This window comes from Streptomyces sp. NPDC056734 (assembly GCF_042790455.1).
In the GTDB taxonomy this organism is placed as follows: domain Bacteria; phylum Actinomycetota; class Actinomycetes; order Streptomycetales; family Streptomycetaceae; genus Streptomyces.
Genome location: NZ_JBHTZD010000011.1, coordinates 71232 through 186574, shown reverse-complemented (window position 1 = coordinate 186574; position 115343 = coordinate 71232). Strand labels below are relative to the sequence as shown.

Genomic DNA, 115343 nt, shown 5'->3' with positions numbered 1-115343 from the left:
AGCCCGCCCCCCACCCGCACGGCCCGTCACGGCGCCGGGTGCTCCTCGCCGGTGGCGCGGGCCTCGCGGTCGCGGGCCTCACGGCCACCGCCTCGGCACCCCCGGCCTCGGCCACCGACCTCCCGGCGGACTGCTACCCACTCGCGACGGAGGCCATCGAAGGCCCGTACTACCTGGACTACGACCTGTTCCGGCGCGACCTGACCGAGGACCGCGCCGGCATCCCGCTCGACCTGCGACTCACGTTCCTGGACGTGGTCACCTGCAAGCCACTGCGCGGTGCCGCCGTCGACATCTGGAGCTGCGACGCCACGGGCGTCTACTCCGGCTACACCGAGATCGGCAACGACACTCCCCCGCCGGCCGGCGGCGGCCACGTACCGCCCACCGACGACCTCACCTATCTGCGGGGCTCACAGATCACCGACCGCCGGGGCGAGGTCGACTTCCGCACCCTCTTCCCCGGCTGGTACATCGGCCGCACGGTCCACATACACGTCAAGGTGTACGTGGGCGGCGAGCTGACCCCGGACGGCTACGAGAGCGGCGAGGTCTGTCACACCGGCCAGCTGTACTTCGCCGAGGAAGCGGTCCTCGCCAGCGCCGAGGTCGCCCCGTACAACACCAGCACGGTCACCCGCACCACGCTCGACGTCGACCGCTGGTACGGCGGGGGCGGCGCCGTGGACGGCCTCCTCAACCTCTCGTACGCGCAGGGGGCGATCGAGCGCGGCGTCCGCGGCAGCCTGACCCTCGGGGTGGACCCGAGCGCGATCCCGACGACCCCGGCGGCGTCGGCCTCGTAGCTGATCCGGGTCACCCGCGGCGAACTGTCGGCGGTGCCTCCGGTGAATCCGCCGAGGCACCGCCGCCTACCGAGGCGCCGCCTTGGGAACCACCCGTCGGCTCCCTCGTGCCCAGGCTGTCTCAAGCGGGCACCAGGCTCGCGGCCAGCCGCTGCTCGGTCCAGATGATCTTGCCGTTGGGTGTGTAGCGGGTGCCCCAGCGCTGGGAGAGCTGGGCAACGAGGAACAGTCCGCGGCCCCCCTCGTCTGCGGCGCCGGCCCGGCGAAGTCGCGGCGATGTGCTGCTGCCGTCGCTTACTTCGCAGATCAGGGCGTTGTCGTCGCGCAGCAGGCGCAGGGAGATGGGGGTGCCGCCGTAGCGAATGGCGTTGGTCACGAGTTCGCTGATGATCAGCTCGGTGCTGAACTCGTACTCGGTCAGCTCCCACTCCTCCAACTGTTTGAGGGCTCGCTCGCGCACCGCGGAGACCGCCGCCGGGTCACTGGGAATGTCCCAGCTGGTGCACTGGTCGCCCGGGAGACCCAGGGTGCGGACGACGAGCAGGGCCACATCGTCCTTGGTACGGGTGTCGGGCATCGTCGCCATGACCGTCTGACAGGTCTCCTCCGGGGAACGGTCCGGGGCGTTCTCCAGCGCTTGGCGGAGCGCCTCCATCCCGGTGTCGATGTCACGGTCGCGCGCCTCGATGAGACCGTCGGTGTACAGGACCAGCCGACTCCCCTCCGGCACCGGGATCTCCACCGCCTCGAAGGGGACACCGCCGACACCCAGGGGTGGCCCGGCCGGGACGTCGGGGAAGGTCACCGAGCCGTCGGGGAGGACCAGGGCCGGTGGCGGATGCCCCGCCCGGGCAAGGGTGCACCGGCGCGCCACAGGGTCATACACCGTGTACAGACAGGTCGCGATGTACTCGTCCAAACCCAGACGCTTCACCAGATCATCGAGATTGGTCAGCAGATCCTCCGGCGGAAGATCCAGCGCCGCGTAGTTGTGCACGGCGGTCCGCAGCCGCCCCATCGTGGCGGCGGCATGCACCCCGTGCCCCATGACATCCCCCACCACCAGCGCCACCCGGGCACCGGACAGCGGGATCACGTCGTACCAGTCACCACCGACCCCCACCTGCGCGGGCAGATACCGGTGAGCGGCCACCACCGCACTCTGTTCCGGAAGACCCGACGGCAGCAGACTGTGCTGAAGCGCCAACGCCGTCAAATGCTCCCGCGCATAACGACGCGCATTGTCCACACACACCGCAGAACGCGTACCGATCTCCTCCGCCAGCAACAGATCATCCGCATCGAACGGCACCCGACCCGCCGCCCTCACAAACGTCGCCACACCCAGAGTGATCCCCCGAGCACGCAACGGAACCACAAGCGCCGAACCACCACCGAGACGGGTGGTCCGGGTACCCGTCCCGGAGAACCGGCCGTCGACGGCGTCGAAGTCCGTGACCGTGCCACGAACCGGGCGTCCCGACAGCAGAGCACCACCGGGTAGGGACCCGGGCGCGTAGGTGTGCATATCGCTGGTGCCGAGTCCGAAGCCCGAGCCCGGGTCCGAGGGGGGATGGGGCCCACCGGAGCAGGCGACCCGCTGCACGGTAACGGGTTCCGCGGCCGGCAGTGCGGGCGGTTCGTCACCGGACAGAATGGTCCCGAAGAGATCCACGGCGGCAGCGGAGGCGAACCTCGGCACGGCCACGTCGGCCAGCTCCTGGGCCGTGCGGGTGACATCCAGCGTCGAGCCGACCTGCTCCCCCGCCGCCGTGAGCAGGCTCAGCCGGTCCCGGGCGATCATCAGCCCCTTGATGCGCTCCTCATGCGCCAGGCGGATCCGCAGCACCAGGATGCTCGCGGCCGTGCCCAGCGCGACCAACGCGATGGTGACCATGCGGTGGACCCCTGGCAGCCCCGGAATGACGCCGCTGTAGAGGACCACCAGGGCCAGCAAGGTCAGCCCGCAGATGATCAGCGCCCGTCGGTACGGCAGCAGGGCACTGGCCACCAGAGGGGCCAGGAGGGAGAACCCCCCGAGCCGCACCACACCGCCCTGCGAGGTGGGGATCTGAGCCCCCGAGAGCACCACGATGTAGACGATGAGAACGACGAAGACCCCAGTCCTCCCGCCCGACTGTGACCGAACCACCTCGGCTCACCTCCTGGACCGAGCCATCGCATGCGCCCCAGCTCTGACCATGCGCCACACCAGGGCGCCTTGGGACAACCGTAACGCGGAAAACGACGGGAATAACCCTAGGTAAGGAATACCGACCCCCAATGCCGCGCCCGCTGTGAAGCGCCGACCAGCGCCGCAGACGCCAGGTGCGGGTCCCATCGCATCAACTACCCATAGCTACAAGCTTGTTGGCTGGATGTCGTCATGACAGAACCTGTTTCGGCGAGACATCCAGCGATGGGGTTCTGCGGCATTGGATCCGGCGGAATGTGCGCACCAGGTGGTCTGGGCCGGTAAGGCCGCGTTGGCCCGGCCACTGCACCGCACCGGTGACCAGATGCCCTCGACGGGGTTGAGGCCGGGTGCGTGGGCCGGCAGGAAGCAGCGGGTGATCCAGTCGTGAGGTCGGCCGTCGCCGCGAGGCGTGCGGGGTCCGTTGCGTTCTATTGGGCCCAGGCGCCGTGAGGGGCGGGCTGGATCTGCACGGCCGGATCGGCTTCGCCAACCCGCGGCGCCACGTATGCGGAGCGGTGGGCGAACGCGGCATGATGCACGGCTGGCGGTCTCCCGCTGTCCCGGGGTCGGACCGTCGTCGACCACGGGGCCGGGCGCCCATTGCCTGCCGGACAGGGCGAGTTCGCCGGCCACGGCGACCGGTTCACCCGAGCGGGTGGGGAACACGGGAACACCACCCGCCCGGGCGGAACCTTGCAGCCGAGCCGGAGGCGATCCTCGTTGGTCCAGCAGGTGACGGCCTGCCAGGGCTTGACGACGCCCTTGACCGGATGGGTTGCCGTAGGGGTTGGTCGTGGGGTCTTCGTTGCGCTGGTGGCGTGGGAGAAGTGTGCTGACGGTGTGGGGAGTTGTCACCCCTTTCGCTGGATTGACACCGAAGAGTGCCGTGGTGCGACGCCCACGCCCAGGCCGCCACCGCGCGGAGGCGTCAGGCAGGTCGTCGCACCGTCATCGCTGATTACCCGATGCCTTCGCGGCTCTCACGGGGCGAACATGCCGGGCTCGTAGGAGCCCCCCGGGTTGTGCACGATCACGTTCATCCGGGTGGCCGCGTTGATCAGGGAGACCAGACAGACCAGCGCACCGACCTGATCGTCGTCGTAGTGCGTGCGCACTTCGGCCCAGGTCTCGTCGGACACGCCGTGGTCGCCGAGCCGGGTGCCCTCCTCGGCGAGCGCCAGCGCCGCCCGCTCGGCCCGGGTGAACACGGTGCTGTGCCGCCAGGCGGCGACCAGGTGGAGCCGGAGCGCGGTCTCACCAGCGGCCGCGGCCTCCTTGCTGTGGACGTCGACGCAGAAGCCGCAGCCGTTGAGCTGGCCCACCCGCAGCTCCACCAGTTCCCGCAGGGCCTTCGGCAGTGTCGATGCCTCCAGGGCCAGCGAGGTGTTGTAGAACCGCCTGGCGACCTTCGCGGCGGTCGGGCTGTCGAGCAGGTTGAATCGAGGTTCCATGACGTCGTCCTCACTCGTGGTGTTGCCGGTAACTGCACGGGACGGACACAAGACGCCGACCGCCCGGTCCCTGTGACGACGCGGAGATGTGGTACCCGTCACGGTCCGCGGGCGTCACAAAACTGTGGAGGCCGGTGTCTGGTGCTAAGGCGCAGTCATGAGCGAACGGACGGACGGGAGCGGCGATGAACGACCGAACTACGAGTGACCGGGCGAGGGACACAGCCGAGCCGGCCGCTGGTGGCGACCGCATGGACGCCGTCACCCAGCCGTTCGTCGCCCACCGCAATCTGCTGTTCACCGTCGCCTACGAGATGCTCGGATCAGCAGCCGACGCCGAGGACGTCCTTCAGGAGACCTGGTTGCGATGGGTGGGCGTCGATCTCGGCACCGTGCGGGACCAGCGCGCGTACCTGGTCCGGATCACCACCCGGCAGGCGCTGAGCCATCTGCGCACGCTCGGCCGGCGCAAGGAATCCTACGTCGGCCCCTGGCTGCCCGAGCCGCTGCTGACCACGCCCGACGTCGCCGAGGACGTCGAGCTGGCCGACAGCGTCTCGATGGCGATGCTGCTGGTACTGGAGACGCTCACCCCGACGGAACGGGCGGTGTTCGTGCTGCGCGAGGTGTTCGACGTCGGATACGACGAGATCGCCGAGGCCGTCGACAAGAGTCAGGCCGCGGTCCGTCAGATCGCCCACCGGGCACGGGCCCATGTCGCCGCGCGCCGACCACGCGGGGCCACTTCCGCCGCCGAGAACCGCCGCACCGTCGAGGCGTTCCGGCAGGCGGTCGAAACGGGCGACCTGCAACGCCTGCTCGCCGTCCTCGCCCCGGACGTCGTCCTGCTCACCGACGGCGGCGGAGTCGTCCGGGCCGCACTGGCACCCGTCGTGGGAGCCGACCGGGTGGCGGGCGTGCTGGGCAGGATCGCCGCCGCGATGTCGCTGCGACCGACACAGGTCAATGGTGATCCGGCGCTGATCGTCCGGCTGGGCGGCGAGGTCGACACCGTCCTGGCGATGCGCATCGACGACGGCCTCGTCACCGGGCTCTACGCCGTGCGCAATCCCGCGAAGCTCTCGCGTCTGGAGCGGGAGACCACCCTGCGCCGCTGAACCCCGAAGAACGCCCACCCGCCCGGATCGCGTCCTGCGACACGGGCGCCCCGGCATCCGGACATCAACGCCGGTGCAGCCGAACTGCAGGTGCCGGACCACACCCTGGCCATCAGACCGATGAAGAGCCGCGAACAGGAGCGCACCATGTCGTACCCCGAACCGCACGAGTACCCGGCAGCCCGCTACCACGGCATCCAGGGCGAAGCGAACTCGGTCTTCCGCCCGGCCGACAGCCCACCGGACATCTCCTCACCCGGCGCCACCACCCACTACCTCGCCACCAACCAGTCCACCAGCGGAGAGTTCGGCCTGTACAGGGTGGACCTGGGTGCACGGTCCGCCGGCGCCAAGACCCACTTCCACAGGACGATGTCGGAGTCCTTCTACGTTCTCTCCGGCGAACTGGAACTCTACGACGGCGAGGCATGGGTCACGGGTCGCACGGGCGACTTCCTGTACGTACCGGCCGGCGGCCTGCACGCCTTCAAGAATGTGACCGACGAGCCCATGTCCATGCTCATGCTCTTCTCCCCGGGCGCCCCACGCGAGGAGTACTTCGAGCGCCTCGCGGAGATGGCGCAGCGCGGCGGCGAAGAACTCAAGCAGTTCCGCATCCGACATGACAGCTACTTCCTGGAGGACTTCGAGTCCGACGCGCAGTAGTGCTGGGCTGCTGCCAGGCGAGCCCAGCCTGTCCACGACCCGAGTCCTGACATCCCACCAGCACGGGCCCGACGCAGACCGGCGTCCTCGGTGACCGCGGTCTGGCGACGGCGCGCGGTGCATGCCTCAGGTGGGCGGCGCTGGTGACCGGTTGCGGGACCACCTCATGGGACCGGGTCGGGGTGGACGTCGATCACGCGAATGCGGGCGGCGCACTCCTGCCGGGCCGTGGGCGCCAAGTCGCGGTACAGATCGTGATACAGCGTGTGAGCCGCCTTGGCCGGCCAGTCCGGCGGGAGGTGCGAGACCGGGAGCCGGGGGTCGGCGCGCGCGATCTGGGACCACTCGCTCTGGAGCAGCAGTATGCGGGTGAGGGCGCTCGCTCCGGCCCGGCCGGTCGGGTCGGGGTGCTCCCAGCGGGCGACGAACGCCCGGTACCGGGTGGCGATCGCCTCCAGATCGAAGGCGTCGTGGATGAGCTGCACGCTGTCGGTCGGCGGGACGGGTCGGGCGGTGAAGGCACGGACGGCCGGGCCGAGGTGCAGGTCGGAGAGCAGTGCCTCGGTATCGACCTGCCCCGGCGCGATCCACATGCCATTGTGCAGCAGGCCGAAGCCCCGCCAGGTCAGTCTCGACCGCAGCTGATGGCGTACGGCTCGCTGTTCTTCCGGCAGTGAGAACCCCAGGACGGTCCATTCCCCGTCCCATGGCCAGTCGGGCGGCTGGTGAGCGGCCTTCTGGCCATCGGCCAGTACCGCGGATCCGTGGGCGGTGAGCGCGTAGAACACCTCTCGGCGGTGCTTGACGCGGGTCAGCAGTCCGCGGTCGGTCATGCGGGTGAGTGTCGAGCGGACCGCGTGGGTGGAGATCCCCAGGCCGGCCAGGACATCGATGGCCGAACCCGCCGCCAGCGCCAGGGGTCGCTCGTACACGGTGAAGCCGAACAGCATGAGGGCGAGGAACTGGGGCCGGTGGGCCCGCGCCAGCTCGGGCGGATCTTCAGGGGTGTCGTCCACGGGGCGGGGCGGTAGAGGCACGGGTCGATAGTAAGGCCGGAAGCTAAAGGTCGCCACATCATTGACGACCGACACGCAAGTGCCTAGCTTTAAGGGAGAGCGTGTACCGCACGAAGGAGGAACGACATGGCGACGACGTCACTTCCGGACCGGCCGAATCCTGTGAACACCGAGGTCACGGAGTCGGAAGGCCGGGCACTCGGCACCTGGCAGACAGTGCTCGCTACGGAGCGTGACGGCATCGCCTGGGTGGTGCTGAACCGTCCGGAGAAGCGCAACGCGATGAGCCCGACCCTCAATGACGAGATGGTTGAGGTGCTGGACGCCGTCGCGGCCGACGAGCGCTCCCAGGTGCTGGTCCTCACCGGCGCCGGTAACTCCTTCACGGCCGGGATGGACCTCAAGGAGTACTTCCGCGAGGTCGACGCGCTGCCACTGATCCAGCAGGAGATGCGCCGTCGGACGGCCCATCTGTGGCAGGGACCCCGGCTGCGCGGATTCCCGAAGCCGACCATCGCCATGGTGAACGGATACTGCTTCGGCGGCGGGTTCACGCCGCTGGTGTCCTGCGATATCGCCGTGGCCGCCGAGGACGCGCTGTTCGGGCTGTCGGAAGTGAACTGGGGCATCATTCCGGGCGGCAATGTGCCCCAGGCGATCGTGCACACGATGAGCCTGCGCGACGCCCTGTACTTCAGCATGACCGGCGAGACCTTCGACGGCCGCAAGGCCGCCGAGATGCGCCTGGTCACCGAGGCGGTCCCGGCCGGCCGGCTGCGCGAGCGGGTGATCGAGATCGCCCAGTTGCTGAAGTCGAAGAACCCGACCGTGCTGCGGGGCACCAAGGAGGCCGTGCGGCACATCAGGTCGATGGGCTGGACAGAGGCGGAGGACTACATCAACACCAAGCTCGCCGCGGCGATCAACACCGATCCCGAGCAGGGGCGGGCACGGGGGCTGGCCCAGTTCCTGGACGAGAAGTCGATCAAGCCCGGTCTCCAGGGGTATGTGCGCCCCACCTCCGGGTCCGAAGGCGCTGGGCAGTGAGTACCGCACGGTCCGGCGCGAACCCGGACGCGAACCCGGACGTGTGGCGCGAGGGAAGAGTGCGTCCCGCCGCCGACGCGGCGGGCGACGGCAGCCGTTCGGCGATCGCCAGGATCGTCACACCGGAGTCGATCGCCGTCATCGGGGTGTCGACCCGGACGCGGTCCGTATCGCACACCTTGGTGGACAACCTGCTGTCCCATGGCTACGAGGGCCGGCTCCACCTGGTCGGACGGCAGGCCGGCGAGGTGGCGGGACGGCCGGTGCTGCCCGGGACGGACGCGCTGCCCGAGCCGGTCGACCTCGCCGTGATGGCCGTACCGGCGGCAGCCGTGCCCGAGAGCATCGCGGGCCTCGCCGGTCGTGCGACGGGCGCGGTGTGCTTCGCGTCGGGGTTCGCCGAGGCGGGGCCGTCGGGACAGGTGGCGCAGCAACAGCTGGCCGAGGTGGTGCGGGCCAGTCGCCTCCGCCTGCTGGGACCCAACTGTCTCGGCTTCTTCAACTACGTCGACGGTGTTCACATCAAGATGACGCCGATGGCCGAGCAGCAGCCGATGCCGCGCGACCGCGGACCGGCGGTGGCGGTGGCCGCGCAGAGCGGCTCGCTGGCCGCCCATGTGGTCGGCTCCCTGATGCGGCGCGGCGTACCGATCGCGTACTCCGTGTCCACGGGCAATGAGGCCGACCTGGACCTCGCGGACTTCGTCGAGTTCTTCCGGCAGGAGCCGCTGATCGGCACGATCGCCGTCTACGCGGAGCAGATCCGGCGACCGGACCGCTTTCTGGCCGCCGTGGCCGCGGCCCGCGCCGCGGGCAAGCCGGTGGTCGTGCTGCACCCCGGCCGCAGCGACGCCGCCCGGGCCGCGGCGCAGTCCCACACCGGAGCGCTGAGCGGCGACCACGCACTGATCAGCACCGTACTGACCGGCGTCGGCGGAGTGGTCGCCCATACGCTTGAGGAACTGATCGACCTGACCGAACTGCTGCGGCATGAGCCGGAGTTGAGCGATGCCGGGCTGGTATCGGTCAACGGCTCAGGTGCGGTCGGTGTCCTCTTGCAGGACTACGCCGACGACGTCGGCCTGCCGCTGGCCGAACTGTCCGCGCCCACGCGCTCCGCACTGGCCGAGCGGTCGCCGGACTACCTCACCCCACGTAATCCGGTGGATCTCGGCACCGGGCTCGCCCTGGACGACACGATCGTCCCGGCGGCGATCCGGGCCGTGCTCGACGATCCGGCCACGGGAAGCCTGCTGCTCACGCTGCCCTATCTCAGCCGGCCCTCCATGCGCTCGGCTCTGGAAGGCTTCATCGCCGAGACGACCCGGGCACGCCGGGTCCCGGCCGTCTTCAGCGTGGCCGAGGAGGACCGGGACCTGTGGCCTGAGGTCGCCGAGTTGGCGCAGCGCGGCGGGGCGGTGACCAGCCGTTCTCCCGAGCGCTCGGTGCGGGCGCTGGCCCGGTTGCGCGAGGTCGCGGTCGCTGCTCGGCGCGGGCGGCGGGAGGTGGGCCCTCGGGCGGAGCCGCTCGGACTGGCTGCCGGCCCGCAGGCCGAATGGCGGGCCAAGGAGCTGTTGCGCGCGATCGGTGTCCCGGTCCCGGACGGCAGCCTGGTCGCCTCGGCCGATGAGGCTGTCGCCGTCGCCCGGAGTCTGGGGTATCCGGTGGCGGTCAAGGCGCAGTCGGCCGCGATGACGCACAAGAGCGATCTCGGCGCGGTGGCGCTGGGCCTCGGTGACGCCGACGCGGTGCGCCGGGCGTACGAGCGGGTGTGCGGCGCGGTGGCCGATCGGCTGCCGACGCTCTCCTTGGACGGTGTCCTCGTCGAGCGGATGGCCGAGCCGGGCGTGGAACTCGTGATCGGCGCGCGCCGCGATCCCGCCTGGGGCCCGGTGCTGCTGGTGGGGCTGGGTGGCGTGTGGATCGAGACCCTGCACGATGTACGGCTCCTGCCGCCTGACTTGAGCGCGCCGGACATCGCCGCCGAGTTGCTGCGTCTGAAGGGTGCCGCGTTGCTGACCGGGGCCCGGGGCACGGCTCCGGTCGATGTCTCGGCGGTTGCCGACATCGCGGTCGCCGTGGGCGAGTTCATGATCACTCACCCCGAGGTGAGCGAGATCGATCTGAACCCGGTGATCGCCGGACCGCGCGGGGCCCGGGTCGCCGACGCGCTGCTGGTGCTGGCGGCGCCCGACGCCCCGGCTCACTCATCCGGTCCGTCACCGGACGGCTCCGGTGCGGGAGCAGCGGCCGATACGGACCGGCGGCCCGCACCGGCACCGGATCCTCCCCTCACGGAGGCGACCACTCGACAACGCCGCTGACCACGGTCACCCGGTCCGGCCGCTTCGGCGACGCCCGGGTGCGGGCACGCCGGAAGGGCTCGCACCGGCTGCCGTGAGCCCCGGTGAGCCCCCCTGTGGGCCACCTCCGAACCTCGGCACGGGCGGCCGGGACCCGCATGGCAACGTAAGGAGAGACATGGCTGAGCAGACGACGGTGGTGCTGGTGCATGGCGCCTGGCACGACCACACCTGCTGGGATCTGCTGCGGGACGAACTCGGCGCACGGGGCATCCCGTCAATCGCCGTGCGGCTGCCCATGGCCAGGCTGGACGTGGACGCCGCTGTCGTCCGCGCCGCCGTCCAGGCACAGGGCGGCGAGGTGATCGTGGTGGGCCACTCATGGGGCGGCAGCCCCGTGACGCTCGGTGTGTCCGGGCTGCCTCAGGTGAAACACCTCATCTACCTCGCGGCCTTCATGACCGAGGCGGGTGTGCCGGTGACACCCCCGGATCAGCGGCGGGCCACCGCGGCCGGATCGGCACAGGTGAACAGAGACGGCCACATCACCATCGACGCGTCACAGGCCAAGGAGGCGTTCTACCAAGATGTCGGCGAGGAGTTGGCGGAGCGCATGATCGCCACGATGCGCCCGGTCGCCGTCGGCGCCTTCAAGCCGATCGCCGCCGACCGGGAGGCCGCGTGGCACACCATCCCGACGACCTACGCGCTGTGCCGGCAGGACCGGGTGATCCACCCCGAGGACCAGCGCGCCATGGCGCACAACGCCGATGAACTGGTCGAGTTCGACACCGGTCACTCACCGTTCCTGTCGCGGCCGGACCTGGTTGCCGATCTGATCGCCGACCGCTATGACCGCGTCCGCCGGGAGGACGCCTCCAGTACGCCATGACGGGGCAGGGCGTGGTGGGGCACATCGCCGTCGAACCCGTAGCGGGTGGCGACTGCTCGGGCGTTCTTGAGCCGGTTGATGGTCCGTTCGACGGTGTTGCGGCTCTTGTAGCGCTCTTCGCCGAAGCCGGGTGGCCGTCCGCCGCGTGAGCCTTTGCGCAGGCGGGCGGCCCGGCTGTCGGTCTTCTCCGGGATCGTGTGCCGGATGCCGCGTCGCCGCGGCTACTGGTGGCAGGGCCCATCGCTGGATGCCTTGTCCGCCGTGAGGCTGTCCGGCTTCCTGCGGGGCCTGCCCCGTCCCGGGGCGGGGAACGCGGATCTTCTCCAGCAGGGCTCGCACCACGTGCAGCCTGCCTGCTGTCCCGGCGGGTCGGTGCGGGCGCCGGCCGCGTGCTGGTGGGCACGGACGACGGTGGAGTCGACCGAGATGTCCCGGTCGATCCCCCGGTGCGGGATCCCGTCGATCACCTGCCGGTGATCCCTCCACCTGCCATAGCGCCTGTTGCTGACCGGCAGGAACGGCCGCAGTGGTCGGGGCCGGACAGCTCGTGACGAAGCGGTCCACTCCCGAATGTCACCACCATCTCCTCCGGCCCGATGAACCCCTTCGGAGCCCGCGGAAAGGAGCGCGACAGTGAGCCGAGGAATCGCCGAGAGCCTGTTGGGGTGTGAACTCAGAGAGGGTCGGCTGTCTCAGGAAGTGCCGCTCGGGATCACGCAGTTCTCCGGCTGTTCTTTCCCGGTGGGCCAGCCCAGATCGTCGAACTCCAGGGTCCCGCCCTTGCCTTCGCTCGGTTTCAGATTGACCACCGCGACCGGCTTGTTGTAGGGGTTCCCGACGCTGGTCAGGCAGATCAGACCGCTCGTGCCCTTCACCCGCTGCGTTGACTGGAGCATCGGCCACTGCCGGCGGACGTCCGCGAGGCTGGGTACCTGCTCGTCGGTGCCCTGTACCGCGCGCAGGGCCGTGCCGATGGTGACGAGACCGTCGTAGACGAGCATGGTGCGGGAGTCCTCCAGGTTCGGGGTGGAGCCTAGGTCCGTACCCGCCTTGCTCGTGGCTGTGATCAGGCGATTGAGGGCCTTCAGGGCCTCCTTGGGCTCCTCGAGGTACTGTTCCTTCTCGGTGCCCCAGGCGTCCGGATGCGCGGGGGCGGCGTACTGGACCGTCACCTTCGCTTCGTCCTTCTCCTTGCGCAGCTGCGCCCAGTCCTCCTCGGACATGGTCTGCAACAGTGAGGCGGCGTCGGAGCCACTGACCAGGGTGAAGTGCCGATCCGCGCAGGTCTGCTTGGCGAGCGTGAGTGCGAAGATCTGCAGGTGCAGCGCGCGGCCCGCGAAGTAGACGGTGTTGGCCTTTGAACCGCAGATGTTGTTGGTGATCTGCTGGAACTGGCTGCCGGTCGAGCCGGCCTCGTCGATCCCCGGGGATTCGAAGGGCATATCGGCGGGACCGGCCGGACCCGTCTCCTCGATCCCCCGGAACGCGCTCGCCAGCGACTCGTTGTAGGCGTCCGGTCGGGTGTCGTAGACCAGCACCGTCTTCTCGTTCTTCCAGCCCTTCTCGGCGTTGAAGTCGGCGAGGGCCTGGGCCGCTTCGCCGTTGGTGGGGATGATCCGGGCCAGGCCGGGGAACCGTGGCTTCTCCCCTTCGACGTTCGCGATCTGGTCTCCGGTGATCCGGGAGGCGAGCACCGGTACACCGTTTGCTGTCAGACGTGCCACGGCCGCCTCGGTCGCGTCGAGGGAGAGGTTGAAGCCCGTGACGGCCCGCAGCTTGTCCTGGTCGGATTCGGCCATGTCGAGCAGCGTGCTCACGATTTTGTCCTGATGGCCGTAGTTCTGCCCGGGGTTGGCCAGCACCAGACGGATCTTGGGCTCATTACCCTTGTCCGAGTTGGCCTGTCGCTGTCCCAGATACGCGCCCTGGAGGTCGCTGCGCATCTGCCGTCGCAACCCCTCCGTGTCCGATTGGAGGGGCAGCATCATCGCCACGGTGACGTGGGGCTCGTCCGCGATCGACTTGTTCTCCTCCGAGATGGCCTTGGCCACGGCGCTGATCTCGGGCGTGCCGAAGTCGTAGCCGGCGCCGTCGACGCCGATGCACTCGTCACCGATCTTCTCGACGCCTTCGTGACAGGTGTCCGGCTCCTGAAGCGCGGGAACGCCGTACAAGCCTGCGGCCACGAGCGCTGTCACACCCGCCAGCGCGTAGAGGATCTTTCCCCATCTGGGCAGTCTGTTCCACCTGGGTATCCAGCCGGGCATTCCCGCTACCTCCTTCGGCCGAGCTGATGGGTGCAGTCGCAGCGGAGCAACGGCTGCTCGTTCGCGGCCAGGTGGCTCCACTCGGTGGCTGTGGGGCCCAGCTCTCCGGCGCCGTCGAAGTCCATGGTCGACAGTTGTCTCAGCAACTGCTCCAGCGTGCGGGCCATTTCGCCGCCGGTGGGCCGGGTGCGCTCCTCGCACAGCCAGACAGCGTGAAGCAGTTGGTCGACGGTGCGGCGCAGCGGCGGTCCGTCGACCCGTACCAGGCCCTGGGCGCGCTCGCGACGCTCGTCCGCCCTGCCCGGATAGGGCGCCTGGGCGATCTCCAGCAGTTCCTCGCACCACTGACGGGGACGGCCGGGGAGGGTGGTGGCGAGGTGGCGGACCACATCGTCGACGCCGCCGGAGACAAGGTGGTGGTTCATCTGGTGGGCGGTCACCGAGTGGAACGCGCCGCCGCTCCGCCCGCTCGCGGCGTAGTGGTCGCGCAGCAGGTGGTGGTCGGCGTACCAGGCGGCGCCGTCGCGTTCCAGCCCGTACAGCCGGTGGACCAGCAGCTGGCGCAGGCCGAAGTCGCCGACGAAGTGCCGCTCGCAGCTGGGCCAGCCGGTGTCGTCGAGCAGCCGCGCGACTTCATGGGCCGTCAGGCGCAGGACACGGCCCCCCTGGTGATGGTGCAGCAGGACGTCCGCGCACTGAGCGTCGTGGGCCACTGACAGATGGGTGAGGAGATCGAGCCACTGGCCATGGTGCTCGTCCGGTAGCCGCACGGGCAGCTGGTCGAGGATCAGCTCCTGAAGCAGTACGTCCGTCACTGGCTGGTCGGATGCGCTGTCCGAGAGACGCAGCTTGGCGTCCAGGATGGCCCGGTCGTTGGCGTCCGTCTCCATCCGGTAGCCGGCGGCAGCGGTGGCCAGCTGGATCACCGAGTGCGGCCGTCCGCCACTCAGCTGGGTCACGGCGGCGGTGATACGGCGGCTGTGCGTACCGCCATCCCGCTCCACGCCCAGCTGTTTCTGCTCCGTCACCCGGCGGACCTGGTCGCCGGTGAGGAAGGGCATCCGCAGCATGAGCACCCCGTCGGACAGTGGGCTCCTCTCCTCCTCCGGGTCCGTCCGGCGGGACCAGGTGGCCGGCACCCCGTCGGCGGGCCGGAACGCCGCCGGCTCCCTCGGTGGCAGACCTCCGTGCAGGAAGTCGCCGCCGTCCGCCCGGCGGGCCGTGCCCACGATCACCACACGGTCGCGCTGCCCGTCCCGGCGGTCGGTGAGCACGGCGCGCAGCAGCCGCTCGCCCACCCGGTCCTCGGCGTGGTGCAGCAGCAGTCCCGGGCGACCGACCCGGCCCAGCCAGCCCCCCAACCCGCCGTATGCCGCCTCCAGGTCCTCGCGCAGCGCCCGGAACAGGAAGCGCTCCGCGTCCTCCCGCGGGTCGCCGCCGGCCCGGAAGTCGGCGGCAAGCCTGCGCAACCCGTGCTTGGGCTGGCCGGCGGCGCCGGGATACTCACCGTAGATCCGGGCCAGCTCCGCCTCGCCCCGGGGCGTCAGGCGCTCGAAGAGTGCGTCGAGCAGCGCCGTGAGCGCGGCGGCGCCGTACGGGCCCAGTGTCTGTCCGGCCAGGACCTCCAGCATTTTCCGTACGACCGCGACGAGGAAGGGGCCGCGCCAGAAGTCGCGCGCCCCGAGACCACGCAGGCGCGGCTGGATCAGCTCCTGGTACCGCTCGATCTCTGTCTTGATCGCTTCGCCCGTGCCGTCCGCGACGCCGGTCGCGATCACCGCAAGGCCGGCGAAGAACCGCGGGAAAGTGAAGGCGCCGCCCGTTCCCCGCCAGGTGTGCAGCAACTGGGCGGCCGCGAACAGGGCCTCGGTCACCGGCGAGCGGGCACCGGGCTCCGACCCGGCATCGTCCGCGTACTCCCGTGAAGCACAGTCCAGAGAGATCACGGGCACGTGGGGGACGAAACTCTCGTGCACCTCCCGAAGTAGCCGCCGCTTGCCCATCCCCGGGCCTCCGGTGAGCAGCACCACGGGCAGGTCAGGGCCGTACAGCAACTTGCGATCGGCACCGGACGGCGACCGCCCTAACAGACGGGCGAAGAAACCGTCCGCGTCGAGCAGTCTCTCGAAGCCCAGGTTCTCATACACGCATCTCCCCCGTGGATGCCCTCCCGCCCGGGAGCGGGTGATCGATGTGTTGAATGAAGTTTAGTGGAGCACGAGGCCCTCAGTCAGGACAACTTCCTTTATATAAAAGGAAGTTGGTGGTGTGGTCCGTGGGGCTCAAGTCGCTGCTTCATGGCTTGGTGAGTGCTGATCTTCTTCCTGACGACCTGTGGGAACGGGACGGTTGCGTGTTCCCGACGGGGCGGTACTCGTCGGCGTCATGTACGTACTGCGGACCGGTGTCGCCTGGCGTGATGTCCCCGCACAGAGTGTGTGCTGCTCCGGAGTGACGGTCTGTACCCTTGACCTGGTACACCACCTTCGAGTCGACCTGGATGGTGTGCTTGGCCTGTAGCACGATCCGCCGCGCCGGGCATGCCGGCCGATGACATCGGCCGCCTGATCACCGGCCTGTCCGACCCGCCGCGCCGACCAGCCGTCACGGATGAGGAGATCTCGTAGCGCGATCTCGAAGTCCACATCACCGAGCGAGTCGATCCGTTCGAGCGGGAGTCGCAGGACGGCGACCAGCGCGACCTGTGCCCGCCGCAGCCGTACCTGCCTCACCTGCCTCACCTGCCACCAGGCGACTGCCAGCGGGGCGTGCCAGGCCGACGGCGGGGAGGTGGCCGTGGTGACGATGCGGCGCAGGCGCAAGGTGCTCGCGCTCCACCAGGCCGTTGAGCGTGGCGAGTCGGGCCGCTGGCCGCCGACCCGGGTCCGTCAGCGACGGCCCAAGCCCTCCCTCGGCTCTCTTGCGATCACCACAACTCATTGCTCACTCTGCGCCTATGAGCATCTACGACGACATTGCCGCGATCATGCACCCCCCGCCGAAGCTCGGCGAGGTCCCGGAGGACGTCCACCTCGACGCCGTCGATGACACCCACGCCGCCCGAGCGGAACTCGCGCGCAGCCTGGAAAACTCCTCGAACTCCGACTCGAAGGCCGGCGACCCGCTCCTGTGGCTCCTGCGCACCGCGCACTACCGCAGGCAGAAGGCCGAGCGGGAAATCCGCCACCTGGTCGCCTACGCACGGGAGTTCACCCGCCCCGGCCTCTACACTCCGTCCGATCTGGCCGGCGCCTTCGGGACGTCGGTCTCAGGGGTCAGCACCGTCTACGGACCCGACGACGTCGCCGCCGTCGAGCAGGCGACCGGCGGCACGCCGCACGAGGGGCGGGCAGCCGATCGCGGGCGGCCGGCGGAGGCCGAGAGCGGAGCATGACCGCGCTCCGGTCGACACCCTCGCACGGATCCCGGTACCCCAGGCAGCGGGAACTGGTGACCGTCAGCCGCGAGCGGTGATCCCCCGGCGCTGGTCAGGTGGTCGAGTGCGCTGTCGATGTCGACGGTGACCAGTTGGTCCCGGGAGGTGGAGGTGGTCACTCTGAACACCCTTCACGAGGCTGGTGCCGAGGCCGCCCGTGGCGGTGAGGTCGCCGCGGACAGGACCGGGTGCCGTGGGTGGTCGGCGGGCCCGGACATCGAGGTCGACGAAGGCGACGAAACCGATCCCGCTGAGTTCGCCGGCCTGCTCGGCGGCGCTCCGCATCTCCGGCGCCTTCGGGCGCGCGACTCGTGTGCCGGGCCCCGTGATCGGGTTGCCTCACCGCGCCGCCGAGGCTGCCGTGAGGGTGTCGGTGACGAGTTCCACATGGCGTCGGCGCCGACGCCGTACGGCCCCGCGCCCGGTCAGGGGTGGGCCGGGCCCTCCGTGGGGTCGGGGGTGCTCCGCCAGGGGCCGATGGCCGGGGGGCCGGCGGGGGGCGGGGGGCCTTCGAAGATCACCGGTTCCAGTGGGGTGGTGTTGTGGTGCAGCTGGAAGACGTCGAACCGGTTGTACCCCCCGACGATGTCGTGCATCTGCTTGGGCTGGATACAGCGGGCGAGATCGATCTCGGCGTAAACGATGCCCTCCTCGTCGATGAGGGACTCCACGACGGGGTTCCCGTCCGGGCCGAAGACGCCGGACAGGGCGCTGCGCGGACGGCGCATCAGGTCGGCGACCTGGTCGTCGTGCTGTGCGGCGATGTCGACCATGTCGTCGGTGATCGTCGAGCAGGCGACCACGGAGAACAGCTTGCCCTCGAAGGCGTGGGCGGCACTGCGGATGGCGATCGCCTGGGTCATGTCGTAGTCGGCCGGGGCGACGGGGAGGGCGATGTAGTTCGCCACATGGACGAGTTCGCCCTGGGCGAGCAGGGAGAAGCGGGCGAGGGTGTTGGTGTTCTCGCCGCAGGCGAGGGCGCCGAGCGGGCCGACGGCGGTGTCGAGCACCCGCACGGTGCTGCCGTCACCCTGTCCCCAGGACAGCTTCTCGGGCCAGGTCGGGACGAGTTTGCGGTGGACGTTGAGGACCGAGCCGTCGGGGCCGAGGGTGACGACGCTGTTGTAGAGCAGGCCGGCGCTGCGCGGGCTGCGTTCGCTGACGCCGATGACCACGGTGGTGCCGGTGGCCGCGGCGGCTGCGCGCAGTGTGTCCAGATGGGGGCCGGGGATGTCGATGGAGGCGTGGTAGAGCCGTTCGAACAGGGGTGAGCCCTGTACCGGGCTCATGGTCCAGTTCCAGTACGGGTAGCCGGGGATGAAGACCTCGGGGAAGGCGATCAGGGAAGCACCGTGGCCGGCGGCCTCGTGGATGAGCGAGGCCGCCTTGGCCGCGGTTCGCGCCGGGTCGAGGTAGACGGGGGCCGCCTGGACCGCGGCGGCGGTGAAGCGCGGGAAGGTGTGCGTCACAGCGGCCTGCTTCCGGCGGCGGACACCTCGGGGGTGGCCTGTGCCCATCGGCGGTGTACGGGTTCGGGGTCGGGGACGCGGAGGGTCAGCAGGGGCCGTGCCCGGCCGCCGGACGCGGGCCTGACCCGGCCCGCCGCGTGGATGGCCGGCCAGTGGGCGCCGGGGCCGGTGTACTCCAGATCGGCGGCGGCGTGCAGGGCCCAGGACGGATCGTGCAGGAAGGCGCGGCCGATGCCGACGAGGTCGGCACGGCCTGCCAGGACGATCGAGTTGGCGTCGTCGTAGGTGGATATGCCGCCGACCGCGCAGGTGGGAATGCCGGTCCGGGCGCGGACGCGTTCGGCGAAGGGGGTCTGGTAGGAGCGCCCGTGGGCGGGCCGCTCATGGGCGACGACCTCGCCGCTGGAGACGTCGATGAGATCGGCGCCGTGTGCGCCGAAGGCGGCCGCGATGTGTACCGCGTCGTCCGGGGTGGTGCCGCCTTCGGCCCAGTCGACGGCGGAGATCCGGACCAGCAGGGGTTTGGTGGCGGGCCAGGCCCGCCGCACGGCGTCGATGACCATGAGGGGGAAGCGCAGCCGGCCGTCCAGGTCACCCCCGTAGGCGTCCGGGCGCTGATTGGTGAGGGGGGACAGGAACGCGGACAGGAGACAGCCGTGTCCGGCCTGGAGTTCCAGGACGTCGAATCCGGCCTCGTCCGCGCGCGCCGCGGCGGCGGCGAACTCCTCGGCCGTGATGTGCAGTTCGGCATCGGTGGCCTGCCGGGGGGCGGGATGACCGCCGTACGCCAGGGGTGAGGGCCCGATCGTCTCCCAGCCGCCCAGGGCGGCGGTGAGCGGGGAACCGAGGGTGCCGCGGTGCGGGACCGTGGTGGAGCCCTTGGGCCCGGAGTGGTTGAGCTGGACTCCGATCAGGGCGCCGCTGTGGGTGTGGACCGCGTCCGTGATCCGGCGCCAGGCCACCGTGTGCGCGCTGTCGTAGAGGCCGGGACAGGCCGGGGTGACACGGCCCCGGGCGCTGACGGCGGTCATGCCGGTGAGGACCAGACCGGCGCCGCCGAGCGCCTTGCCCGACAGATGGAGCAGTTCGGCGCTGCCGGGCACACCGTCCCGGGCGGCGTGGAGTGCGACCGGCGCGGCGACCACGCGGTTGCGCAGCCGGAGTCCGGCGAGGTCGAAGGGCTGGAACAGCGGGGGCGGCACGGGTCTGGTGGCGGGGGCGGCCGATGGACCGGCGCTCCCGTGCCGGTCGAGGTGCCCGCCTAGGTGCCCGTCGAGGTGCCGGTCCAGGTGCCCGCCTAGGTGCCGGTCCAGGTGCCCGTCCAGGTGCCGCTCGAACCACGAGTCCAGGCCGGACATGTAGGCGGGGTCGCGCAGCCGGAGGTTGTCGTGGGTGACGCGGCGGCTGCGGGTGAGCAGGTTGAAGGCGAACTGCTCCGGCTCCTGGCCGATGGGGAGATCGATGCTCTCGAACCACTCCAGGCTGGCCTGTGCGGCGCGCTGGGTGGATTCCACGACCGGCCTGCGGGCGCTCTCGTACTCCTCCAGCGCCCCGGCGAGGTCGCCGGGGCGGGCCTCGATGGCCGCGGCCAGGGCGAGGGAGTCCTCCATGGCGAGTTTGGTGCCGGAGCCGATCGAGAAGTGGGCGGTGTGCGCGGCGTCGCCGAGGAGGACGATGTTGCCGTGCCGCCAGGTGGCGTTACGGACGGTGGAGAACCGCAGCCACTTGGAGTTATTGGTGACGAGCGAGGATCCGCCGAGGAAACCCGCGAGCATCTCGGCGCAGCGGGCGACGCTGTCCTCGTCGCTGACACCGGGCGGGTGGGCGCGGGCCGCGAGTTCGGCGAAGCCGGCCCGTCGCCAGGTCCGCTCGTTCATCTCGACGATGAAGGTGGAGCGTTCGGCGCTGAACGGGTAGGCGTGCACCTGGACGGGGCCGTACGGGGTCTCCTCGACGATGAAGGTGAACGCTTCGAAGACCCGGTCGGTGGCGAGCCACATGTACCGGCTGCTGCGTCCGTCGAGCGACGGTCCGAAGACATCGGCGTGCTCGGCGCGGGTGGCCGAGTTGACGCCGTCCGCGGCGACGACCAGGTCGTACTCGGCGGCCAGTTCGGCGGCCGCGGGGGCGACGGTGGCGAAGCGGACGTCCACCCCGAGTGCGGCGCAGCGGTCCTGGAGGATCTCCAGCAGCCGTTTGCGGGAGATGGCGGCGAAGCCGTGGCCGCCGGAGGTCTGCACGGTGCCCCGGTAGTGGATGTCGATGTCGCTCCACCGGGCGAAGTCGCCCTCCAGGGCCGCGAAGACGGCGGGGTCGGCGTCCCGGATGCCGTCCAGGGTCTCGTCGGAGAAGACGACGCCGAAGCCGAAGGTGTCGGCCGCCGTATTGCGTTCCCAGACGGTGATCTCGCGGGTGGGGTCGAGTTGCTTGGCCAGGGCGGCGAAGTAGAGGCCACCGGGGCCACCGCCGGTGATCGCGATGCGCATCACGACACCTCCAGGGCTGAATCGGGGGTGGCGGGGCGTGCGACCCGGGCGAATGCCGTGCGCACGCTCTCGGGCCAGGGAGTGGCCGAGGCGGCGTCGGGGGCCGCGTGGGCGATGACGACACGGCCGCGGGCGGCGGGGCCGGTCGGGCCGTGGACCTCGAAGCCGTAGGTCAGTGAGGTGCGGCCGAGTGCGGCGGCCCAGAGCCGGATCCGTACCGTCTCGCCGTGCCAGAGGCGTCCGAGATAGTCGATCTCGTGCCGCACCCGGGGGGCGCGGCCCCACATCCACGCCAGGTCGTGGCGGCGGAGCAGTTCCGCCTCGGCCGCCTCGGCCCAGCGGATGACCGCGGTGTTGTGCTGGTGGCCCGAGGCATCGGTGTCGGACCACTCCACGCGCCGTTCGACCGTGGCGTGGAGCGCCGGGCCACCCGGATCGCCGTGCTCGGGCGGGGCACCTGGCGCTGGGTTCCGGCCGGGTGCGGATTTCGGATCTGTCATCACTGTCCCTCCAGACCGCTTGACATCCAGAAAACTATGGCGTGACGATGACTGCCGTCAAGACAACGCTATATCGGAGGGCGGAAGCCGCCATGACGAACAGCGACGACATGCTCGGCAGGGCCCGGGTCCGCGACAGCGAGGAACTGCTGGCCTACTACGACAAGCTGGAGAAGCTCGAAGCGGGCGCGCTGTGGACCATCGCGAACAAGATCGAGCCCTGGTACCCCCAGCCCCGGTCCCAGGCCATGAAATGGAGCTACCAGGAGCTTCGGCCGCTGGTGCTGGAGGCCCTGAAGCTGGTCAGCGGCGACGACGCCGGACGGCGCGTCGTGGCGCTGTACAACCCGCAGCGACGGGACATCGCCGCCACCGTCGGTCTTCTCTACACCGGTCTGCAGATCATGGGCCCGGGAGAGTCGATGACCGCCCATCGCCACCAGGCCGCCGCCCTGCGCTTCGTGCACGAGGGCACCGGCGCCTGGACGATCGTGGACGGACAGAAACTCAAGGTCGGCCCCGGCGACTTCGCCATCACACCGAACTGGACCTGGCACGAGCACGGCAACGAGGGTGAGGACGGACCGGTCATCTGGCAGGACGGCCTGGACATCCCGCTGGTCAACGCATTGGACGCCCCGTTCTACGAGGTCCACCCCGACGTGTACCAGAAGCAGCAGGGCGTCACCAACTCCTCGCTGCTGACCTATGGCGCCGGCCAGTTGAGGCCCTTCGGCGACACCTGGTCGAAGAACCACTCACCGCTGCTCGCCTACCCGTGGGAACCCACCTACGAGGCACTGCTGAACGCCGCGAAGTCCACCGACGGCTCGCCGTACGACGGCATCATCATGGAGTACAGCAATCCGCTCAGCGGCGGATCCGTGATGCCCACGATGAGCGCGCACATGCAGCTGCTGCGGGCGGGCGAGGCCACCCGGGCACACCGCCAGGTCGGGTCGAAGATCTACACCGTCGCCAAGGGCAGCGGCAGTTCGGTCATCGGCGGACGGCGCTTCGAGTGGACCAAGGGCGACATCTTCTGCGTCCCGTCCTGGGCCTGGCACGAGCACGCGAACGCCAGCGCCTCCGACGACGCCTGTCTGTTCTCATTCAACGACTTCCCCGTCATGCGCTCGCTCGGCTTCTTCCGCGAAGAGGTCTGGACGGACGACGACGGCCACCAGACCCTCGCCTGACCACCCCCTCGTCTGGAGTCCCCTCCCATGCTGCTCGTCACCTTTTCCGCCGCCGCCGGACGCCGACGGCTCGGCGTCCGGACCGACGCCGGAGTCATCGATGTCGCCGCCCTCGCCGAGACACGGCAAGCCCCGGTGCCCGCCACCCTCCTCGATGTGGTGCGCTCGGGGCCGGACGCCGTCCACGCCATCGCCTCCCTGGTCCAGGGGGAACCGCCCGCGCGGATGACGCTTCCCCTCACCGATGTCACGATCCACGCCCCGCTGCGGCCGGGCAAGATCGTCGGAGTGGGGCTCAACTACACCGAGCACGTCGCCGAGTCGGCCCGGACGCTGGACACCGCCAGAGAGCTTCCGCAGCGCCCGGTGCTGTTCAGCAAGCCGTCGACCGCGGTCATCGGGCCGGACGAACCGATCCTGCACAACGCCACCCTCACCGAGCAGCTCGACTGGGAGGTCGAACTCGCGGTGGTGATCGGCCGCACAGCACGCCGGGTCTCCCGGGCCGCCGCCCTGGACCATGTCTTCGGCTACAGCATCGTCAACGACATCAGCGCCCGCGACCAGCGCCGCTCCGGCCAGTGGTTCTTCTCCAAGGGGCAGGACTCCTACGCGCCGCTCGGACCCGCCGTCATCACCGCCGACGCCGTGCCCGACCCGCAACGGCTCGATCTGTCCCTGCGCGTCAACGGCGAGGTCAAGCAGAAGTCGAACACGCGGTACATGCTCTTCGACATCCGGCAGCTGATCGCCGACATCACCTCCGGCATGACGCTGGAGCCCGGCGATGTCATCGCCACCGGCTCCCCCGCCGGGGTGGGGGCCGGCTTCACCCCCCAGCAGTTCCTGCGCCCCGGAGATGTGGTCGAGGCCACCGTCGAAGGCATCGGCACCCTGCGCAATCCCGTGGTGGATGCCCAATGACCAGGAACTTCCGCATCGGCCAGATCGTGCCGAGTTCGAACGTCACCATGGAGACGGAGATCCCCGCGCTCTTCCGCGCCCGGGAGGGGATCGCCCCGGAACGCTTCACGTTCCACTCCAGCCGCATGCGGATGAAGAACGTCCGCAAGGAGGAGCTGGCGGCCATGGACGCCGACTCCACCCGGTGCGCCGCCGAACTGTCCGACGCCCGGGTCGATGTCCTCGGCTACGCGTGCCTGGTCGCCATCATGAGCATGGGCCGCGGCTACCACGAGGTCTCGGAGAAGAAGCTCGCCGCCGTGACCGCCGGCAACGGGGCCCCGGCCCCGGTCGTCACCAGCGCCGGCGCGCTGGTGAAGGCGCTCGACATCATCGGCGCCAAGAAGATCGCGGTGGTGTGCCCGTATCTCAAACCGCTCACCGACACCGTCGTGGACTACATTCGGTACGAGGGTGTCGAGGTCGGGGACCACACCGCGCTGGAGATCCCGGACAATCTCCAGGTCGCCGCGCACGACCCGAAGAAGCTCATCCCCATCGCGGCCGGACTCGACCACAGCGACGCCGACGCGATCGTCCTGTCGGCCTGTGTGCAGATGCCGTCCCTGGAGTCCATCGAGCCGGCGGAGCGGGAGTTCGGCAAGCCCGTGCTGTCGGCGTCGATCGCCACCGCGCACCAGATGATGCGCGCTCTTGGTCTTCCCGCAGTGGCTCCCGGTGCGGGGACCCTGCTGTCCGGGGCCTACGCCGAGGCGTAGCGGCCCTCCCGGCCGGACCGCCCGCGCACCGCTCCCCGGGGCAAAGGGCGGTACCGGCACCCTCACCTTCCAGCACGCAGGACACTCCGGAAAGGAGTTCCGCCGATGCGGCTGTCACCATCCGCCCATACCGACACCTTCTGCCGGGACCGGCTGCCCCCGATGCACCAGTGGCCCGAATTCGTCTTCGACCTCCCCGAGCTGCACTACCCCGAGCGCCTGAACTGCGCCGAGGAACTGCTCGAAGGCGCCATCCGCGCACACGGACCGGACCGGCCGTGTCTGCTCACCGGGACCGACATGTGGACCTACGGCGACCTGGCACGCCGCAGCAACCGGATCGCGCGCGTGCTCACCGAGGACTGGGGAGTCGTGCCCGGGAACCGGGTACTCCTGCGCGGGCCCAATAACCCCTGGCTGGTGGCGGCCTGGTTCGCCGTGGTCAAGGCGGGCGCCGTCGCGGTGACCACCATGCCACTGCTGCGGGCCCGGGAGATCGGCGAACTGATCGAGCAGACCCGGCCCTGTCTGATCATCACGGACCACCGCTTCGACGCCGACCTCACCGCTCTGCCCGGCGCCCCGCCCCGGATGGTCTACGGCTCCGACGGCCCCGCCGACCTGATCCAGCGGGCCGCGCTCAAGGACGACCGATTCGAGGCCGTCGAAACCGCCGCCGACGACGTGGTCATCCTCGCCCCGACCTCCGGGACCACGGGCCGGGCGAAGGCCACCATGCACTTCCACCGCGATGTGCTGGCCAACGCCGATACGTTCGCCCGGCACATCCTCAAGCCCACCGCGGACGACGTGTTCACCGGCACACCACCGATCGGCTTCACCTTCGGCCTCGGCGGGCTGGTCGTCTTCCCCCTGAGATTCGGCGCCTCCACGCTCCTGCTGGAGCGCGCCGCACCGGAACAGCTCGCCGACGCCGTCCAGAGACAGCGGGCGACCGTGCTGTTCACCGCGCCGACCGCGTACAAGGCCATGCTCGCGGCGGGCAAGGCCGCCGAGCTGAAGGGGCTGCGCAGGTGCGTCTCCGCCGGGGAGCACCTGCCGGCGTCCACCTGGGAGTCCTTCCACCGGGCCACCGGACTGAAGATCATCAATGGCATAGGCGGCACCGAGCTGCTCCATATCTATCTGTCGGCCGCCGACGACGACATCAGACCCGGTGCCACGGGCAGGGCCGTGCCGGGATTCCGGGTGACGCTCCTCGATGACCAGGGCGGGCCCGTGGCGGACAACACCCCGGGCCGACTCGCCGTCAAGGGGCCGACCGGCTGCCGCTATCTCGCGGACCCGCGGCAGACCTCGTACGTCCAGGGCGGCTGGAACATCACGGGTGACACCTATGTCCGCGACGAGCACGGCTACTTCTGGTATCAGTCCCGCAACGACGACATGATCATCTCTTCCGGGTACAACATCGCCGGGCAGGAGGTGGAGCAGGCCCTGCTGGACCACCCGGACGTCATCGAGACCGCGGTGGTCGCGGCGCCGGATCCCGAGCGGGGATCGGTCGTGCACGCCTTCGTCGTACTGCGCCCGGGCATCACCGGGGACACGGACAAGGCCGGCGAGCTCCAGACCCATGTGAAGCGGTCGATCGCCCCGTACAAATACCCGCGGACCGTCGAGTTCGTTCCCGAACTGCCGAAGACGCCGAGCGGTAAGATCCAGCGCTTCAGACTCCGGGAACGCACCGGCGACCGCGCTCCGGCCGCCGGGCTTTCTACGGGGCCCGCCACGGCCGCGGGCGCTCCTTACCCGGGTCCGCGCGGAGCGGCGGCCCCGCGGGCGGGCGGCGCCCGGCACAAAGGGGAGGCAACGGGCCCCTGACCAGCCGGTGACCAGCACTCCAGCCTTCCCCGGTCAGCGCGGGAGGAGGCTGCCGACGACAGCCGGTGTCAATCCCCGCATTGGTAAGGTCCCGCTGTGACGATCGCCCGGAGCGAAGCCGCCGACACCGACGCCTACACCAGGGCCGCGCAGCCGCGACAGCTCATCGTGACCGTGTACGGCCTCTACGCCCGCGAGGAAGGCGGCTGGCTCTCGGTCGCCGCCCTCGTCGAACTCCTCGGCGACCTGGGGGTCGACGAGCCCGCGCTGCGGTCGTCCATCTCGCGGCTGAAGCGGCGCGGCGTCCTGGAGGCCGAGCGCCGGGACGTCGCCGGCTACCGGCTCTCCGCCGAGGGGCTCGCCATCCTGAGCGAGGGCGACCACCGGATCTTCGAACGGCAGCGCGCGACCCTGGCGGACGGCTGGCTCCTGGCCGTGTTCTCCGTCCCGGAGAACGAGCGCAGCAAGCGCCACCAGCTCCGGTCACGGCTGAGCCAGCTCGGGTTCGGCACCGCCGCGCCCGGGGTGTGGATAGCTCCCGCGCATCTGCACGACACCACGGCGAAGACGCTGCGCGGACTCGGACTCGACGAGTACGCGGAGCTGTTCCGCGCCGACCACCTCGCCTTCGGCGATCTGCACACCAAGGTGCGGCAGTGGTGGGACCTCGACGGCCTCGAAACCCTCTACGCCGCCTTCCTCGCCGAGCACACCCCGGCGCTGGAGCGCTGGAGCGGCGTACCGGCCACCGACGGACCCGGCGAACCCGGCGGACTCGGCGCGTTCACCGACTACGTCCGGCTCCTGACGGACTGGCGGCGGCTGCCCTACCTCGACCCCGGGCTGCCCGAGGCCCTGCTCCCGCAGGACTGGCACGGGGTCCGCGCGGCGGAGCTGTTCTTCACCCTCAAGGAGCGTCTGGAGGACACCGCGCGGACGCATGTGGAGAACATCCTCGCCCGTCGGCGCACCGACGGCTGACGCACGCCGTCGCGGGAAGGAACGACCGGCCCCGCATTCGCACGGCCCGGCCCGGACCACCTCGGCGCCGACCTGACTGGTGCAGCGGAGCAGTCGGTAGCGGCGATGCAGGTCGTCGGAAGAAGTGCAGCCCCACCACACCCAGCCCCACCACGCCCCGCCCCACCCACACCCTGTTCCGGCACACCCTGTTCCGGCACACCCGCTGTGGGCGAGCCGCGGCGGGGCGGCCGCCACCCGCACCATCCGGGTTCCCCCCGTCCCGCGCGGGCGGGACAGCTCTCGTCAGTCGCCGTGGAATGCCTCCTCCAGCCACCATGCGCCGTGGTCGCTGACCACTTTGGCGTCCACCAGCATGGGGGCCGACCGCGGGCCCGCCACCCAGGCGGTGACCGCGTCGAGGTCGCCCCGGGATCGTACGGTCACGGCGTCGAAGCCGTAGCCGCGCGCGACGGCGGCGAGGTCGGTGGGCGGGAAGCGGACCGTGTCCAGCGCGTGGCCCTCGGGTCCGAAGTGGTGCACCTCGGCGCCATAGGCGTCGTCGTTGTACACGACGATCAGCATGGGCAGTCCGAGGCGCCGGACCGTGTCCAGTTCGGCGGCGCCCATCAGCGCGCCGCCGTCGCCGAGCGCGGCCACGGGCAGCCGGTCGGGCCGCGCGAGCGCCGCGCCGATCGCGGTGGCCAGCCCCAGGCCGATCGACTGGAATGCCTGGGTGAAGCAGAACCCGTTCTCGTCGGGTACCGAGAGGTACATGCTCGGATAGCCCATGAAGTTGCCGGAGTCGACGGCGAGCACGCGCTGCGCGGGGATGATGTCGTCGAGCGCGATGCTCAGCGTTCGCGGATCGATCCGCCGGTCCGTGCTCATGTCGTCGTACGGCACATCGCGCCAGCGCAGCCGGGTGGCGAGGCGGGCCGCGATCTCCGGCGAGCGGTACCCGGGCCGCGCTTCACCGGCCAGGTCGAGCACCCGGCGTGCGGTCAGCTCCACATCGCCGGTGACGCCGAGCGATACCGGCCGGTGTCCTCCCAGTGCGGATGGCTCGTCGTCGACCTGGACCACCGTCGTGTCGGGGCCGATCAGCCGGCCGTGCCGCGTGGTCCACGACGTCAGCGAACACCCCCAGCTCACCAGGAGGTCCGCCCCGCGGATCAGTTCGGCCGCCGACGGCGAGGAGAAGCCACCGGAGACGTCCAGGGACCAGCGGTTGCCGTTGAACAACCCGCGTGCCACCGCGGAGGTCGCCAGCAGCGCGCCGTATCGCTCCCCCAGTCCCTCCAGTGCCGCACGGCATCCCGGGCCGCGCGCGCCGCGGCCCGCGACGAACACCGGCCGCCGCGCCTTCTCCAGCAGTCCCGCCAGGGCGGTCACCTCGGCGTCGTCGGGTACCGCCGGTGCCGGGCGCTCCGGCGGCGGGGCGGCGGGGGACGGGACGGGCGGTGCTTCGAGGGCGTGCAGCCCGAGCGGGATGTTGAGCAGGACCGTCCGCCGCTCGCGCAGGGCAAGGACGACGGCGGCCCGTGCCTCCTTTGCGGCGCGCGCCGCCGAGGAGATGCGCAGGGGCACCGCCCCCACCGAGCGTGCCAGTGCCTCCTGGTCGACGAAGAAGTTCGATCGCGCGTCGGTCACTTCGGCGGCCAGTACGAGCAGGGGCGTCCGGCTCTTCGCGGCCTCGGCGATCCCGGTCATCGCGTTGGTCAGCCCGGGGCCCTGATGCACGGACAGTGCTGCCACGGAACCGCTCGTCCGGGCGTAGGAGTCGGCCATCGTCGCCGCGCCGCCCTCGTGGCGTGCGGCGACGAACCGGGAACCGCCGGCCACCATGGCGTTGGTCAGGTGGAAGTTGCCGGAACCCACCACCCCGAACACCTGCTTCACGCCCGCCTCGGTCAGCGCCCGCCCTATGACTTCCACGACCCTCATGAGCGCTCCACGAGCGCGAGCACCCGAAGGGGTGCGCCCGATCCGCCGACGATGGGCAGCGGACCCGCGACGACGACCGCGCCGGTGGCCGGGAGGCGGGCGAGGTTGCTCAGCTGGGTGAGGCCGTACTTGCCGCTGCCCAGCAGGTACGAGTGACAGGGGAACGGGGGATCGAACCCGTGCGCCAGCCCGGCGTCGGTGCCGACTGTCTCCACCCCGAGGCCGATCACCGGGGACTCCTCGGCCACCCAGCGCGCGCACTCGGGCGACAGGCCCGGGGTGTGCGCACCGGCCTCGTCGGTGTTGAGGAAGCTCTCCTGCGAGCCGGACCGCGCGTCCCAGCCGGTGCGCAGCAGCAGCCACCCGCCGTCGGGCAGTGTCCCGTTCTCGGCCTCCCACGCGCGGATGTGGTCGACCTCGACGAGGAAGTCCGGGTTGTTGTCGGCGTCGGCGGAGAAGTCCAGCACGGCCGCGGGCGCCACCAGGTGGTGCAGCGGTATCGAGGCGACGTCGGCGAGGTCCTTTCCGGTCACCCAGTGGTTCGGTGCGTCGAAGTGGGTGCCGGTGTGCTCGCCGCTGCGGAAGTTGTTCCAGTAGAACGCGGGGCCACGGTGGTCGTACCGGCTGATCTCCTCCAGCTCGAACCGGGCGGTCTGGCCGTACTCGGCCGGCAGCTGGATCACCGGTGTGGACGCCGACAGCGGCGACGTCAGGTCGACCACCTCGATCGACCCGCTGTGCAGTGCTGACACCAGAGCACTGAGGATGGACGGCTCGGACATGGTTCCTCCGTAGGTTGTCTGGGTGGCCCGGGAGGGCCTGGTGTGGCCAACGGCCTACCCGGCCGACCGCGGGTGTCCGGCGATCCTGACCCTGGGCGACCGGCTGAATCGGCCTGCGCCGACGCCGTACACCTTGCTTCGGCGGCCGGGCTTCGCGATGTCCGCGCGGATCAGCATCATCCGTGAGGGCCCGAACCGGGACTTCCACCTCAAGAAGCGCGGCGAGGCCGTCGTCGTCCGGGGGCGACAGCGCTCATGCCTGCCTGCGGTAGTCAGTGATGGCGTGGAGCAGCCGGTCGATGTCGGCCGTGGTGTTGTAGTAGTGGAAGGCGACGCGCAGCAGCCGCCCGCGGGGCGCGGTGACGATCCGGTGGCCGCTCAGGTACGAGGCCAGTTCGCCCGGGTCGTCGTCGACCACCGCGACCTGCGGACCGGGCCGTGCGTCCGGCGCGGGCAGGCTCAGGCGCTCACCGGCTTCCAGCAGCCGGTCCCGTGCTTCGGTGACCAACTGCCCTACGTGCTCCCATCGCCGTGCCGCCGGTACCTGGCCGAGCACCTCGATGCCCGCGCGCGCCGCGTAGACCGCGGGGATGGCCGGGGTGCCGGACTCGAATCGCCGTGCCTCCTCGGGAACATCGAGTGCCTCGGGGTCGAAGGCGAACGGATCGACGCGGCCGAACCAGCCGGTCATCCGGGGCGGCCGTCTGTCGGCGACCCCTGACCGGGCGAACAGCGCCGCGATTCCCGGCAGTCCGAGAAGGTACTTGAGGGTTCCGGTGATCAGGTAGTCGCAGTCGAGTCGCCGCACGTCGACGGGGAGCACGCCCACGCACTGGTAGGCGTCGACCAGGACCCGCGCCCCGACCGCGCGGGCGTGGCGGGCGATCTCGTTCACCGGCTGAATCGATCCGTCGGTGTAGAGCGCGAGCGGCACGGACACCAGGCGGGTCCGGCCGTCGATCCGTGCCCGGTACGCCTCCACCACGCCCATCGTCCGCATCGACTCGCCGGTGACCCACCGCACCTCGGCCTCCGACGCGGCCTGGAGTACCTGTCCGACGCTCGGGAACTCCGCGGCCATCGAGACCACGGCATCGTCCGCGCCGAGATCCTGCGCGCTGATCACCTGGAAGGCGGCGTGTGTCGCCGACGGCACCAGCGCGATCTCTCCCGGGGTGGCGTCGAGGAAACCGGCGAACTGCTCGCGCAGCCGCTCCACCTCGGCCATCCACCTCGCCCAGGGAGCGCCGTCCGCGCGCAGGGAGTAGGCCAGTTCCGCCATCGCGGACGTCACCCGGTGCGCGATGGCACCCTGGCTGCAGGACGCCAGGTGCGTCGTGTCGGCCAGGCTGGGGAACTGCGCTCGAAACGTGTCCGGATTCATGTGTCACCTCACCGGGATCTGCCGCGCGGCGGCGGCTGGGCCAGGGCCTTTGCGGCGCGTTCCGCCGCGCCAGACATCAACGACATGGGCGGGGTCGGCGAGTACCGAGATGTCGGCGAGGGGGTCGGCGTCCAGGGTGATCACGTCGGCGTCGAACCCTGCGGCCAGTTGCCCGCTCCGGGGGGCTTGCGGGCCCAGGGTGCGCGGCGCGGTGGCGGTGGCGGCCTCTATCGCCGCCGCCGGGGACATTCCCGCCGCGACCAGCAGCGCCAGTTCGCTGCCGTGCGAACCCCATCCCAGGGTGGTCTCCAGCGTGGCGGACAGCGCGATGTCGGTCCCGGCCGCGATCGGCACCCCGCGTTCGACGGCCAGCGCGAGGGCCTTTGCGTGCCGGGCGGCGATCGCCTCCCCTTTGCGCCGCGCGAAGTCCGGCAGCCAGGCCTCGCCGAACGAGGCGAACACATTGCGGGTGGGCACCAGGATCGCGCCGGTCTCCAGCATCGCGTCACAGCACTCGGCGTCCAGGTAGGTGCCGTGCTCGATGGTGTGCACGCCCGCCTCCAGCGCCGCGATGATGCCGGGCTTCCCGTGGCAGTGTGCGGCGACCGCCCGGTCGGCCATCCCCGCGACCTCCACGATCGCCGCCAGTTCCGCCTTGGTCATCTGCTGGTGGCGGGGGTGGTCCACCTCGGAGAAGACTCCGCCCGAAGCGCACACTTTGATCACCTTCGCGTTGCGGCGCAGCTGTTCCCGGGCCGCCCTGGCACAGTCGGCCGGGCCGTCGCACTGACGCCTCTCGCCGACCGACACCGCCAGTTCGTGTCCCCATGCCGCCGGTACGTCATGGAGGTCGGCGTGCCCGCCGGTGGCGCCGAGCAGCGCGCCGGCCGCGTAGATCGCCGGTCCCTCGACGGTGCCCTCGTCGACGACCTTCGCCAGCTCGGTGCCCAGTCCCCCGAGTTCCCGTACCGAGGTGACCCCGGCGTCCAGCGCCGCCCGCAGATCGGGCACCGCCCGCGCGCCCCGCACGGCGGGGTTCGTGAAGGCGAAGTCGGCGCTGCCGACGCCCCGCAGGCCGGTCACATGGACATGGCAGTCCCACAGTCCCGGCATCACCACACGCGCCCGGGTGACCTCGGCGGCCGAAGTGGCCGGTGCCCCGGCGGCAGGACCCGCGTAGCCGATCGTCGCCCCGTCGAACACCACCACACCGTCCAGGACCGGGTCTCCGCGGCCCGGTATCAGCAGTTGCGCCTCAATCCGCCGCATGGTGTTCCTCCTTGGCGCGGGATCCGACGGCCGCGGCGGCCAGGTCGCCCACGGCCCTGGCGCGTACCCGGACCATCCGCTCCTCCAGGTAGGGCACCGGCATCTCCTCGATCTCGACGATGCGTACGGTGCCGGGCAGTGCCCCGGCGGCGACCGCCCGTTCGACGGCCGCGGCGCGGGCGCGGGACAGAATCGACTCCCGGCCCTGGTCCGCCGGCTCGATCCGGTCGACCTCCCCGCCGGCCTGCGCGATCGCCGCGCCGACCGCGTTGGCGACCTCGAAGTGCTCGGGGCGTACGACGCGCGAGGCGCCGGCCAGTTCGGCGCCGACGAGGACGCTGCCGCCGCCGACCACGATCACCGGCTCCGGATGGCGGGTCAGCTTCATCCGGTCGAGCGCGTCCTCGATCATCGTCCGCATGGCGTCCAGTCCCCGCTGTGCCATCGAGGCGTCCACGCCGGACACCAGATCCGCGTTTCCCACCTGTGCCCGGCCGCCGGCGACCGCGAGGTCGGTCGCGGTGAGGGTGCCGCCGCCGAACACCAGGGCGCGTTCGGTGATCGCGTAACCGACGCTGTCGGGTCCGAGCGTCGGCTCGTCGCCGCGTACGACGCTGCCACCGCCGAGGCCGACCGAGATGAGGTCGGGCATCCGGAAGTTCGTCCGGACGTCACCGAACGTGGCGGTGAGAGCCGACTCGCGGGGGAACCCGTGCACGAGCGCACCGACGTCGGAGGTCGTACCGCCGACGTCGAGGACCAGTGCGTCGGACAGCCCGGAGAGGAAGGCCGCGCCGCGCATGCTGTTGGTCGGCCCGGAGGCGAAGGTCAGCACCGGGTGGCGTTCGGCCTGTTCGGCCGCCATGAGCGTGCCGTCGTTCTGTGTCAGGTACAGCGGCGCGCGGATGCCCAGTTCGGCGAGGCTGCGCCGGAAGGACGACACGGTCGTCACCGCCAGCGGCCGGAGCGAGGCGTTGATGGCGGTGGCGTTCTCGCGTTCGAGCAGCCCGAGTCGCCCGATCTCGTGCGACAGCGTGACGGTGAGCCACGGCGCCTCCTCGGCGATGAGCTGTGCGGCGCGCTGCTCCATGGCGGGCGCGATCGGGGAGAAGACCGCGACGACGGCCAGCGACTCCACGCCCGCGGCGACCAGCTCCCGTACGATTCCCGTGATCTCCGCCGGGTCGAGCGCGGAGAGTTCACGGCCGTCGTACTCGTTGCCGCCGTGGGCGAGCCGCCACTGCCCGCCGATGGAGGCCCGCAGATCCGCCGGCCAGTCGTCGAACGGGTCGACCGACTGCGTCGCCGGGAGACCGAGCCGCAGGATCGCGGTCGGCGCGAGCCGCCGGCGCTCGATCACCGCGTTGGTGAAGTGCGTCGTGCCGATCATCACCGCCGTCGGTGCGGCCCGGTCGACGCCTGCCGAGGCCAGCAGTGAGGCGATCGCCGTCACGATGCCGGACATCGTGTCGGCGGTCGTGGCGGTCTTGGTCTTCGCGAGGAGGGTACGGCCGTCCATCAGGACGGCGTCGGTGTTCGTCCCGCCCACGTCGATGCCGATTCTCACCGGGTCGCCTCCATCGGTTCGAAGGTCAGGTCGTAGCCGAACGCGTGGGGGCCGACCACCTCCAGGGCTCGTGGCGTGCGCAGCAGGTCGGAGCAGGGCACCCCGAGGACCGCCACGCGCAGGCCGTAGCGCAGTTGCTCCACGGTGACCGGGTCGCCGTCCTCGTGGTTGACCATGCAGATCAGGTCCGGGACGGTCGCGACGACGTCGTCGTCCCGCCAGGCGACCAGGAACTCGTTCTGGAACGAGATCCTCATCCGGCCCCCGGCATCCGCGTCGGTGCCGTCGAGGACGAGTTGTCCACGGGTGAACCCGTCGGTGCTGCGGCGTTCGACGTCGACGACCTTCCCGCGGAACAGCGTCCGGCCGCCGGTCACATCGAGGATCGCGTCGAGCACCTGCTCCGTACGGCCCGCGCGGGCACGGCGGACGCGGGCGCCTAGGTCGCGTGCCCACGACAGCGTGCCGCCGATGGCGGTACGCCTGGCGTCGGCGCCGGACATCCACGCCACCGCGCAGCCGGCGAAGCCGCCCATCTGCACGGCGGAGGCGCGGGCCAGGCGTTCCAGCCAGTGACTGTCGACGCCCTCGGAGTAGATGACCCGGTTGCCCTTCTCGTCCGCGAGGGCGCACGGGAACGGGGAGACGCCGTAGATGAGGTAGGTGATCATCGGCATCACCGGGAAGGCGCGGCCCATGCCGTCCGCGTCGACCAGCGGGACACCGAGGTGTGCCGCGACGATCATCGGCTCGATCGAGTTCCCCCCGCCGATCTCGGCGGGCAGGATCGCGTCGATGCGGCGCCCTGTGTGGTCCTGGAGGGCGCGTACCGCGTCGGTCGTCTCGGTGCCGCGGGGCAGTTTCTCGACCGAGACCGTCGGCGCGCCCATCCCGCCCGCGACGCAGAGGTTCCAGTCGTCCTGGACGTCCTCCAGGGCGACGACCTCGATCCTCTTGCCCGCGCGCAGCAGTCTGCGCGCCATCAGCCTGCCGAGGTACGGGTTGCCCCCGCCACCGGTGCCGAGGATGCCGGCCCCGATCACGAGGGAGTCCAGTGCTTCCTCGTCGATGCGCCAGCCGCTCATCGGGCCTCCGTACGCCAGGCGGGCAGCGCGTACGCCGGCCCGCTGTGCCGCACACCGAGCGTCAGCTGCGACACGACCGCGGACACCGCGGCGGCCGTCGGGTCGATGACCGGTACGTCGTGGTGGGCGAGCGCCGCGCGGAACGCGTCGGTCACCCCGCCCATCCCGGTGCAGCCGAGGATCAGCACGTCCGCGCCGTCGTCGGCGACCGCCCGTTCCGCCTGCTCCACCAGCCTGGTCACCAGCAGTTCGTGGTCGCGCAGTTCCGCCACCGGCATCTCGACGCCGCGTACGGACGCCAGCCGGTCCCGTCCCACATAGGTGTGGGCGAGTTCCCTGACCACCGGGGCGCCGCTGGCCGCCGGCAGGATGACCGAGAACCGGTCTCCCAGCGTGATCGCCATCGTCATCGCGGACTGGGCCGGTGCGGTGACCGGCAGACGCGTCAGCTCCCGCGCGGCGCCCAGCCCGGGATCCATGAAGCAGCTCAGGACGATGCCGTCCACGCCGTCGGCCGCGGCGCTCTCGACGGCGTCGAGGAGCGCCGGCAGGGCATGGGCCTCGTCGGCCCGTGTCTCGATCGAGGGCGGTCCGTCCGCCAGCCAGCCGATCTCGGGTCGTACGTACGACGGCAGCGCGGGTACGACGTCGTCGCCGAGCGCCCCCTCGACGACGGGGTAGATGATTCGGATGCGCATCAGCTCTCCTCCTTCGGTCACCGGGTCACCGCACCGGCCAGGGTGAACGCGTCGTGAGACCGAGGCGGCCGAGGGCCTCGGCGGCGGCCTTGTCGGTCTCGGCCCGCAGGACGTCGGGATCGACGGTGGTGAGCCGGCCCGCGTCGACGGCCACCCTGCCGTCGACGACGACGGTGTGGGCCGAGTGCCCGGTGGCGCTGTAGACGAGGTCGGCGATCGGGTTGGCCAGGCCGCGCGGCTGCCACTCCGGCCCGGTCGTGTCGAAGACGACGAGGTCGGCGCGCTTGCCGGGCTCCAGGGAGCCGATCTCGTCCTGCCAGGACAGTGCCCGGGCCCCGTCGACGGTGGCCATCTCGAACGCCTTGTGCGCGCCGATCACCAGCGGGTCCTGGCGCGCGTCCCGGTGGGCGCACGCCGCCAGGTACATCACCCGGACCAGGTCCAGGAACCGGCTGACGCAGGCCGCGTCCGTCCCCAGTGCGACCGGCACTCCGGCCGCGACGAGTTCCGGGACGCTGCCGTGGCCGATCGTGCCGAGGCCGCCGAACATGGCCGGGGTCGGACAGTGGACCGCGCCGACGCCGTCGCGGGCGAAGACGGAGATGTCCTCGGCCGGCAGCCATCCGACGTGCGCCAGCACCGGGTGGTGGGACAGCACGCCGAGCGACTCGTACCGGACGGCCTGCGGGTTGCGCCCGCCCTCGGCCGCATCCGACCGCAGGCCCTGGAAGTGGCCGACGATACCGACGCCGAGCGCGCCGGCCTGCTCGGCGACGGCCGTGCACAGGTCGTCGGTGACGCTGAGCGGCAGGTCCAGGGCGAGACAGGCCCGGATGCGTCCCGCGGCCGCTCCGTTCCAGCTCCGTACCGTGTCCACGGCGCGGCCGACGATCGTGTCGACATCACCGGCGGCGGCCCGGAAGGGGCCGGGCAGGTCGCTGGTCTGGCGCGCGACGATGCCCCGGATTCCGGTGTCGATCGCCGCCCGGGCGACCGCGTCGGGGTGCGGTCCGGCCGCGTCGCAGAAGCAGGTGGTGCCGTTCAGCAGCATTTCGGCGAAGTTCGCGCGGGCCGAGAGGTACGCCTCTTCGGGGGTGATGCCGTAGTCGAAGGGGCCCACGTACTCGGTGGCGCGGACCCGTACGTCGCCGACGTCGTCGATCACCCCGCGCAGGAGGTAGTCGTGCGGGTGGTTGTGGCCGTCGATGAGCCCCGGGGTGAGCAGGCCCCGCGGGACGTCGATCACCCGGGCGGGTCGGTACGCGCGGGTGAGGTCGGCCGCCTTGCCCACCGCCACGATCCGGCCGCCCGAGACCGCGACGGCGCCGTCGCGCACGATCTCCCGGTCCGGGTTCATGGTCGCCACCGCACCGGCACACACGAGGAGGTCGACGGGTGGTGTGCCGTCGCCCGGCCCGCCGGGGGTCCCGGTCACGACGCGGCCTCGACGCGATGCCCGATGCCCGCGCGCCGTATCGTCCGCTCGCGGCCGAGGCCGCGGCGCCGGCGCGGGCCCGGGCTGGCCCGGCGCTCGGCGCGCTCCCGGGCGGTGGCGACGGCGTCCACACTCCAGGTTCCGCTTCCGGCGTCGATGACGACGCCGTAGTCGTATCGGGCGCCTTCGACGGAGACGTAGTCGTCCAGTACGTCGTCGAGGACCGCGCCGGGGTCCCGGTCGAGGGGGTCTCCCCAGCCGCCGCCACCGCCGCTCTGCGAGTAGATGGGTCGCGCCGGGTCGTAGGCGACGTGCGCGATCGGCCGGTCCGCGCAGATCAGTTCGTCGGGCCCGCCTTCGTTGACGACGATGAAGTTCCCCGCCCCCTCGTAGCCGCCCACCCATCCGGTCAGGGGGTGGACCGCCGACTGGACGAAGAACGCCGCCTTCATGCCGCTCGCGCCACGGTCCACCCGCCGCATCCCCAGGGCGGGGGTTCCACGCCATCGGCCCGGTGCGGCGGAGTCGGTGGTGAACTCGGTCTGCCGGTAGAGGGTCGGCTGCTGGACCTCGGTGACCTCGACGTTGACCGGCCGTGCCACGCTGAACGGGGTCGCCCACATGCCCCAGCCGTCGTGCCCGTGCACCGCGCTGTTGGACATCGAGACCATGGACATGTCCATGAACATGAAGAAGCGCGGGTTGCGCGCCGAATGCGTCTGGAACCGGTGCTCCCGGTCGTCCGTTCCGTAGACGATCGGGCCGCTGATGTCGATCGACACGTTCGCGGCCCGTTCGGGGGCGAACTGCTCGCACGCCTTCATCAGTGCCTGACCGATCTGACAGCCGGAGACGACGGTTCCGGTCATGGTCGCCGCCGGGGAGACCGGGTTCACGATCGTGCCCTCGGGAAGGCGGATGGTGAGCGGCTCGAAGAACCCGGCGTTCACCGGGATGTCCGGGCAGAGAGCCGACAGGACGATGCCGACGTAGGCGATCGTGTTCGGTCTGGCGCTGTTGACCAGGCCGTCGGTCTGCGGGTCGGTGCCCTCGAAGTCGATGGCCATCCGGTCGTCGTCGATGGTGATCTCGACCTGGATCCGGAGGTCGTCGTTGCCCGCGTTGTCGGTGTCCACGAGGAACTCGGCCGGATAGACACCGTCGGGCCACTCGTGGATCTGCCGGCGGAACTTGCGCTCGCAGTGGCCGAGGATCCACTCCAGTGACTCGTCCACCGTGTCCAGGCCGTAGCGGTCGACGAGTTCGCGGATGTGCTGCTCGCCGATCCGGCAGGCGCCGATCATCGCCTCGATGTCTCCCTCCACCACGAAGGGGACACGGTTGTTCGCGGTGATCAGGTCCCACACCTCGCGTCGGCGCTCACCCTTCTCGTAGAGCTTGAGCGGTGCCAGGCGAAGTCCCTCGCCCCATACGTCGCGGCAGTCGAAGTTGACGTTCGGTGTCGGTGAGCCCTGGTCCAGCACGTGCAGCCGGGCCGCGGTGAACAGCCGGGGCCGTCCGTCGAAGAAGATCGGCACGACCACCGACCAGCAGCCGCAGTGGCTGCCGCCGTGGTAGGGGTCGCCGACGATCAGCGCGTCGCCGGGGTGCAGATCGCCGCGGAAGAAGTCCACCGCGGCCTGGCAGGATGTCGAGAGGGCGAACGAGTGCGCGATGATGCCCGCGCGCGCGACCATTTTCGCGGTGGTGCCGTCGTAGCGGTAGATCCCGCCCCCGCAGTCCTTGGCCTCGTTGACCATCGGATTCGGCGAGGTGCGGCAGATCGTCTCGTAGAGGTGCTCCGCCGTGGTGTCGAGATGGCTGCGGACGATCTCCGCCGTGATCGGATCAGTCATGGTTTCCGCCGTTCGGCTCGTCGGCCCGCAGGCCGTAGATGTCGCGCGCGGCGGCCTCGGAGATGAGCCCGTCCGCGAGGTCGTCGAGGACCGCCGCCCGCTCGCGCAGGGCGGGATCGCCGCAGCCGCCACCGCCCGCCAGACGCATCCGCAGCCGGCCCGCGGTGATCTCCGCGTCGGTGGCGCCGAAGGGTGCGGGCCGCCAGCCGTCCCCGGTGCGGAACGCCACTTCGCCGGCCCGGCCCGGCGCACCGCCCGCGAGTCCGGGCACCGGGGTGCCGACGGTGCGGGTCCACAGGGTGTACCGCCGGTCGGGAGCCGGGGAGAGGACCGTCTCCACGCCCGGCGCTCCGCGCCACTGACCGGCGCCCGCGCTGTCCTCGACGAACTCGACGCGCTCGACGCGCGTCGCCTGCGTGGTCTCCCACTGCTCGACGGAGTGCAGTTGCGCGCGCGTGGACAGCTGCGGCGGCCCCCACCCGTCGCGTCCGGTCATGGCGCCCGCGCCGCCGACGGCCCAGCGCGCGAGGTCGAGCTGATCGCTGCGGTCGCTCTCGGGGCGGCTGAGCAGCAGGGGCCGCGGGACCGTCAGGGCGGGTACGGGGCGCCCGCCCGCCTGCCGCAGGGTCGTGGCGACCACCTCGGTGACCTCGTTGCCGCAGTGCACCGAGCCCCAGCCCACCGGTGCGGGCTCGACCGGATGCACCACGGTGCCCGGGCGGGTGATGGTCCGCACCGCCCGCAGCAGGCCGCTGTTGGCCGGGATCGTCTCTCCCAGCATCGCGAGGACCGCGCTGAGGGCCCGTGAGGCGGTCGTGCCGGCGCTGCTGTTGACGAAGAGCGGGAGCTGGTCGTCGCTGCCGGTGAAGTCCAGTTCCAGCCCGTTCTCGTCCACGGTCGCCGTCAGCCGGATCACCACCGGGTCCTTGGTGTGGTCCTCGCACTCCAGCGCCTGCTCGCCGTGGTAGGTGCCCCGGTCCCAGGTGCGCAGCACGGTGCGCGCCAGCTGCTCGCTGTACTCCTGCGCGTACGCCAGCGCGCGGCGCAGGGTGTCCGCCCCGTGCCGGCCGATCAGCTCGCCCAGGCGCCGGTCCCCCAGGGCCAGCGCGGCCATCGCCGCGTCCAGGGTCCGCCGTGTCTCCTGCGGGCGCCGGCCGTTCAGCAGAAAGGCGTAGAGCATGTCGCGCACCGGCCGGCCGCGGCGATGGATCTTGACCGGCGGGTACGGATGTCCCTCCGCGAGGATCTCCGTAGCGTCCGGATGAAGGCTTCCTCCGGCCTGACCGCCGATGTCTCCCACGCGCACCCGCACCGCGAGGAACAGCAGGAGTTCGTCGTCGGCCATCAGCGGCGCCACCAGTGTCACGTCATGCAGCCGCGTGCCGCCCGTGTACGGGTCGTTGGTGAGGATGACATCGCCCTCGGCGAGGTCGAACTCGAAATGGGCGGCGACATGCGCGACCGTCTGCGCCATCGACGCGACCTGCGACGGATCGTCCGTCGCCACGATCGCGCCCCTGGCATCGGTGATCGCGACCGCGAACTCACGGTCCTGGCTGATCGACGCGGTGGGGGCGGTGTTGGCCACCACCGCACCCAGTTCGTCCGGGCACGCTCCCAGGGTGGTGCGCAGGATCTCCAGCTCGATCTGTTCGTTCGGCGGGGCGGTGGCCATCAGTTCACGACCTCGATCACATAGGTCTCGTACTGGTCGAGCATCGCTTCCTGTCCGGCGCCGACCACGATGGTGGTGCCCGGCTCGTGGATCACGGCGGGACCGGTGACGACATTGCCGGGTTCGATGCGCGCGCCGTCGTAGACCGGCGTGTCCACGAACCCGCCGAGCCGCTCGAAATACGCCTGACGGCTGCCGACCCGGGCGGCGGACGCGTCCTCGTCGCCGAACTTGCGCGGGGTGACCACCGCGTCCATGGAGCGCAGGCCCGTCAGTTCCAGCCGGACGGAGACGATCTGGACGGGTTCGGCCGGGCGCTTGTGCGCGTAGAGCTGCTCGTGCAGATCGTGGAAGTCCTGGACGGCCCTGGACAGCGCCACGGCCGAGATCTTCCGGGTGCGGGTGTGCAGGGGCACGATCACCTCGTGGACCTGGCCCTCGTAGCGGATGTCCAGGTACCGCTCCAGGCGAATCGTTTCCGCCGGTGGCAGCAATGCCTCCGCGTCCGCCTGGACCTGCGAGAACACCCCGGTCAGCTCCTCGGGGTCCACCGCTTCCACGGTGCGTACGTACGACTGCACGCGCGAGACTTTGAAGTCGGCGACCAGGCCGCCGAACGCGCTCAGCACCGAGGCGTTGCGCGGCACCAGCACCGTCTTGATGCCCAGGTCCGCGGCCTGGACCCCGGCGTGCACGGCGCCGGCCCCGCCGAAGGCCATCAGCGCGTAGTTGCGCGGATCGCGCCCGCGCTTGACGGAGACGTACCGCAGCGCGTTGGACAGGTCGCTGTTGGCGATACGGAAGACGCCCACGGCCGCCTCGGTCACGGAGATGCCCAGGGGACCGGCGACATGTTCGGCGAACGCGGCCTCCGCGGCGGCGCGGTCGAGTGCCATCCGGCCGCCCATGAACCTGTCCGGGTCCATGAATCCGAGCAGCAGGTTGGCGTCCGTCACCGTCGGACGGGTGCCGCCCCGGCCGTAACAGGCCGGTCCCGGCGAGGCGCCCGCGCTCTCGGGGCCGACCCGCAGCGCGCCCGCGTCGTCGACCCGGGCGACGGACCCGCCGCCGGACCCGATCGTGTGGATGTCGACGAGGGGCACGGCCACGCGGTAGCGGCTGATCCAGTTGTCGACGCCGACCTCCGGCTTGCCGTCGTGGATCAGGCAGACGTCGTAGCTCGTACCGCCCATGTCCGCCGTGATGAGGTTGCGGTAGCCGGAGCGCTCGCCGAGTGCCACCGCCGCGACCACTCCCCCGGCGGGTCCGGACAGCACCGCGTCGACGCCGTGCCCGGCCGAGTAACCGACGTCCATGACACCCCCGTTCGACTGCACGACGACGAGTTCGCCGGTGAATCCGGCAGCGCGCAACCCCTCGTCCAGGCGCCCGAGGTAGTTCCCGAGCAGCGGGCTGGTGTACGCGTTGACCACCGTGGTGCTGACCCGCTCGAACTCGCGGATCTGCGGCAGGACGTCGCAGGACAGCGTCACGAAGCAGTCCGGATGCTCCTCGCGGACGATCTCCGCGATCCGCCGTTCATGGGCGTCGTTGACGAAGGAGAAGAGCAGGCAGACCGCGATCGACTCGATCCCCGCCGCCTTGAGTTCCCGGGCCGCCTCGCGCACCTCGGCCTCGTCCAGTGGCAGGACGACCCGGCCCGCGTCGTCGATCCGTTCCGTCACGCCCTTGATGTGCCGTCGGCGCACGATCGGCTGGGGAGCCGGGAGCCGCAGGTCGAAGAGGTTCTCCTTGTAGCCCCGGCGCAACTCCAGGATGTCCCGGAATCCCTTGGTGGTGATCAGGCCGGTCGCGACGCCGCTGTACTCCAGCATCGCGTTCGTCACGACCGTCGTGCCCAGGATGAAGAACTCCGTTTCCGCCAGGAGTTCCGTGCTGGATGTGCGGTAGTGGGCGGCGACGGTTTCGACCGCGTCGAGTACCGCACTCGCCTCGTCATGTGGCCGGGACGAGACCTTCCCCGTACACACGCCGTCGGACCCGTTGGTGGCGACGACATCGGTGAAGGTTCCACCGACATCCACTGCGATGGTGTAGCCCACTGGGCCGACCCCTTTCGAAAGACGTGCTCCGTCGCTGCGCAGGGTTCTCGCGTGACAGGGCGAGCCAGGATGTGACCCTCAATAAGCTATGGTTGAGTCAACTGAGGTGTCAAGCATTGTGCGGACGCGGTTCGGCCACCGGCGCGATGGAGGGGGTCAGCGATGGAGAGGGTCTGCAAAGGGGCGGGGACGCGAGAGGCACGTACGCCAGGGACGGACACAGTCCGGGGGTGCGGACATAGCGCGGGGGTGCGGACATAGCGCGGGGACGGACATAGCCCGGGGACGTACACCGGCGGACAGACACAGGCCGCCGGTGTACGTCCCCGGGCTCGGTGAGGGAGGGGTCGGGGTCCTCCTACTCCTCCGCCCCCTCCTGCCCTGCCACCCCCTCCTGCCCCGCCGCCCCCTCCTTGTCCCCGGCGACCTCGGTGAAGTGGCGGGTCGCCTGGGGCAACAGCCCCTCGTACAGCGAGCCGAACATCGCGATCGCCTTCGGACGCAGCGCGGGCCGTGGCATGAACCGGTCGGGAAGCTCCGGGTCGAGGTACGGGAACCCGCGGAACTGCTGCGTGGCACGGGTGCACACGACGAACGCCTCGCGGTCGTCGAGCTTTCGCTGCGCGGTCTTCGTACGGTACGGGCCGAACTCCTCCAGGAACTGGCCGTAACGCTGCTGCACGTCGTCGAGGTCCCACGCCTCGCGCAGCACCACGTCGAGGTCGAGCTGGGGCATCGGCTGCCCGACGAGGACGCAGGCATGCTGGGCGACACCGAGATTGCCGAGCACTTCGACCACCGCCTCCCCCCGGTCGTGCGGGGCGAACCAGGTGCCGTGCTGCACCGAACCGAAACCCATCAACCGCAGCCAGCGGCTGAGCGCCGTCCGCTCGGAACGCAGCTCGTCGGGCAGTGAATGCCAGAGGACCGTCCAGGTCCCCAGCTCCCCCACCGCCTCACCGAACCGGCGCAGCCGCTGGTCACCCGCCTCCATCAGCGCCTGGGTCTCCGGCGTCAGACCGTAGAACACCTCGCGGCCACGCTTCGTCCGCACGATCAGGCTCCGCTGCGCCAGCCGATTCAGCGCCGCCCGGGCACCGTCCTGCGGGACACCCATCTCCCCCAGCAGGCGCACCAGGCCGCCCGACCACGCGAGCTGGCCCTTACCGCGTACGAAGGTGCTGAAGATCGTGAAGCACAGGTCCTGTGGCTGCATGGTCAGAGCCTATGGCCTGGCCACCGGCCCCCCGTCAACCGGAGTGACCCCCTCGGACCGGAGGCCGGACAGCACCCAGTCGTACCGCCCACCGGCCACCGCCGCCCCGCAGGAGCGGCACTCACCGAGCCTGCCGACCCGCAACGCGGACGCGCAGTTCGGGCACTCCCCGTCCAGGATGCGGCGGTCCGGCGTCCGGGCACCCACCGCTCGCCGGAACTCCCAGAGCTCGGTGACCGGCCCGGGGGTCCGGTCGCCGGAGAGGATGCGGCCGGTGTCCTCGTCCACCTCGTAGGCGGCACAGGTGAATTCGATCCGCACCAGCACCCGGTCGAAGTCGTCGGCGCGGCTGAACCCGGTCAGGTCCAGCGAGTCGAGGCGCATGCCCTCCAGGACGCTGCGCCTGCGTCGGTCGATGAACAGCTGGACCTTGACGCTCCAGTCCCGGTGTGCGCCGGGGCTCATGAACGGCCGCGCCAGTTCCGGATCGCGGTCCTGCCAGGCCCGCCCCAGCAGGAAGAAGGCCCGCCCGGCGCGGCGCTCGAAGTCGCCCGGATCGAAGGAAGGGTCGGTGCGCCGAATACGGGCGACACCCTCGTCGTACGGGAGGACCTCTTGACTCGATCGCATTCCATTAGATTACAGTTCAGTCTACTGAGGTGTCAATCTTGACGGCGGACGGTCGCCCGAATGACGATCGTCACGAGAACACCACAATGCGAAGGAGTGCCGCGCATGTCTGCCATCGAATCCGCCCCGGTGAGTCCAGAGGAACTTGTGCGTCGCGCGGTCGGGCTACAGCCACTGCTGGCGCAGAACGCCGCCCGCGCCGACACCGAGCGCCGGCTCCCCGACGAGAACATCCGGGCACTCAAGGACGCCGGTCTGCTGTCGCTCGGGGTCCCCCGCCGGTTCGGAGGCCAGGAGACCACGATCCGCACCCAGCTGGAGGTGTCCTCGACGCTCGCCGAGGCATGCGGCTCCACCGGATGGGTGGCGCAGAACATCAACGGGGCCTGTGTGATGGGAGGCGTGTATCCCGACCGCGCGCAACGCGAGGTCTGGGAGGCCGAACCGTCCGCCCTGCTGTGCGGCACGATGGCGCCGGTGAAGGACGTCGTACGGGTGCGGGGCGGCTGGCGGATCAGTGGCAAGTGGCGTTATGTCTCCGGGATCTACCACACCCAGTGGGCCTACGTCGGGTTCCCGCTGGTGGACGACGACGGCAAGCAGACCGACCTCGGGGTCGGCCTGATCCCGCTCTCGGAGGGCACTGTCGAGGACACCTGGTTCATGGCGGGCATGCGCGGGACGGGGTCCAGCACCCTGGTGCTCGCGGATGTCTTCGTCCCCGAGCACCGGGTGCTGCGGGCCCTCAGGGCGATCGAGGGCGAGCACCCCACCGAGCACGGCGACGAGGTGTTGTACCGGACATCACTCGGCCCGGTGCAGACCCTGGTCATCGCGGGCGCACAGCTCGGTCTCGCGCGTGCGGCCCTGAAGCTGGTCCGTGAGGCGGCGCCACGGCGCGGCATCAGCTACACCAGCCGCCTTCAGGCCGAATCGCCCGGATTTCAGATCCAGTTGGGGGACGCCGCGCTGCGGATCGAGTCCGCCCATCTGCACGCCTACCGGGCGGCCGAGGAGATCGACACCGCGGCGGCGAACGGTGAACGGCTGCCCTACGAGCGGCGTGCCCACATCCGTGCCGAGTGCGGATGGATCTGTGACCTGCTCCGCGGCGCGGTCGACGTTCTGGTCAGCGCACACGGTTCGGGAAGTTTCGCCGAGTCGAACACGCTCCAGCGGATCTGGCGTGACCTCGGTGTCGCCTCCCGCCACGCGGCGATGACCTCGCAGCTCGGATACGAGACCCACGGCAAGGCACTGCTCGGCCGTGACGAGCGGCCGATGCTCGTGCTCTAGGGCGTGTCTGACGATTCCCGTCGTCGCCCGGAGGGCGGCGCCGCGGCGTCAGGTGCGTGCTCTCGGCGTGCCGGGCACGAGCCCTCGTACTGGTTGTACGTGGGCTTGTGCCCGGTGCGGCGAGAGTGCGTGCATGGCGTCACGGGGCAGGCGGGAATTGTCAGACACGCCCTAGGTGTCCAGGGCGTTTCTGAGGTGACAAGGAGACACCGATGACCACATCCGATGATCTGCGCACGGCCTTCACCGACGTCATGGCCGCGGTGCCGGCCGCGGTGTCGGTCGTGACCGCGATGGACGGGGATCGCCCGCACGGCACGACCGTGAGCGCCTTCACGTCGCTGTCGCTGTCCCCGCCGATGATTCTCGTCTCGCTCGACCAGCGGTCGGACCTGCTGGCACTGGTACGCGCCGGGGGGCGGTTCGGCGTGAACGTCCTCGCCAGTGCGCAGTCCGCGCTCGCGACGACGTTCGCCCGCAAAGGCGCGGCGAAGTTCGCCGAGGTCACCTGGCACCGGGAGGACGGTCTCCCCCGGCTCCACGGCGTCTGCGGCTGGCTCGCCTGCACGGTGTCCGGACTGGTCGACGGAGGCGATCACGTCATCGTGCTCGGCACGGTCGTACGGGCCGAGACCGGCGGACGAGCCCCGTTGACCTACCACGCCCGTGGCTTCGGCACCCACGTCGCGTTCGACGGAGCATCACTGTGACACGGTGACCGCCGGCCGAATCCGTCCGGCGGTCACCGGAGTCAGTGGGGCAAGGAGTCAGTGGGGCAAAGAGTCAATGGGTCAAGGAGTCAATGCGGCAGGGAGTCAAAGCGGCAGGGAGTCACTGAGTCCGGCCAGGTCACCATCGCCCCGCCGTTCAACGACGCCCCGAGTGCCGCCTCCGCGCCGCCCATGGTCCGCTAGACCCGGGTGGCCGAACTGTGTGACGGCGGCAAGCGGTTCCGGCCCGTACGGCGGGTGCCACGCGTCCGCGTCAGGCGTCGGCGTGGCGCGGTGTGAGGCGGGCCGGAAACACCAGGCTCAGCAGGAGCGCGACGAGCCCGATGCCGCCGAGGACGACGAAGACCGAGGCAAAGCCGTCCCAGGCCGGCAACGGGGTGCCGGGGATGGTGGAGCCGGCGACGAGCCCGGCGGTGATCTGGGAGCCCAGCGCGCCGCCCACGGACCGGGCGACGAGCGAGAGGGCGCTGACGCTGGCGACGCGCTCGGCGGGAACGGTGGCCATCACGATGTTCATGGCCTGGGTCATCCCGACGCCGATGGTCAGCCCCACCATGCCGGACGCCACCGCGATCACCCAGGGGGCGTGGGGCACGGCGAGCAGGATCAGGGCACCGGCGAGCATGGCGGCGTTGGACAGGGCGATCACCCAGCGGACTCCGATGCGGCGTTCCAGCCGTCCGGTGAGTGGTGCGGCGATCAGCGCCACGACACCGAGCGGGAGGAGGTAGAGGCCGGTGAGCGTGGCCGTACCGCCCAGCCCGTAGCCCGTGGCGGCCGGCAGCGCGACGAGCATCGGGATGGACACGAGCAGGGCGGTCGTCCCGAAGCCGGCGACGAAGGCGACCGCGCAGGTCAGCAGCACGGGTCTGCCGCGCAGCAGGCGCAGTTCGACCAGGGGTTCCGGGATACGCAACTCGACGGCGGCGAACACCGCGAGGACGGCGACCCCGCCCAGGATCAGCCCCAGCACCGGCGGCGAACTCCATCCGTGCTCGGCGGCCAGGGTGATCCCGAGCAGTACGCACGCGAGGCCGGCGGCGAACAGGGCGGCGCCGGACCAGTCGACCCTGCCCTGCTTGACCGGTGGGGCGGCGGGGACGGACTTCCAGGCGACCGCGATGGCGACCAGCATGACCGCGAGAGCGATCCAGTAGAGCGAGGTGTAGGGCAGCGCCGTGAGGACGATCCCGGTGATGAGGAGGCCCGCCACCGTCCCCACGCCGCCCGCCGCGAACAGGAGGCCGTTGCCCATCCTGGCCCGTTCGGGACTCTGGGTGTCATTGAGCAGGCCGACGGCCAGCGCCATGTACCCCCCGCCCGCCCCTTGCAGGATCTGCCCGGCGGTCAGCAGGACCACATTCTCGGCGAGTGCGGGCAGCAGGGTTCCCACGGCGACGGCGACCATGGCGCCGATGAGCACGGTCCGCTTGTCCCGGATGTCGCCGAGCCTTCCGGTCAGCGGGGTCAGAATGGCGTTGGACATCATCAGGCCGGTGAAGACCCAGGCGATCGCCGGTGCGGAGACACCGAGGGCCTGCTGCATCGTCGGGAAGGCGGCCGGGAGCCCGTTCTCCAGCATCATGTAGCCGAAGAACATGGTGACGACGGCGAAGAGCGCGCCGCGGGCCGAGCCGCGCCGGACCGTACCCGCCGGTGCCGGCGTGGACAGAGGGGGCGTGGATTGCATGATGTCTCCTGCGGGTCGCAGACGGAACAGAACGTTGCGACGACCCCTCCGACGGTCGCGGTCACGCCCGTCGGAAGCCACCCGAAGTCGTCGTTCACCGATGAGCGGCTGGTCGGTCGAGCAAGGGGGAACGGGTTGGGGAACCAGACCCGTGGCGAGTTCCACCGGAAGGGGAACCAGGTGACGTTCAACGGGCGGACAGGCATACGCCCGGTGCGATCGGAGCCTCGGCAGCGGAATGCAGGACGGTGCGGGCACCCGTAGCCCGGTCTCGTCCGCCTCGTCCGCCTCGCCCGCCTCGCCCGCCTCGCCCGCCTCGTCTACGGGTCAGGAAAGGGGAGTTCGGTGACTCGGCTGACGTGCACCTGCTCGTCGCGTCAGGAAGGGCGGACCGTCGGCCTTCCCCGCCGGCGTCCTTGATGTGGCGAGGTGCGGCTCAGTGCAGGCGTTCTTTGGCCGGCGGGGGGAAGTAGGTCGTACGGCTGTGCCGGACGCCGAGCCGCACCAGGTTCTCCAGCCAGCACAGGGCGGCGCCGGTCGGGTCGACGACCGGCACAGGGACCCCGTCGCGCCGGAGCCGGGTCTGAAGCGCCGCCGCGACGCCCATCATGCCCGTGCAGCCGAGGACGATGACATCGGCCTCCTGTGCCGCGACGGCCTCGGCCGCCTCCCCGGCCAGCCGGCCGAGCAACGTCTCCTGATCGTGCAGTGCCAGGACGGGGATGCCGACCGCCCGCACGGAGCGGCAGCGTTCGGTGATGCCGTGCAGGCGGGCCATGCGGTGGACCGTAGGCACCACGTTGGGCAGCATCGTGACGACGCCGACCCGCTCACCGAGCGATAGGGCGGTGAGCACAGCGGGCTCGAAGCCGCCGACCACCGGGATGTCGAGGGCCTCGCGGGCGGCGTGCACCCCCGGGTCGCCGAAGCAGGTGACGAACACGCCGTCGGCGCCGTCGCGGGCTGCCGCTTCGGCCTCGGTCACGATCCCGGGCATGGCGAAGGCTTCGTCGTAGGCGGATTCGATCGACGCCGGGCCCCGCTCGATCCGGCGGACCTCGATCGTGGTGTCCGGGAGCGCCCAGGCGGCGACTTCCTCGCGAACCTGCTCGGTGAAACCCTCGTCGGTGATGGGCACCACAACACTCAGCTTCACATCGCCTCCTGCTGTGCGGTTCGTGTCATTGCCGGAAAGAGAACCGCACAGCATGATGTCTGTCACTAGGCACTCTGCTGAACGCAAGGGGCACCACTATGCGGAACGCCCAGCACAGCGGCCTCCAGGTCACCGTGGGTCAGCTCCTCGCGCTGGGCATGGCATCCGGCTACGACGTGATCGGCGGGGACAAGGCCATGCTGCGGCGCGTCGACAGCGTCGTTCCCGGGACGACGGTGCGCGCCATCTCCACCCTGCCGCCCGGTGCGCTCGTGGTGTTCGACCGGAGCCAACTCGCGGCCGGGGACGTCGCGATCGAGCTGGCGATCTCCACCGGCTTCCGTACCGGAATCGCCGGCATCGTCGCCGAGCGGCCGCAACGCCGTATCCCGGCGGCGACCCAGCATCTGGCCGAGAAGTTCGACCTGCCGGTCGTGCTCCTGGACCGGGTCGACGTCGGCAGCGTGGTGGCGGAACTGGAACCGCACGTACGGGCGCCCGCCCTCGTCGGAGCCAAGCTGCTGCACGATGCCGTCACCGCGCTGTCGAGCGCCGCTGTCCCCAGGGACACCGGGGAGTTGCTGCGCCGCCTCGCGTCGGTCACTCGCTGCCCCGTCGGGCTCGTCGACACCGACGGGCATCTCATCGCCGGCACCCTGGAGCCGCTGTCCCCCGGGTTCGTGTCCGGCCTGGCCCGCCTGGCGGCCTCACCCGGACACGCTCCGTGCACCCTGCACGACGGCGACGAACTGCTTCTGGTCCACGCGGCGACGGTGGCGGGCGGGTCGGCGCCCAACCTCTGGCTGGTGGCGCGGCCCCCGCCGGCCGGCTCGGTGCATGTGCGCAACGCGCAGATCCGCATTCTGGCCGTGGCGGCACTCGCCTACACCGCCTACCTCAGCGAGCGCTCGCTGAAGTTCGAACGGGAGAGCCGGCAGCGCACGCTGCTGCTCACGGAGATCCTGGAGAATCCGGAGACGCCCCGCCGGCAGACCGTCGAGCAGGCCACGGCATTGGGCTGGCGGCTGTCCGGCTGGCACACCGCGGTGCACATCGCCGGCCGCAGGGCACAGGCCACGCCCAGCCCGGGTGGTACGGCGGCCCTCCTCGAACAGGCACTGCGGGCACAGGGGCTGACGGCCAGCCTCGTCGAACGCCCCGCCGGCTGGGCGTTCTGGACCACGGTCGACACCGAACCCCATCCCCATGAAGCCGCCGCTCTGGCCAGGTCGGTGCGCCGGGCGCTGCTGAGCGTCGAGCGCGACGATCCACAGCTGCGTCCGTGTGCCGGGATCGGCGGCGCCCACCCGGGGACCGGCGGGCTGGGTTGTTCCCTTCAGGAGGCCGAACAGGCCGGTCTCCTCGCCCGTACCCAGGACATCGACGCGCCCGTCGAGCATGTCGGCACCGCGAGCGTCAAACGGCTGCTCGTGGCCTGGTACTCGACCGGTCCGCTGGGCGAGATCGTCGATGCGCTGCTCGATCCGGTCCGCTCGGCGGACCCCAACGGCGAACTCCTCCAGACACTGCGGGCCTACCTCGACAACGAGTCCTCGACGACTGCCGCGGCCGCGGTGCTCGGCGTGCACCGCAACACCGTGCTGAACCGGCTGGAGAAGGTGAGCCGACTGCTCACGGTGGATCTCTCCCAGCCCGATCAGCGGCTCGCGGTGCGCTTGGCCGTGCACGCGGCGACGGAGACCGGATAGGCGGTTCCACCATCCGGGGACGTGACCACGAGGTGAGTCACGATCTGAGTACTGTGCACAGCTCCCGCCCGCGTTTTCAGCAATGCGCCTAATGACAGCTTTCGTGCCGCGTGGTTCTCTTCGTGAAATCGCCATTCGAGGAGGCACTCGGTGCGTGAGATCACCGTTGAGGACGTCGAAGACCTCGCTCTGGGCGCTGTCGTGCTCGGTACGGGCGGCGGGGGTGACCCGCACATCGGCAAGCTGATGTTGCTCCAGGCGCTGGAGCGGCACGGCCCGGTCCCGCTGGTCCGCGCCGACGAGCTGGACCCCGAAGGACTCCTGCTTCCCGTCGCGATGGCGGGGGCGCCCACCGTGATGACCGAGCGGATCCCGAACGGCCGTGAGCTGCATCAGGTCCTGGAATCGCTCGAAGCGCGGCTGGGCAGGCGCGGAGTGGCGATCATGCCGGTCGAGATCGGCGGCATCAACGGTCTGCTTCCCGCGGCGGCGGCCGCCGAGCTGGGCCTTCCGCTGGTCGATGCGGACATGATGCGCAGGGCGTTCCCGCAGATCGAGATGACGCTGCCGCACCTCGCCGGGATCAAGGCGAGCCCGTTCAGTCTCTGTGATGTGAACGGCAATCACGTACTGCTCGACGCGGTCGACAACATGACGGCCGAGAAGCTGGTCAGGGCCTGTATCACCCGGTTGGGCATGGCGGTGATGGCGAGCGCCTATCCCCTGACCGCGAAACAGTGCGTGGAATCGGCGGCCAACGGGTCGCTGAGCTACTGCCTTGAGATCGGCCGCCTCGTCCGGGCCGTCCAGAACGGGGAGCCGGGTGCCTACGAGCGGTTCCTCGACTTCTGCGACGCGCAGATCCTGTTCACCGGCAAGGTGATCGACATCGACCGCTACACGACGGACGGCTGGGCACGGGGCACGGTGTCACTCCAGCACGTGGACGATCCGACGCGGGCGATGCGGGTGGAGATCCAGAACGAGAACCTGGTCGCCTTCGAAGACGGTGTTCCGCGGGTGACCGTCCCTGACCTGATCACCTTCCTGGACATGGAGACCGGTATTCCGATGACCACCGAGGGACTGGCGTACGGGCAGCGGCTGCACATGATCGCGATGCCCGCGGAGGAGAGGTGGCGCACACCGCAGGGGGTCGCGCTGGCCGGGCCACGGGCGTTCGGCTACGACATCGACTACGTGCCGTTCGAGGTTGCCCGATGACCGGGCTGCGGGTCGGCATCGATGTCGGCGGCACGCACACCGACGCGGTGGTCGTCGACGACGCGGGCGATGTACTGGCCTGGCACAAGGCGCCCACCACGCCGGAGGTGCTCCATGGCATCGGTGCGGCGCTCACCGCCGTGCTGGCCGGGGTCGACGGCGACGCCGTGGGCCAGGTCATGCTCGGCACCACCCACCCGGTCAACGCGATCATCCGCCGCGAAGGTCTGGCCAGAGTCGGAATACTGCGGCTCGCCGCGCCCGCCACGCTGGCGATCGACCCGCTGATGGCCTGGCCGAAGGACCTCCGGACGCTGGTGAGCGGTCACGTGGAGATCATCCGCGGCGGTCACGAGTACGACGGCACCGAACTCGCCCCGCTCGACGAGCAGGCGGTACGCCGGTTCGCCGAGTGCTGCCGCGACACGGTGGACGCGATCGCGATCACCGGCATGACCTCACCCGCCAACCCCGACCACGAGCTCCGGGCGGCGGCGATCGTCACCGAGGTTCTCGGCGAGACCCTTCCGCTGACCCTGGGCCATGAGGTCGGCGGCCTCGGACTGCTGGAGCGGGAGAACTCCGCGGTGCTCAACGCCGCGCTCACCTTCATCGGGGCCGGCATCGTGCACGGGCTGGAGCGCGCTCTGGAGCGGTCCCGGCTGCGGGCCGAGGTGTATCTCACCCAGAACGACGGCACACTGCTGTCCGCGGCCGAGGCGATCCGCCGGCCCATTCTGACCATCGGGTCGGGCCCGACCAACTCGATGCGCGGTGCCGCGTATCTGTCGGGGCTGACCGACGCGATCGTGATGGACATCGGTGGTACCTCCACCGACGTGGGACTGCTCGTCGGCGGATTCCCGCGCCAGTCGGCCGGCGCGGTGGAGATCGCCGGTGTGCGAACGAACTACCGCATGCCCGACCTGATCTCCATCGGGATGGGCGGCGGCTCGGTCATCCGCACCGAACCGGAGTTCGCGGTGGGCCCGGACAGCGTGGGCCACCAACTCCCGCACCGGGCACTCGTGTTCGGCGGCGACACCATGACGCTCAGTGATGCCGCCGTCGCGGCCGGGCGCGCGACCCTCGGCACCCACAGCCTGACGGGCAGGCTCGCGGCCGGTACGGCCGCGGCGGCCGTCGCGTGGCTCGATGAGCGGGTCGCCACCCTCGCCGACCGTATCCGGGCCGCCCGGACGGCGCTCCCGCTGATCGCCGTAGGCGGCGGCGCCGTGCTCCTGTCCGACGACGTGCCGGAGGTGACCGAGGTCGTACGGCACCGGCACGCCGGCGTCGCCAACGCCATCGGCGCGGCCGTCGCGGAGGCGTCGGGCACCGTGGACCGCGCGGTCCGCTACGAGGCCGGCGGCCGGGAGGCCTGCATCACCGAGGCCAGTGCCGAGGCCACCGATGCCGCGATCCGGGCGGGGGCCGACCCGGCCCGGGTCCGCATCACCACCGTGAACGAGATTCCCATCAGCTACATCCCCGGCAACTCCGCGCGCCTCCAGGTCCGGGCTGTCGGGCCGTTGCTGACCCGCGACGCCGAGCGGCCGTGAGCCGCCGGTCGCGGCGGCCGACGTATTCGTGCAGTGAATCCATGTCCGTTTCCCGGGCTCTGCCGAGTCCGCGTACCTGATCGACGGTGATGAAGATGGGCTACACGGTTGCGATCGATGTGGGTGGCACGTTCACCGACTTCGTGGCGACGGATCAGTCGGAGTTGTTCACGGGGAAGGTGTCATCAAGGCCGAACGACGAGGCCGCGGCGGTGCTGGAGGCCGTGGAGGTGATCGCCGGGCACTTCGGCCGCGACACCACCGATCTGCTGGCGGAGACCGACTTCGTCATCCTGGGCACCACGGTGGTGACCAACGCGATGCTGGAGTACGACGGGGTGCCCACCGGTCTGATCACGACGAAGGGGTTCCGCGACACTCTGGAGCTGCGCCGCGGCTACCGGGAGAGCCTGTTCGACCTGTCGTTGCCCGCACCGCACCCGATCGTGCGGCGCCGGTTCCGCAAGGGGGTGACCGAGCGGATCGACTACGCGGGTGATGTGGTGATTCCGCTGGACGAGGACGAGGTCCGGGCAGCGGTACGGGAGCTGAAGGCCGCCGGGATCGCTTCGATCGCGGTGTGCTTGTTGTTCTCGTTCGTGAACGACGCGCATGAGCGACGGATCGCGCGGATCATCGCCGAGGAGCACCCGGAGTGCTTCGTCACGCTCTCCTGCGACGTGCTGCCGCAGGTCCGCGAGTTCGAGCGGGTCTCCACGACGGTCGTGAACGCGTACACGAGCCCGCTGCTGAAGACCTATCTGCGACGGCTGGACATCGGGCTGCGCGATGCCGGATTCGCGGGTTCACTGCTGGTGGTGCAGTCCAACGGCGGCATCATGGACGTCGCCTACTCCGCCGAGCACGGTGTGGACGCGGTCCTGTCCGGCCCTGCGGGCGGTGTCGTCGCCGCGGTGGCGGTGGGTGAACGCTCCGGCTACCGGAACCTGATCACCGCCGACATGGGCGGCACCAGCTACGACGTGTGTCTGATCCACGACGGCAGACCCGAAGTGGGCGTGGACAACTGGATCAGCCGCTACCGGGTCGCCGTTCCGCTGGTGGACATCCACACCATCGGCGCGGGCGGCGGGTCGATCGCGTGGGTCGACGAGGCGGGTGCGCTGCGGGTCGGCCCGCAGAGCGCGGGCGCCTCCCCCGGGCCCGCGTGCTACGGGCGCGGCGGCACCCGCCCGACGGTGACGGACGCGAACCTCGTGCTCGGGTTCATGGACCCGGACCGGTTCATGGGCGGCAGGATGAGCCTCGACCGGGACGCCGCCATCGCGGCGTTCGAGGAACATGTGGCCCGGCCGCTGGGGATCTCGGCGGTCGAGGCGGCGATCGGAGTGTTCCGGATCGCGAACAGCGACATGTCCAACGCCCTGCGCCATGTATCGGTCTCCCGGGGCCGCGATCCCCGCGACTACGCCCTGATGGCGTTCGGCGGCGCGGGCGCGATCCACGCCGGTGTCCAGGCCGTGGACCTCGGGATCAAGACGATCCTGGTGCCCCGCAACGCCCCCGTGCTCAGCGCGTTCGGCGGCCTGGTCGCCGACTTCAAGGTCTCCCGGGTGCGGACGTTCCTGCGTTCCGCCGACCGGGTCGATCCGGACGACCTGACCACGGCCTTCCAGTCCATGCAGACCGAGGCGGAGAAGCTGCTGCCCGCGACCGACTCGGTGCGGATGGAGCGCTATCTGGACCTGCGCTACGACGGGCAGGTGCAGGAGGTCATCGTGCCGCTCAACACCCGCACCCGGCGGATCTCGGCGGTGAGTGTCTCGCGGGCGATCCGCGACTTCCACGATCTCCACGAGACCCTCTACGCCCACAAACGGCCGGACCAGCCGGTCCAGATCGTCTCCGTGCGGCTGGAGATGACCGGGCTGCGGCACATGAACGCCACGGGTCCGGCCCACAAGTTCGCCCAGGAGGACCCTTCGACGGCGCTGGTCGGTACCCGGGAGGCGTACTTCGAGGGCCGCGGCTTCATCGACGCTCCGATCTACGACGGGGCCCACGTCGAACCGGGCAACGTCATTCCCGGTCCTGCGGTGATCCATGAGCCGGGCACCACGATCGTGATCTGCGACGGCCAGGAAGCAATGCTGGACCAGCACGAGACCTACGTCATCGAGGTGGTGAGCTGATGTCCACGACCATCGGGCACGAGCGGGCGGCGGGTACGCCGGCCGTGGATCTGGAGATCCTGCGCACCCGGCTGATCGCCTGCACCGGCGAACTCGCCACAGTCCTCGCCCACGCGGCTCCGATCGCCGAGATCAGCCAGGTCCGGGACTTCTGCGTCGCGATCGCGACCGGGTCCGGCCAGATCGTGGCGATCGACAACCCGTTGCGGCTGGGCTCGATGGCTCAGACGGTGGCCGGCATCGTCGACTACTTCGAGTTCGACCTCAAGGACGGCGACATCGTCCTCACCAACGACCCCCACCGCGGCGGCATCCGGGTGCAGGACCTGACACTGCTCACCCCGCTGGCGATGGACAGTGAGCTGCTCCTGCACCTGGTCGTGCGGGTCCCGGTCCGAGATCTCGGAGGCCAGGTCGGCGGGAACCTCAACCCTGGCGCGACGGAGATCCTGGCGGAGGGCGTGCCCGTCTCCCCGATCAAGATCCAGCGCATGGGCAGGCCCACCCGGGACGTACTGACCACGTTCCTGCTCAACGGCCGCCGCCCGAACGAGACCCGGCGGGTCATCGAAGCCGCGAGCGCGACGCTCGCGCTCGGCCGGAGCCGGCTCGCCGAACTGGTCGGCACCCACGGCAGCGAGGCGATCCGCGCCGGGCTCGCACACGCCCTGGCCTACAGCGAGCAGCTCGCCAGGACAGCGATCGCCGGCTGGCACCCCGGCACCCGCACCGCCGCCCGCGCCCTTGGGGACGACCCGGGCGGCGGCGGACCGCTCACCGTACGGCTGTCGGCCACGGTCGGGCGGGAGACGCTGCTGCTCGACTTCACCGACACCGACGATCAGCGGCCTTCGTTCGTCAACAGTCCGTCGGGGGCGACGGCCGACGCCGCGCTGCGGGCCGTCCTCGCTGTCCTCGGCGACGCGGTACCGGCGAACAGCGGGCTGCTGCGGGCGGTCGAGGTGCGCACCCGGCCGGGCAGCGCGACCCACCCCGTCGACCCCGCCCCGGTCGGGTGGGGTGTCCACCACTGCGGCAACGAGGTCACCGAAGCCGTCGCCGCCGCCCTGCGCGAGGCGGTCCCCACGCCGCTGCCGGCGCTGACCGTTCCGCGGCCGCTGGTGCTGAGCCGGCCCGCCACCGACCGCGGCGACCAGACCGACCTCACCCGCTGGGGCGTCGGCGGTGCGAGCGCCACCCCCGGACACGACGGTTGGGGAGGACCCGCCCTGACCAGCCGCGCCGAACTTCCCTCCGCCGAACAGTGGGAGATCGAGACCGGCACCCGGATCGAGCGTCTGGAGTACGCCGCCGACACCTCTGGCGCCGGGCAATGGGCGGGTGCTCCCGGCGTCGAGGCCGTCATCGGACTTCTGCCCGGCCACGAGTACACCCTGTGGACCCGGACCGCGGCACGCAGCGTGGACGGGCTCGACGGCGGGGTCGCCGGCGGGAGCGGCGCGGTCGACGGCGGGAGCGGCGCGGTCGTCGGCGGGAGCGGCGCGGTCGCGTTCCACACCCCGCAGGGCTGGCGCCCCGCGCCGGCCGTCGCCGTCGAGGAGCCGGTCGCCGCCGACCGGCTCCGGCTGCGGCTGCCCGGCGGGGGCGGATACGGCCCACCCGGGGCACGCGACCGGGCGGCCGTGCTCAGCGATCTCGCCGATGGCCTCATCACCCCGGGAACAGCCCGGGACGTCTACGGAATCGATCCCACCGATCCCATCGATCCCGCCCAACACGACGACTACACGCGGCAGGAAGGCGGTGCCCGGCATGGCTGACCCGATCACAGCGGAGATCGTCCGCAGCGCCCTGGACAGCACGGCGACCGAGATCTACGAGACCCTGACCCGTTCGTCGGAACATCCCGTCGTCGCCGAGTCCAAGGACTGCGGTGCCGGTGTCTACAGCTACGACGGGGACGAGGCGAGAATGGTCGCGCGGGACGGGATCATCCTGCACTCCTTCGCCCAGCTCAGCTCGGCGCAGGTCAGTCTGGACTTCTTCCGCGGCGACCTGGACCCCGGCGATGTGCTGCTGGTCGCCGACTCCTACTCCGGTGGCAGCCACATCGGCGACTACACGGTGCTCCTGCCGATCTTCTTCGACGGCCGGCCCAGGTTCTTCACGGCCACCCGGCTGCACGTCGCCGACCAGGGCGGCCCGTTCCCCGGTGGCGGCAACCCCGACGGCCGGGAGATCTGGCACGAGGGCTTTCGCCCCGCGCCCCTGAAGCTGGTCGAGAAAGGCCAACGGCGCCGCGAACTCTGGGACTGGCTGAAGCGGAACAACCGGCTCCCCGATCTCCTCGAAGCCGACCTGGCCGGGATGATCGGGGCATGCCGCAAGGGCGAGGAGCGCATCCGCGAACTCTGCGACCGCTACGGTCTCGACACGGTCCGTGAGTCCCTGGAGTGGATCTTCGGCTACTCCGAGCGCAAGCTCCGTGAGCGCATCCGCGGCTGGCCGGACGGCACCTACCGCTCCGAGGTCTTCATCGACACCGACAACCGCGATCACCATGACCTGAGGATCGAGCTGAGCCTCACGATCGCCGACGACACCATGACGCTCGACTTCACCGGAACCGACCCGCAGACCGACGGAACCATCAACAGCGTCGCCGCCAACTCGATCGCCTGGATCTCCGTGGCGATCTCCGTGCTCTGCCCGGAGATCCCCGTGAACTCGGGGCTGTTCAACGCGCTGACGGTCAACCTCCCCCGGGGAACCCTGGTCAACGCCGATCCGCCGGCCGCCACCATGGACTCCACCTTGTGCTGCGGCGGCCAGATCGGACAGGCCGTCATGAAGGCCTGCGAACAGTTCGTGCCCGAGCGCGTCGGCAATGTCTCCGTCCCTTTGCCGATCCACTACGTCAGAGGCTTCGACCGGCGTCGCCGCCAGGATCGCCCCGAGGACCAGGCGGGCGACAGCTTCTTCCTCTACTGGGAGTTCTCGGTGACCGCCACCTCGGGCAGCGCCACGTACGGCGTCGACGGCTGGGGCGGCTGGGCGGCCCCGTTCAGCGTCGCCCGCCCGGTGAACGTCGAGATCAACGAATGGCAGTTCCCCGGCTTCTACCACCAGGACGAGTACGCGACCGACTCGGCGGCACCCGGCCGGTGGCGGGGCAGCCCGGCCTTCGTCATGCGCCGCACCCTGCGCGGGGCCCGCGACACCAGCGCGTACTCCGACCCGCGGGGCATCGTGCATCCGCTCCCCGGGTACGCCGGCGGCTATGAAGGAACGGGCAACGTCACGATCTTCGACGAGGGCGGCGACGACGAACTGATCGTCGCCGACGGCAATGTCTTCACCGCGTTCGACCCCTCGGTCACCGTCTTCGGGCAGAGCGGTGCCGGCGGCGGCTGGGGCGACCCCCTCGACCGCGACCCGCACGCGGTCCTCGATGACGTCCTCGACGAATACGTTTCCCTCGAAGGAGCGAGAGCGGACTACGGCGTCATCGTCGACCCCCGGAAATGGGTCGTGCTGGAGGAGGAGACCGAGCGCGAACGAGCGGCCCGAAGAGCCGACACCACCCGGGACCGCCGTGGCATCGGCAGAAAGAGACTGATCGAACGCGCGAAGATCGGCCACCGGACGGCCGCGCGGGATGGGAGCCAGTGATGACCGAAGACCGATCCGTGTCCGACAGCCCGGCGTCGATGAGTCCGCGGCACGTCGTGCTGGAACTGATCAAGGCGGCCAGTGAAGGGGACTTCGTGAAGTGCCTGGACCTGCACTCCGAGGACGTCGTGGTGACGCTGCCGTTCATGCTGCCCGAGCCGGTCGTGTACGAGGGGAAGGCCGCCCAGCGGACCCAGCTCGACGATCCGCAGTGGAGGGCCGGGATACCCCGTATGTATCACGACATGGAGTACCGGGATGTGGTGGTCCATGAGACAACCGATCCCCATGTCGTCGTCGTGCAATGGAACTTCGTCTCGCGCATCGGCGGTCAAACGGTGGTTCATCCGAACATCCAGGTGTCGGAGGTCCGGGACGGAAAGATCGTGCGCACGACCGATTACCACAACCATGTCGTGCGCGCGGTCGCCAACGGGAACGCACAGGAGCAGATCGAGATCATCGAGGACATGGTCCTTCCCGAGGACAGATGACCGACCCCGCGCGGCTGCGGACGACGACCCCAGGCCGTCGGTCTCCCAGAATCTGCGGCGCGGCCGCTGCCGTCGCCATTGTCCTCACCTTTTGATACGCCGTGGGTGCTGGACAGCATCGAAAATCTCGTTGCTCATTCCGTTGACATTCATTTTCGCTGTTTGCGAGCATCGGCAAACGCCCACGGTATGTGACCCTTTCCTCTTCATATCGCGGAATTCGCCACCGGTTGACCCACGAGAATGAGATGGCGGTGTCCTTTCTATGACAGCCCTCCTGCTGGACGGAAAAGCCCTTTCACATGACTACCGCAGACGTCTTGAGGCGAAGGTCGCCGAATTCAGAGCACGCGTCGGCGTGCAGCCCGGTCTCGCGACGGTGCTCGTCGGCGAGGATCCGGCCAGCGAGGTCTATGTGGCGAACAAGCGGAAGGCAGCCGCCTCGGTCGGGATCGCCGACTTCCACCGGCACCTGTCCGCGGCCTCGTCGGAGGCCGACGTAGCCTCGGTCATCGATGAACTCGCCGCGGACCCACGGGTGTCGGGAATACTGCTCCAGCTGCCGCTTCCCGGCGGCCTGGACAGCGCCCCGCTCATCGACCGGATCCCGGCGGCCAAGGACGTCGACGGGCTGACCACGATGAGCGCGGGGCTGCTCGCCGCCGGCAGGCCGGGACTGCGCCCGTGCACCCCCAGCGGGGTGATCGCGCTCCTGGACTCCGCCGGGATCGAGCTGCGGGGCCAGAGGGCCGTCGTTGTCGGGCGTTCCCGGCTGGTCGGCCTGCCGCTGGCGCAGTTGCTGATCCAGCGGCACGCCACCGTCGCCGTCACACACACGCACACGGCGGATCTCGCGGCCGAGACCCGCCGTGCCGATGTCGTCGTGGCCGCGGCCGGAGTACCCGGTCTGCTCGGCGCGGAACATGTGCGGTCGGGCTCGGTCGTGGTGGACGTCGGGATTCACCGCACCCCACAGGGTCTGGTCGGTGATGTCCGCTTCGACGAGGTCGCCGGGCGAGCCTCGTGGATCACCCCTGTTCCCGGCGGTGTCGGCCCGATGACGATCGCCATGCTCCTGGAGAACACCCTCACCGCGGCCGAGCGTCTGTCGGCCGCGACCGGATCCTCGGTGGCCCGGTAGTGGCATCCGGCACGAGGAAGGGGACGGGGCAGGACACGGGGACCACCGGCGGCCTCGGGAGCCGCCGGGGACGGATGGGCGCGGCGGCCGTCACCCACCTGCCCGGGGGCCGTCGGTCATGACCCGCATCATGGGGGTGCTCAATGTGACCCCTGATTCGTTCAGTGACGCCGGCCGGTACCGCCGGGAGGGCGACGCGGTCGATCGCGGAGTCGCGATGGCCGCCGCCGGCGCCGAGATCGTCGATGTGGGCGGTGAGTCCACCCGGCCGGGTGCGCGCCCGGTCGACCCCACGACGGAACGCCGACGGGTGCTCGGTGTCGTGGAACGTCTCACCCGGCGCGGGGTCAGGGTCTCGATCGACACCCTGCACGCCGATACAGCGGTAGCAGCCGCGGCGCGCGGAGCGGAGTTCGTCAACGACGTGTCCGGCGGCCTCGCGGACCCGGCCATGGCGGGGGCCGTCGCGCGGACCGGGCTGACCTACATCATCGGGCACTGGCGGGGAGACCCGCGGACCATGAACGGTCTCGCCGAGTACCGGGATCCGGCCGGCGAGGTGCTGCGGGAACTGGAGGCCCGGATTCTCTCGGCCCGCCGCGCGGGTGTCGACGAGAGCCGGATCGTCCTGGATCCCGGCCTCGGCTTCGCCAAGCGTCCGGAGCACAACTGGGCCCTGCTCACCGAGCTGCCCCGGCTGCTGGAACTGGGGTTCCCGGTGATGATCGGCGCGTCCCGCAAGCGCTTCCTCGGCGAACTCGTCCCGGACTCCGGCTCACTCGCGGGCAGAGACCTGCCCACCGCCGTCATCAGCGTCCTGTGCGCCCAGCGGAACGTGTGGGCGGTCCGGGTCCACGATGTCGCCGGGAGCCGGGTCGCGCTGGACACTCTCGCGGCGTGGAACGCCGCCTCGGCGCTGCTCCTCCGCTGAGCGGGACCGGCCGCTACCCGGCTCCGCCGGCCGGCTCCGCCCGGCCCGCGCTCTGCCCCCGGCGCAGCGATCCGGCGTCCCAGACACCGAAGAGGCACTCCTGCGGATCCTTGAGGACGGCGTAGTTCCCGGTCGGGCTGTCCGTCGTGGGCACCACGACCCATGCCCCCAGTGAGGTGGCTCTCTCGATCGCGGAGTCGAGGTCACAGAAGTAGAAGTACGGCATCCACTGATCGCGGGCCGACGGTGGGAGGAAGGACGTCATGTCGAGCACACCGGCGAGGTGGCGGCCTCGTGAGGACAGCATCGCGTAGTCGACGGGGTCGTCCGGCAGAACGGTGACGTCCAGTGCGAACGCGGCGGCGTAGAAGCGCACGGCGTCGTCGACGTGCCGGGTGTACACGTCGGCGAGCACCATGTCGCCCTCGCCGGGGTCCTCGGCGCCGGCCCCGGGGGAGGTGACCAGCTCGAACGGGATGCCGTGCGGGTCGGCGACCAGTACCCGGCCGAGTTCGGCCGAGCCGTCGAGGACCCGTGCCCCGAGGTCGACGCACGCCGTGGCGGACACCTCCGGCCGCGGCACGCCGAACCCGACGATCCAGCGGGCCGGCGAGTCCTGCCGGCCCTCGATCCGCAGACCGGCTTTGCCCTGGGAGGCGCCGGTGCCGGGCCGACGGGTGACGGCCGAGTAGAACGCGCGTGACGCCTCCGGATCGGGAGACAGCAGTCGCAGGGCACGGACGCCGTCCGGCGCCTGCGGCACATGGTCGGTCATAGGGGGCTTCCCTCGATTCCGGTCGGCGCGATGCGTCCCGACCTCTGATAGGCGCGGACCGCGATCCAGAAATGCATCCGTCCGTCGAAGGTGTCCGGTGACCAGCCGGTCAGCTCGCTGATCAGGTTCAGCCGGTACCGGAGCGTGTTGCGGTGGACGAACAGTTCGGCGGAGGCGCGTGACGCCGAGCAGTCGCAGTCCAGGTAGACGACGAGGGAGCGCAGGAGTTCACCGCCCGTGCGCCGGTCGTGCGCGAGCAGGGGGGCCAGTACCCGCTCGCCGAGTTCGCCCATGGGCAGTGCGTCGGCCGACCCCAGCAGGAGATGGCCGAGGTTCAGCGGCCGGGCGTGGTTGAGGCCGTCCCCGTCGGCCGCGTCACGGGCCTGGAGGTAGCTCATCGTCAGCGACACCGGGTCGACGACCGCCGGGCCCACTCCCACCGACGCCCCCGGATCCATGGCCCGCAGATGCTGGAGGAGCAGCCGGGCCACGGTGTCCACGGCGCCGACGGCCGGCACGACGAGCACCAGGTCGCCGTCGATGACGGCCCGCACGTACGGATCGCCGTTGCCGGTGAGCAGGGAATGGAGGTTCCACGGCCGGGCGTGCAAGCGGGCACCGGGGACGGAGCAGCGGCCGACGATCACCGCATGGGCGAGCGCGGCACTCAGGGGGACACCGATCGACGCCAGTCTGCCGCGCGCCTCATCGCCTCGGCTGTAGCCCCGGATGACGTCCTCCAGCACCTGCGCGGCGAGTTCCCGCCGGCCCAGGAGAAGCGCTTGCAGCCGGGCGATCTCCAGCGAGGCGAGTGCGGTCGCCAGCTCGAACGCGGCCCGGTCCCTGTCCCCGGACCGCGCCACCAGCAGCGCGACGATGTCCTCGGCCAAGGGCACGGGGAGCACGGTCTTCGGCGGATCGCCCACTTCGGCGACGTCCGGAGTCCACGTCCGCAGCTCTTCCACCGGCCACCGCGCCCGGGTCGGGGACGACGCGAGCAGGCTGCCGCGCATGTCGATGAACGCGGCGGGCTCGTGCGTGATCCGGCGCAGCACGGTGACGATGCCCGCCAGCCCGGTGCCGTCCATGAGTGCGCGGCTGAGCGCGAGCATGTCCGCGTCTTTGGTCACCCGCCCATTCTCCTCACGTCAGAAGTGGTCCGCCCTGGCGACCACCGGTCCGATCTTCGACATTTTAGCCGAGAACACCTGCCGGATTCGGCCATACGTCGTCGTTCGCGTGCCCAGGAAGCAGCCCCGCGTTTGGGCACGCGCACAATGCGCCGCGAACGTGAACGGCGTCAGAGTGAGGCATCAGGATCACCGTTGGTCGGAGCCCTCGCTCCACCGCGAACCACCGAGCGGCGGAAACACATCATGAACGATCACTTGGCAGCGACGCCGATTCGCTCCGCGACCGCGCGGGACCGGACCACCCTGCGGCTGCGTGCCTCCTGCGACGACGGTCCGGGCATCGTCGCGGCGATCTCCTCGGCCCTGGCGGAGCTGGGTGCCAACATCCGCGAGTCGAGCCAGTTCTCCACCGATCCCCGGGGCGGCCGCTTCTTTCTGCGGCTCGTGGTCGACGTACCGACCGGCGAGGCGGACAGGGCCCGGGAGCGGATGGGTGAGATCGCCGGCGATCTGAAGATGGACCACCAGATCTGGCCGGCGCACCGGCGCAAGCGGATGGCCGTCCTCTGCTCCAGGGGGGACCACTGTGTGCTGGACCTTCTGTGGCGCACCCGGAACGCCGACCTGGAGGCGGACATACCGGTCGTGATCTCCAACCATGACCGGCTCCGCGACCAGGTCGAGCACTTCGGCGTCCCGTTCGTCCACATACCGGCCAGTCCGGCGGATCGCGAGAAGTCCGAGGCAGCGATCCTCGACGCCCTCCGTGAGGCCGATGTGGACTTCGTCGTCCTCGCGCGCTACATGCAGATCCTCACCGATGGATTCCTGGAGCGCGTCGGCGTTCCGGTCATCAACATCCACCACTCCCTGCTTCCGGCCTTCGTCGGCGCACAGCCGTATCGCCGTGCGTACGAACGCGGCGTCAAGGTCATCGGTGCGACCGCCCACTACGCGACCCCCGAACTGGACGCCGGCCCGATCATCGCGCAGGACGTCGAGCAGGTCGGGCACACCGACAACGCCGCCGCCCTGCAAAAGCGCGGCAAGGACATCGAGCGCGAGGTGCTCGCGCGTGCCGTCGCCCTGCACATCGAGGACCGTGTGCAGGTCCACGAGAACCGGACGATCATCCATGTCTGAGCGAACCGGCCACGAGCCCGCGACCCATGTCCTGATCGTCCACTGCCACCCCCGCGAGGACTCCCTCGGCGGCCGGATCCTCGGCCGGTACATCGAGGGTCTGGCGGCCGCGGGGAGAACGTACGAGGTCGCCGACCTGTACCGGGAGGGCTTCGACCCGGTCTTCGACGCGGGCGACTACACCCAGTTCGAGGGCGGGTCGCTGCCCGCCTTCATCCTCGCGGAGCAGAAGCGCGTGGAACGGGCGGACGCGATCGTGATCATCAGCCCGCTCTGGTGGCTCGGCTTCCCCGCCATGCTCAAGGGCTGGTTCGACCGTGTCTGGAGCAACGGCTGGGCCTACGAGTTCGCGAACGACCCGGAAGGGAGCCTGCTGCGGCCCCGTCCCTTCCTCCTGCTGATGACCACCGGCGGATCGGCCCGCAGCTTCGCCCGCCGCGGCTACGCGGACGCCCTCGACACCCTCGTCCGGACCGGCGTCCTCGGCTGGTGCGGGGTGAGCGAGTCGGCCCTGCTGCTCCTGCACGACAGCGGTTTCGACGACGGGACGACCAGCGCCCACCTCGACTTCGCCCGTGCGGTCGGGGCCGGGCCGCTCGTCGACACCACGCTCACCGCCGATCCCGGCCACGTGACGATCCTCAGTTCGCCGGCCCCCGCCCGCAACCATCGGAGCCCGCAGATATGAACGCAGCAACCGCGATCCGGCGCCTGTGCGCCGGATGGATCGCGAAGGACAACGGCGCGATCGCCGATCTCTTCGCCGAGCAAGGGGTGTTCATCGACCCCCTGCACGAACGCCCGCTGGTCGGCGCCGAGGACATCCGCACAACCAACCAGGCGTCGGTCGACGAACTCTGCGACGTGAGCATCGACCTGTACTGGGTCATGGGCGAGGGAGACCGCGCGTCCGCGGAGGGCCGCATGACCGCCACGGTCGTCGCCGACGGGAGCCGCATGGACTTCGAGTTCGTCATCGTCGCCGAGACCTCGGACGGACTGATCACCCGGCTCACCGAGTACTTCGACACCGCGCCCCTCACCCCTTCGGCCTGACCGTCCCGCCAACGAAAGGACCACGACCGTGTCCAAGCCCGTCCGTCAGAACCTGCTCTACACCACCCGCCGCTCGCCCTACTTCGAGCGGACCGTCGCCGAGGGCGCGCTGGAGTTCGGTGTCTACAACCACACGTACATGCCGTTCGTGTACGACAACGACATGCGTGCCGAGTACGACGCCATCACCGGCGGTGTCACGCTGTGGGACGTGGGCGCCGAGCGCCAGGCCGAGTTCCGCGGGCCCGACGCGCTCAGGTTCGCCGACTACCTCTCCCCGCGCGATCTCTCCGCCCTCCCCGTGGGCGGCTGCAAGTACACCCCGCTGTGCGACCAGAACGGGAAGATCATGTCGGAGGTCATCGTCCTGCGGCCGTGGGAGGACGTGATCTGGTTCTCCCACTCCGATGTCGATGTGAGCCTGTGGGCGTACGGCCTCGCGCTCGCCGGCGGCTACGACGTCACCGTGAGGGAGGCCGACGTCGCCCCGTTCCAGGTACAGGGGCCGCTCGCGTCGAAGGTCCTCGAACCGCTCGTCGGGGCCCGCCTCGCCGACCTCAAGCGCTTCCAGTGCCTGGTGACCGACCTGGCCGGTGTCGAGGTGGTGATCTCCAACACCGGGTGGAGCAAGGGGGCCGGCTACGAGGTCTACCCCATCGGCACCCAGCGGGCGGCCGTGGCCTGGGACGCGGTGCGGGAGGCCGGCCGTCGGCACGGGCTGCTGGTGACCGGCCCCAACCTCAACCGCGCCGTGGAGCAGGGCATTCTTGACACGCAGTACGCCACCAACTCGGACATGGATCTCCTCGAAGCCGGTCTCGGTGGCTTCCTCGACCTCGACGGGAACGACTTCATCGGCCGCGACGCGCTGCTGGACGTCCGTGCGAAGGGCCCCGCCCGCAAGACCGTCGGCCTGGTCTCCGACCGCGAGGAGTGGCCTGTCTTCGAGGAGTTCTGGCCGCTGCACGATGCCGCGGGCGAGCAGGTCGGGATCGTCCGCTGGGCGGTCTGGTCCTACGCGCTCGACCGCAACATCGCCGTCGCGCTGGTCGACTCCGCCGTGGGTGAGGACGCGCATCTCACGGTGAAGAGCCCCACGGGCGACCACCAGGCCGCCCTCCACAGGATCCCGTTCATCTGAGACGGCCGGCGAAGAGGGAGGAACACACGATGCCGATCGATCCCGAACATTCCCCCGAGGCGACAGCCGTGGCGTCATCCGGTGACGCGCTGCGCCGACGCTCCCGGATCGAGGTGATCCCGCTGCCGTCGCTCGGCCGCCGGGTCGGCGATCTGCCCCCGGCGAGCAGGCTCTCCGTGACGTCCTCGCCGGCGCACGGCGTCGGTGCCACGATCGACGCCACCGAGCGGCTGCGCGGGCTGGGGCACGACGCGACACCCCACCTCGCGGCACGCCAGGTGGAGAGCCGGGCCCAGCTCGCCGACATCGTCGCGCGGTGTGACGCCGCGGGCGTCACCGAGGTCTTCTTCGTCGGCGGGGACGGAAAACAGCCCGCCGGCCCCTACCGCGGGGCACTGGATCTCGCCGTCGACTACGCGAAGGCGAGCAGCGTGATCGACGGGTTCGGGTTCACCGCGTACCCCGAGGGGCACGGGACGATTCCCGGGGACGCCTTGTCGAAGGCCCTCGACGAGAAACAGGCGTTCGTGAGGTCGGTCAACGGCTACGGATATGTGTCGACGCAGCTGTGCTTCTCGGCGGCGACCATCACCGCATGGGCCCGCCGAGAGCGTGCACGCGGTTTCACCCTGCCGATTCGCCTCGGAGTTCCCGGGCATGTCGACCGGATCAAGCTGGCGGCCATCGCGGGACGCCTCGGAATAGGCAGCTCCCTGGGTTTCCTCAAGAAGAACCGGGCGTCGGTCGCCAAGCTGATGTCCGCGGCGCACTTCGAGCCGACCGAAATAGTGGACAGCGTGCTCGACAGCGACAGCGGGTCGGAACTCGGGGTCGAGGGGTTGCACGTCTTCTCTTTCAACAACGTGGCACCGACCATGACCTGGTTCGACCGCTACCTCGGCAGCCGTTGAACATCGGCGACGTCCGCCTTCATATTTCCGCAGGACTTTCGAGTCGCGTTCTTATGGATCGGACCGAAGCAGGAGCTGCATCGCCAGAACAGATAGACAACGACGATTAAATGTTCGAGCGTCGAGCCGAGCCCTGACAAATAATCGCCACACCCATACTGTTGTTGCGAGCTGCAAAGGAGCGGGACCGTGGCGACACAGCAAAGAAGCTCTGCCATAGAAGCCCGGACCGTCGAGCACATTCCGCTCGACGAGCGTCACGGCAGGGCGAGCGAAATGTTCACCATCTGGTTCGGAACCGGCTTGACGCTCGCGGCGATCGCCACCGGGTTCGTGGCCACGTCGCTCTACGCGCTTCCCTTCTGGGCGGCCGTCGTGGCGCTCTTCGCCGGCTGCCTGGCCGGCGGCGTGGTGATGGCTCTGCACGCCGCGCAGGGGCCGCAGACCGGCATTCCCCAGATGCTCCAGACCCGGGCGCAGTTCGGCTCGTACGGCAGCCTGCTGGTCATCGTCCTGGTCGTCTTCATGTACACGGGATTCTTCGCGTCCAACCTCGTGCTCGGGGCGCAGTCCGTCGCCGCCGTGTCCTCCCTGGACGACACCCCCGCGATCCTCCTCATCGGGATCGTGTCGACCCTGGCCGCCATCGTGGGGTACCGGCTCATCCACCGCCTCGCCGTGGCGATGAGTGTGGTGGCCGGAATCGCCCTGGTCCTCGTCTTCGTGTGGGCCCTCGGCGTGAATGGCGTACCGGGCTCCACCTGGACCGGCGGGACCTTCACCGGTACCGGGCTGATGGGGGCCGTCTCGCTGGCCAGCCTCTGGCTGATCGCCTGCGCACCGTTCGTCTCCGACTACACCCGGTACATGCCCCGGGACACGGGCGTCCGCTCGGCGTTCTGGTCCACGTACTGGGGCGCTGTGCTCGGGGCGATCCTGCCCATGACGCTCGGGGCGCTCATCGGGTCGGCGGTCGCCGGCACGGACACCGTGACCGGTCTCACCACCCTCACGGACGGGATCAGCGGCCTCATCGTCGTGATCTTCAGCGTCGCCCTGGTCTCGCAGAACGCGATGTTCGTCTACTGCGGCTCCCTCTCGGTCATCACCATCGGGCAGACCCTGTTCGACCGGTGGGTCCCGCGGGCCGGCGCCCGCGCCCTGTCCGCCACCGCTCTGTTCGCCGTCGCCGTGGTGCTCGCGCTCCTCGGCCGGGGCGACTTCCTGACCAACTACACCAACTTCCTGCTCATCCTGCTGTGCGTGCTGATCCCCTGGACGGCCATCAACCTGGTCGACTACTACCTCATCAAGCACGGGAAGTACGACATCGCGGCCATGTTCGAACAGGACGGCGGACGGTACGGGCGCTTCAACGGGCCGGCCATCATCTCGTACCTGCTGGGCATCGCCATCCAGATCCCGTTCCTCAGCAACGCCCTCTACACGGGTCCGGCCGCGGTGGCCCTGGACGGGATCGACATCGCGTGGGTCGTCGGCCTTGTCGTGATCTGTCCCCTCTACTACGTGCTCATGCGCCGCTTCGGCCGCGTCGACGACGCCCCCGTCCCGGAGCACGGCGCAGGCCGCGCACCCCAAGCACCGCCGGCCGCCGGGAACGGCGCGGAACCCGCACCGTCGCCCGCCGCGGCGAAGAAGCGGTTCGCCGGCTGAGTCCGCTCCCTGCAGCCCCCTCCGCCACCCGGACGGCGACCGTTCCCTGCCTCCGGCTCCCCCGTCGGCGCACGCGCGCACCCGGTGCGCCCATGCATCCGCCGTCCCCTGCGCCTGTGGGCACGATGCCGAAAGGAGAACCGATGACCGCCGTCGACCAGCACCACGCACTCCGGTTCCCACCCTGTCCTGGCCGCACACCGCACCTCCCCGCGGGCGCGCAGACGGTCGTACGGGCCAGGCTTCCGGGGTGGCGGTCCCCGGAGGAGGCCGCGCTCGCCCTCGGCCGGGACGGCGACCTCGTCTGGATGGACGCCGGGCACGGCGCCCGGAGGGGGCTGAGCGTCCTCGGCTGGGGCAGCGAGGTGCTCGCCGCCCGTGCCACGGACCATCAGCGCCTGGCCGAGGCCCTCGACCGGCTCCGCGGCACGCTCCGCGCACCGCAGAGGAACTCCCGTCCGCTCGGGTGGTACGGCTGGATCGGGTACGGAACCGCCGCCGCGACCCTGGCACCCGCCGACCCGGAGTGGGCCGGGCGCCTCGCCGACCCCGAGCGCCCCGATCTGTGCCTGCTCCGCGTGGACCGGGCGATCGTCTTCGACCACGCCCGGCGCTCCGCCGAGCTGGTCCGGTGCCGCTCCGCCGGCGGCGGGCACGACACGGGCAGCTGGCACGAAGCGGTGTCCGGTTGGTGGTCCGGCACCCGGAGCCCCGCCCCTGTCCCCGCCCAGGTCACCTCCGCCCCTGCGCGCTCCGGCGCGGTCTGGGCCGACGACGACGCAACGTATCTGCGGCTGATCGCGCGGTGCCAGGACGCGATCCGGGACGGCGACGCCTACCTGCTGTGCCTCACCACCTCCGCGCACGTACGGGGTGTCACCGACGACCTTGAGACCTATCGGCGGCTGCGGCGCGGCTCACCGGCACCGCGGGCGAGGTTCATGAGGCTCGGGGGAACCGCTGTGCTCAGCGCTTCCCCCGAGCGGTTCCTCACCGTCGCGGCCGACGGCACGGTCATGACCTCGCCCATCAAGGGGACACGGCCACGCGGGCGCACCCCGAAGGACGACCGGCGACTGGCCGCCGAACTCCTCGCCAGCGAGAAGGAACGCGCCGAGAACGTCATGATCGTCGATCTCATGCGCAACGACCTCAACAAGGTCTGCCTCCCCGGCAGTGTCGAGGTCACGGAACTGTTCGGGGTCCACAGCTACCCGCATGTGCACCAACTCGTGAGCACGGTACGGGGATCCCTCCGGCCGGGCAGCGGCGCGCTCGACGCCTTCCTCGCCTGTTTTCCCGCCGGTTCGATGACGGGCGCGCCGAAACGCCGCGCCGTCGAACTGCTCTCGTCGTGGGAGGCCGGGCCCCGCGGCGTCTACTCCGGGGCCCTCGGCGCGTTCCTCCTCGACGGGTCGGCCGATCTCGCCGTCGTCATCCGGACCATCGTCATGGCGGACGGCGTCGCCCGGATCGGAGCGGGAGGCGGTATCACCTCCTCGTCGGTTCCCGTCGAGGAACTCGCGGAGGTGAAGACGAAGGCGGCGGCGCTGCTCGCCGCGCTCGGCACCCGATGACCGGACGGCACCCGATGACCGGTCGGCACCGTGGAGAGGCAATCCGATGAGCGGTTTCACCCTGACTCAGGTCCGGTACTTCGTGGCAGCGGCCGCCAGCGGCAGCATGACCGCCGCGGCGGCGGAGCTGCACGTCGCCCAGTCGGCGGTGTCGTCCGCCGTGGCGGCCCTTGAGCGCTCCCTGGGCGTCCAGCTGTTCATCCGCCAGCACGCGCGGGGACTGGTCCTCACCGGCGCCGGACACCGTCTGAACATCGAATCGCAGGCGCTCCTGGCCCACGCCGCCGAGTTGGCGGAGTCCGCACGCGGGATGGCGGACGCCGTGAGCGGAGAGATCTCCCTCGGCTGCTTCGTCACTCTCGCGCCCTTCGCGATGCCCGAGTTGCTCAGCCTGTGTACCCGCCGACACCCCCGCCTCGACCTCCGCGTCCACGAACTCGGCACCCGGGAACTGCTCCAGTGCCTGCACGAGGGGACCATCGAGCTGGCCCTCATGTACGACCTCGGCCTCGGCGACGACGTGGAACGCCACCAGCTCGCCGACGCGCCCCCCTATGTGATCGTGGCCGGGGACCATCCTCTGTCGGGAGCGCCGGGAATCCACCTCCGGCAGCTGGAGAACGATCCCATGATCATGCTCGACATCCCGCGCAGCACGGAGTACTTCCAGCGACTGCTGCACACCGCCGGAGTCGAACCGCGGGTCCGCTACCGGAGTTCGAGCTACGAGACCGTCCGCGGCCTCGTGGCCGAGGGCCACGGATACGCGGTGCTCAACCAGCGCCCCGCCCACGGCACGACGTACAACGGCCGCTCGGTGGTGGCCGTCCCGCTCCTCGACGAGGTCGAGCCGCTGCCGATCGTGCTCGTCCGGATGGCGAAGGTCCGCCCGACAGGACGCGCGCAGGCCCTCGCCGACGCCTGCGCGACGGTCGTCCCCCGGCTGGCGCACCACTCCGGCTGAACCGCTCCCGCACCGGCGGCCGGGCGGCGCCGTCACTGCGAGCCGGACATCGGGCCGGGCACCGGCCCGGCCGGACGCTCCGGACGGGTGAGTTCGTCGAACTCCTGCGCCGAGAGCAGTTCGAGATCCAGGACCAGGGACCGTATGTCGCGGCCGTCGGTCAGGGCGGTGCGGGCGAGCAGGGCCGCTCGGGTGTATCCGATCCGAGGCGTCAGGGCGGTCACGATGCCCACCGATGACGACGCCGACTCGGCGAGCCGCTGTTCGTTCGCGCGGATCCCGTCCACGCAGTTCTCCCGGAACGTCTCGCAGGCGTGGGTCAGCCAGCCGAGACCCTCCAGCAGGCTGTGCGCGATGATCGGCTCGAACGCGTTGAGCTGGAGCTGGCCGTTGTCGGCGGCCATCGTGACCGTCACGTCCGCTCCGGCGATCGAGAACGCGACCTGGTTCATCACCTCGGGGATCACCGGATTCACCTTGCCCGGCATGATGGAGGAGCCCGCCTGGCGCGGTGGCAGGGAGATCTCGCCGAGACCCCACTGCGGCCCCGAGGACAACAGCCGCAGATCGCTCGCGATCTTCGACAGCTTCGTCGCCGCCCGTTTCAGCAGCCCCGACACCAGCATGAACACCCCGGTGTCCGAGGTCGCTTCGATCAGGTCCGCGGCCGTCGTCAGGTCCAGGCCCGTCACCGCCGCCAGTTCCTGCCGTACCTGTGCCGTGTACGACCGGGACGCCGTGATGCCGGTGCCGACCGCCGTCGCCCCGAGGCTGATCTCCGAGAGAAGGGGAATCGCCTCCGCGAGACGGGCGCGGTCCTCCGCGAGGGTGACCGCGAACGCGGTGAACTCCTGACCGAGCGTCATGGGGACGGCGTCCTGCAACTGTGTCCGGCCGGTCTTCACGACCTGGGCGAACTCCTCGCCCTTGCGGCCGAAGGACGCGCCGAGCCGGGCATGCTCCGTGAGCAGCCGCCGCAGGGCGAGGATCAGCGCCAGCTTCACCGCTGTCGGGTACACGTCGTTGGTGCTCTGGCTCCGGTTGACATGGTCGAGCGGGTGGATGATGTCGTAGCGGCCACGCTCATGACCCAGCAGTTCGAGCGCCCGGTTGGCGATCACCTCGTTGGCGTTCATGTTGGTCGAGGTGCCGGCACCTCCTTGTACGACGTCGACCACGAACTGGTGGTGCAGGGCGCCACCGGCGATCTCCCGTGCGGCACGGTCGATCGCCTCCGCCTTGCGGGCGTCCAGCACTCCGGTGGCGGCGTTGGCCCGCGCCGCGGCCCGCTTGACCAGCGCGAGTGACCGGACGAGATCCGGATGGACGGAGATCGGGCGGCCGGAGACCGGGAAGTTGGTGAGGGCCCGAGCGGTGTGCACCCCCCAATAGACGTCCCGCGGCACCTCAAGGGTGCCCAGCGAGTCCTCCTCGGTCCGGGTCGCGCCCCGACGTCCGGTCATCGGCCGTCCTTCTGCTCGGGTTCTGCTCGGGCACCACGGCTCTCGGCGACATCGACCGCGGTCAGCGCGAGCGCGGTCGCCGCGTCCAGCAGCGCCCGTTCGGCATCGGCGCCGACGCAGTGTGCCGCGAACTCGCGCTGATGGTTGGTCGCCGGCAGGGAACCGACGCCGATGTACGGGTGGATGGCGGGAAGGACCTGGGACACATTGCCCATGTCCGTCGACGCGCGGTTCATGCGCCCCGCAGCGGGCGACGCGTCGAAGCGCCGGCCGAGTCCGATCGCGTTCTTCCGGTACAGGTCCAGCACCCGCTCGTCGTTGCGGAACTCGGCGTACGGCTTGCTCTCGGGTGTGATCGTCAGCTCCGCGCCCGAGGCCAGGGCACCCGCCTCGAAGCAGCGGACGACCCGGGGCTCGATCGCCGCCAGTTCCGCCAGTGTCCCGGCCCGGATGTACCACCGGCCGTCGGTGGACTGCGGGATGGCGTTCGGGGCCTCTCCCCCGTTGGTCATGATGCCGTGGACGCGCACCGAGGACGGCAGTTGCTGCCTCAGCAGGCCCAGGGCGACCTGGGCGACCAGAAAGGCGTCGTTCGCGTTCACGCCGTGCTCGGGGTAGGCCGCGGCATGGGCGGCCCTGCCCTCGTAGTGGACATGGGAGTGGGACACCGCGAACGGGCGTGCCTCGGCGATGTCGACGGGCGCGGGATGCGCCATCATCGCCAGGTCGAGACCGGTGAACGCCCCGCGCTCCAGCATCTCGATCTTGCCGCCGCCGCCCTCCTCCGCGGGCGTTCCGAAGACCTCCACCCGTAGGTCCAGCTCCTGTGCGACCCGCGCGAGCGCGCCGCCCGCGCCGACGGCGATCGCCGCGATCAGATTGTGCCCGCAGGCGTGACCGAGCCCCGGCAGGGCGTCGTACTCCGCGATGAACGCGATGCGCCGGTTCCCGGTGCCGAAGGCCGCGTGGAGGGCGGTGTCGAGGCCGAGGTAGCGGGGGGTGACCGTGAATCCGAGCCCGTCGAGTGCGTCACCGACCCACTGTGCGGCGCGGTGCTCCTCCCACGCCGTCTCGGGGTGGCTGTGCAGGGTCTGCGACAGGGCCACCAGGTCGCGCTGGAGACGGGCGGCCTCCGCGGTGACGGCCGCCCGCGCGCTACTCGCCACCGGGGACTCCGTACGCGGGCGCGCGCGACGGGTCGATGCCGCGCGTGACGTAGTCGTCGCGCTGGGGCAGCCACACCGTGTCGAGCAGTCGCCCCAGCTCCTCGACCGGCGTGTCGTGCCAGTCGATCCGCAGGTCCGTGACCCGCCAGCCGGCGGCACGGACCACGGACACGCCCGCCGAGCGCACCGGGCCCGCCTCACCGCCCGCGCCGACGGCCGCCGTGAGGGCGCTCAGCAGGCGGGTCTCCAGTTCGCCCGTCGCCGACTCGAACGCGTCCACCATGAGCTGCGGTATCCGCTCGTCGCGCAGCATGTTCCCCGCGGCGACCGAGTGGGGGCCCCTGGCCGCGCCATGGACGCCGAGGGTGCGGGTCCCGGAGTGGACGGCGGTGCGTCCCCGGGCGTCGATCACCAGGAGTTGGCGGTACTCGGCCGTCGGCTCACGGTCGGTGAGTTCCTTGATCGCGTACCGCGGCCCGCGTCCCTCCCGTACGAGGCGCAGCAGACGTGGGCCAAGGCGCGGATCGGTGATGTTCTGTGAGTGCGCACCGCCGACTCCGTCCTCAAGGGTGACGCAGCGGGCGGCGACCGCGGGCGACGAGGAGCAGATCGCCGAGCCGATGGCGCCGGTCCCGTCGACCGCGAGAATCGAGAAGGTCATGCGGCCCCCCGATCGGTGAGCACCGCCGTGGCATCGATCTCCACGAGCCACTCCGGCCGGGCCAGGGCGGACACCACGAGGCCGGTCGACACGGGGAAGACGCCCTTCAGCCACTTGCCGACCGTGCGGTACACGGCCTCCCGGTGGCGCGGGTCGGTCAGGTAGACGGTGACCTTGACGATGTCCTCGACGGAGCCTCCCGCCTCGTCCAGCAGCAGCGCGATGTTCGCCATCGCCTGCTCGGTCTGCGCCTCGGGGTCGCCGATCCCGACGGACTCCCGTGTTTCCAGGTTCTGGCCGATCTGTCCACGCAGGTACACCACCCCGCCCGCGACGACGGCCTGACACAGGTCGTTGTCGAGGTTCTGCTCGGGGTAGGTGTCCTTGGTGTTGAAGGGGCGGATGCGCCGGTGGGTCGTCATGCCGGGCCGCCTTCCACCCGGTCGGACAGGTCCGCGGCGGCCCTGACGAGGCCGAGTGGCCCGTCGAAGTCGAAGGTGCGGTACACCGCCGCGAGCTGGGCGAACGGCGGCGACTGGGCGAACAGCTGGAAGGTGAGACGGTGGCCGGCGTAGTCGCTGTTGAGGAGGTCACGGGCGAAGGCCAGCAGCTTGCGACGGTCGTCGGCGAGCCAGTTGCCATTGATCGAGTAGTACTTGTCCAGCCACGCGCCCACCTCCGGGTGGGCGAAGGTCGCGGCGTCGGGGGTGATGCAGATCTGGCCGCCGCAGAGTTCGCGGGCGATGTGCATCATGTGCGGGAGCTGGGAGAGCGCGGTGACGCGCCCCGTGTAGAGGAGCGACTGGTTCGGCATGAGCAGCCCGCCGGGACTCGGCTCGGCGAGCGCGATCGACGCGGTGAGGTGCGCGTTGATGTTCTCCCGGTAGACCGCGAGTTCGGCCAGTTTCTCCTGGACGGCCTGCTGCTTCTCCAGTCCCGTCTGCTTCACGTTCCACAGCGCGGCGCCGATCATGAGGTCCGCCAGGTGCAGTGTGCGCTGGACGAACGGGAACGCGCTGTAGCGGTGCAGGGTGGCACGGATGAACGTCGCGGCCCTGGTGTGACGGTAGAAGAGGACGTCCTCCCAGGGGATCAGCACATCGTCGAAGATCACCAGCGATTCGACCTCGTCGACCCGGTTCGCCAGCGGATGGTCCGCGGCCGGCCGGCGGCCCGCGAACCCGGTGCGGCAGATGTACTTCAGGCCGGGTGAGCCCATGTTCATGACGAACCCGACCGCGTAGTCGGACAGTTCGCTGTTGCCCCAGTTCGCGATGGTCGGTTTGGTGAACGCCTGGTTGGAGTACGCCGCCGCCGTCTCGTACTTGGCGCCCCGGACGACGATCCCGCTGTCGGTCTCACGGACCACATGCAGCAGCATGTCGGGGTCCTGGTCCTGCGGAGCCTTGGACCTGTCACCCTTCGGGTCGGTGTTCGCGGACACATGGAACGGGTCCTCGCGCACCGCGCGGTCCAGGTGCCGGCGGATGTTCGCCGAGAACCGGGGGTCGACCTCGTTGAGCACGTCCTGGCCGTCGTAGAGCGACCACATCTCACCGATGGTCTCGTCACCCACACGGGTCACGGGGCCGCCCGCCGCGCGGTGCACGAGGTCGACCGCGGCCCGTTTGTCCCGCCAGTCCTGACCCGTCCGGGGAAGCCGGTTGGCGATCGCGTTGCGCTCGCCGCTCGCCGGGTCGACATAGGTCATGACGTCCTCGGAGGCACGCTCATGGGCCAGGTCGTAGATACGGGCCCGCACGTCGACGATCGGCTTGAACTGCGGGTGGGTCGTCACATCGGTGACCCGCTCGCCGTCTATCCAGACCTCCCTTCCGTCCTGAATGGAGCGGCGGTACTCGTCTCCCGTACGGATCATGGCTTCTTCCTCACTCGCGGCTGAGGGCGCGCGTCGGGATAGTCGTGGAAAATCGAGGGCCGCAGGGGTTCTGGGGTGTTGTAGACATGACCCGCATACACCAGTGGCGTTCCCTCGTGCGTGTGGATCTCCCGCACCCGGCCGATGTGGACAAGGTGGCTTCCGGTGACGTGGATGGTTTCGACGTCGCATTCGAGCGAGACGACGGCATCACGAATGCGCGGCGGGCGGACGCCGTCACACTCCCAGTCACCGCAGGTGAAATCCCATTTCCCTTTTCCGGGCCACGGCCGACCGGCAAAGGTGTCTGCCACATGGTCGTGCTGGACACCGAGAACATTGACGGAGAACACGCCATTCTCCTCGATGATCCGGTTCACCGGACTTCTGCCGTGCACGGACACCAGCACCATGGGCGGTTCGTCGGACGCGGACGCCGTCGCGCTGACCGTCTGCCCGGCGCGACCCGCGGGACCGTCCGTGGTCACGATCGTCACCCCGGTCGCCGCTCTTCCCATGGACTTGAAGAACGCATCCAGGAAACCGCGCGGCCCGTCCCCGTTGTCGCGCGTTCTTATTGTCGTCCGCTCGCTCATATCCCCGCCCTCCTAGCGTGATTGCTGTCCACAGTGTGAAGTCCGCCCGCGCTATCTGTAAAACATGGATAACCGGCTCAGTGCATCCGGTGAACCGATGGCACCGAGTACGCCGATCTCCTCTGGCAGCCCGATTCGGCGGGCCGCTTCTTCATCACGAGATCAGATGCTCTGCATTCGTTTTCCACGGACCCGGATCAGGTCGGCGGCCGATAGAATATCGGCGCGATCGGGACGGTCGGCGACTGGATCGGGACGGTCGGCGACTGAATTCAAGCCTCGAAATTCCGGCGGCACCGCAGACAGATCCTGCCGCTCTCCCTCCCGAGCCGGACCGTGCCCAGAGAAACGGAACTCACCGATGACACGCAGTGCGCAGCAGATCGACTGGCATGCTCTCCGGGACGCGATCACACCCGACGGGCGTGCCGTGATCGACGGCGCCAGGACCGACAGCGCGGACGGCACCACCTTCGGCTCCGTCGACCCGGCCACCGGCATGCTCATCGCCGAGGTCGCGCGGGGCGGCGCCGCGGACATCGACCTGGCGGTCGCCGCGGCACGGCGTGCCTTCGACTCCGGGGAGTGGAGCCGGGCGGGCGCGGAGCAGCGTAAGAAGGTGCTGCTCACCCTCGCCGACCTGCTGGAGGCCCGGTCCACCGAGATCGCCCTGCTGGAGTCGCTGGACATGGGCAAGCCGGTGTCCCAATCGTCGACGGTCGATGTCCCGGGCGCTGTCGCGACCTTCCGCTGGTACGCGGAGCTGGCGGACAAGACCGTGGACGAGCTACCGGCGACACCGCCCGGATCGACCGCACTCGTCACCCGGGAACCGCTGGGAGTGGTCGGGGCGATCGTCCCGTGGAACTACCCGCTGGAGATCGCCGCCTGGAAGCTCGCACCCGCCCTCGCCACGGGCAACAGTGTCGTGCTCAAGCCCGCCGCCGAATCGAGTCTCACCGCGCTCATCCTCGGTGACCTGGCCCTGGAGGCGGGCATCCCGGCGGGAGTGCTCAGTGTGGTCCCCGGCCCCGGGCCCGGTGCCGGGCGGGCGATCGGGCTGCACGAGGACATCGACGTCCTCACCTTCACCGGCTCGACCGCGGTGGCCAAGCAGTTGCTCTCGTACTCGTCCCGCTCGAACATGAAGCGGCTCAGTCTGGAGGCCGGCGGCAAGAGCGCGAACATCGTCTTCGCGGACACCGACGACATCCAGCTCGCCGCGGAGAGAGCGGCGTTCGGGGCCTTCTACAACCAGGGCGAGGTCTGCTCCGCCAACTCACGGGTCCTGGTGCAGCGTGCCGTCCACGACGACTTCCTCGCCGCCTTCGTCGAGGCGTCCCGCGCCTACCTCCCCGGTGACCCCCTCGACCCCGCCAGCGGGAACGGGGCACTGGTGAGCGAGGAACACGCGGACAGGGTCGAGAAGGCGATCACGCAGGGTGCCGCCGACGGCGAGGTCCTCACCGGCGGCGAACGTCTCACACGCGGGAACTCCCGCGCCTACATCACCCCGACGATCATCGGCGGTCTCCCCGCCGACCACCGGCTCCACCAGGACGAGGTGTTCGGCCCGCTCGCCGTGATCACGCCGTTCGACGACGAGGACGAGGCCGTGGAACTCGCCAACCGGACCCGTTACGGCCTCGCGGCCTCCCTGTGGACATCCCATCTCGGGCGCGCACACCGGATATCCGCACGTCTCGTCGCGGGAACCGTCTCGGTCAACACCGTCGACGCACTCGGCCTGACGACACCCTTCGGCGGCTTCCGCCAGTCGGGCTTCGGACGGGACCTGTCCGCTCATGCGCTGGACAACTACGTCGGGCTGAAGACCACCTGGATCCAGCACGGGTGACCGACGGCCAGAGCGACCGAGCCCCTGTCCACCCGATAGGCGTCCAGGGCTGACGCCGACCCGGTTGGCCACGGTCCGCGTCCCGCTGCCCTGGACCCGGCTGCGGGCGGCAGGGCTGCTCCCTTCGTCGGCGTCGGCGTCGCTGACCGTGCCTGGCTGCGTGGCGGCGAGCGTCGGCGGGCTGATCCCCGCCCTGAAGGGCACGGCTTTCGAGCATCGCGTCCGGTACCTCACGCGGCGCCTCGCCGTCCGGCCTCTTCGCGCATCGGCCGGTCCTCGATCGCGTGGGCCCGGGGGTCGGGGACGGCTTCGAGCATCCAGTGCCGCGCCCCGGCATGGATCTCGTGCGCTCCCCCGGTGTTGACGGCCCGGTCGAAGTCGCCCGCCGCTCCGCGGGGCTGATTTCGGGCTGCCGTCACCCATGACGGTCACGTCGACATCGACCGCCTCGTCCCGCGCGCAGAATCTTGGGACTCCGGCGCCTCCGCCTGGACCGCCACGGAACGGCAGGCATACGCCAACGACCTCGGCGACGACCGCGCCCTGATCGCGGTGTCCGCCGCCTCCAACCGGTCCAAGGCCGACCAGGACGCCGCCATCTGGCAGCCCCTCGCGACGTGTGGGTGACGTACGCCGGCGTGTCGGAGGCGGCCACGGAGGGGGCAGCCGGAGGTGCACGATGTCCCCCGCGACATTGATGGCCGGTTCGCGCGGTCGGGCTCCCGCCGGACCTGTTCGTCGACGTCACGTGGCTGCCCCAGGCCCGCGCCCGGGCAACGGTCCTGGTCTCGCCCGGCCGGCGGCAGCTTCCCGGCGAAGGTCTGCTCGACGACGTAGCGGAGCCTGTGAAGCAAGCTCCGTCTGTCGTTCGCGAAGTTCAGCCGTGTGGCGTGCCCGCTACCGGTTGGCCATGAGGAAGTCCTCCAGGATCTCGACAAACCGCGCCGGCTGTTCCTCGGCCGGGTAATGGCCGCAGTCGTCGAGGACGACCTCCGTGACGTCGTCGGCCGCCAGCCGCATCGTCTGGGCGGCACCCGCGCCGCTCCACAGCGCGCCGCCGAGGGCGAGCACCGGCAGCGTCAGCCGGGTCTTGCTGCGCTGCTCGTTCTGCGCGATCGTCTCGTCCAGCGCCCGGTAGTACGCGAAGCTCGCCCGCAGCGCGCGAGGATCCGCCGTGATCGCGTCGACGTAGACGTCGACGGCGTACGCGGGGATCGAGGTCCGCGTGGCGGCCTTGGTGGCGAACTGCCAGCCGAAGAAGATCCGCTCCCGTCCCCGGACCAGTTCCTCGTTGAGGTCGGTGAGCCGGTTGAAGCCGAACTGCCAGAGCTTGAGGTTGACCGCGTCCGGACCGAAGAACGGCGGGGACGGCGTGAGACCGGGGATCAATGCCTCGACGATGGCGAGCCGGCCCACCCGCTCGGGGTGATCGGCTGCGAGGGCGTATCCGGTCCACGTACCGATGTCGTGGCCGACCACGTCGAACCGGTCGTGCCCGAGCGCGGCCATCAACGCGACCAGATCGGCGGCCAGCGTGCCGGCGTCGTACCCGTCGTCGGGCTTGTCGGAGAGCCCGGCCCCGCGCGAGTCGACGGCGACGACGGTGTGCTCACGGGCCAGCGCGGGCATCACCTCCCGCCAGGCGTACCAGGTCTGGGGCCACCCGCCGATCAGCAGCAGTGGTGGGCCGTCCCCGCCGGTGACCGCGTGCAGCCGCAGCCCGTTCAGCTCCACGAGCCGGCTGGTGAAGACGTCGAGGAACCCGTCAGGCAGTCGCAGCGAACTCAAGGTAGTCATGCCGGCCACCGTAACCCATCTTGGAACGATCGGCACAAGATGGGTATGCTGACGACCATGGCAGGACGCAAGCAATTCGACGTGGACGAGGCGCTAGGACGCGCGATGCACGTCTTCTGGCGCTGGGGTTATTCGGAGACCTCGATCGAGCGGCTGACCGAGGGCACGGGCCTGGGCCGGGGCTCGCTCTACGGCACCTTCGGCGACAAGAGCGCCCTCTTCCGGAAAAGCCTCCAACGCTACGCGCAGACCTACCACCCCCTGTACGAGCAGGCACTGTCCGGCCCCCACCCGAGCCCGAGCGCCGTTGTGGCCGCCTTCCTACAGGTCGCCCTGAACCGTATCGCCGACCCGACGGTCCCGGATGGCTGCCTGCTCACGGTGTCAGCAACGCAGCTCCCGGCGCTCGACGCGGAGGGCCGGGCGATGGTCCGCGCCACGATCGACGGTCTGCGGGCGACACTGGAGCGGGCGTTGCTGGCGGCGGGGGCCGGTGAGCAGGAGGCGGCCGAGCTGGCGTTGTGCACGCTGGCGACGAACAAGTCCCTGGCGGTGCTGAGCCGCGCGGGCTTCTCGGGCGAAGACCTGGCAACAGTCGCGGCAGCCGCCGCCAAGAATGCCAAGGCTCCGCCGAATCGACCGGCTGGACCGGCTGGACCGTCGGGGCCGCGATAGGCGGGAACGACTCGGCCGTGTCGTCGTACAGCTGCCGCCCCCGGCATGTGGCCACCTGCGATCGCCGTGACTATCTGTGGCCAGTGAGGCGATCGGGCTTGGGAGTGAACCGACGGTCCGACAAGTCATGTTCGCCGGCTGGTTGTGCCATCTGGCGAAGCCTGCGAGAAGGCCGGTGCGCTCACCTGGCTCTACGCGGCGCTGCGCAGGGACTTCGTCGGGCGGGGGCTGATGCTCGGCGACGGGCTGTCACGCCGCCGGGCCGCTCGACACCTCACGTTACTGTGCCGTCAAGTTCAGGGGGTGAGTCCTCCCCTCACTGCGCGGTCGTAGAGGCGCTGATGCCACTCGTTGGCGCCCGGTCCAGGGTCGGCGCTCAGGACGGGGTTCGGGCCGGTCTCGATGAGATGGAGGAGCGTCCAGGCGACGCCGTAGCAGTCGTCCGGGCCGAAGCAGGAGACGAGCGCTTTCGCTTCCTCTCCCGTGACCGGCCCGCAGATCGCGCGGAGCTGCCGGTCGCGTCTGTCGATCTCCTCTTCGCTCGCGTCCCAGCCGGGAAGCGCGCGATCGGCGACGAACGTCTGCACTTCGGGTCTCATGGCCGAATGATCAACTGCGGCCGACTTCCTGGGCAACTGCCTCACCAGGGAATCTGCCGCCCTCCACGGTCCGCGTCAGGGTCAGGCACCCGACCTGCCCACCAGCCGGTCACCGGGTCCTGACGCCGCCGCCCGGGCGAGCGATGCACGTCGAAGCACTCCGGTACCACATGGGTCGGCGCACTCGGCAAGGCGCACTTCGACCCGAGTTCACCGTGGCGGGCCGTCACGCTTGTCAGATCGTGGGGTGCTGGTCACGGACCGGGCTGAGCGACTCCAGCAGCGAGGCGATGTGCAGGATTGTCGACTCGGAGTGCCAGTTCGCTGCCAGTTGCACACCGATCGGCATGCCGTCGCTGCTGGTGCCGAACCGCATCGACAGCGCCGGGAGTCCGGTCAGGTTGAACGGAACGGTCGCTGTCCTTCTGCACGGTGGCGGCGACCTCCGAGTCGATCGGGCCGAGTCCGGAGTCGATCAGCCATCCGACGCGGACGGGCCGGGCTGGCGACATGCCCAGGCCGGCGTCGAATTCGTGCGGAACGGGCCGGTGCAGACGTTGACGTATCCGTCGGTGACCGTACTCCACGCTCCTCAGCCGGTCGGCGATCAGCCGAATCGCTGACGGTGCCTCAGGTACCACTGTGGCCGTGCGGTGTCGCCCGGCCCTCACGATGCCACGCTGTCCGTCGACGCGGGCTGCGTATGGACGCCTGCCCGGCAGATCCCCGAAGCGGGATCCACCGGGCAGCAGGCGCCCGGCACCGGGCAGACCGCAGACCGCAGACCGCAGACCGCAGCCGCTAGCGCGGATACTGGCTGAACACTTCGTGCAGTACGTCCATATAGTCGCCGTGCCCGCTGTCGCTGGGCCAGTCCGTGGCGGACTCCGCGTTCGTGCCCTCGCCCCATTCGTTGTAGCTGACCAGCAGTTGGAAGGGGGCGCCCGACGTGGCGGCCTCGATGACGTCGCTGCGGAACCGGTCGAGGTCGCGGGGATCCACCGGCGCGGCGGCGTCGTTCTTGTAGAAGCCGGGCGAGAAGGCCGCCGAGTAGCCCTCCTGGATGTCCAGGGACGATGCGTACTGGTGCCAGCCCTCCGGCTGGTTGGCGCAGTCCCGGTAGCCGCCGAAGACCTTCAGGACGACGTAGTAGCCCGCCGTCTTGTTCGCCTCGGTCCAGCGGTCGACCATGTCGCAGGCGTCGCCGGTCGTGGAGTACACGAAGATCACCGGCTTGCCGTCGATGTGCATCCAGGTCGGCTGGTCGGAGTACTTGCGCAGGTATTCGAGGTTGCCGAGGATCTCCTCGGCGGTCGGGTTCGCGTACGCCTCGTTCTCGTAGTACACGGTCCAGCTGAAGTCCAGCTCGGCGCCCTTGGACATCAGCATCGGCATACGCACGTCCTCGCGGCGGCCCTCACCCCACCACGAGGAGATGCCGGCCTGGAGCCCGGCGTACTGCATGTCCTTGATCTGGCGTTCGATGGTGGCGGGGTCGTCCTGGTTGTAGTCCGCCTCCGTGGTGTTGTACTGGCTGCCGCCGTCGGCGCCGGGGTCCTCGGTGTACCAGGGGTAGTAGAAGGCGGCACGCACGGGCAGTTCGGTGTCGGGGCCGGCCGCCGCCGCAGGGGCGGCATCGGTCTGCGGGGCGGCGGCGTCCTTCGTCTCCTCGGCGGCGGACTCGGACTGCGAGGATGTCGAGGATGTCGTAGAAGGCGACGCCGAGGCCGACGTCGAAGGTGACTCGGACGCCGAGGCGGTGGCGGGCGCGGACAGCGTGGACGAGGCGCCGGGCACGGCGGCCGTCGGCACCGGGTTGTCCGGTCCGACGACGGCGACCGCGGCGATGATGACACCGGCGACACAGGCGGCGGCCAGCGAGGTGAGCCCGGCGATCTTGCCGATGGATGCCTTGGCGGCGTGGGCGGCGGAGGTTGAGCCGCCGCGCGGAGCGCGCGAGAGGTGCGTCACCATGTCTCCGGAGGGGGTGGAAGGGTCGTAGGCGCCGGAGGGGTCCATGGCGTTGTGCGTGCCGGGTGAGCCTTGGGGGGCCTGGGGGGCGTTGGTGCCGTTGGTGGCGTACGCGTCGGACAGGTCGAGACGGGTGGTCTCGTCGAACGCGCTGACGGAGTCCGCCGCGAGGGCCGCCGCGTCACCGCCGCTCGCGCCCGCGGCAGCCAGCAGCCCACCCGCCGTCAGCGCGAGCAGCACGGGCGGTACGGGCATCAGAGCCAGGTCGGCGAGCAGCCGCTCGGCGGGCACGACCCCGGCGAACACGCCCTCGCACACGGCACACTCACGGATGTGCCGGGCGATGCGCTTGCGCCAGAGTTCGGCGGGGCGGCCGTCCCAGCCGGCCACCACCCGGTCCAGACCGGGACAGCGGGGCACGGTCCCCAGCGCGCGGATCACCGCCCGCGCGACTTCGAGCTGGGCCTTCATGCGCTGCACGCGCACGCCCGCCTGCGCCTTCGGGATCTCCAGGGCGGCGGCCAGTTCGGTCCGGCTCAGCTGGCCGGCCACCTCCATCCACCACACGGCGAGCAGCTCACGGTCGCCCGCGTCCAGCCAGCGCGTCGCCTCCGCGGTCTCGCGCCGCTGGTCGGAGAGCTGGAGCACGGTCACGGTGAGGTCGGCGAAGTCGGACCCGGGGTCGGCGAGTTGGGTCCGCTCCTGGAGCCAGGCATTCCCGTCGTCCTCGGGCTCGGCGCGCCGAATCCGCCAGTACCGGCGGACCTGCCGCATCGCGATGGCGACCAGCCAGGAGCGGAACGCCTCCGGGTCCCGCAACTGCCGTACGTCGCGGACCATCTCCAGCATGACGTCCTGCACGACGTCGTCGGTGTCCGAGGGCGCGTTCAGGGCACGGCCCACGATGTTGTAGACAAGGGGCAGATACGCCGAGACCAGCGCGTCGAGCGCCCGCTGATCGTCGGCCTGCGCAGCCCGCACGACGGCGGACTCCTGTGGCGGGGCCCCGAACGGCCCCGGCCGATGGCTTCCGGAGGAAGAGAAGTCGTTCATGTAAGGAGGAGGGTCGGTGAGTGCCGTCGGGATAACAGAAATTGCGAGGGGAAGACTACGGGGTTGACGGTGGAAGGGCGAGGGTCGCCGGCAGCAGGGCCATGGCGACGCCCGGCAGCACGGATGCCTGTGGCCGTACGACCGTGCCCTGCTGGTCGATGAGCGCGAGGTTCCAGGTACGTCCTTCGGCCACGAACCCGTCCGGGCCGACGAACAGGGCATCGTCGAAGCCCAGGTGCTGGGCGGTTGCGCGGGCCAGCAGGGCACCGAACAGACCGGTGTGTTTCACCTCGGGCGAGTGACGTCCGCAGGTGATGCTCTTCGCGCGCAGCGGCGGCCGGGGCAGAGTGCCGGCCCCCCCGTACGGTGACAAGGATGACCAGGATGTGCGGCTCGTCGGCGTCGGCCAGCGGCTCATGGTCGCTTTCGGGTGGTAGAGCGTGACGCGGAACACACACGGTTCCTGCCGCCCGTTGAGTGCCTGCCGGACGTGCTCGCGGCCACGGCACGCAGGTCGTGGGCAATAGGTGCTGCTGTTCCGTCGAGCTGCGCGTCGGACAGGACACGGAGGATCCGTTGGTGACATCCGGGAACTCCCGCGCTGCCCAGGCAGCCGGCACCGCCGTGCGGCGGGCGCTGTCCTCGTCGAGAATGCGCTGGACAGCGTAGGCGGGACATTCATCGGTGTGCCAGGTCGTCACCGAGTAGTACTCATCCGTGCCCGGGTCCTTGTGCACGCCAGTGATGCGGGTGTCCTTGTCGACCTCGGTGGCCTGGCAGTCCGGGCGGATCCGCTCCCGGGCGTCACTCACCACTTCGGCTCCTCGTCCGGGCGCACCCTGCCTCAACCGACGTCGGGGAAGAACACCGTGAGGCTCGTGTCGATGCCGCTCATCCGGTCACCTCCTCGCGTGCGTACGCCCCCCCCGGGGCCGCTTGCGTGCCGATGCCTTCGGTCAGCTTCCGTATCACCGCCCATCCTCCGGTACCTGTCCTCACCCAGCACACGCGTTTTGCCGACGGCGGTGGAGCACCAGGTGGCGTGCCCGGTCAGCCGAGTGACAGAGCCCCGGGGCGCGAGCAAAGGTCACCGCCCCCAGGAGAAACCGGATCGGGAGTCCGGTGAGGCGGTGGGCGCCTGTCCTCCGCCGCATCGGGAACGGAGGGCACGAGGCTGGGCCGTCGGGAACAGCCGTCACCACCGGACTCCTCCCATACGTTCCAAACCCTGGAACGGGGGCATGGTGCGGGCGGGCCGGATGGACCACGCTGTGATGGCCGACCGGAACAAGTGGAGGACCGCATGCCCGTCGACCGATTCGAGCTCTCCGCGCCCGTCAAGGCAAAGCCGTTGATGGACGCCCTCGGCCTTGACAAGGCTCACATCGAGGGTGAGTCGATGGGCGCACAGCTCGTCTTCGAGTTCGGTATGCGCTACCCCGAGCGCTCGGGCAAGCTCATCATGAACACCGGGCTGGGCTGGCGGGTCAGGTTGAACGATGAGCCGGAGTCCCCCGAAGAGCACGACGACCTGGCCGACCGCTCACTGAAGGTCGTCACCGAGCCCACGTACGAACTGATGAAGAGCCGGATGGAGTGGCTGGTCGCTGACAAGTCCCGCATGACCGATGAAATGATCGAGATGCGGCTGACGCTCTATCGAGACCCCGATGTCAACGCCAAGATGCGGCGATGGTTCAAGGTCGACAACCCCGAAGGTGATGCTTGGGACCTGAACCCGGTATGGGCCGAGGGAGACCTCAAGAACTTCCAGCCCGAGTCGCTGGTGTTCTGGACCGAGCACAACCCGGGTGAGCCGGCACCTCCAAGCGGCTCGCACCAACGTGCCACTGATCGAGGTCATGCACCCCGACCTGTGGGACTCCCCTTTGCGGAACGCCCTGTCAGGTCCGGAGCCCACGCTGGACGACAAAGGACGAGCCGCACTTCCCGACAGGCCCGGACTCGGCATCGATGTCTCCCATGAGGCGATCGAGAAGTTCGACCTTGCGCAGTCGGGCCGATGACCCTTCCCAGCGCCCTGGTCACCGGCGCCTCAAGCGGAATCGGGCGAGCGGCCGCGAACCTGCTCCTGGACCGCGGCTACCGGGTCGCAGCAGGCGGACGCAACCAGTCCCGGCTCGATGCGCTGGCCGAGACCCGTGGCAATGAGGTACTCACGCTGAGCGGCGACGCGGCGGACGAGGCGTGGGCGCAGGATGCGGTCTCGCAGACGGTTGCCTGGGCCGGGCGGCTGGACACCCTCATCGTTGCCCACGGCGCCGTCGGCGCGGCGGAAACCGTTGAGGAAGCATCGCCGAGCGACTGGCTCACCGTCCTCGGAACCAACCTTCTCGGCCCGCTGTACCTGCTGCGTGAAGCCATCCCGCACCTACGGGAGTCCCAAGGAAGCATGGTCCGGGTGTCGTCGCTCTCCGCCCACCAGGCGCAGAGCGGTCTGGCGGCCTACGCAGCGAGCAAGGCCGCACTTCAGGCGCTGGGCGCGCACGCAGCGCATGAACTCGGCCCACAGGGAGTTCGGGTGAACGTAGTTGCTCCCGGCTGGGTTCGCACACCGATGTCCGCGGGCGACCTCGATCGTCCGGACGTGACCGGGAGACCACTGGCGTGCAACATGCTCGGCCGGGCGGCCGAGCCCGAAGAAGTCGCCAGCCTGATCGCCTTCCTCGCGTCCGGCAACGCAAGCTTCATCACGGGCGAGACCATCGTCGTCGACGGTGGTCGGCGCACGAAGCTCAGCCCTCTGTGAGGGCGACCGTCCACGCGTTCGCCCAGCCTTCGGCCGGCAAAGACTCACCGGCTGTCCTGGCACGCCGCGTTCCCGGTGGCTGCACGGGAACGGCGCCGCTCCATCAGACGGTGTGCGGCAGTTGGGGGCTGTGCCGGCCAGGTGCGGCGGCCCCGGCTCCAAGAACACGGGGCGGTGCTGCGCTGAGCGGTCGGGGCGGGCGTCGAGGTCATCGTGATGGAGGGGCATGGCCTGGGACCGCAGGCAACTGCCGGGCTCCTGCCGCGCGGCGGACGGTCCGCTCTCGCCTGCCCGGCGGGAGGCGGACGAGAGCCGGGGGCTGCCCGCTTCGCCTGTCTTCGGCACAGGGGGCGGGCTCTTCCGGATGGGAATGCCGACACCAACGACGTCTGTTTCCATTGACGATTGACGGGGGTTCGGCGTGCCTTGGAAGGCAGAAGCAAGCTCAGGGCGTGACCTACCAGGTCACGCCGGTGGCGGCGGCCGTGGCGAGCCGGTGTGCGGCCTCGTCGACGACCGAGTCCGGGACGGGCGCCCGCCGTGCGCCGGGAGTTTGCTCGGATGACATGCACCACTCCTTCGTTGACCCGTCCAGTGGACATGCCGGTCTTGGCCCCGCACCATGACCGTGGTCCACTGAGCGGACCGTTTCTTCGAGAGGTCCGCATGCCCGACACCCACCCCGAAGCCCCGCTGGACGAGCGCTCCGTGCTGGGCAGGACCATGCGCATCCTGCGATGCTTCCGCACGGAGGACCGGGGCGTGGGACTGTCGGAGCTGGCGCGCCGGACCGGGCTGCCGAAGGCGACCGTGCACCGGATCGCCCAGGATCTGGTGGCCGCCCGGATGCTCGCGGCCACCGACCGCGGCTACCGCCTGGGCGGCGGCCTGTTCGAACTGGGCATGCTGGCGGCCCCCGAACGCAGCCTCATCGAGGTCGCCGTGCCGTTCATGCAGGACCTGTTCCTGCGGACCGACGAGACCGTCCATCTGGGAATCCGGGCGACGTGACCGCGGGCCCGAGCGCGACGACGTACGCGCTCAGCGGCGGTCTGGCCGACCTCCTCGCGGGCAAGCCCAACGACGGCTTCACCCTGACCCCCGTCAAGACCAGCTGAACCGGTAGCCGATCCACCGCAAGCGGGCCCGCCCCACAGACACAGGCGGACCCGCCGGTCCGGGCCGCAACGAACAAGCCCCAAGTCGCTGCTGGGGAAGGACGGGCACTCAGCAGAGCACCTTCGCAGGTCGGGTGTGGTACGTCCGCAGCGTTGACGGCCCGGCCGAAGTCGGCCCGCCGCTCCGCCGGGAGGGCATCCCCGTGAAGCGCCCGGATGATCCAAACGACCGTCCTAGGCCGTTTCTTCCGGATAATCTCCCGGAGCACCGGCGAACCAGGAGATCCCGCTCGTCATCATCGTGCCCGCCAACAAGTGATCGGAAGCGCAGAAGATGAAGCAAGAGCCCTCTCCCATGGTCCGCCTGGCCGAGGCGGAGCGGCTTCTCGGGGGTGTGCGTGTCCTCATGCCGCGGCTCCATCTCGCGCTGAGCACGGTGGTCGCCATCGTGGTCTGGTTCGTACCGGACACGGCGGTGCGCTGGCTCGCGGTGACCGACGCACTGGTGGTGGCACTCGTCGGGGTCGCCGTGGCCCGGACCCTCAGCCGCGACGCCTGGGTGTACTCCTGGCTGGACGAGGTGGAGGACGACGAAGCGGACGCGGCGTCCCGTCCATCGGCGAAGGCGTACGCGTGGGGGCTGGCCGGGAGTTTCACCGCGGCCGGCGCGATCGGGGTGACCGTGGTCCTGCTGGTGCCGGTCTCCTGGCTGCCGTATCTGCTGACGGTCGCGGCCCTGTTCGCCCTGTGGTCGGGATGGCGCCAGGACCGCGAGGTACGAGCAGCCCGGCTCCTGCGCGAACGCGCTGTGACGGAACCGTGGTACGCCGAGTACCGGACGCTGATCGAGGAACGTCGGAGGGAGGTGACCGGGGCGGCGGGATGATGCCGTGACGGAAGCGGTCGGAAGCGACCGCTTCAGCGGAACGCCCGGCCGGGCAACCCCGACCGGGCGTGATCGCCAGCGTCCAGAGCGCACGAGACAGACGAACGATGCCCAGGCCGTCCCGGAGACGATCAGTACCGGGCCGGTCTTGTTCCTGGGGTCGCGGGTGCCGATCCCTGCCGGGAAATGGCTAGAAGGAAGGGTCGCTGGCCGGGATCTCACCGGCGGCGTCGGCCCCGCGCAGCGGGGATCCTCCGTTCGGCACTTCCAGACCGAGATCCCGTCCAGCAGGGCACCGTCAGCGACCGGTGGACCCACCGGCTGACGATGTACGACCCGACCACCGCCCACGCCGTCCTCGCCCAGGACGCCAAGCCGGGGGCGTTGTTCATCGACCCGCTCACCGACATGCACGTCCCGCGCACGCCCAGCGATGGCGGTGAGCCGGTGTGGCGGTTCTACGGGCCCTCTGGTCCGGCAGACGAGAGCAACTCGGCGGGCTGGTCCCCGGACGGCTTCCTACTGGCCGGGATGCTGCTCGATGCGTTCGAGTGCGCGGCGGGCGCGCCCGGCGGGCATGGTGCGCATCACCCAGGGCGTGCCTGGCTGCTTCCACCGTCTTGGTGGAGTTCGTCGTATCCGTCTGGGTTCCGGACCGGGCGCGGCGGGCTTCCTTCAGCTCGTGCTCCAGGCGGCGGACCTGGTCGGCCGCCTCCTGAGCCTTGCCCTCGGCCGCGGTCTGGGCATCCTGTGCCGCGGCAAGTTCTCGCTCGCGTCGCTGGAGAAGGGCGTCGGCCTCCCGCACAGCAGCCCGGGCCTGTTCGGCTTCGCGGCAGCGCCACACCGGGGCCGGGGCGTGGTGGGGGGGTAGGTGGGTCAGGTGTGGTGGGGGGTGAAGAGCATGACCCAGTGGTCGTTCTCGGGGTCGTGGAGCATTTCGCTGTCGAAGGTGAGTGGGCCCTTTGCCGGGTGGTTGACGTGTTTCATCACGGAACTCCAGGTCCCGATCTCTCCCTTCTGCCAGTGGCGTTCGAACTCTGGGTTGCCTGTCGAGAGCTCGCGGAACAGGGAGCGGAGATACTCGTCCTCCGGGTAGTGGCTGAGTGCCTTGCGGAGTTCGGCGGTGGCCACCCGGGCCAGTTGTTCGGCCCCTTCGTTCCCGAGTACTTTGCCGAGTCCCGTTGCGGTGAAGGCCCGGTGGGCGATGTTGCGGCCGTAAAGTCCGTCGTCGAAGAGGGGCCCGAACAGGTCCGCGGCGGCGGCGTTGAGGGCGAGCATGTCGAGCCGGCCGTCGTGGATGGTGACCGGCATGACGTCGTTCAGGCCGTCGAGCAGCTGCTGGAGGCCGGGGCGGATCTCGGTGGCGGGTGCCCGCGAGGGCGGGGGGCGCTCGCCGGCGAGGCGAAAGAGGTGGTCCCGTTCGGCGTTCGAGAGCCGGAACGCTCTGGCCAGTGCGGTGAGGATCTCCCGCGACGGGCGGGCGGCGCGGCCCTGTTCGAGGCGGGTGTAGTACTCGACCGAGATGCCCGCCATGTCGGCGAGTTCCTGACGTCGCAGACCCGGGACACGCCGATGGGACAGAGGGGAGGCTCCGGGCCGATGCCGGGGCGCCATCTGGGAGCGCAGGTGACGTAGGTACTCGCCCAGACCTGGCCGCTCATCTCCCCGCATGGGTTCATTGTCCCTCGCCGTGGGGCGGGCTTCCGGTCGGAGTGTGGCCCTGTGGGTACCAGGCTCGAAGCGATCTCCCTGACCGCCGGAGGCCGCGTCAGGGTCGGTGGTAGCGCAGAACGCGGACGTCGACGCGGCCCGCAGCCACCGCCGGCATCCACCCAACCCCAGCCCAGGAGACCTCCCATGACCACAGCCGACCGGTCCCTGATCATGACCGGCGCCACCCGAGGGATCGGGCTGGAGGCCGCACGGGACATTCTCAGACGCCGCCCCGACACCCACCTGGTCGTTCTCGGGCGGGCCTCCTCCGCCGCCGGGACACTGCCGGGCCTGCGGGAGATCTCCCCACACGTCTCACACGTCGACATCGATCTGGCGAGCAGGGCGAGCGTCGCCGCCGCCGGCGCGCGTCTGGAAGACCTTCTCGACTCCGGCGCCCTGCCTCCGCTGTGGGGCCTGGTCTTCAACGCTGGTGTTCACCTGTCCAACGCGTTGGAGGCCACGGTCGACGGCTATGAACGGACCTTCGCCGTGAACGTCATGTCCACCCACCAGCTCCTGCGGCAACTCCACCCCCACCTTCACCCGCCGGCCCGCATCGTCGTCACGGTCAGCGACGCCCACTTCGGCGACCTCCGGCACACCGGAGGAACCATGCCCTCGCCCCGGTGGGCCGTCCCGGACATCTCCCGACCGGGAGCGTTCAACCGCTCGGGGAACGTCCGAGCCGGCCGCCGTGCCTACGTCACCAGCAAACTCGGCGGCATATACCTGGTCCACGAGTGGTCCCGCCGCCTGCCCGAAGGCGTCGACATCATCGCCTACAACCCCAGCCTCGTCATCGGAACCGGACTCGCCCGGGAAACCGGCGGCGCGTTCCCTTTCCTGATGCGGAGAATCGTCCCGATACTGGCGGCCACACCCCTGGTGGACACCCCCGCCCCCGCGGGCAGGAAACTCGCCGACGCCATCCTCGGCACCACCCCCGCCCCGACCGGCGCCTACATCCACCGAACCAAAGCCATGCCGTCTTCCACCGAGTCCTACAACCCCGACCGCGAACACGACCTCTGGAACTGGCTGGAACAACTCCCACGGGAACAGACCCCACGAACAACCAACTGACAAACCGACAAGGAAGCCCCGCGGAGCTCCCCCACCCACCCACCGCACCCAGCCCACCAATCGCGGCCCCGGAGCCGAGCTGAGCCGGACGCGCCCCATTCCCCCCCCCATGACTCCCTCGTTGATCTGACCGGGTGGTCGAGGCGTCTGAAATGGGACTGCGGCCCAACGAGAAACCGGCACAGGCGATGTGGATCAGTGCGGTGTGCCGAGGTCGGGCCAGAGCCAGCCCGCCAAGGGCGATGGCGATCGGCCCCGCCACCGGCCGGGCATACGGGTGCGGATCTGCGCGCGGACGGGGGTGAGATGAGGTGCGGGAGGCGGCCGATGCGGTCGTCCCGGCTACTTCGGGTCGCGGTTGAACTGCGTCGTCGACCAGTGATAGCCGAGCGCGATCAGGCCGACGCACCAGACGGCCGCGATGCAGCCGTTGTTGCCGATTTCGGTGCCGAGGAGGAGGCCGCGGAGGGTTTCGATGGCGGGGGTGAAGGGCTGGTACTCGGCGATCGGCTGGAACCAGCCCGGCATCGTACCGGCCGGGATGAAGGCGCTGGAGATGAGCGGCAGGAGGATCAGCGGCATGGCCATGTTGCCGGCGGCTTCGGGGTTCGGACTGGCCGCGCCCATGCCGACCGCGATCCAGGTGAGTGCCAGGGAGAACAGCGTGATCAGCCCGAATGCCGCGATCCACTCCAGTGAACTGCCCGGTGACACCGATCGCCGCGCGTACCGTCTGTGGGTCGGCGGCCAGGTTGTGCCCGCCGACGTGCAGGTCACCGGCGTCGGCGGTGATGAGCGTGGACAGGATCTTGACGGCGGTGGTCTTGCCGGCGCCGTTCGGGCCGAGCAGTGCGAACACAGACCCGGCCGGGATGCGCAGATCAATACCGTCGAGGACGAGCTTTCCGCCGTATGACTTGCGCAGCCCGATGGCGGAGACGGCGGTCGGCGACGGATGACCGCTACGACGGCTGCGGCGGACCGGCTCGATGCCCCGCCGGGTCACGCTCAGGCCGTCCGCTCGATCCGCCATACGTTGTCGTCGCGATGTCCCTGTACGCCCTCCGGCGAGACGCTCGCCCTGCGCACCCGCTCCCGCGTCCGCACGGTCCACTCCCCCTCCGGCAGCGCGAGCGCGTCCAGCACACCGTCCAGGGTGGGGAACTCGGCGTCGAACGGCGGCTCGGTCTGCCAGTTCGGCCAGGCCGCGTGCATCACGATCAGCAGGGTCCCACCCGGCGCCACCGCATCGGCCGCGGCGCGCAGCACACCGTCCTGGTCCAGGGCCACCGGTGACTGGAGGTAGTGCGCGCTGACCAGATCGAAGGTGCCCTCGGGGAAGGTCACCCCCAGCTCATGCCGCTCCAGCGTGACCTGGTCGCCGACGCCCGCCTCCCGCGCGTGCTCGGACGCGCGGGCCAGTGCCGTCGCCGAGATGTCCGTACCGGTGACCCGCCAGCCGCGCGAGGCCAGCCACACCACGTCCGCGCCCTCGCCGCACCCGAGGTCGAGGGCGGCTGCGGGGCGCAGCGCGGCGACCTCACGTACCAGCAGTTCATTGGGGTTCCCGCTCCACACCCGCCCACTGTCGCGGTAGCGGGTCTCCCAGAACTCGGTGGGTTCGGTGACAGGCATGTCGGTCATGGCGCCTCCTGGCTGAACAGCGGAAACAAGCAGCTGACGGAAGTGGCGAAAGAGGTCTTCCTGCTTTCAGCAGCCTTCACTTCTCCCCTCCCCTCCGCAAAACTCCTTGCTGTTTCCGCAAGACCCCCGGCCGCTCTCCCCCACCCCAAACCCCACGATCTCCGCGATCCGCCCGGCATGGGTGACGACCAGGCGGTGATCCGCGTCGAGCCAGGTCGTGCCGGTGTGCGGGCGGGCGTCGAGCAGCCGGTCGATCCCCGCGCGCCAGAGCTGGTTATGCCGGGCCGCGGGGCCCTCGGTGCCGGGGCCCGCGAGTGCGGTGGACATGATCATGGTGATGGGGTGCTCGATCCTGGCGTACTGCTCCAGGATCGAGGCACGGACCACATCCATCTCGATCTGGAGATCGAGGACGTCCTGTCCGGTGAGCAGCACCTGCCGATCGGTCCCTTTGGTCAGGTCCAGCTCCCGCTGTGTCTCCCGCGCCATCGCACGGAACTCCGCCAGGAACTCCTCCGTGATGAATGGCTCGGGCACCGGGTTCGCCCCGTCGATCAAGATCAGGCCGCCGACCGCCTCCGGGTGGTCGGCGGTGTGGTGCAACGCGAGGTCGGCGCCGAGGGAGTAGCCCACCAGCAGAGGCGGCTCGGGCAGGTCGAGACGGGCCACCTGGGCCATCACGGCGGCGAAATCGCCGAGGAAGGCGTCGAAGGTGTACCGGTCGCCGGGCGAGGAGAACCCGTGGCCACGGTGGTCGAAGGTCACGACGTCGTGGTCCCGCCGCAGCAGCCCGATCAGCTCGTGCAGCTCGGCCTGGGTGGAGCAGAGGCCGGGGCACAGCACCAGGGGGCGGCCACGGCCACCGCGCGACACGGGGAGGGTGACCCCGTCATGGTGGACGGTGAAACACCGCCGGACCGGTCCGGCGTACGAGCCACCGGGCGGTTTCCCGTACGACTCGTCGGGCGTGCCCTCGTACGGCTTCCGTCGTCGTCCCCCGGCGCCGGTCTGATCCGTCATCCCCGTCATGCTCACCATGGTGCCCGAACGCCTGCCACGGTGACGGATCGCCCCCGGCACCCGCGGTGGCTCCCCCTACTCGGCCAGCAGCGCGTCCATCTGGCCGGCCGCTACCGTGAGGCCCTCCGCCAGGCCCATGTTGATCAGTTGCTCCATCTGCTCCCTGGAGTCGAAGTGCGAGCGCATCTCCAGGCGCGTACCGCCGTCCTGGGCGAGGAGTCGGACGCGCACGCTCATCGTCGGCAACTCGGCGTTCGGTGTGCCGTCCGGGTGGGCGAAGCCGTCGGTAAACTCCAGCGAGGCGGGTGGCTCGACGGCGGCGACCCGCCAGTACCCGCAGTGCTTGTCGCCCTCGGGGCCGGTCATGAAGTACGTGACATCACCGCCGGGGGTGAGGTCGTGCTCCTCGAAGGTCGCCGGGTGCGTCGGCCGCCCCCACCAGCGCTCCAGTCGGCGCGGGTCGGCCCACAGCTGCCACGCCTTGTCCGGTGGGGCGGGGAAGTCGGCGGTCAGTGTGAGGGTGAGGGTGTCGAGGTCCTTGTCGATGCTCTTGACGGTCATCGGTCCTGTCCTTCGGTCGGGTGGGTGTCGTCCCGGTGGGCGGTGTGGGCGGTGTCGGCGGCGGCGAGATCCTCGGCCGGCGGATCGGCTGGTAAAGGCCCGGCCGCCTCAGCTCTTCAGCTGGGTGAAGCGGATGCTGTTGCCGAACGGGTCCCGCAGCGCCGCGTCGATCCCGTACGGCCGCTCGGTCGGCTCCTCCGTGAACTCGACGCCCCGGGAGCGCAGCGTCTCGTACGTCTTGCGGCAGTCGTCCGTGCTGAAGATCAGCGAGCCGCCGGTCGCCCCCTTGGTGACCAGCTCACGGACCTGCCGCGCGGTCTCCTCCGACATGGCCGGGCGGCCCGGTGCCTCCAGCATGATCTGCCGGTCGGGGTGGCCGGGGACATTCACCGTGAGCCAGCGCATGTCGCCGAAGTCGACGTCGCTGTGGACTTCCAGGCCGAGCTTGCCGACGTAGAAGGCGAGTGCCTCGTCCTGGTCGAGAACAAAGATCTGAGAGTGCGTGATGGCTGTGAACATGCAGTTCACGCTAGTCGCCCACGGCCTCGCGTACTTATCCGAAACTGCTCGATGGCTCCGGTCAGTGGATCGGACGGGTCCACGCCTTCGTGAAGCAGGTCGGGACGTCCAGGGCCGCCGCCCGCTTGCGGTACTCGCGCGGGGAGCGGCCGACGATCTCCCGGAAGGTCCTGCTGAAGGTGGTCGGGCTGGAGAAGCCGACCTGGAAGCAGATGTCCGTCGCGCTCAGGTCGGACTCGCGCAGCAGGAACATCGCGCGCTCGACCCGGTGGCGCTGGAGATAGCGGTGCGGGGTCTCGCCGAACGTGGCCCGGAAGGTGCGGGTGAAGTGCGCCGGTGACACATGCGCGATCCGTGCCAGTGCCGGGACGTCCAGGGGCTCGGCGTAGGCGCGGTCCATCGCGTCCCGGGCCCGGAGCATCCGGCGGTTGGTGTCCTCCGTGGGGGTGGTGCGCACGCCGTCATCAGACCACAGGCCGGGCGGCGACGACAGCCGTACCGGGTGCCCTCGCGGCGGCCCAGCCAGAGGGCCGCGTCCAGGGCGCGGGCCCACACCAGCGTCCCTCACCGTCGCACGGGTACTCAAACCCCCGCGGGCAGCCAGTCCAGTCGGTCACGTTGGTCCGGGGTGAGCCGGAGGCCGGTGGCCGCCATGTTCTCCTCCAGGTGCTCGATGCTCGCCGTGCCCGGGATCGGGAGGATCACCGGTGAGTGGCCGAGCAACCAGGCGAGGGCGACCTGGGTGGGGGTGGCGTCCGTCTCGGCGGCCACCGCAGCGATCTCCGCCCGTGCCCCGGCGGCGCCCCAGGCGACCGGGCGCCACGGCAGGAAGGCGATGCCCGCCTTCTCGCAGGCCGCGAGGACGGGCTCGTACTCGCGGTCGAGCAGGTTGTAGCGGTTCTGGACGCTGGCGATGTCCGTGACGGCCCGCGCCTCGGCGAGTTCGGCGACGCTCACCTCGGACAGGCCGATGCGGCCGACCTTGCCCGCGGTGCGCAGGTCCCGCAGTGCGCCGATCTGGTCGGCCAGGGGGACCCGCGGATCGACGCGATGGAGCTGGAGCAGTTCGACGCGTTCCGTGCGGAGCCTGGTCAGGGCCTGGTCGACCTGGGCGCGCAACGCCTCGGGGCGGCCGTCCAGCGCCCACTCGCCCTTCGGGCGGGCCACCCCGACCTTGGTCGTGACGAGCAGGCCCTCGGGGTAGGGGTGGAGGGCCTCGGCCAGCAGTTCCTCGTTGGCGCCCCAGCCGTACATGTACGCGGTGTCGATGAGCGTCACGCCCAGTTCGACGGCCCGCCGGGCCACCGCCAGGGCGTTCGCTCGGTCCGGAGCCGGTTCGGTCGGCAGATGCATCGCCCCGAAACCGAGGCGCCCCACCCGTAGATCCCCGCCTATGCGAAACGTGGTCGTCACCATCGCCGATCGCCCCCTCGTCCGCCCGCACGCTAGCAGCCCCTCCGAATCGCAGAGGAGTTCGCGGGTACGGGCGTTCGATCGTTCGTCGGCTGGTGTGATCCGGCGTACGCCTGCGCCACCCCGCGCGCCCCTGCCGCGTTGGGTAGCCAATGACCTCGCCGCAGTGACGGTTCTGCGACGGTTCGCCGACGCCTGGAGCCGCCGGGCACCCGTGCGGCGCGAGCGAACAACGGCACAACGGGGGGCGTTCACGTGTGGACCAGCGGCGGCGACTCGGAGGAACTGCCCCAGTCCTGCGGCGGGGGGATCGGCGGAGCGAAGGACAGGGAGGGGCTGGGTGAGCCGAAGGGGCTGAGTGAGCCAGGTGAGCCCGACGGGGAGAGGCAGCCCGGTGCATCGAGTACGTCGAGCGCCTCAGGCCCGTCGACCCCGTCGACCCCGTCGAGCCCATCGATCCCATCGATCCCGTCGGACGAATTCGACAGCCCCCGCGGCCTGGTGGGCCGGGAGCCAGAAGTCGCCGCGCTGCACCAATTGCTGGCCCGGCATCGACTGGTGACGGTGGCGGGCGCGGCCGGGGTCGGCAAGAGTGCGCTGGCCAGGGTCGGCGCGGAGGCGATGCCGGGGGCGGCGGCGCCCTGGCGGCGGATGATCCGGCTGCGCTGGGACGGGGACGGGCCGGCCGAGGCGGGGAGTCTGACCCAGGCCGCGCTACGGGCGTTGGGTGAGGCCCAGATCGAGACCGTGTCCGTGGCTGCGGCCACGGCCGGGGGCACCGGCAAACGGCGGAACCGAACCACCCCCACCCCCACCCCCACCCTCCTCGTCCTCGACGGCATCGACGCCGTGCACGGCGAATGTGCCGCCCTCGTCCGGCAACTGCTCACGACCGTCCCCGCGCTGCGCCTCCTCGTGACCTCCCGCCGTCCGCTCGGACTCGGCGACGAACGGGTCCTGGAGGCCGGGCCGCTGGCCGTCGGCTCCCCCGACGGCAGGCCCGGTGACGGCCCCGCCGTCGGCCTCTTCCTCCGGCGTGCCCAGGCCCTCACCGGCCGTGCCTTCACCGCTGACGCCGATCTGCGCGCGATCACGGCGATCTGCGCGGTGCTGGACGGCAACCCACGGGCCATCGAACTCGCCGCCCGCCACACCACCCGCCATCCCCCGGGCGTGCTCGCCGAGTTGCTCACCCACAGCCAGTGCTGGCTGGACACGCCCGATCCGGAAGGGGCGGGCAACCGCTCGCCGCGCGCGTCGATCGGCGCCGGGTACGCCCTGTGCGAGCGGGCGGAGCGGACGGTGTGGGCACGGACCAGCATGTTCGCGGGCGCCTTCGCCGAGGACGCGGCCGTGTTCCTGTGCGCGGGCGGCGGCGTCGAGCCGGAGCGAGTGCCGGGCTCGCTGGCCCGGTTGTCGGCGCTCGGGGTGCTGGAGCCGGTCGAGCCGCCGGACGGGTTGCGCGGCCCGCGCTACCGGATGAACCTGGCGGCCCGGGAGTTCGGTGCGGAACGGCTGCGCGCCGCAGGCGAGTTCGCGGTGGCCGCCGAGCGCCGTATGGTCCACTGCCGCAATGTCGCCACCGTCGCCGACAGCTTCTGGAACTCCGGCGACCAGACCGGCGCGGCCCGGCTCGCCCTCGGCGGGGAGGCCGACGTCAAGGCGATGATCCGGTACGCCGTCGCCCAGCCCGCACACGCGGAGGCGGCGCTGGAGACCGTCGTCCACCTGTGGTTCTGGTGGGCGGTGTACGGCCGCGCCGAGGAGGGCCGGGCGTACGCGCTGCGCCTGCTGCCGCTGTGCGAGGCGGAGGGGCCGTTGACCGTACGGGCACAGGTGCTGGCCGCGTGGCTGTGCGCGCCGGACGATCCGCGCACCGCGCGCACGCTGCTCGGGCGGGCCTGGCCCGCGGCCGTGCGGGCCGGTGACGACGCGCTGATCGGGCGGATCTCGCATGTGCAGGGCGTGCTGGCGCTGCGCGCGGGAGACGCCCGTACCGCCGCCGAGCACTTCCGGTCAGCCGCCCATCTGGTCCCGCCGTACGCGCCGGGCGGGCCCTCGGGCGCGCTCAGCCGGGCCAGCGTCGCCTTCGCGCTCGCCGGCCTCGACCCGCGCGCCGCCCGGCGCAGCGCCCGCCGCGCCCTCGCCACTCCCGGCATCCGCGACGACGCGTGGACGTCGCTGGTCGCCCGCTATGCCGGTGCGCTGGTGGACCACCGGCTGGGCCGTACCGCCCGTGCCTGGCGCCGTGGCCACCGGGCTCTGGAGGGCCTGGACGCCGGGCTCCCCGAACCGCACGGCAGCGTCCCCCTGCGGCGTCTGCTCACCCAGATCGAACGACGCCGTCCGGGCGGCACACCGACGCCGATGCCCCCGCCCCGTACGGCGGACGGGGCGGCGGCGACCTCTGCGGGGCGCCGGGAGCGATGAGACCATCGGAAAGTCAGGCCAGAGGTGAGTGAGGCACGAGCCGGAGACGAGTCAGAGGCGAGCCAGGGGCAGGTCAGGGGCGAGCCAGAGGCGAGCCCGACGGACGATTCAGAAGATCCATCGCTGAATACGATGCGAAAGAACGGTTGGACTTCACGATCCCGCACAGGCAGTGTGGGTCAGTCCCCTCGATCCCGGTGGGACTCCCGCACGGCACCACCCCCGGAGAACTTCCGATGAACCACGTCGCCGACCCCGAGCGCTACGACGGCACCATGCGCTACCGCCGCACCGGCCGTTCCGGGCTCGATCTCCCGCTGCTCTCGCTGGGCTACTGGCACAACTTCGGAGACGACAAGCCCTTCGAGACCCAGCGCGAGATCGCCCTGCGCGCCTTCGACCTCGGGATCACCCACCATGACCTGGCCAACAACTACGGCCCTCCCTACGGCGCCGCCGAGATCAACTTCGGCCGGCTGCTGCGGGAGGACCTGAAGCCGTACCGGGACGAACTGGTGGTCTCCACCAAGGCCGGCTGGGACATGTGGCCCGGCCCCTACGGTCAGGGCGGCGGCTCCCGCAAATACCTGCTCGCCTCGCTCGACCAGTCGCTGACCCGGACGGGCCTGGACTACGTCGACATCTTCTACTCCCACCGGCTGGACGCGACCACGCCGCTGGAGGAGACGATGGGCGCGCTCGACACGGCCGTCCGCCAGGGCAAGGCGCTCTACGTCGGCATCTCGTCCTACGACGCCGAGCGCACCCGCGAGGCCGTGGCGATCCTGCGCGACCTGGGCACGCCCCTGCTCATCCACCAGCCGTCGTACAACATGCTGAACCGCTGGATCGAGACCGACGGCCTGCTCGACGTGGCGCAGGAGGAGGGCTTCGGGATCATCGGCTTCACCGCGCTGGCCCAGGGCCTGCTGACCGGCCGCTATCTCGACGGCATCCCGGGCGACTCGCGCGCCGCGCAGGACAAGTCCTTCGACACCCAGTGGCTGACGGACGAGATGCGCGGGCGGCTGCGGGCGCTGGCCGACCTCGCCGCCCGTCGCGGCCAGACACTGGCCCAGCTGGCCCTCGCCTGGGCGCTGCGCGACCGGCGGGTCACTTCCCTGGTCATCGGCGCGTCGCGGGTCGAGCAGCTGGAGCAGAACGTGGCCGCGCTGGACCATCTCGACTTCACCGCCGAGGAACTCGCCGAGATCGACAAGTACGCGACCGACGGCGGCGTCGACCTGTGGCGGGACGCCCGCCAGGGCAATCTGGGCTGACCTGCCACCCGCTCCCTCCCCATCCCCAGCCCCAGCCACTCACTCGCTCACGCCCTCCCCAGCAGCGCCTCCACCGCCGCGGTCGTCGCCGGGTGGCGGGTGAGGAGGGCCACGCCCCGTGGTGACGCGTCGGACGGCGCCCACGGTTCGTCGTAGCCGAGGAGGGCGGCCAGGGTGTCGCAGGTCGCCGGGTGGGCCGGCAGGAGTGTGGCGCGGCCGGGTGCCGGGTCGGCGGTGCTCGGCAGGGGGCTGCGGGGGCGCTCGGTCCGCCAAGGTGGCAACCACGCGTCCAGGGCCGGGAGCCGGGCCGGGAAGACGCGTCCGGCCTCCTTGATCAGCAACGGGGCGAACTCGGCGCCGCCCGCGCGCAGAGTGCTGATCAGGGTGGGCAGCCAGGGCAGCAGCACCGGGTCGGGCAGGCGGGCGAAGGCGTTGGACACCGCTTCCACGACGAAGTCGGTCAGTGCCGGGACCGGCTCCAGGGCGTGCAGGAAGCCGCTGAGGTAGCGCGGGTAGGACGGCACGGCCAGCGGGTTGGCGAGGAGGGCGTCGACGCGGGTCCGCAGCTCCTCGCGGGTGAGGGTGCCGAGGTGGGTCCGGGCCGACCAGAGCAGGGCCCTCTTGGCGGGCTCCTCGGGGTGCGACTGGCCGACGGCCAGTTCCAGCTGAGTCCGGTCGCAGCCCAGGGACAGGGCCAGGCTCTCCATGCTGAACAGGAACCCCAGCATCGCCGCGACCTGCCGGACCCCCGCCTCCTCGTCGGTGAACGCGGTCGGCAGCAGCGTGCAGTAGTGCGCGTAGCCGGCCTTGACGAACGACTCGATCCAGGACGGCAGCGCCGGTTCACCGGTGCGGTAGTACGCCAGCAGCCGGCGTACCCGGCGCAGCACCTCCGGTGCCCCGTCGACGCTGCGCTCGACGGCCAGTACCTCCAGCGCGCGGGTGCCCAGTTCGTCGGCGAGGCGGCGGCTGCGCAGGAAGCGGGTCGCGTCCTCGACGGTCTCCAGGACGTCCGCCGCCGTGGCCCGCGGGCCGTACGCCCGGCGCCGCAGCCGCTGTTCCAGCACCTGCTCGATGCTGACGCCCTCGTAGCCCAGCTCGATGAGTGCGCGCTGATGGGTGCCCAGGGCCAGGTCCCAGGACTCCTGGATGGGCTCGTCGCCGAGGCCGCGCTCGCCCATGATGGGCCGGGCGGCGCCCTGCGGGAGCAGTTGGCGCAGCATCCACAGCACGTCGGAGCAGACGCGCAGCTCCGGCCGGCCCGCGATGTCGAGCAGCGCCCGTTTCACCCCGCGCTGTTGCAGGGGCAGCCCGAGGGGTTGCAGCCGGTCGTGGACATCGCGGGCGAGCGGGGGCAGCGAGTCGTAGCCGACCTGTCCGATCCGGTCGCCGCCCATCATGATCTCCACGAGCCGGCGCACATCGCGCCGGCCCGGCACGGCGTCCTTCTCGATGCAGGTGACGGCGGCGTCCTGGAAGTCGTACGGCGTCGGCTTGGCCCGGTCGCGCATCCCGGCCAGCAGGATCGACGTCTCGAAGACGGCGATGGCGTCGGCGGTGGAGGCGAGGTAGCCGGCGCGGCGGGCGGCCCGCACGATGTCCACCGACCAGCCGAGGAGTTCGGCCTGGTCGAGCCGGTCCAGGACGGGTGGGCGCTGGAGGAAGCCGGAGAGTCTGTCGGCCGCCGGGACCTCCTCCGGCATCGGGGCCGGAGCCACCGCCTTCCTGGCCTTGGACGGCTTCTTTGTGCCCGCCTGGCCCTCAAGGCGGAAGGGTTTGATCCCGGTGCGCTTGAGGTTCTTCGCCCAGACCGTCGCGGCGATGGACACCGAGCCGCCCGCGAGGCCGAACTGTGCCTCGATCGCCGCGTGGCTGGAGGGGATCAGCCCGTGCTGCCACTTGGTGGCGGTACGCGGGCTGATCTCGAAGCCGTCCGAGCCGTGCACGCCGAACTCGTCCACGCGGCTGGCCGCGTGGAAGGCGCCGCAGACGTAGAGGCAGTCGGCGGGGTCCGTGCCGGTGGCGGTCAGATGCTCGCGCATCCGGGTCCACATGTAGCGCTCGCGGTCCTCGTCGACGTGGACCCGGTGCGGGTCGCCGGGTGCCAGGCGGCGGAAGAGGCTGCCGATGAGCAGCATGACCTGGCGGTAGGTGTCGTGGTCGCTGTCGCCGAGGGGCAGTTCGACGTACTGGTGCCACCACTCCGACCAGTGCCGGACCCGGCCGTGGCGCAGAAGGTGTTCCTCCAGTTCGGCGAAGCGCGGGCGCAGGTCGCCGATCTCCACGCCGACGGAGTCACCGTGCAGCGCGGATTCCTCGTCGGGTGCCGGGGCGGGCGGGGCATCCGGGTCCGCGTGTTCGGTGGGTTCGGTGGGTTCGTCGGGGGTCTCGTCGCGGCGGTCCCACTGGAAGACATGGTCCGAGGAACGGTCGACCAGGACGAGTTCGACGCCGGGGGTGTCCAGGGCGTACGCGATGGCCTGGTACTCGGCGGACGCCTCGGTGAGGGGGGCGACCACCGACAGCGGTGACCAGTCGGCGGGGAAGCCGTCGATCTCGCTGGCGAACGCCTGGACCGCCACCGGCAGCTTGCAGTTGCGCAGCTCGGTCAGGAGCGGGGCCATGTCCTCGCACAGCTCCAGATAGACCACCCTGGGCTGTTTCTCGCGCAGCCGCCGGGCCATGGCGAGCGCGGACGCCGGTGAGTGATGGCAGACCGGGAAGATCTCCAGCGGTTCGCGCACCGCGCGGTCCACGTCGTCGACGATGCCGAGCAGGATCCGCTCCAGCGCGTCGGGGCCGTCGGCGAAGGTGGCGGCGGCGTCCTGGAGCTGGGTGCGCAGGGTGGTGAAGGTGCCGCCGGTATCGCCGGTGCCACCCGCCCCGTCGGTCCCACCGGTATCGCTCACGCCGCTATCGCCGCTCGCGCTGTTCACGCCGATCCCGTGCACGCCGCTGACTCCGCTCACCCCGCCCTCCCTCACGCCGCTCACCCTCCCCTCGTCCGTGCCGCTCACGACAGGGTGGCGATCGCGTCGCGGCCGCCTTCGAGGAACTCCGGCCAGGAGCCGCCCTCTTCCTTGCCGCGCGGCTCGACCACGCCATGCAGGTACTTGTTGAGGATGGCGAGATCCTCCGGTGCGCGCCGGGCGAGGGAGCCGACGAGAGAGGAGGCCAGGGTGTGGGCGGTCAGGGCGCGCTCGCCGAAGAAGTTGCTGTGCAGGATGGCGTCCTCCAGGACGCCGATCTGCTCGGCGGTGGACAGCGCGGACTCCAGCTTCTCGTCGTCGCTGCCGGCCGCGGCGGCGGAGGCCCGCAGATCGGCGAAGCTCTGGAGCAGCACATCGAGCAGGGTCGGCGGCACATCCAGCTCTATCCGGTGGCGACGCAGCAGTTCCTCGGTGCGGAAGCGGACGATCTCCGCCTCGGCCTTCTTGTTGGTCACGACGGGGATGCGGACGAAATTGAAGCGGCGCTTGAGCGCGGACGACAGGTCGTTGACGCCCCGGTCGCGGCTGTTGGCGGTGGCGATGATCGAGAAGCCGGGCTGGGCGAACACGATGTTGTCGCTGGTGTCGCTGCCCAGTTCGGGCACGGAGACATACTTCTCGGACAGGATCGAGATGAGCGCGTCCTGGACATCGCTGGTGGAGCGGGTCAGCTCCTCGAAGCGCCCGATCGCGCCGGTCTCCATCGCGGTCATGATGGGCGAGGGGATCATCGACTCCCGGGACTGGCCCTTGGCGATCACCATGGACACGTTCCAGGAGTACTTGATGTGGTCCTCGGTGGTGCCCGCGGTGCCCTGCACCACCAGGGTGGAGTTGCGGCTGATCGCGGCCGACAGCAGCTCGGCCAGCCAGCTCTTGCCGGTGCCGGGGTCGCCGATGAGCAGCAGTCCGCGGTCGGAGGCGAGGGTGACGATGGAGCGCTCGACGAAGCTGCGGTCGCCGAACCACTTCTGGGAGATCTCCCGGTCGAGCCCGTCGGCGCGCTCGGAGCCGAGGACGAACAGCCGGACCATCTTGGGCGACAGCCGCCAGGAGAACGGCTTGGGGTTGTCGTCGATGGACTCCAGCCAGTCCAGCTCCTCGGCGTACTTGATCTCGGCGGGAGCGCGCAGCAGGTCGGACATGGCATGCCTTTCTGGATCTTTGAAGAGAGGTGAGGGGAGTGGTGGGGTGGTGCGGGCAGGTCAGATCAGCTCAGGCCAGGTCAGCTCAGCTCAGGTCAGGTCAGCTCAGGTCAGGTCAGCTCAGGTCAGGAAGTTCTTCAGCTCCTGGACGAGCTTGCGGATATGGCCGGAGATGACCGGCGTGCCGAGGTCCTTGAACCGTTCGCGGAACCAGGGGTTCACGCTGCCGCGCCCGGAGCTGGTGACCGAGCCGACCGGGATGAACTTCGCCCCGGAGCGATGGATCGCCGCCATCGACTCGAACAGCTCGTCGGTGCGCCATTCGTAGAAGTCGGAGATCCATACGACGACGGTGTTGCGCGGCTCGGCGATCTTCGGCTGGGCCAGGGCCATGGCGACCGTGCCGTCGGTGCCGCCGCCGAGCTGGGTGCGCAAGAGCGTCTCGAAGGGGTCGTGCACCCAGGGCGTGAGGTCGAGCGCCTTGGTGTCGTAGGCGATGAGGTGGACATCGACCTTGGGGAGTCCGGCGAAGATGGACGCCAGGATGGTGCAGTTGACCATCGAGTCGACCATCGAGCCCGACTGGTCCACGACCACGATCAGCCGCTGGGGTGTGGTCCTGCGGGCGGTGTGCCGGTAGTAGAGACGGTCTACGTAGAGCCGCTCCTCCTCCGGGCTCCAGTTGGTGAGGTTCTTCCAGATCGTGCGGTCTAGGTCGAGATTGCGGTAGACCCGCTTGGGCGGGACCGACCGGTCGAGAGCACCGACCGTGGCCTTCTCGACCTGGGTGCGCAGCACGTCGGCGACCTCGTCCACGAACCGGCGGATCAGGGCCTTGGCGTTGGCGAGGGCGACTCCGGAGAGGTTGTTCTTGTCCCGCAGCAGCTGTTCGATGAGGGACATGCTCGGGGTGAGCCGCGCGGCCAGCTGAGGGTCGGCGAGCACCTCGCGCAGGCGCATCCGCTTGACGAGGTCGGCCTCCAGGGCGCCCAGTTCGGGGCCGATGGCCGGGAGGAGATTGCCGAGGTCGGGTGTCGTACCGCGAGTACCGGAGCCGTACGGGCTCACGCCCGGTCCCGCCGGGCCGGACCGGCCGCCACCGCCGCGCAGCCCGCCGACCTCGCAGCCGAGGGCGCGCTCCAGCCAGCCCGCGTCGGACTGCCAGCGGGACAGCTGTCCGGCGGTGACCGTGCCGGTGCCGGTGGCGAAGACGTTGAGAAGCACCTTGGACACCAGCGCGGCCCGCCGCACCTCGGCGGCCCGGTCCCGCCCATCCGCGTCCCTCTCGGACGCGGGGCCCGCGCCCGTGTCGGTGCCCGACTGCGCGCCGGTGTCGATACCCAGCCGCGCGTCCGTCTCGGTGCCCGGCTGTGCGGCCGTGCCAGTGCCCGGCAGCGTGCCCGTGTCGGCGCCCGGCCCCCCGTCCGCCCCGAAACCCCGCTCCGGCACCATCAGCCCGTCGAACTCCCCGGCCAGATCCGGATGGCGCTGCACGATCGAGTCGACGGACGCCTGTGGGTCCAGCAGCGCGGGCGGCAGCCCGATGTCCTCTACGACGGCGAGGCTCGCCGACTCCAGGGCGGCCTGCTCGTCGTGGTCGAAGAGCCGGGCCAGCAGCCGCCAGTACAGGACCTGCCGGCGATTGTCGTCGGCGTTGGCGCTCCGCTCGGTCGGTTGCTTCTGCTCGGTCGGTTGCTTCTGCTCCGTCGATGGCCTCCGCTCGGTCGATTCCGCCTGCTCGGCAACTCCTGTCCGCCCGGCGATCCCCGAATCCCCGACCGTCCCCGTCCCCTCCACGGCTTCGCTCCCCCCGCCGATTCCCATGGGCCCGGCGATCCCCGAATCCCCAACCGTCCCCGTCCCCTCCGCGCTCTCGCTCCCCCCGCTGACTTCCATGCCCCCGCCGATTCCCATGGGCCCGGCGATCCCCGAATCCCCAACCGTCCCCGTCCCCTCCGCGCTCTCGCTCCGCCCGCTGACTTCCATCCCCCCGCTGATTTCCATCCCCCCAGCGATCTCGCTCCCCTCGGTCATTTCCGCAGCAGCCTTCCCGCACGCTCGCGCAGGGCCGCGACGGCGTCGGTCGCCGCCTTCTCCGCCTTCGCGCCGCCCTTGCCGTCCGAGCCGCCGGCCCAGCCTCCGGCGTGCACGGTGACGCTCTTCTTCCGTACGGTCGTCTCCACGGCCAGCGGCTGAAGCCGGAACGCCCCGGCGTCCCAGCGCACCAGCCCGATGCACGCGCGGGAGGCGGCGACGGCCTCCGGGGTGAGCGGTCCGGCGGTGGGGACACGGTCGGTGTCCACGGCGATCGGGGTGCCCGCGACGGTGAAGGTCAGCGGCTCCTCGCCACCGCCCTGCGCGGCATACCCCTCCAGGAACACCGGGACGGCGATCCGGGCCGGGTGGCGGTCCAGCGGCGCGGTGGCCGCGACGGTGGCGGTCGGCAGCGCGACCCGGGCGGTCGCGAAGGCGTCGGCGGGCTCCGCGGCGCTCGCGTGCGCGTCGCTCCAGATCAGGTCGCCCTCGGCGGTGACCGGCATACCGGTCAGCTCCATCGCGCGGCCCTCGCTCACGGCGGCCAGCAGCGACAGATGCGGGCGCATCAACTGCCAGACGCCCGCGCCGACGACCGTGTCCGGCTTGGGCACCGAGATGCCGGCCCGCACCAGACGGGGCGTGGACCCGTCGGCGGGTTCGAACACGGCGTGCACCTGGGCCTGGGCGGCGGTGGCGTGTTCGTGGACATCGATGCCGAGCGGCAGCAGTCTGCCGGTGGCCGTGCCGGTGACGGGCGCGATGGCGGCGCCCGGGACGGTCAGGAGCATCGCCCGGGACCACAGGTCGGCCCAGCGGCGGGCCGGGATCCGCTCCAGGGTGGCGCCGGGGCAGGACGCGGCGAGTTCGGCGGCGAAGCCGTCCAGCAGGGTGGCGAGGCGGCGCAGCGCCGGGTCCGGAAGCATCGCGGAGACCACCTGGGCCGCCCCGGAGATGACGTCGTGGTCGATGCCCCGCCAGCCGGCGCGGGCCAGGTCGCCGAGCCACGAGCGCGCGGCGGCCAGCACATTCGGGGCCGGGGTCTCGGCGGATGCCGTGAGGGGATCCGGGTCGGTGCGCGAGCGGCCCGCGAGGTCGTCGGCGCGGATCAGCAGCGCGTCATGGACGGAGCCGAGCAGTGCGGCGCGGGCGGCGGCGAGGGCGAGGAAGTGGTCCTCGCTCGCGGCACCGACCGCCGCCTTCTCGGCGGCCTCCCCCACCCGTACGCCCAGCGGCGTCCCGGCCAGCGAGCGGGCGAACTCCGCGAGGGCGTCGGCCTCCTCGGGCCGGGGCCGCAGCAGTCCGCCGCACAGCGCGCGGTCGAAGGCGTCGACGGCGGCGAGTGCCTCCGCGAGCCCCTCGACCGGGTCACCGCCCGCACCGGCAACCACGACCGGCACGTCCGCACCCACGCCCGCCGCCACCTCCGTCGCCTCCGTCACCGCCGTCACCTCCGCGACCCCGGCGGCCCCCGCAGCAACCGCGACCCCCACGCCTTCCTCCCTCGTCGGCGGGAACCACTGCATCTCCGGCAACGGCACGGTCGCCGGGGCCAGTTCGAGATACGCCAGATGCCGCAGAAAACGGCTGAAGACGGCTGCCGCGGCCTTGGCGTCGGCCTGCGCGGGGCGGGTGCGGGTCATCACGTACCCGAGGTGGGCCGCGTCGATCTCGCTCGGGTCGGTGCCCTTCACCGGGTCGACGCGCAGATAGCGGGCGACGCGGACGACACCGTACTGAAGGACCGATTCGTCGATCAGCGCGGTGATGTGCTTGCAGAACGTGCCCCGGGCGCCGCCGCACGGCCGGTTGTTGTTGGTGCTGCACGCGAACGCGTACGTCCCCGCCTCGATGGACGAGACATAGACCCGCGCGATGTCGGAGCCGCTGGACACCACCCCTTGCAGACGTCCGTCGGCCAGCTCGACGAACGGGACCTTCGCGAGCTTGCGGGGTCGCGCGGGTGGGATCACCCGCGCGGTGCTCGACTTCTCCCAGGCCGACAACGCACCATCTCCTTTGCGCACAGGGGGATTTCCCGACCGGTCCGGCGGGAACATCAATGAACCTATCGGGGACCACTGACAACGCCCCTGACCTGCACTTCCTCACCCAAGGACACACTTCAGTCACGACGTTTCCACATTTCTCCCCCGGCAGGGGATCATGGCCCTGTCACGACGCACCATCCCTGGGGGGACCCATGAGTTATCACTCCATGCACCAGCCGCAGCCGCCCATGCCGGGCTTCCCGCCGCAGCAGCCGCCGCAGCCACCGAAGAAGAGCCGGGCCAACGCCGTGATCATCGCCTCGGCCGCCGCCGTGATCGTGGCGGTCGTCGCCACGGGCGTGGCCCTGAGCGCGGGGAGCGACGGTGAGGCGAAGGCCGCGCCGACGGTCACCGTCACCAAGACGGTGAGCGCCGAGGACGCCCTCGCGGCCGACGAAGAGCCGTCCGAGCCGTCCGAGCCCGCCGACAGCGCCGAGGACGGCGTGTACGCGCTCACCGACACGGTGACCTACGAGAACGACATCGAGATCACCCTGACCTCGTTCGCGCGCGGGGTGTCCAGCGACTACGCGGTGCCCGAGAACACGCCGTACGCCAAGTTCACGGTCAAGATCGTCAACAATTCGGGCAGCAAGATGGACGCGTCCATGCTGTCGGTCAGCTGCGCCTACGGCGACGAGGGCAAGGAGGGCGAGGCGATCTACGACGACGGGCTCGACGGGTCGCCCGACACCAGCGTGCTCGCGGGGCGTTCCCTGTCGGTGCCGTGGGCGTGCGAGCTGCCGAAGGACGAGACATTCCTCCAGGTGGAGGTGTCACCCGACTGGGAGTCGGAGCCGGCGATCTTCACCGGCGAGGTGAAGTGACCGGGTGACGCCCCGCAGAGCGGCGCCCGCCGACCGCTAACCCTCCTCGACCAGCCGCGCGAGCTGGTCCAGCGCCATCCGCGTACCGGCCTCGTTGTCGGCGGTGGACACGGCGTCGGGCAGCCCCTCGTGGACGATGACCACGTCGGTCCCGCTCCCGGCGGGGACCAGCGTGGTCGTCATCGTCATCGCACCGCGCAGTGCCGGGTCGTCGGTCTCGAACTCCAGCACCTCCACGACCTCCTCGTCCGGCACGAGACGCGCGAAGTGGCCGTGGTAGGTGTCGGTGTGGGCGCCGGACTTCCCCACCTCGTCCTGGTCGTCGTACGTCAGCGAGACCCGGAAGTGGCCGCCCTCGCGCGCCTCGAAGGCGTGCACCTCGCTCCGCATCCCGTCCGGCACCCGCCAGCGGGCGACCGCCTCCGGGTCGATCAGGGCCCGGTAGACGGCGGCGGGGGCGGCATTCACATGGCGGGAGACACGGGTCGTCGGCATACCGCCAACCTAACCCCCGGCCCGGACCCCCGCCCTTCACTCACGCACGCCCCAGGGCTCAGCGCTTCTCCTTCAGCAGTGCGCAGACGAAGTCTTCCTGGAGGGTCCGCAGCTCGCGCAGCCGTTCCGGTGCCAGGGACTGGTTGACCTGCGAGGTCACGGTGAAGGTCAGGGACCGCTCGCCGTCCGGGGTGGCGGCGATGAGCTGGGTGTAGCCGGGGATGTTCCCGGTGTGGCCCAGTACTTCCCCGCAGCGCGTCGTGTACCGGAAGATCGCCAGCCCGGCCTTGTCCGCGCCCGGCCCCGGGGGCTCGGAGGCTCCGGCGATCCAGTTCCGCTGCGCCGCCAGGACCTCCTTGCCGCCGTACAGCGCTCCCGACGCATAGCCCCGGATGAAGCGGGTCACATCGGCGGGGGTGGAGACGATCCCACCGGAGGCCCACACACCGGAGGCGCCGAACAGTTCACTGACGTCCTCGGGCGATGCCGGGTCGGTGAGGTCGTACCCGTGCAGCGCGGGCTCGGGCAGCCGGTAGCCGGACGGGAGCGAGGTGCTCCGCAGCCCGAGCGGCCGGTAGACCAGCTCGCTCAGCAGTTTCTCGTACGTCGTCCCGGTCACCGCCTCCGCCATCAGGGCGACGGCGATGTTGTCGGAGTTGGAGTAGTGGTAGCGCGCGCCCGGCCGGAAGCGCAGCTTCTTGTCGGCGACGAAGTCGAGCAGCTTGCGTGAGTCGAAGCGGTGGTGCGGGTCCGCCGCGAGGAGCTTCAGGAACTCGGGGGACTCCGTGAAGTCCGGGAGCCCGCTGGTGTGCTGGAGCAGCTGGCGCAGGGTCACGGAGCCCCAGTGGCGCGGCAGCTGGGGCAGGCGCTTCTTCAGGGCGTCGTCCAGGCTCAGGTCCTGCCGGTCGACCAGCGAGAGGGCGACGGCCCCGCTGAACGCCTTGGCCACGCTGGCGATCCGCATGTGGTCGTCGGGGCCCGGCGGTCGGCCGGTGACCAGATCGGCGACCCCGGCGCGTACGACCCGGGTGTGCGGGCCCCGCTGAAGGACGACGATCGCCCCGGGCGGGCCGCCGGGAGCCCGTACGAACGCCTCCAGCCGACCTCGCAGCGTGGCGTCGTCACCGTGTGCGGCGGACGTGGCCCCCGGGGAGGTGACCGCGGCGGCGGGCGCGGCCGGAACGAGCACCGTCAGACAGACGGCGACCAGACGCGCGGCCCGCAGCCGGGGCCGGAATCGGGACCTACGGGACGGCAGGGTGCGAGGGCGAGGCGACATCAGGGCTCCAGGTGCGGACTGGCCGGTACGACGTCCCCAGCCTGTCCGGCACCGGTCACGCGGGCCCGCTGAGCTGCTGCATCCGGGCCAAGGCGCGACACGGTCGGCGGAAGGAGGCCATGGCCTGCCGCCCACGGCCCACGGCCGCCGCGTCCGCCACCCACAGCCGCCGCCCACCACCCACGGCCCACGGCACCCCCCTCCGCCCACCGGCGTGAGCACCGCAGGACCCCGCTCCCCCTACGGCAGGGCCCCCGGTGTGGGCGCCTGATACTCCGTGTCCTTCGCCCACGCGCCCACCCCCAGCTGTCCCGTCGTCCCCAGGTCCAGTTCCGGTGTGACGGTCACCGGGTCGGCGCCGGGCTTGGCCCATACCCGGGTGTAGGGGGCGTTCACGACCTCGCCCATGCCCGTGGTGTTGCGCCAGACCAGGGTGGCGCGGGCGCGTTCCCCGGTGTTCAGGGTGATCGGCGAGGGCAGGGTGTCGGCTCCGGTGCTGGTGGCGATGTCGCCGGCGCCGTCGAGGATGTCGACGCCGTCGACCGGTTCGTGGTCGGCGTCGAGGAGTTCGAGCGTGGGGTAGCCGTTGAGCTGGTACGCGCCGGTGCCGCAGTTCTCGACGAACAGCCCCAGCGCCCGCAGGCCCATCGCGGCGTCGCCCTGGTTCGCGTAGACCCGTACGCCCGAGGGCGGGCAGGTGGCGGCGGGGGCGGGGGCCTCGGCGGTGGGGACGCTGCGGACGGTGCCGATGGTGGCCTCGGTGAGGCCCGGGGCGCCGGTCGCGGTGAGCGTGCGGCGGATCGTGCGGCCCGGCTCGACGGAGTCGATCGTCTCCTCCTCGTGCTGCGTCGAGGCGGGCGTGCCACCGGCGAAGGTGAAGCCGATGGTGTAGGTCATCGGCTCGGTGCCGGAGTTGGTGACCTCGTACTCCACGCAGTTCCTGCCGACGACGAAGCCGAGGATCTTCACCCCGTCCTTCTCCAGTGCCTGCGGGTCGCTGGACATGGTCGTGGGGGAGGCGGTGATCGGTTCGCCGCACCCGGAGGCGAGCGGGGTGTTCGCCGTGGAGGTGCCGGTCGATTCGGTTCCGCAGGCCGTGAGTAAGGAGGTGAGCAGGGCCGTGAGCAACAGGGCTCCGGCCGCCGAGGGCGTGGGGTGTGGGGTGCGGCGCATCCGCAGAGTCGATCAACCGCAGCTCTCGGCGACTGTGACGGAGGCCATAATTCCGGTAACAGCCGTGTCACAAGACCCGTGCGCAACACGGCTGTGGGGGCCCCGCACCCCCCACACCCACCACACACAACACCGAAAACACACAAAGAC

General features: G+C 70.7%; 94 protein-coding genes and 4 pseudogenes (1 of these 98 only partly in view). 45 read left to right on the top strand and 53 right to left on the bottom strand.

Annotated features, from left to right (window positions below; translation table 11 throughout):
* A protein-coding gene (locus tag ACFRFC_RS18930; protein ID WP_382688237.1) for an intradiol ring-cleavage dioxygenase crosses the window boundary here: on the top strand, positions 1–806 show its 3' portion. Its footprint begins 34 nt before the window's first position; 806 of the gene's 840 nt are visible here — the last part of the coding sequence; the start codon falls outside the window, past its left edge; the stop codon is at positions 804–806.
* 121 nt (positions 807–927) lie between these two features.
* Here ACFRFC_RS18930 and ACFRFC_RS18925 read toward each other — a convergent pair whose 3' ends face one another.
* Together ACFRFC_RS18925 and ACFRFC_RS18920 are read right to left on the bottom strand one after the other, a co-directional pair.
* Positions 928–2958, bottom strand: coding sequence for a SpoIIE family protein phosphatase (locus ACFRFC_RS18925; protein ID WP_382688234.1), 2031 nt, complete (start codon positions 2956–2958; stop codon positions 928–930).
* 1025 nt (positions 2959–3983) lie between these two features.
* Positions 3984–4454 (bottom strand): carboxymuconolactone decarboxylase family protein, encoded by a 471-nt coding sequence (locus tag ACFRFC_RS18920; protein ID WP_382688232.1) that lies wholly within the window; start codon positions 4452–4454, stop codon positions 3984–3986.
* Between the two features lie 185 nt (positions 4455–4639).
* On the opposite strand from ACFRFC_RS18920, the gene ACFRFC_RS18915 reads away from it, so the two are divergent.
* Together ACFRFC_RS18915 and ACFRFC_RS18910 are read left to right on the top strand one after the other, a co-directional pair.
* Complete coding sequence (locus tag ACFRFC_RS18915; RefSeq protein WP_382688230.1) at positions 4640–5572, top strand: RNA polymerase sigma-70 factor; 933 nt, start codon at positions 4640–4642, stop codon at positions 5570–5572.
* A 147-nt stretch (positions 5573–5719) separates the two neighbouring features.
* Complete coding sequence (locus ACFRFC_RS18910) at positions 5720–6238, top strand: cupin domain-containing protein (protein ID WP_382688228.1); 519 nt, start codon at positions 5720–5722, stop codon at positions 6236–6238.
* Positions 6239–6402: 164 nt separating this feature from the next.
* Here the strand turns inward: ACFRFC_RS18910 and ACFRFC_RS18905 are convergent, their stop codons facing one another.
* Positions 6403–7275 (bottom strand): PaaX family transcriptional regulator C-terminal domain-containing protein, encoded by an 873-nt coding sequence (locus tag ACFRFC_RS18905; protein ID WP_382688226.1) that lies wholly within the window; start codon positions 7273–7275, stop codon positions 6403–6405.
* Positions 7276–7380: 105 nt separating this feature from the next.
* Between ACFRFC_RS18905 and ACFRFC_RS18900 the strand changes: the two genes are divergently transcribed.
* The 3 genes from ACFRFC_RS18900 to ACFRFC_RS18890 all read left to right on the top strand — a co-directional run bounded on the left by ACFRFC_RS18900 (position 7381) and on the right by ACFRFC_RS18890 (position 11496).
* Entirely contained in the window at positions 7381–8301 is a 921-nt protein-coding gene (locus ACFRFC_RS18900) for a p-hydroxycinnamoyl CoA hydratase/lyase (protein ID WP_382688224.1), read from the top strand.
* On the top strand, positions 8298–10625 hold the full coding sequence (locus ACFRFC_RS18895) for an acetate--CoA ligase family protein (RefSeq protein ID WP_382688222.1): 2328 nt from the start codon (positions 8298–8300) through the stop codon (positions 10623–10625). The genes ACFRFC_RS18900 and ACFRFC_RS18895 overlap by 4 nt, the downstream gene beginning before the upstream one ends.
* 157 nt (positions 10626–10782) lie before the next feature.
* The gene (locus ACFRFC_RS18890; RefSeq protein WP_382688219.1) at positions 10783–11496 is read left to right on the top strand and encodes an alpha/beta hydrolase; all 714 of its coding nucleotides are present in this window, start codon (positions 10783–10785) and stop codon (positions 11494–11496) included.
* A 692-nt stretch (positions 11497–12188) separates the two neighbouring features.
* On the opposite strand, the gene ACFRFC_RS18885 is transcribed toward ACFRFC_RS18890, so the two are convergent.
* Positions 12189–13682 (bottom strand): amino acid ABC transporter substrate-binding protein, encoded by a 1494-nt coding sequence (locus ACFRFC_RS18885; protein WP_382688217.1) that lies wholly within the window; start codon positions 13680–13682, stop codon positions 12189–12191.
* An 86-nt stretch (positions 13683–13768) separates the two neighbouring features.
* Entirely contained in the window at positions 13769–15910 is a 2142-nt protein-coding gene (locus tag ACFRFC_RS18880) for a hypothetical protein (protein WP_382688216.1), read from the bottom strand.
* 196 nt (positions 15911–16106) lie between these two features.
* Here ACFRFC_RS18880 and ACFRFC_RS18875 point away from each other — a divergent pair.
* Positions 16107–16220 (top strand): annotated as a pseudogene (locus ACFRFC_RS18875) (IS5/IS1182 family transposase); the annotation flags it as partial.
* A 499-nt stretch (positions 16221–16719) separates the two neighbouring features.
* Positions 16720–17157 carry a hypothetical protein gene (locus ACFRFC_RS18870; protein WP_382688213.1) on the top strand — a complete coding sequence of 146 codons (438 nt, stop codon included), beginning with the start codon at positions 16720–16722 and terminating at the stop codon, positions 17155–17157.
* A 467-nt stretch (positions 17158–17624) separates the two neighbouring features.
* Here the strand turns inward: ACFRFC_RS18870 and ACFRFC_RS18865 are convergent, their stop codons facing one another.
* Genes ACFRFC_RS18865 through ACFRFC_RS18855 form a run of 3 tightly spaced genes read right to left on the bottom strand, consistent with a single transcriptional unit; the run spans position 17625 to position 21654 of the window.
* Positions 17625–18668, bottom strand: a complete 1044-nt coding sequence (locus ACFRFC_RS18865; protein WP_382688212.1) for a carbon-nitrogen hydrolase family protein — start codon at positions 18666–18668, stop codon at positions 17625–17627.
* Positions 18665–21154 (bottom strand): FAD-dependent monooxygenase, encoded by a 2490-nt coding sequence (locus tag ACFRFC_RS18860; RefSeq protein WP_382688210.1) that lies wholly within the window; start codon positions 21152–21154, stop codon positions 18665–18667. Before ACFRFC_RS18860 ends, ACFRFC_RS18865 begins: the two co-directional genes overlap by 4 nt.
* Complete coding sequence (locus ACFRFC_RS18855) at positions 21154–21654, bottom strand: acyl-CoA thioesterase (protein ID WP_383112630.1); 501 nt, start codon at positions 21652–21654, stop codon at positions 21154–21156. The genes ACFRFC_RS18860 and ACFRFC_RS18855 overlap by 1 nt, the downstream gene beginning before the upstream one ends.
* Positions 21655–21746: 92 nt before the next feature.
* Between ACFRFC_RS18855 and ACFRFC_RS18850 the strand changes: the two genes are divergently transcribed.
* The 5 genes from ACFRFC_RS18850 to ACFRFC_RS18830 all read left to right on the top strand — a co-directional run bounded on the left by ACFRFC_RS18850 (position 21747) and on the right by ACFRFC_RS18830 (position 27361).
* Positions 21747–22853, top strand: a complete 1107-nt coding sequence (locus ACFRFC_RS18850) for a cupin domain-containing protein (RefSeq protein WP_382688204.1) — start codon at positions 21747–21749, stop codon at positions 22851–22853.
* A gap of 27 nt (positions 22854–22880) precedes the next feature.
* Positions 22881–23777: a fumarylacetoacetate hydrolase family protein gene (locus ACFRFC_RS18845; protein ID WP_382688201.1), complete on the top strand. Its 897-nt coding sequence runs from the start codon at positions 22881–22883 to the stop codon at positions 23775–23777.
* Positions 23774–24535: an Asp/Glu racemase gene (locus tag ACFRFC_RS18840; RefSeq protein WP_382688198.1), complete on the top strand. Its 762-nt coding sequence runs from the start codon at positions 23774–23776 to the stop codon at positions 24533–24535. The genes ACFRFC_RS18845 and ACFRFC_RS18840 overlap by 4 nt, the downstream gene beginning before the upstream one ends.
* Before the next feature lie 105 nt (positions 24536–24640).
* Positions 24641–26380: an AMP-binding protein gene (locus tag ACFRFC_RS18835; RefSeq protein ID WP_382688195.1), complete on the top strand. Its 1740-nt coding sequence runs from the start codon at positions 24641–24643 to the stop codon at positions 26378–26380.
* A 102-nt stretch (positions 26381–26482) separates the two neighbouring features.
* A complete protein-coding gene (locus tag ACFRFC_RS18830; protein ID WP_382688369.1) occupies positions 26483–27361 on the top strand; it encodes a PaaX family transcriptional regulator C-terminal domain-containing protein in 879 nt (292 codons plus the stop codon).
* Positions 27362–27646: 285 nt separating this feature from the next.
* On the opposite strand, the gene ACFRFC_RS18825 is transcribed toward ACFRFC_RS18830, so the two are convergent.
* The 13 genes from ACFRFC_RS18825 to ACFRFC_RS18765 form a co-directional block, all read right to left on the bottom strand.
* Positions 27647–29287, bottom strand: coding sequence for a thiamine pyrophosphate-binding protein (locus ACFRFC_RS18825; RefSeq protein ID WP_382688192.1), 1641 nt, complete (start codon positions 29285–29287; stop codon positions 27647–27649).
* Positions 29284–30069: a cyclase family protein gene (locus ACFRFC_RS18820; RefSeq protein WP_382688189.1), complete on the bottom strand. Its 786-nt coding sequence runs from the start codon at positions 30067–30069 to the stop codon at positions 29284–29286. Before ACFRFC_RS18820 ends, ACFRFC_RS18825 begins: the two co-directional genes overlap by 4 nt.
* Positions 30070–30322: 253 nt before the next feature.
* Complete coding sequence (locus ACFRFC_RS18815) at positions 30323–31453, bottom strand: aminotransferase class V-fold PLP-dependent enzyme (protein ID WP_382688187.1); 1131 nt, start codon at positions 31451–31453, stop codon at positions 30323–30325.
* Between the two features lie 3 nt (positions 31454–31456).
* A complete protein-coding gene (locus ACFRFC_RS18810; protein WP_382688184.1) occupies positions 31457–32722 on the bottom strand; it encodes an amidohydrolase family protein in 1266 nt (421 codons plus the stop codon).
* A complete protein-coding gene (locus ACFRFC_RS18805; protein ID WP_382688181.1) occupies positions 32709–34289 on the bottom strand; it encodes a hydantoinase/oxoprolinase N-terminal domain-containing protein in 1581 nt (526 codons plus the stop codon). Before ACFRFC_RS18805 ends, ACFRFC_RS18810 begins: the two co-directional genes overlap by 14 nt.
* Positions 34286–35374 carry a DUF917 domain-containing protein gene (locus ACFRFC_RS18800; protein WP_382688179.1) on the bottom strand — a complete coding sequence of 363 codons (1089 nt, stop codon included), beginning with the start codon at positions 35372–35374 and terminating at the stop codon, positions 34286–34288. Before ACFRFC_RS18800 ends, ACFRFC_RS18805 begins: the two co-directional genes overlap by 4 nt.
* Positions 35371–36072: an aspartate/glutamate racemase family protein gene (locus tag ACFRFC_RS18795; protein ID WP_382688177.1), complete on the bottom strand. Its 702-nt coding sequence runs from the start codon at positions 36070–36072 to the stop codon at positions 35371–35373. Before ACFRFC_RS18795 ends, ACFRFC_RS18800 begins: the two co-directional genes overlap by 4 nt.
* 25 nt (positions 36073–36097) lie before the next feature.
* Positions 36098–37507, bottom strand: coding sequence for an amidohydrolase family protein (locus ACFRFC_RS18790; protein WP_382688174.1), 1410 nt, complete (start codon positions 37505–37507; stop codon positions 36098–36100).
* Positions 37504–39363: a hydantoinase B/oxoprolinase family protein gene (locus ACFRFC_RS18785; RefSeq protein WP_382688171.1), complete on the bottom strand. Its 1860-nt coding sequence runs from the start codon at positions 39361–39363 to the stop codon at positions 37504–37506. The genes ACFRFC_RS18790 and ACFRFC_RS18785 overlap by 4 nt, the downstream gene beginning before the upstream one ends.
* Positions 39356–41038, bottom strand: a complete 1683-nt coding sequence (locus tag ACFRFC_RS18780) for a hydantoinase B/oxoprolinase family protein (protein ID WP_382688170.1) — start codon at positions 41036–41038, stop codon at positions 39356–39358. The genes ACFRFC_RS18785 and ACFRFC_RS18780 overlap by 8 nt, the downstream gene beginning before the upstream one ends.
* A complete protein-coding gene (locus ACFRFC_RS18775) occupies positions 41038–43083 on the bottom strand; it encodes a hydantoinase/oxoprolinase family protein (protein ID WP_382688167.1) in 2046 nt (681 codons plus the stop codon). Before ACFRFC_RS18775 ends, ACFRFC_RS18780 begins: the two co-directional genes overlap by 1 nt.
* Positions 43084–43459: 376 nt before the next feature.
* Positions 43460–44317 (bottom strand): PaaX family transcriptional regulator C-terminal domain-containing protein, encoded by an 858-nt coding sequence (locus tag ACFRFC_RS18770; RefSeq protein ID WP_382688164.1) that lies wholly within the window; start codon positions 44315–44317, stop codon positions 43460–43462.
* A 9-nt stretch (positions 44318–44326) separates the two neighbouring features.
* The gene (locus ACFRFC_RS18765) at positions 44327–44947 is read right to left on the bottom strand and encodes a TIM44-like domain-containing protein (protein ID WP_382688161.1); all 621 of its coding nucleotides are present in this window, start codon (positions 44945–44947) and stop codon (positions 44327–44329) included.
* 105 nt (positions 44948–45052) lie between these two features.
* Between ACFRFC_RS18765 and ACFRFC_RS18760 the strand changes: the two genes are divergently transcribed.
* Positions 45053–46243, top strand: a complete 1191-nt coding sequence (locus tag ACFRFC_RS18760) for an acyl-CoA dehydrogenase family protein (protein WP_382688158.1) — start codon at positions 45053–45055, stop codon at positions 46241–46243.
* A gap of 212 nt (positions 46244–46455) precedes the next feature.
* Positions 46456–46953, top strand: a complete 498-nt coding sequence (locus tag ACFRFC_RS18755; protein WP_382688156.1) for a flavin reductase family protein — start codon at positions 46456–46458, stop codon at positions 46951–46953.
* 274 nt (positions 46954–47227) lie between these two features.
* Here the strand turns inward: ACFRFC_RS18755 and ACFRFC_RS18750 are convergent, their stop codons facing one another.
* Together ACFRFC_RS18750 and ACFRFC_RS18745 are read right to left on the bottom strand one after the other, a co-directional pair.
* Positions 47228–48664, bottom strand: coding sequence for an MFS transporter (locus ACFRFC_RS18750; RefSeq protein WP_382688153.1), 1437 nt, complete (start codon positions 48662–48664; stop codon positions 47228–47230).
* A gap of 436 nt (positions 48665–49100) precedes the next feature.
* Complete coding sequence (locus ACFRFC_RS18745; protein ID WP_382688151.1) at positions 49101–49820, bottom strand: aspartate/glutamate racemase family protein; 720 nt, start codon at positions 49818–49820, stop codon at positions 49101–49103.
* Between the two features lie 98 nt (positions 49821–49918).
* On the opposite strand from ACFRFC_RS18745, the gene ACFRFC_RS18740 reads away from it, so the two are divergent.
* The 9 genes from ACFRFC_RS18740 to folP all read left to right on the top strand — a co-directional run bounded on the left by ACFRFC_RS18740 (position 49919) and on the right by folP (position 62667).
* A complete protein-coding gene (locus ACFRFC_RS18740; protein WP_382688149.1) occupies positions 49919–51529 on the top strand; it encodes a PucR family transcriptional regulator in 1611 nt (536 codons plus the stop codon).
* 150 nt (positions 51530–51679) lie between these two features.
* Complete coding sequence (locus ACFRFC_RS18735) at positions 51680–52753, top strand: DUF917 domain-containing protein (protein WP_382688147.1); 1074 nt, start codon at positions 51680–51682, stop codon at positions 52751–52753.
* Positions 52750–54315, top strand: coding sequence for a hydantoinase/oxoprolinase N-terminal domain-containing protein (locus ACFRFC_RS18730; protein ID WP_382688144.1), 1566 nt, complete (start codon positions 52750–52752; stop codon positions 54313–54315). The genes ACFRFC_RS18735 and ACFRFC_RS18730 overlap by 4 nt, the downstream gene beginning before the upstream one ends.
* A 95-nt stretch (positions 54316–54410) precedes the next feature.
* Entirely contained in the window at positions 54411–56468 is a 2058-nt protein-coding gene (locus ACFRFC_RS18725; protein ID WP_382688141.1) for a hydantoinase/oxoprolinase family protein, read from the top strand.
* On the top strand, positions 56468–58249 hold the full coding sequence (locus tag ACFRFC_RS18720) for a hydantoinase B/oxoprolinase family protein (protein ID WP_382688139.1): 1782 nt from the start codon (positions 56468–56470) through the stop codon (positions 58247–58249). The genes ACFRFC_RS18725 and ACFRFC_RS18720 overlap by 1 nt, the downstream gene beginning before the upstream one ends.
* On the top strand, positions 58242–60101 hold the full coding sequence (locus tag ACFRFC_RS18715; RefSeq protein ID WP_382688136.1) for a hydantoinase B/oxoprolinase family protein: 1860 nt from the start codon (positions 58242–58244) through the stop codon (positions 60099–60101). The genes ACFRFC_RS18720 and ACFRFC_RS18715 overlap by 8 nt, the downstream gene beginning before the upstream one ends.
* Positions 60101–60595, top strand: coding sequence for a nuclear transport factor 2 family protein (locus ACFRFC_RS18710; RefSeq protein WP_382688133.1), 495 nt, complete (start codon positions 60101–60103; stop codon positions 60593–60595). The genes ACFRFC_RS18715 and ACFRFC_RS18710 overlap by 1 nt, the downstream gene beginning before the upstream one ends.
* A gap of 265 nt (positions 60596–60860) precedes the next feature.
* Positions 60861–61736, top strand: a complete 876-nt coding sequence (gene folD / locus ACFRFC_RS18705) for a bifunctional methylenetetrahydrofolate dehydrogenase/methenyltetrahydrofolate cyclohydrolase FolD (RefSeq protein ID WP_382688130.1) — start codon at positions 60861–60863, stop codon at positions 61734–61736.
* Between the two features lie 118 nt (positions 61737–61854).
* Entirely contained in the window at positions 61855–62667 is an 813-nt protein-coding gene (folP, locus tag ACFRFC_RS18700) for a dihydropteroate synthase (protein WP_382688127.1), read from the top strand.
* A gap of 13 nt (positions 62668–62680) precedes the next feature.
* Here folP and ACFRFC_RS18695 read toward each other — a convergent pair whose 3' ends face one another.
* Both ACFRFC_RS18695 and ACFRFC_RS18690 read right to left on the bottom strand, forming a co-directional pair.
* Positions 62681–63442: a VOC family protein gene (locus tag ACFRFC_RS18695; RefSeq protein ID WP_382688125.1), complete on the bottom strand. Its 762-nt coding sequence runs from the start codon at positions 63440–63442 to the stop codon at positions 62681–62683.
* On the bottom strand, positions 63439–64572 hold the full coding sequence (locus tag ACFRFC_RS18690) for a PucR family transcriptional regulator (RefSeq protein ID WP_382688123.1): 1134 nt from the start codon (positions 64570–64572) through the stop codon (positions 63439–63441). Before ACFRFC_RS18690 ends, ACFRFC_RS18695 begins: the two co-directional genes overlap by 4 nt.
* A 246-nt stretch (positions 64573–64818) precedes the next feature.
* Between ACFRFC_RS18690 and purU the strand changes: the two genes are divergently transcribed.
* The 8 genes from purU (at position 64819) to ACFRFC_RS18650 (ending at position 73041) form a co-directional block, all read left to right on the top strand.
* The gene (purU, locus tag ACFRFC_RS18685; RefSeq protein WP_382688120.1) at positions 64819–65718 is read left to right on the top strand and encodes a formyltetrahydrofolate deformylase; all 900 of its coding nucleotides are present in this window, start codon (positions 64819–64821) and stop codon (positions 65716–65718) included.
* Positions 65711–66406 (top strand): NAD(P)H-dependent oxidoreductase, encoded by a 696-nt coding sequence (locus tag ACFRFC_RS18680; protein ID WP_382688117.1) that lies wholly within the window; start codon positions 65711–65713, stop codon positions 66404–66406. The genes purU and ACFRFC_RS18680 overlap by 8 nt, the downstream gene beginning before the upstream one ends.
* The gene (locus ACFRFC_RS18675; RefSeq protein WP_382688115.1) at positions 66403–66774 is read left to right on the top strand and encodes a nuclear transport factor 2 family protein; all 372 of its coding nucleotides are present in this window, start codon (positions 66403–66405) and stop codon (positions 66772–66774) included. Before ACFRFC_RS18680 ends, ACFRFC_RS18675 begins: the two co-directional genes overlap by 4 nt.
* A 28-nt stretch (positions 66775–66802) precedes the next feature.
* A complete protein-coding gene (locus ACFRFC_RS18670) occupies positions 66803–67915 on the top strand; it encodes a glycine cleavage T C-terminal barrel domain-containing protein (protein WP_382688113.1) in 1113 nt (370 codons plus the stop codon).
* Positions 67916–67944: 29 nt separating this feature from the next.
* Entirely contained in the window at positions 67945–68826 is an 882-nt protein-coding gene (locus tag ACFRFC_RS18665) for a hypothetical protein (RefSeq protein ID WP_382688110.1), read from the top strand.
* A 189-nt stretch (positions 68827–69015) separates the two neighbouring features.
* A complete protein-coding gene (locus ACFRFC_RS18660; protein ID WP_382688107.1) occupies positions 69016–70500 on the top strand; it encodes a purine-cytosine permease family protein in 1485 nt (494 codons plus the stop codon).
* Positions 70501–70643: 143 nt separating this feature from the next.
* Positions 70644–72077, top strand: a complete 1434-nt coding sequence (locus tag ACFRFC_RS18655) for an anthranilate synthase component I family protein (RefSeq protein WP_382688105.1) — start codon at positions 70644–70646, stop codon at positions 72075–72077.
* Positions 72078–72123: 46 nt separating this feature from the next.
* Positions 72124–73041: a LysR family transcriptional regulator gene (locus ACFRFC_RS18650; RefSeq protein WP_382688102.1), complete on the top strand. Its 918-nt coding sequence runs from the start codon at positions 72124–72126 to the stop codon at positions 73039–73041.
* 32 nt (positions 73042–73073) lie between these two features.
* Here ACFRFC_RS18650 and ACFRFC_RS18645 read toward each other — a convergent pair whose 3' ends face one another.
* The 6 genes from ACFRFC_RS18645 to ACFRFC_RS18620 are packed head-to-tail and all read right to left on the bottom strand — an operon-like array spanning position 73074 to position 78806.
* Positions 73074–74504 (bottom strand): aspartate ammonia-lyase, encoded by a 1431-nt coding sequence (locus tag ACFRFC_RS18645; RefSeq protein WP_382688100.1) that lies wholly within the window; start codon positions 74502–74504, stop codon positions 73074–73076.
* A complete protein-coding gene (locus ACFRFC_RS18640) occupies positions 74501–75670 on the bottom strand; it encodes an amidohydrolase (RefSeq protein WP_382688098.1) in 1170 nt (389 codons plus the stop codon). The genes ACFRFC_RS18645 and ACFRFC_RS18640 overlap by 4 nt, the downstream gene beginning before the upstream one ends.
* Positions 75660–76331: a DUF1028 domain-containing protein gene (locus ACFRFC_RS18635; protein WP_382688095.1), complete on the bottom strand. Its 672-nt coding sequence runs from the start codon at positions 76329–76331 to the stop codon at positions 75660–75662. The genes ACFRFC_RS18640 and ACFRFC_RS18635 overlap by 11 nt, the downstream gene beginning before the upstream one ends.
* The gene (locus ACFRFC_RS18630; RefSeq protein ID WP_382688093.1) at positions 76328–76753 is read right to left on the bottom strand and encodes a RidA family protein; all 426 of its coding nucleotides are present in this window, start codon (positions 76751–76753) and stop codon (positions 76328–76330) included. Before ACFRFC_RS18630 ends, ACFRFC_RS18635 begins: the two co-directional genes overlap by 4 nt.
* Complete coding sequence (locus tag ACFRFC_RS18625; protein ID WP_382688090.1) at positions 76750–78210, bottom strand: 4-hydroxyphenylacetate 3-hydroxylase family protein; 1461 nt, start codon at positions 78208–78210, stop codon at positions 76750–76752. Before ACFRFC_RS18625 ends, ACFRFC_RS18630 begins: the two co-directional genes overlap by 4 nt.
* Complete coding sequence (locus tag ACFRFC_RS18620; protein WP_382688087.1) at positions 78207–78806, bottom strand: flavin reductase family protein; 600 nt, start codon at positions 78804–78806, stop codon at positions 78207–78209. Before ACFRFC_RS18620 ends, ACFRFC_RS18625 begins: the two co-directional genes overlap by 4 nt.
* A gap of 361 nt (positions 78807–79167) precedes the next feature.
* Between ACFRFC_RS18620 and ACFRFC_RS18615 the strand changes: the two genes are divergently transcribed.
* Positions 79168–80664 carry an aldehyde dehydrogenase gene (locus ACFRFC_RS18615; RefSeq protein WP_382688084.1) on the top strand — a complete coding sequence of 499 codons (1497 nt, stop codon included), beginning with the start codon at positions 79168–79170 and terminating at the stop codon, positions 80662–80664.
* A gap of 230 nt (positions 80665–80894) precedes the next feature.
* Here ACFRFC_RS18615 and ACFRFC_RS18610 read toward each other — a convergent pair whose 3' ends face one another.
* Positions 80895–81083, bottom strand: coding sequence for a hypothetical protein (locus ACFRFC_RS18610; protein ID WP_382688082.1), 189 nt, complete (start codon positions 81081–81083; stop codon positions 80895–80897).
* 13 nt (positions 81084–81096) lie between these two features.
* On the opposite strand from ACFRFC_RS18610, the pseudogene ACFRFC_RS18605 reads away from it, so the two are divergent.
* Positions 81097–81279: pseudogene (locus ACFRFC_RS18605) on the top strand (HNH endonuclease); the annotation flags it as partial.
* A gap of 282 nt (positions 81280–81561) precedes the next feature.
* On the opposite strand, the gene ACFRFC_RS18600 reads toward ACFRFC_RS18605, so the two are convergent.
* On the bottom strand, positions 81562–82461 hold the full coding sequence (locus ACFRFC_RS18600) for an alpha/beta fold hydrolase (RefSeq protein WP_382688079.1): 900 nt from the start codon (positions 82459–82461) through the stop codon (positions 81562–81564).
* Between the two features lie 57 nt (positions 82462–82518).
* On the opposite strand from ACFRFC_RS18600, the gene ACFRFC_RS18595 reads away from it, so the two are divergent.
* Positions 82519–83136, top strand: coding sequence for a TetR/AcrR family transcriptional regulator (locus tag ACFRFC_RS18595; protein WP_382688076.1), 618 nt, complete (start codon positions 82519–82521; stop codon positions 83134–83136).
* 296 nt (positions 83137–83432) lie between these two features.
* Here the strand turns inward: ACFRFC_RS18595 and ACFRFC_RS18590 are convergent, their stop codons facing one another.
* Positions 83433–83735 carry a hypothetical protein gene (locus ACFRFC_RS18590; protein WP_382688073.1) on the bottom strand — a complete coding sequence of 101 codons (303 nt, stop codon included), beginning with the start codon at positions 83733–83735 and terminating at the stop codon, positions 83433–83435.
* A gap of 235 nt (positions 83736–83970) precedes the next feature.
* Positions 83971–84111, bottom strand: coding sequence for a hypothetical protein (locus ACFRFC_RS18585; RefSeq protein WP_382688070.1), 141 nt, complete (start codon positions 84109–84111; stop codon positions 83971–83973).
* On the opposite strand from ACFRFC_RS18585, the gene ACFRFC_RS18580 reads away from it, so the two are divergent.
* A complete protein-coding gene (locus ACFRFC_RS18580) occupies positions 84083–84358 on the top strand; it encodes a hypothetical protein (RefSeq protein WP_382688380.1) in 276 nt (91 codons plus the stop codon). The genes ACFRFC_RS18585 and ACFRFC_RS18580 overlap by 29 nt on opposite strands.
* A gap of 178 nt (positions 84359–84536) precedes the next feature.
* On the opposite strand, the gene ACFRFC_RS18575 is transcribed toward ACFRFC_RS18580, so the two are convergent.
* Complete coding sequence (locus ACFRFC_RS18575) at positions 84537–86687, bottom strand: sigma-70 family RNA polymerase sigma factor (RefSeq protein WP_382688068.1); 2151 nt, start codon at positions 86685–86687, stop codon at positions 84537–84539.
* A gap of 127 nt (positions 86688–86814) precedes the next feature.
* Positions 86815–87177, bottom strand: coding sequence for an aminotransferase class IV (locus tag ACFRFC_RS18570; protein ID WP_382688366.1), 363 nt, complete (start codon positions 87175–87177; stop codon positions 86815–86817).
* Between the two features lie 885 nt (positions 87178–88062).
* Between ACFRFC_RS18570 and ACFRFC_RS18565 the strand changes: the two genes are divergently transcribed.
* The 5 genes from ACFRFC_RS18565 (at position 88063) to ACFRFC_RS18545 (ending at position 92404) form a co-directional block, all read left to right on the top strand.
* Positions 88063–88746, top strand: a complete 684-nt coding sequence (locus tag ACFRFC_RS18565; protein ID WP_382688066.1) for a hypothetical protein — start codon at positions 88063–88065, stop codon at positions 88744–88746.
* Positions 88747–88782: 36 nt separating this feature from the next.
* Positions 88783–89529 (top strand): SDR family NAD(P)-dependent oxidoreductase, encoded by a 747-nt coding sequence (locus ACFRFC_RS18560; RefSeq protein WP_382688064.1) that lies wholly within the window; start codon positions 88783–88785, stop codon positions 89527–89529.
* 666 nt (positions 89530–90195) lie between these two features.
* Positions 90196–90540, top strand: a complete 345-nt coding sequence (locus ACFRFC_RS18555; protein ID WP_382688061.1) for an IclR family transcriptional regulator — start codon at positions 90196–90198, stop codon at positions 90538–90540.
* A gap of 441 nt (positions 90541–90981) precedes the next feature.
* Entirely contained in the window at positions 90982–91533 is a 552-nt protein-coding gene (locus ACFRFC_RS18550) for a hypothetical protein (protein WP_382688058.1), read from the top strand.
* Positions 91534–92074: 541 nt separating this feature from the next.
* Positions 92075–92404, top strand: coding sequence for a hypothetical protein (locus tag ACFRFC_RS18545; protein ID WP_382688056.1), 330 nt, complete (start codon positions 92075–92077; stop codon positions 92402–92404).
* 5 nt (positions 92405–92409) lie between these two features.
* On the opposite strand, the gene ACFRFC_RS18540 is transcribed toward ACFRFC_RS18545, so the two are convergent.
* Positions 92410–93204, bottom strand: coding sequence for a helix-turn-helix transcriptional regulator (locus ACFRFC_RS18540; protein WP_382688053.1), 795 nt, complete (start codon positions 93202–93204; stop codon positions 92410–92412).
* A gap of 186 nt (positions 93205–93390) precedes the next feature.
* Here ACFRFC_RS18540 and ACFRFC_RS18535 point away from each other — a divergent pair, with 186 nt between their 5' ends.
* A complete protein-coding gene (locus ACFRFC_RS18535; protein WP_382688051.1) occupies positions 93391–94332 on the top strand; it encodes an SDR family NAD(P)-dependent oxidoreductase in 942 nt (313 codons plus the stop codon).
* Between the two features lie 342 nt (positions 94333–94674).
* Here ACFRFC_RS18535 and ACFRFC_RS18530 read toward each other — a convergent pair.
* The 8 genes and pseudogenes from ACFRFC_RS18530 to ACFRFC_RS18495 all read right to left on the bottom strand — a co-directional run.
* Positions 94675–95028 (bottom strand): annotated as a pseudogene (locus tag ACFRFC_RS18530) (ABC transporter permease); the annotation flags it as partial.
* Positions 95008–95365 (bottom strand): annotated as a pseudogene (locus ACFRFC_RS18525) (ATP-binding cassette domain-containing protein); the annotation flags it as partial. The pseudogenes ACFRFC_RS18530 and ACFRFC_RS18525, both read right to left, overlap by 21 nt.
* On the bottom strand, positions 95341–95976 hold the full coding sequence (locus ACFRFC_RS18520) for a class I SAM-dependent methyltransferase (RefSeq protein ID WP_382688049.1): 636 nt from the start codon (positions 95974–95976) through the stop codon (positions 95341–95343). The pseudogene ACFRFC_RS18525 and the gene ACFRFC_RS18520, both read right to left, overlap by 25 nt.
* A gap of 66 nt (positions 95977–96042) precedes the next feature.
* Positions 96043–97005: an alpha/beta fold hydrolase gene (locus tag ACFRFC_RS18515; protein WP_382688046.1), complete on the bottom strand. Its 963-nt coding sequence runs from the start codon at positions 97003–97005 to the stop codon at positions 96043–96045.
* Positions 97006–97071: 66 nt separating this feature from the next.
* Positions 97072–97557, bottom strand: a complete 486-nt coding sequence (locus tag ACFRFC_RS18510) for an SRPBCC domain-containing protein (protein WP_382688044.1) — start codon at positions 97555–97557, stop codon at positions 97072–97074.
* A gap of 108 nt (positions 97558–97665) precedes the next feature.
* Positions 97666–98076 carry a VOC family protein gene (locus ACFRFC_RS18505; protein ID WP_382688042.1) on the bottom strand — a complete coding sequence of 137 codons (411 nt, stop codon included), beginning with the start codon at positions 98074–98076 and terminating at the stop codon, positions 97666–97668.
* 61 nt (positions 98077–98137) lie between these two features.
* Positions 98138–98497 carry a helix-turn-helix domain-containing protein gene (locus ACFRFC_RS18500; protein ID WP_382688363.1) on the bottom strand — a complete coding sequence of 120 codons (360 nt, stop codon included), beginning with the start codon at positions 98495–98497 and terminating at the stop codon, positions 98138–98140.
* Between the two features lie 161 nt (positions 98498–98658).
* Positions 98659–99492 carry an aldo/keto reductase gene (locus ACFRFC_RS18495; RefSeq protein ID WP_382688040.1) on the bottom strand — a complete coding sequence of 278 codons (834 nt, stop codon included), beginning with the start codon at positions 99490–99492 and terminating at the stop codon, positions 98659–98661.
* Between the two features lie 498 nt (positions 99493–99990).
* Here ACFRFC_RS18495 and ACFRFC_RS18490 point away from each other — a divergent pair, with 498 nt between their 5' ends.
* On the top strand, positions 99991–101919 hold the full coding sequence (locus tag ACFRFC_RS18490) for an ATP-binding protein (protein WP_382688037.1): 1929 nt from the start codon (positions 99991–99993) through the stop codon (positions 101917–101919).
* Positions 101920–102155: 236 nt separating this feature from the next.
* On the top strand, positions 102156–103199 hold the full coding sequence (gene mgrA / locus ACFRFC_RS18485; protein ID WP_382688035.1) for an L-glyceraldehyde 3-phosphate reductase: 1044 nt from the start codon (positions 102156–102158) through the stop codon (positions 103197–103199).
* Positions 103200–103246: 47 nt separating this feature from the next.
* Here the strand turns inward: mgrA and ACFRFC_RS18480 are convergent, their stop codons facing one another.
* The 4 genes from ACFRFC_RS18480 to ACFRFC_RS18465 form a co-directional block, all read right to left on the bottom strand.
* Positions 103247–106042, bottom strand: coding sequence for a hypothetical protein (locus ACFRFC_RS18480; protein WP_382688360.1), 2796 nt, complete (start codon positions 106040–106042; stop codon positions 103247–103249).
* 170 nt (positions 106043–106212) lie between these two features.
* Positions 106213–107334, bottom strand: a complete 1122-nt coding sequence (locus ACFRFC_RS18475; RefSeq protein ID WP_382688033.1) for an AAA family ATPase — start codon at positions 107332–107334, stop codon at positions 106213–106215.
* A gap of 120 nt (positions 107335–107454) precedes the next feature.
* Complete coding sequence (locus tag ACFRFC_RS18470; RefSeq protein WP_382688030.1) at positions 107455–109158, bottom strand: VWA domain-containing protein; 1704 nt, start codon at positions 109156–109158, stop codon at positions 107455–107457.
* A 206-nt stretch (positions 109159–109364) separates the two neighbouring features.
* Positions 109365–110759 (bottom strand): hypothetical protein, encoded by a 1395-nt coding sequence (locus ACFRFC_RS18465; protein ID WP_382688357.1) that lies wholly within the window; start codon positions 110757–110759, stop codon positions 109365–109367.
* An 812-nt stretch (positions 110760–111571) separates the two neighbouring features.
* On the opposite strand from ACFRFC_RS18465, the gene ACFRFC_RS18460 reads away from it, so the two are divergent.
* On the top strand, positions 111572–112246 hold the full coding sequence (locus ACFRFC_RS18460) for a hypothetical protein (RefSeq protein ID WP_382688028.1): 675 nt from the start codon (positions 111572–111574) through the stop codon (positions 112244–112246).
* A gap of 36 nt (positions 112247–112282) precedes the next feature.
* On the opposite strand, the gene ACFRFC_RS18455 is transcribed toward ACFRFC_RS18460, so the two are convergent.
* The 3 genes from ACFRFC_RS18455 to ACFRFC_RS18445 all read right to left on the bottom strand — a co-directional run bounded on the left by ACFRFC_RS18455 (position 112283) and on the right by ACFRFC_RS18445 (position 115193).
* The gene (locus ACFRFC_RS18455; RefSeq protein ID WP_382688026.1) at positions 112283–112741 is read right to left on the bottom strand and encodes an SRPBCC domain-containing protein; all 459 of its coding nucleotides are present in this window, start codon (positions 112739–112741) and stop codon (positions 112283–112285) included.
* 58 nt (positions 112742–112799) lie between these two features.
* Positions 112800–114020, bottom strand: a complete 1221-nt coding sequence (locus tag ACFRFC_RS18450; RefSeq protein WP_382688024.1) for a serine hydrolase domain-containing protein — start codon at positions 114018–114020, stop codon at positions 112800–112802.
* A 240-nt stretch (positions 114021–114260) separates the two neighbouring features.
* Positions 114261–115193 carry a DUF4232 domain-containing protein gene (locus ACFRFC_RS18445; RefSeq protein WP_382688021.1) on the bottom strand — a complete coding sequence of 311 codons (933 nt, stop codon included), beginning with the start codon at positions 115191–115193 and terminating at the stop codon, positions 114261–114263.
* Positions 115194–115343: the final 150 nt, after the last annotated feature.

Excerpts from the sequence above, each read along its gene's own strand:
- ACFRFC_RS18625 (WP_382688090.1), bottom strand. The coding sequence starts at position 78,210 with ATGATCCGTACGGGAGACGAGTACCGCCGCTCCATTCAGGACGGAAGG.
- ACFRFC_RS18720 (WP_382688139.1), top strand. The coding sequence starts at position 56,468 with ATGTCCACGACCATCGGGCACGAGCGGGCGGCGGGTACGCCGGCCGTG.
- mgrA (WP_382688035.1), top strand. The coding sequence starts at position 102,156 with ATGAACCACGTCGCCGACCCCGAGCGCTACGACGGCACCATGCGCTAC.
- ACFRFC_RS18785 (WP_382688171.1), bottom strand. The coding sequence starts at position 39,363 with ATGACTGATCCGATCACGGCGGAGATCGTCCGCAGCCATCTCGACACC.
- ACFRFC_RS18740 (WP_382688149.1), top strand. The coding sequence starts at position 49,919 with ATGCGGAACGCCCAGCACAGCGGCCTCCAGGTCACCGTGGGTCAGCTC.
- ACFRFC_RS18645 (WP_382688100.1), bottom strand. The coding sequence starts at position 74,504 with ATGACCGGACGTCGGGGCGCGACCCGGACCGAGGAGGACTCGCTGGGC.
- folD (WP_382688130.1), top strand. The coding sequence starts at position 60,861 with ATGACAGCCCTCCTGCTGGACGGAAAAGCCCTTTCACATGACTACCGC.
- ACFRFC_RS18695 (WP_382688125.1), bottom strand. The coding sequence starts at position 63,442 with ATGACCGACCATGTGCCGCAGGCGCCGGACGGCGTCCGTGCCCTGCGA.
- ACFRFC_RS18710 (WP_382688133.1), top strand. The coding sequence starts at position 60,101 with ATGACCGAAGACCGATCCGTGTCCGACAGCCCGGCGTCGATGAGTCCG.
- ACFRFC_RS18900 (WP_382688224.1), top strand. The coding sequence starts at position 7,381 with ATGGCGACGACGTCACTTCCGGACCGGCCGAATCCTGTGAACACCGAG.
- ACFRFC_RS18565 (WP_382688066.1), top strand. The coding sequence starts at position 88,063 with ATGCCCGTCGACCGATTCGAGCTCTCCGCGCCCGTCAAGGCAAAGCCG.
- ACFRFC_RS18750 (WP_382688153.1), bottom strand. The coding sequence starts at position 48,664 with ATGCAATCCACGCCCCCTCTGTCCACGCCGGCACCGGCGGGTACGGTC.
- ACFRFC_RS18860 (WP_382688210.1), bottom strand. The coding sequence starts at position 21,154 with ATGCGCATCGCGATCACCGGCGGTGGCCCCGGTGGCCTCTACTTCGCC.
- ACFRFC_RS18555 (WP_382688061.1), top strand. The coding sequence starts at position 90,196 with ATGCCCGACACCCACCCCGAAGCCCCGCTGGACGAGCGCTCCGTGCTG.
- ACFRFC_RS18835 (WP_382688195.1), top strand. The coding sequence starts at position 24,641 with ATGCGGCTGTCACCATCCGCCCATACCGACACCTTCTGCCGGGACCGG.
- ACFRFC_RS18795 (WP_382688177.1), bottom strand. The coding sequence starts at position 36,072 with ATGCGCATCCGAATCATCTACCCCGTCGTCGAGGGGGCGCTCGGCGAC.
- ACFRFC_RS18585 (WP_382688070.1), bottom strand. The coding sequence starts at position 84,111 with ATGCGGTTCGGCACCAGCAGCGACGGCATGCCGATCGGTGTGCAACTG.
- ACFRFC_RS18460 (WP_382688028.1), top strand. The coding sequence starts at position 111,572 with ATGAGTTATCACTCCATGCACCAGCCGCAGCCGCCCATGCCGGGCTTC.
- ACFRFC_RS18920 (WP_382688232.1), bottom strand. The coding sequence starts at position 4,454 with ATGGAACCTCGATTCAACCTGCTCGACAGCCCGACCGCCGCGAAGGTC.
- ACFRFC_RS18635 (WP_382688095.1), bottom strand. The coding sequence starts at position 76,331 with ATGACCTTCTCGATTCTCGCGGTCGACGGGACCGGCGCCATCGGCTCG.
- ACFRFC_RS18870 (WP_382688213.1), top strand. The coding sequence starts at position 16,720 with ATGAGCATCTACGACGACATTGCCGCGATCATGCACCCCCCGCCGAAG.
- ACFRFC_RS18590 (WP_382688073.1), bottom strand. The coding sequence starts at position 83,735 with ATGAGACCCGAAGTGCAGACGTTCGTCGCCGATCGCGCGCTTCCCGGC.
- ACFRFC_RS18475 (WP_382688033.1), bottom strand. The coding sequence starts at position 107,334 with ATGTCCGACCTGCTGCGCGCTCCCGCCGAGATCAAGTACGCCGAGGAG.
- ACFRFC_RS18520 (WP_382688049.1), bottom strand. The coding sequence starts at position 95,976 with ATGACCGACATGCCTGTCACCGAACCCACCGAGTTCTGGGAGACCCGC.
- folP (WP_382688127.1), top strand. The coding sequence starts at position 61,855 with ATGACCCGCATCATGGGGGTGCTCAATGTGACCCCTGATTCGTTCAGT.
- ACFRFC_RS18540 (WP_382688053.1), bottom strand. The coding sequence starts at position 93,204 with ATGCGGGGAGATGAGCGGCCAGGTCTGGGCGAGTACCTACGTCACCTG.
- ACFRFC_RS18755 (WP_382688156.1), top strand. The coding sequence starts at position 46,456 with ATGACCACATCCGATGATCTGCGCACGGCCTTCACCGACGTCATGGCC.
- ACFRFC_RS18545 (WP_382688056.1), top strand. The coding sequence starts at position 92,075 with ATGCGTTCGAGTGCGCGGCGGGCGCGCCCGGCGGGCATGGTGCGCATC.
- ACFRFC_RS18810 (WP_382688184.1), bottom strand. The coding sequence starts at position 32,722 with ATGCGGCGGATTGAGGCGCAACTGCTGATACCGGGCCGCGGAGACCCG.
- ACFRFC_RS18550 (WP_382688058.1), top strand. The coding sequence starts at position 90,982 with ATGAAGCAAGAGCCCTCTCCCATGGTCCGCCTGGCCGAGGCGGAGCGG.
- ACFRFC_RS18580 (WP_382688380.1), top strand. The coding sequence starts at position 84,083 with ATGCCGTCGCTGCTGGTGCCGAACCGCATCGACAGCGCCGGGAGTCCG.
- ACFRFC_RS18715 (WP_382688136.1), top strand. The coding sequence starts at position 58,242 with ATGGCTGACCCGATCACAGCGGAGATCGTCCGCAGCGCCCTGGACAGC.
- ACFRFC_RS18665 (WP_382688110.1), top strand. The coding sequence starts at position 67,945 with ATGCCGATCGATCCCGAACATTCCCCCGAGGCGACAGCCGTGGCGTCA.
- ACFRFC_RS18850 (WP_382688204.1), top strand. The coding sequence starts at position 21,747 with ATGACGAACAGCGACGACATGCTCGGCAGGGCCCGGGTCCGCGACAGC.
- ACFRFC_RS18455 (WP_382688026.1), bottom strand. The coding sequence starts at position 112,741 with ATGCCGACGACCCGTGTCTCCCGCCATGTGAATGCCGCCCCCGCCGCC.
- ACFRFC_RS18765 (WP_382688161.1), bottom strand. The coding sequence starts at position 44,947 with ATGCGATCGAGTCAAGAGGTCCTCCCGTACGACGAGGGTGTCGCCCGT.
- ACFRFC_RS18630 (WP_382688093.1), bottom strand. The coding sequence starts at position 76,753 with ATGACGACCCACCGGCGCATCCGCCCCTTCAACACCAAGGACACCTAC.
- ACFRFC_RS18600 (WP_382688079.1), bottom strand. The coding sequence starts at position 82,461 with ATGACTACCTTGAGTTCGCTGCGACTGCCTGACGGGTTCCTCGACGTC.
- ACFRFC_RS18680 (WP_382688117.1), top strand. The coding sequence starts at position 65,711 with ATGTCTGAGCGAACCGGCCACGAGCCCGCGACCCATGTCCTGATCGTC.
- ACFRFC_RS18570 (WP_382688366.1), bottom strand. The coding sequence starts at position 87,177 with ATGAGCCGCTGGCCGACGCCGACGAGCCGCACATCCTGGTCATCCTTG.
- ACFRFC_RS18855 (WP_383112630.1), bottom strand. The coding sequence starts at position 21,654 with ATGACAGATCCGAAATCCGCACCCGGCCGGAACCCAGCGCCAGGTGCC.
- ACFRFC_RS18615 (WP_382688084.1), top strand. The coding sequence starts at position 79,168 with ATGACACGCAGTGCGCAGCAGATCGACTGGCATGCTCTCCGGGACGCG.
- ACFRFC_RS18845 (WP_382688201.1), top strand. The coding sequence starts at position 22,881 with ATGCTGCTCGTCACCTTTTCCGCCGCCGCCGGACGCCGACGGCTCGGC.
- ACFRFC_RS18535 (WP_382688051.1), top strand. The coding sequence starts at position 93,391 with ATGACCACAGCCGACCGGTCCCTGATCATGACCGGCGCCACCCGAGGG.
- ACFRFC_RS18560 (WP_382688064.1), top strand. The coding sequence starts at position 88,783 with ATGACCCTTCCCAGCGCCCTGGTCACCGGCGCCTCAAGCGGAATCGGG.
- ACFRFC_RS18770 (WP_382688164.1), bottom strand. The coding sequence starts at position 44,317 with ATGCAGCCACAGGACCTGTGCTTCACGATCTTCAGCACCTTCGTACGC.
- ACFRFC_RS18620 (WP_382688087.1), bottom strand. The coding sequence starts at position 78,806 with ATGAGCGAGCGGACGACAATAAGAACGCGCGACAACGGGGACGGGCCG.
- ACFRFC_RS18655 (WP_382688105.1), top strand. The coding sequence starts at position 70,644 with ATGACCGCCGTCGACCAGCACCACGCACTCCGGTTCCCACCCTGTCCT.
- ACFRFC_RS18675 (WP_382688115.1), top strand. The coding sequence starts at position 66,403 with ATGAACGCAGCAACCGCGATCCGGCGCCTGTGCGCCGGATGGATCGCG.
- ACFRFC_RS18505 (WP_382688042.1), bottom strand. The coding sequence starts at position 98,076 with ATGTTCACAGCCATCACGCACTCTCAGATCTTTGTTCTCGACCAGGAC.
- ACFRFC_RS18725 (WP_382688141.1), top strand. The coding sequence starts at position 54,411 with ATGGGCTACACGGTTGCGATCGATGTGGGTGGCACGTTCACCGACTTC.
- ACFRFC_RS18730 (WP_382688144.1), top strand. The coding sequence starts at position 52,750 with ATGACCGGGCTGCGGGTCGGCATCGATGTCGGCGGCACGCACACCGAC.
- ACFRFC_RS18840 (WP_382688198.1), top strand. The coding sequence starts at position 23,774 with ATGACCAGGAACTTCCGCATCGGCCAGATCGTGCCGAGTTCGAACGTC.
- ACFRFC_RS18760 (WP_382688158.1), top strand. The coding sequence starts at position 45,053 with ATGTCTGCCATCGAATCCGCCCCGGTGAGTCCAGAGGAACTTGTGCGT.
- ACFRFC_RS18915 (WP_382688230.1), top strand. The coding sequence starts at position 4,640 with ATGAACGACCGAACTACGAGTGACCGGGCGAGGGACACAGCCGAGCCG.
- ACFRFC_RS18510 (WP_382688044.1), bottom strand. The coding sequence starts at position 97,557 with ATGACCGTCAAGAGCATCGACAAGGACCTCGACACCCTCACCCTCACA.
- ACFRFC_RS18450 (WP_382688024.1), bottom strand. The coding sequence starts at position 114,020 with ATGTCGCCTCGCCCTCGCACCCTGCCGTCCCGTAGGTCCCGATTCCGG.
- ACFRFC_RS18780 (WP_382688170.1), bottom strand. The coding sequence starts at position 41,038 with ATGGCCACCGCCCCGCCGAACGAACAGATCGAGCTGGAGATCCTGCGC.
- ACFRFC_RS18820 (WP_382688189.1), bottom strand. The coding sequence starts at position 30,069 with ATGTCCGAGCCGTCCATCCTCAGTGCTCTGGTGTCAGCACTGCACAGC.
- ACFRFC_RS18500 (WP_382688363.1), bottom strand. The coding sequence starts at position 98,497 with ATGCTCCGGGCCCGGGACGCGATGGACCGCGCCTACGCCGAGCCCCTG.
- ACFRFC_RS18800 (WP_382688179.1), bottom strand. The coding sequence starts at position 35,374 with ATGAGCGGCTGGCGCATCGACGAGGAAGCACTGGACTCCCTCGTGATC.
- ACFRFC_RS18470 (WP_382688030.1), bottom strand. The coding sequence starts at position 109,158 with ATGGGAATCGGCGGGGGGAGCGAAGCCGTGGAGGGGACGGGGACGGTC.
- ACFRFC_RS18650 (WP_382688102.1), top strand. The coding sequence starts at position 72,124 with ATGAGCGGTTTCACCCTGACTCAGGTCCGGTACTTCGTGGCAGCGGCC.
- ACFRFC_RS18815 (WP_382688187.1), bottom strand. The coding sequence starts at position 31,453 with ATGAATCCGGACACGTTTCGAGCGCAGTTCCCCAGCCTGGCCGACACG.
- purU (WP_382688120.1), top strand. The coding sequence starts at position 64,819 with ATGAACGATCACTTGGCAGCGACGCCGATTCGCTCCGCGACCGCGCGG.
- ACFRFC_RS18825 (WP_382688192.1), bottom strand. The coding sequence starts at position 29,287 with ATGAGGGTCGTGGAAGTCATAGGGCGGGCGCTGACCGAGGCGGGCGTG.
- ACFRFC_RS18910 (WP_382688228.1), top strand. The coding sequence starts at position 5,720 with ATGTCGTACCCCGAACCGCACGAGTACCCGGCAGCCCGCTACCACGGC.
- ACFRFC_RS18515 (WP_382688046.1), bottom strand. The coding sequence starts at position 97,005 with ATGACGGGGATGACGGATCAGACCGGCGCCGGGGGACGACGACGGAAG.
- ACFRFC_RS18445 (WP_382688021.1), bottom strand. The coding sequence starts at position 115,193 with ATGCGCCGCACCCCACACCCCACGCCCTCGGCGGCCGGAGCCCTGTTG.
- ACFRFC_RS18495 (WP_382688040.1), bottom strand. The coding sequence starts at position 99,492 with ATGGTGACGACCACGTTTCGCATAGGCGGGGATCTACGGGTGGGGCGC.
- ACFRFC_RS18595 (WP_382688076.1), top strand. The coding sequence starts at position 82,519 with ATGGCAGGACGCAAGCAATTCGACGTGGACGAGGCGCTAGGACGCGCG.
- ACFRFC_RS18890 (WP_382688219.1), top strand. The coding sequence starts at position 10,783 with ATGGCTGAGCAGACGACGGTGGTGCTGGTGCATGGCGCCTGGCACGAC.